At 70.1% G+C, this 114,544-nt stretch carries 99 protein-coding genes (1 of these 99 cut by a window edge); 45 read left to right on the forward strand and 54 right to left on the reverse strand.

Going from position 1 to position 114,544, the window contains the following annotated elements:
- Positions 1 to 4,898, reverse strand: a 4,898-nt coding sequence (locus ABZ953_RS27675) for a beta-ketoacyl synthase N-terminal-like domain-containing protein (protein WP_361728889.1), incomplete at its 3' end; no start/stop codon positions are given.
- 217 nt (positions 4,899 to 5,115) lie between these two features.
- Between ABZ953_RS27675 and ABZ953_RS27680 the strand changes: the two genes are divergently transcribed.
- Positions 5,116 to 5,967, forward strand: a complete 852-nt coding sequence (locus ABZ953_RS27680; RefSeq protein ID WP_361728892.1) for a lantibiotic dehydratase C-terminal domain-containing protein — start codon at positions 5,116 to 5,118, stop codon at positions 5,965 to 5,967.
- A 110-nt stretch (positions 5,968 to 6,077) separates the two neighbouring features.
- Here the strand turns inward: ABZ953_RS27680 and ABZ953_RS27685 are convergent, their stop codons facing one another.
- From ABZ953_RS27685 to ABZ953_RS27695, 3 genes are read right to left on the reverse strand one after another with little or no spacing between them, the layout of a single operon-like run.
- Positions 6,078 to 6,773, reverse strand: a complete 696-nt coding sequence (locus ABZ953_RS27685; protein ID WP_361728895.1) for an HAD-IA family hydrolase — start codon at positions 6,771 to 6,773, stop codon at positions 6,078 to 6,080.
- 47 nt (positions 6,774 to 6,820) lie between these two features.
- Complete coding sequence (locus tag ABZ953_RS27690) at positions 6,821 to 7,927, reverse strand: Gfo/Idh/MocA family oxidoreductase (protein ID WP_361728898.1); 1,107 nt, start codon at positions 7,925 to 7,927, stop codon at positions 6,821 to 6,823.
- Entirely contained in the window at positions 7,924 to 9,090 is a 1,167-nt protein-coding gene (locus tag ABZ953_RS27695; RefSeq protein WP_361728902.1) for a DegT/DnrJ/EryC1/StrS family aminotransferase, read from the reverse strand. Before ABZ953_RS27695 ends, ABZ953_RS27690 begins: the two co-directional genes overlap by 4 nt.
- Before the next feature lie 276 nt (positions 9,091 to 9,366).
- Between ABZ953_RS27695 and ABZ953_RS27700 the strand changes: the two genes are divergently transcribed.
- Entirely contained in the window at positions 9,367 to 9,801 is a 435-nt protein-coding gene (locus ABZ953_RS27700) for a type II 3-dehydroquinate dehydratase (RefSeq protein ID WP_361729321.1), read from the forward strand.
- A 73-nt stretch (positions 9,802 to 9,874) separates the two neighbouring features.
- Here ABZ953_RS27700 and ABZ953_RS27705 read toward each other — a convergent pair whose 3' ends face one another.
- A complete protein-coding gene (locus tag ABZ953_RS27705) occupies positions 9,875 to 11,341 on the reverse strand; it encodes an FAD-dependent oxidoreductase (protein ID WP_361728905.1) in 1,467 nt (488 codons plus the stop codon).
- 269 nt (positions 11,342 to 11,610) lie between these two features.
- Between ABZ953_RS27705 and ABZ953_RS27710 the strand changes: the two genes are divergently transcribed.
- Both ABZ953_RS27710 and ABZ953_RS27715 read left to right on the forward strand, forming a co-directional pair.
- Positions 11,611 to 12,513, forward strand: a complete 903-nt coding sequence (locus ABZ953_RS27710; protein WP_361728908.1) for an ROK family protein — start codon at positions 11,611 to 11,613, stop codon at positions 12,511 to 12,513.
- 178 nt (positions 12,514 to 12,691) lie between these two features.
- Positions 12,692 to 15,442: a BTAD domain-containing putative transcriptional regulator gene (locus ABZ953_RS27715; protein WP_361728910.1), complete on the forward strand. Its 2,751-nt coding sequence runs from the start codon at positions 12,692 to 12,694 to the stop codon at positions 15,440 to 15,442.
- A gap of 47 nt (positions 15,443 to 15,489) precedes the next feature.
- Here the strand turns inward: ABZ953_RS27715 and ABZ953_RS27720 are convergent, their stop codons facing one another.
- The 4 genes from ABZ953_RS27720 to ABZ953_RS27735 form a co-directional block, all read right to left on the reverse strand.
- Positions 15,490 to 16,392, reverse strand: coding sequence for a 3-hydroxybutyryl-CoA dehydrogenase (locus tag ABZ953_RS27720; RefSeq protein WP_361728912.1), 903 nt, complete (start codon positions 16,390 to 16,392; stop codon positions 15,490 to 15,492).
- Positions 16,393 to 16,492: 100 nt separating this feature from the next.
- Positions 16,493 to 17,491: a ketoacyl-ACP synthase III gene (locus ABZ953_RS27725; protein ID WP_361728915.1), complete on the reverse strand. Its 999-nt coding sequence runs from the start codon at positions 17,489 to 17,491 to the stop codon at positions 16,493 to 16,495.
- A gap of 1 nt (position 17,492) precedes the next feature.
- Positions 17,493 to 18,842 (reverse strand): crotonyl-CoA carboxylase/reductase, encoded by a 1,350-nt coding sequence (ccrA, locus tag ABZ953_RS27730; protein WP_361728918.1) that lies wholly within the window; start codon positions 18,840 to 18,842, stop codon positions 17,493 to 17,495.
- 231 nt (positions 18,843 to 19,073) lie between these two features.
- Positions 19,074 to 19,526, reverse strand: a complete 453-nt coding sequence (locus ABZ953_RS27735) for an SRPBCC family protein (RefSeq protein ID WP_361728921.1) — start codon at positions 19,524 to 19,526, stop codon at positions 19,074 to 19,076.
- A 104-nt stretch (positions 19,527 to 19,630) separates the two neighbouring features.
- Here ABZ953_RS27735 and ABZ953_RS27740 point away from each other — a divergent pair, with 104 nt between their 5' ends.
- Positions 19,631 to 20,608 (forward strand): ornithine cyclodeaminase family protein, encoded by a 978-nt coding sequence (locus tag ABZ953_RS27740; RefSeq protein WP_361728924.1) that lies wholly within the window; start codon positions 19,631 to 19,633, stop codon positions 20,606 to 20,608.
- A 5-nt stretch (positions 20,609 to 20,613) separates the two neighbouring features.
- On the opposite strand, the gene ABZ953_RS27745 is transcribed toward ABZ953_RS27740, so the two are convergent.
- The 8 genes from ABZ953_RS27745 to ABZ953_RS27780 form a co-directional block, all read right to left on the reverse strand.
- Entirely contained in the window at positions 20,614 to 21,903 is a 1,290-nt protein-coding gene (locus ABZ953_RS27745) for a sulfite oxidase (RefSeq protein WP_361728926.1), read from the reverse strand.
- A gap of 63 nt (positions 21,904 to 21,966) precedes the next feature.
- Positions 21,967 to 22,578, reverse strand: a complete 612-nt coding sequence (locus ABZ953_RS27750; protein WP_361728928.1) for a sugar kinase — start codon at positions 22,576 to 22,578, stop codon at positions 21,967 to 21,969.
- Positions 22,579 to 23,736, reverse strand: coding sequence for an ROK family glucokinase (locus ABZ953_RS27755; protein ID WP_356248777.1), 1,158 nt, complete (start codon positions 23,734 to 23,736; stop codon positions 22,579 to 22,581).
- 303 nt (positions 23,737 to 24,039) lie between these two features.
- Positions 24,040 to 24,861 carry an ATP-binding cassette domain-containing protein gene (locus tag ABZ953_RS27760; protein WP_361728932.1) on the reverse strand — a complete coding sequence of 274 codons (822 nt, stop codon included), beginning with the start codon at positions 24,859 to 24,861 and terminating at the stop codon, positions 24,040 to 24,042.
- Positions 24,862 to 24,869: 8 nt separating this feature from the next.
- Positions 24,870 to 25,925, reverse strand: a complete 1,056-nt coding sequence (locus ABZ953_RS27765; RefSeq protein WP_361728935.1) for an ABC transporter permease — start codon at positions 25,923 to 25,925, stop codon at positions 24,870 to 24,872.
- The gene (locus tag ABZ953_RS27770; RefSeq protein ID WP_361728938.1) at positions 25,922 to 26,941 is read right to left on the reverse strand and encodes a sugar ABC transporter substrate-binding protein; all 1,020 of its coding nucleotides are present in this window, start codon (positions 26,939 to 26,941) and stop codon (positions 25,922 to 25,924) included. Before ABZ953_RS27770 ends, ABZ953_RS27765 begins: the two co-directional genes overlap by 4 nt.
- Before the next feature lie 95 nt (positions 26,942 to 27,036).
- Complete coding sequence (locus ABZ953_RS27775) at positions 27,037 to 28,044, reverse strand: sugar ABC transporter substrate-binding protein (RefSeq protein ID WP_361728941.1); 1,008 nt, start codon at positions 28,042 to 28,044, stop codon at positions 27,037 to 27,039.
- Positions 28,045 to 28,168: 124 nt separating this feature from the next.
- Positions 28,169 to 28,906, reverse strand: coding sequence for a GntR family transcriptional regulator (locus ABZ953_RS27780; RefSeq protein ID WP_361729324.1), 738 nt, complete (start codon positions 28,904 to 28,906; stop codon positions 28,169 to 28,171).
- A 154-nt stretch (positions 28,907 to 29,060) separates the two neighbouring features.
- On the opposite strand from ABZ953_RS27780, the gene ABZ953_RS27785 reads away from it, so the two are divergent.
- Positions 29,061 to 30,092 (forward strand): Gfo/Idh/MocA family oxidoreductase, encoded by a 1,032-nt coding sequence (locus tag ABZ953_RS27785; protein WP_361728943.1) that lies wholly within the window; start codon positions 29,061 to 29,063, stop codon positions 30,090 to 30,092.
- Positions 30,093 to 30,131: 39 nt separating this feature from the next.
- Here ABZ953_RS27785 and ABZ953_RS27790 read toward each other — a convergent pair whose 3' ends face one another.
- The 4 genes from ABZ953_RS27790 to ABZ953_RS27805 form a co-directional block, all read right to left on the reverse strand.
- Positions 30,132 to 30,572: a PaaI family thioesterase gene (locus tag ABZ953_RS27790; RefSeq protein ID WP_361728946.1), complete on the reverse strand. Its 441-nt coding sequence runs from the start codon at positions 30,570 to 30,572 to the stop codon at positions 30,132 to 30,134.
- Between the two features lie 9 nt (positions 30,573 to 30,581).
- Positions 30,582 to 31,784, reverse strand: a complete 1,203-nt coding sequence (locus ABZ953_RS27795; RefSeq protein ID WP_361728949.1) for a cytochrome P450 — start codon at positions 31,782 to 31,784, stop codon at positions 30,582 to 30,584.
- Positions 31,785 to 31,867: 83 nt separating this feature from the next.
- Positions 31,868 to 32,539 (reverse strand): response regulator transcription factor, encoded by a 672-nt coding sequence (locus tag ABZ953_RS27800; RefSeq protein ID WP_361728951.1) that lies wholly within the window; start codon positions 32,537 to 32,539, stop codon positions 31,868 to 31,870.
- Positions 32,536 to 33,813 carry a histidine kinase gene (locus ABZ953_RS27805; RefSeq protein ID WP_361728954.1) on the reverse strand — a complete coding sequence of 426 codons (1,278 nt, stop codon included), beginning with the start codon at positions 33,811 to 33,813 and terminating at the stop codon, positions 32,536 to 32,538. The genes ABZ953_RS27800 and ABZ953_RS27805 overlap by 4 nt, the downstream gene beginning before the upstream one ends.
- 156 nt (positions 33,814 to 33,969) lie before the next feature.
- On the opposite strand from ABZ953_RS27805, the gene ABZ953_RS27810 reads away from it, so the two are divergent.
- Positions 33,970 to 34,176, forward strand: a complete 207-nt coding sequence (locus ABZ953_RS27810) for a hypothetical protein (RefSeq protein ID WP_361728957.1) — start codon at positions 33,970 to 33,972, stop codon at positions 34,174 to 34,176.
- Positions 34,177 to 34,220: 44 nt separating this feature from the next.
- Here ABZ953_RS27810 and ABZ953_RS27815 read toward each other — a convergent pair whose 3' ends face one another.
- Positions 34,221 to 34,637 carry a ribonuclease domain-containing protein gene (locus ABZ953_RS27815; protein ID WP_361728959.1) on the reverse strand — a complete coding sequence of 139 codons (417 nt, stop codon included), beginning with the start codon at positions 34,635 to 34,637 and terminating at the stop codon, positions 34,221 to 34,223.
- Positions 34,638 to 34,750: 113 nt separating this feature from the next.
- The gene (locus ABZ953_RS27820; RefSeq protein ID WP_361728962.1) at positions 34,751 to 35,359 is read right to left on the reverse strand and encodes a dihydrofolate reductase family protein; all 609 of its coding nucleotides are present in this window, start codon (positions 35,357 to 35,359) and stop codon (positions 34,751 to 34,753) included.
- Between the two features lie 218 nt (positions 35,360 to 35,577).
- On the opposite strand from ABZ953_RS27820, the gene ABZ953_RS27825 reads away from it, so the two are divergent.
- Positions 35,578 to 36,318, forward strand: a complete 741-nt coding sequence (locus ABZ953_RS27825; protein WP_361728965.1) for an SDR family oxidoreductase — start codon at positions 35,578 to 35,580, stop codon at positions 36,316 to 36,318.
- A gap of 81 nt (positions 36,319 to 36,399) precedes the next feature.
- Here the strand turns inward: ABZ953_RS27825 and alc are convergent, their stop codons facing one another.
- Together alc and allB are read right to left on the reverse strand one after the other, a co-directional pair.
- Entirely contained in the window at positions 36,400 to 37,515 is a 1,116-nt protein-coding gene (alc, locus tag ABZ953_RS27830) for an allantoicase (protein ID WP_361728968.1), read from the reverse strand.
- Positions 37,516 to 37,519: 4 nt separating this feature from the next.
- Positions 37,520 to 38,860, reverse strand: a complete 1,341-nt coding sequence (gene allB, locus ABZ953_RS27835) for an allantoinase AllB (RefSeq protein WP_361729327.1) — start codon at positions 38,858 to 38,860, stop codon at positions 37,520 to 37,522.
- A gap of 401 nt (positions 38,861 to 39,261) precedes the next feature.
- Between allB and ABZ953_RS27840 the strand changes: the two genes are divergently transcribed.
- Positions 39,262 to 40,041, forward strand: coding sequence for an IclR family transcriptional regulator (locus ABZ953_RS27840; RefSeq protein WP_361729330.1), 780 nt, complete (start codon positions 39,262 to 39,264; stop codon positions 40,039 to 40,041).
- Between the two features lie 49 nt (positions 40,042 to 40,090).
- Here ABZ953_RS27840 and ABZ953_RS27845 read toward each other — a convergent pair whose 3' ends face one another.
- Positions 40,091 to 40,651 (reverse strand): universal stress protein, encoded by a 561-nt coding sequence (locus ABZ953_RS27845; protein WP_361728971.1) that lies wholly within the window; start codon positions 40,649 to 40,651, stop codon positions 40,091 to 40,093.
- A 113-nt stretch (positions 40,652 to 40,764) separates the two neighbouring features.
- Here ABZ953_RS27845 and ABZ953_RS27850 point away from each other — a divergent pair, with 113 nt between their 5' ends.
- Entirely contained in the window at positions 40,765 to 42,270 is a 1,506-nt protein-coding gene (locus tag ABZ953_RS27850) for a PLP-dependent aminotransferase family protein (RefSeq protein ID WP_361728974.1), read from the forward strand.
- A gap of 22 nt (positions 42,271 to 42,292) precedes the next feature.
- Here ABZ953_RS27850 and ABZ953_RS27855 read toward each other — a convergent pair whose 3' ends face one another.
- Complete coding sequence (locus tag ABZ953_RS27855; RefSeq protein ID WP_361728977.1) at positions 42,293 to 42,586, reverse strand: DUF5955 family protein; 294 nt, start codon at positions 42,584 to 42,586, stop codon at positions 42,293 to 42,295.
- Between the two features lie 220 nt (positions 42,587 to 42,806).
- On the opposite strand from ABZ953_RS27855, the gene ABZ953_RS27860 reads away from it, so the two are divergent.
- Together ABZ953_RS27860 and aceB are read left to right on the forward strand one after the other, a co-directional pair.
- Entirely contained in the window at positions 42,807 to 43,496 is a 690-nt protein-coding gene (locus ABZ953_RS27860) for a nucleotidyltransferase family protein (protein ID WP_361728980.1), read from the forward strand.
- Between the two features lie 226 nt (positions 43,497 to 43,722).
- Positions 43,723 to 45,342, forward strand: a complete 1,620-nt coding sequence (gene aceB / locus ABZ953_RS27865) for a malate synthase A (protein ID WP_361728983.1) — start codon at positions 43,723 to 43,725, stop codon at positions 45,340 to 45,342.
- Between the two features lie 59 nt (positions 45,343 to 45,401).
- On the opposite strand, the gene ABZ953_RS27870 is transcribed toward aceB, so the two are convergent.
- The 9 genes from ABZ953_RS27870 to ABZ953_RS27910 all read right to left on the reverse strand — a co-directional run bounded on the left by ABZ953_RS27870 (position 45,402) and on the right by ABZ953_RS27910 (position 55,206).
- Entirely contained in the window at positions 45,402 to 46,307 is a 906-nt protein-coding gene (locus tag ABZ953_RS27870) for a HipA family kinase (RefSeq protein WP_361728986.1), read from the reverse strand.
- A gap of 82 nt (positions 46,308 to 46,389) precedes the next feature.
- Positions 46,390 to 49,146 (reverse strand): fumarate reductase/succinate dehydrogenase flavoprotein subunit, encoded by a 2,757-nt coding sequence (locus ABZ953_RS27875; protein ID WP_361728989.1) that lies wholly within the window; start codon positions 49,144 to 49,146, stop codon positions 46,390 to 46,392.
- 32 nt (positions 49,147 to 49,178) lie between these two features.
- Positions 49,179 to 49,934, reverse strand: coding sequence for an ABC transporter ATP-binding protein (locus tag ABZ953_RS27880; protein ID WP_361728992.1), 756 nt, complete (start codon positions 49,932 to 49,934; stop codon positions 49,179 to 49,181).
- Positions 49,931 to 50,800, reverse strand: a complete 870-nt coding sequence (locus tag ABZ953_RS27885) for an ABC transporter permease (RefSeq protein WP_361728995.1) — start codon at positions 50,798 to 50,800, stop codon at positions 49,931 to 49,933. Before ABZ953_RS27885 ends, ABZ953_RS27880 begins: the two co-directional genes overlap by 4 nt.
- Positions 50,797 to 52,152, reverse strand: a complete 1,356-nt coding sequence (locus ABZ953_RS27890) for an ABC transporter substrate-binding protein (protein WP_361728998.1) — start codon at positions 52,150 to 52,152, stop codon at positions 50,797 to 50,799. Before ABZ953_RS27890 ends, ABZ953_RS27885 begins: the two co-directional genes overlap by 4 nt.
- 14 nt (positions 52,153 to 52,166) lie before the next feature.
- On the reverse strand, positions 52,167 to 52,394 hold the full coding sequence (locus ABZ953_RS27895) for a ferredoxin family protein (RefSeq protein WP_361729001.1): 228 nt from the start codon (positions 52,392 to 52,394) through the stop codon (positions 52,167 to 52,169).
- A 42-nt stretch (positions 52,395 to 52,436) separates the two neighbouring features.
- Positions 52,437 to 53,204 carry a GntR family transcriptional regulator gene (locus ABZ953_RS27900; RefSeq protein WP_361729003.1) on the reverse strand — a complete coding sequence of 256 codons (768 nt, stop codon included), beginning with the start codon at positions 53,202 to 53,204 and terminating at the stop codon, positions 52,437 to 52,439.
- A 159-nt stretch (positions 53,205 to 53,363) separates the two neighbouring features.
- Positions 53,364 to 54,281 carry an AraC family transcriptional regulator gene (locus ABZ953_RS27905; protein ID WP_361729006.1) on the reverse strand — a complete coding sequence of 306 codons (918 nt, stop codon included), beginning with the start codon at positions 54,279 to 54,281 and terminating at the stop codon, positions 53,364 to 53,366.
- Between the two features lie 16 nt (positions 54,282 to 54,297).
- Positions 54,298 to 55,206, reverse strand: coding sequence for a zinc-binding dehydrogenase (locus ABZ953_RS27910; protein WP_361729009.1), 909 nt, complete (start codon positions 55,204 to 55,206; stop codon positions 54,298 to 54,300).
- A gap of 314 nt (positions 55,207 to 55,520) precedes the next feature.
- Here ABZ953_RS27910 and ABZ953_RS27915 point away from each other — a divergent pair, with 314 nt between their 5' ends.
- From ABZ953_RS27915 to ABZ953_RS27925, 3 genes are all read left to right on the forward strand, one after another.
- Positions 55,521 to 55,745 carry a hypothetical protein gene (locus ABZ953_RS27915; RefSeq protein WP_361729012.1) on the forward strand — a complete coding sequence of 75 codons (225 nt, stop codon included), beginning with the start codon at positions 55,521 to 55,523 and terminating at the stop codon, positions 55,743 to 55,745.
- A gap of 131 nt (positions 55,746 to 55,876) precedes the next feature.
- Entirely contained in the window at positions 55,877 to 56,626 is a 750-nt protein-coding gene (locus tag ABZ953_RS27920) for an alpha/beta fold hydrolase (RefSeq protein ID WP_361729015.1), read from the forward strand.
- A gap of 115 nt (positions 56,627 to 56,741) precedes the next feature.
- Positions 56,742 to 57,452 (forward strand): winged helix-turn-helix transcriptional regulator, encoded by a 711-nt coding sequence (locus tag ABZ953_RS27925; RefSeq protein ID WP_361729018.1) that lies wholly within the window; start codon positions 56,742 to 56,744, stop codon positions 57,450 to 57,452.
- Between the two features lie 24 nt (positions 57,453 to 57,476).
- Here ABZ953_RS27925 and ABZ953_RS27930 read toward each other — a convergent pair whose 3' ends face one another.
- Positions 57,477 to 58,772: an amidase gene (locus ABZ953_RS27930; protein ID WP_361729021.1), complete on the reverse strand. Its 1,296-nt coding sequence runs from the start codon at positions 58,770 to 58,772 to the stop codon at positions 57,477 to 57,479.
- 104 nt (positions 58,773 to 58,876) lie between these two features.
- Here ABZ953_RS27930 and ABZ953_RS27935 point away from each other — a divergent pair, with 104 nt between their 5' ends.
- From ABZ953_RS27935 to ABZ953_RS27950, 4 genes are all read left to right on the forward strand, one after another.
- Positions 58,877 to 60,127, forward strand: coding sequence for an aminotransferase class V-fold PLP-dependent enzyme (locus tag ABZ953_RS27935; protein WP_361729024.1), 1,251 nt, complete (start codon positions 58,877 to 58,879; stop codon positions 60,125 to 60,127).
- Between the two features lie 29 nt (positions 60,128 to 60,156).
- Positions 60,157 to 61,623, forward strand: coding sequence for a M1 family aminopeptidase (locus tag ABZ953_RS27940; protein ID WP_361729028.1), 1,467 nt, complete (start codon positions 60,157 to 60,159; stop codon positions 61,621 to 61,623).
- Positions 61,624 to 61,743: 120 nt separating this feature from the next.
- The gene (locus tag ABZ953_RS27945) at positions 61,744 to 63,192 is read left to right on the forward strand and encodes an aminotransferase class V-fold PLP-dependent enzyme (RefSeq protein ID WP_361729031.1); all 1,449 of its coding nucleotides are present in this window, start codon (positions 61,744 to 61,746) and stop codon (positions 63,190 to 63,192) included.
- Between the two features lie 34 nt (positions 63,193 to 63,226).
- Positions 63,227 to 64,561, forward strand: coding sequence for an FAD-dependent monooxygenase (locus ABZ953_RS27950; RefSeq protein WP_361729034.1), 1,335 nt, complete (start codon positions 63,227 to 63,229; stop codon positions 64,559 to 64,561).
- Positions 64,562 to 64,565: 4 nt separating this feature from the next.
- On the opposite strand, the gene asnB is transcribed toward ABZ953_RS27950, so the two are convergent.
- The 3 genes from asnB to ABZ953_RS27965 are packed head-to-tail and all read right to left on the reverse strand — an operon-like array spanning position 64,566 to position 68,272.
- Positions 64,566 to 66,407, reverse strand: a complete 1,842-nt coding sequence (asnB, locus tag ABZ953_RS27955) for an asparagine synthase (glutamine-hydrolyzing) (RefSeq protein ID WP_361729037.1) — start codon at positions 66,405 to 66,407, stop codon at positions 64,566 to 64,568.
- Positions 66,408 to 66,439: 32 nt separating this feature from the next.
- Positions 66,440 to 67,006: a peroxidase-related enzyme gene (locus tag ABZ953_RS27960; protein ID WP_361729040.1), complete on the reverse strand. Its 567-nt coding sequence runs from the start codon at positions 67,004 to 67,006 to the stop codon at positions 66,440 to 66,442.
- A gap of 36 nt (positions 67,007 to 67,042) precedes the next feature.
- Positions 67,043 to 68,272, reverse strand: a complete 1,230-nt coding sequence (locus ABZ953_RS27965; protein WP_361729043.1) for a cytochrome P450 — start codon at positions 68,270 to 68,272, stop codon at positions 67,043 to 67,045.
- Between the two features lie 310 nt (positions 68,273 to 68,582).
- Between ABZ953_RS27965 and ABZ953_RS27970 the strand changes: the two genes are divergently transcribed.
- The 8 genes from ABZ953_RS27970 to ABZ953_RS28005 all read left to right on the forward strand — a co-directional run bounded on the left by ABZ953_RS27970 (position 68,583) and on the right by ABZ953_RS28005 (position 77,422).
- The gene (locus tag ABZ953_RS27970) at positions 68,583 to 69,023 is read left to right on the forward strand and encodes a hypothetical protein (RefSeq protein WP_361729046.1); all 441 of its coding nucleotides are present in this window, start codon (positions 68,583 to 68,585) and stop codon (positions 69,021 to 69,023) included.
- Between the two features lie 78 nt (positions 69,024 to 69,101).
- A complete protein-coding gene (locus tag ABZ953_RS27975) occupies positions 69,102 to 69,821 on the forward strand; it encodes a DUF6073 family protein (protein ID WP_361729049.1) in 720 nt (239 codons plus the stop codon).
- Positions 69,822 to 69,931: 110 nt separating this feature from the next.
- Entirely contained in the window at positions 69,932 to 70,564 is a 633-nt protein-coding gene (locus tag ABZ953_RS27980; protein ID WP_361729052.1) for a hypothetical protein, read from the forward strand.
- 176 nt (positions 70,565 to 70,740) lie between these two features.
- A complete protein-coding gene (locus ABZ953_RS27985) occupies positions 70,741 to 71,832 on the forward strand; it encodes an AarF/ABC1/UbiB kinase family protein (RefSeq protein ID WP_361729054.1) in 1,092 nt (363 codons plus the stop codon).
- A gap of 13 nt (positions 71,833 to 71,845) precedes the next feature.
- On the forward strand, positions 71,846 to 74,152 hold the full coding sequence (locus ABZ953_RS27990; protein ID WP_361729057.1) for an ATP-dependent Clp protease ATP-binding subunit: 2,307 nt from the start codon (positions 71,846 to 71,848) through the stop codon (positions 74,150 to 74,152).
- Between the two features lie 35 nt (positions 74,153 to 74,187).
- Positions 74,188 to 74,550 (forward strand): VOC family protein, encoded by a 363-nt coding sequence (locus ABZ953_RS27995; protein WP_361729060.1) that lies wholly within the window; start codon positions 74,188 to 74,190, stop codon positions 74,548 to 74,550.
- A 127-nt stretch (positions 74,551 to 74,677) separates the two neighbouring features.
- Entirely contained in the window at positions 74,678 to 75,664 is a 987-nt protein-coding gene (locus ABZ953_RS28000) for a methyltransferase (protein WP_361729063.1), read from the forward strand.
- A gap of 123 nt (positions 75,665 to 75,787) precedes the next feature.
- Positions 75,788 to 77,422, forward strand: coding sequence for an MFS transporter (locus tag ABZ953_RS28005; RefSeq protein ID WP_361729066.1), 1,635 nt, complete (start codon positions 75,788 to 75,790; stop codon positions 77,420 to 77,422).
- 1 nt (position 77,423) lies between these two features.
- On the opposite strand, the gene ABZ953_RS28010 is transcribed toward ABZ953_RS28005, so the two are convergent.
- The 5 genes from ABZ953_RS28010 to ABZ953_RS28030 all read right to left on the reverse strand — a co-directional run bounded on the left by ABZ953_RS28010 (position 77,424) and on the right by ABZ953_RS28030 (position 81,580).
- Positions 77,424 to 77,918, reverse strand: a complete 495-nt coding sequence (locus ABZ953_RS28010) for a pyridoxamine 5'-phosphate oxidase family protein (protein ID WP_361729069.1) — start codon at positions 77,916 to 77,918, stop codon at positions 77,424 to 77,426.
- Positions 77,882 to 78,379, reverse strand: a complete 498-nt coding sequence (locus ABZ953_RS28015; RefSeq protein ID WP_361729072.1) for an SRPBCC domain-containing protein — start codon at positions 78,377 to 78,379, stop codon at positions 77,882 to 77,884. The genes ABZ953_RS28010 and ABZ953_RS28015 overlap by 37 nt, the downstream gene beginning before the upstream one ends.
- A 77-nt stretch (positions 78,380 to 78,456) precedes the next feature.
- On the reverse strand, positions 78,457 to 78,858 hold the full coding sequence (locus ABZ953_RS28020) for a metalloregulator ArsR/SmtB family transcription factor (RefSeq protein ID WP_361729075.1): 402 nt from the start codon (positions 78,856 to 78,858) through the stop codon (positions 78,457 to 78,459).
- The gene (locus ABZ953_RS28025) at positions 78,830 to 80,260 is read right to left on the reverse strand and encodes an MFS transporter (RefSeq protein ID WP_361729077.1); all 1,431 of its coding nucleotides are present in this window, start codon (positions 80,258 to 80,260) and stop codon (positions 78,830 to 78,832) included. Before ABZ953_RS28025 ends, ABZ953_RS28020 begins: the two co-directional genes overlap by 29 nt.
- 75 nt (positions 80,261 to 80,335) lie before the next feature.
- Entirely contained in the window at positions 80,336 to 81,580 is a 1,245-nt protein-coding gene (locus ABZ953_RS28030) for a helix-turn-helix transcriptional regulator (protein ID WP_361729333.1), read from the reverse strand.
- On the opposite strand from ABZ953_RS28030, the gene ABZ953_RS28035 reads away from it, so the two are divergent.
- The 7 genes from ABZ953_RS28035 (at position 81,558) to ABZ953_RS28065 (ending at position 94,338) form a co-directional block, all read left to right on the forward strand.
- The gene (locus ABZ953_RS28035; protein WP_361729080.1) at positions 81,558 to 82,568 is read left to right on the forward strand and encodes a DUF1702 family protein; all 1,011 of its coding nucleotides are present in this window, start codon (positions 81,558 to 81,560) and stop codon (positions 82,566 to 82,568) included. The two genes, ABZ953_RS28030 and ABZ953_RS28035, sit on opposite strands and share 23 nt — an antisense overlap.
- Positions 82,565 to 84,541 carry a CRTAC1 family protein gene (locus tag ABZ953_RS28040; RefSeq protein WP_361729083.1) on the forward strand — a complete coding sequence of 659 codons (1,977 nt, stop codon included), beginning with the start codon at positions 82,565 to 82,567 and terminating at the stop codon, positions 84,539 to 84,541. The genes ABZ953_RS28035 and ABZ953_RS28040 overlap by 4 nt, the downstream gene beginning before the upstream one ends.
- Complete coding sequence (locus ABZ953_RS28045) at positions 84,538 to 85,602, forward strand: enediyne biosynthesis protein (RefSeq protein ID WP_361729086.1); 1,065 nt, start codon at positions 84,538 to 84,540, stop codon at positions 85,600 to 85,602. The genes ABZ953_RS28040 and ABZ953_RS28045 overlap by 4 nt, the downstream gene beginning before the upstream one ends.
- A gap of 4 nt (positions 85,603 to 85,606) precedes the next feature.
- Positions 85,607 to 91,603 carry an SDR family NAD(P)-dependent oxidoreductase gene (locus tag ABZ953_RS28050; RefSeq protein ID WP_361729089.1) on the forward strand — a complete coding sequence of 1,999 codons (5,997 nt, stop codon included), beginning with the start codon at positions 85,607 to 85,609 and terminating at the stop codon, positions 91,601 to 91,603.
- A gap of 3 nt (positions 91,604 to 91,606) precedes the next feature.
- Positions 91,607 to 92,083, forward strand: a complete 477-nt coding sequence (locus tag ABZ953_RS28055; protein ID WP_361729092.1) for an acyl-CoA thioesterase — start codon at positions 91,607 to 91,609, stop codon at positions 92,081 to 92,083.
- 191 nt (positions 92,084 to 92,274) lie between these two features.
- Entirely contained in the window at positions 92,275 to 93,306 is a 1,032-nt protein-coding gene (locus ABZ953_RS28060) for a phospholipase (RefSeq protein ID WP_361729095.1), read from the forward strand.
- A gap of 81 nt (positions 93,307 to 93,387) precedes the next feature.
- Complete coding sequence (locus tag ABZ953_RS28065; RefSeq protein WP_361729098.1) at positions 93,388 to 94,338, forward strand: aldo/keto reductase; 951 nt, start codon at positions 93,388 to 93,390, stop codon at positions 94,336 to 94,338.
- A 63-nt stretch (positions 94,339 to 94,401) separates the two neighbouring features.
- On the opposite strand, the gene ABZ953_RS28070 is transcribed toward ABZ953_RS28065, so the two are convergent.
- On the reverse strand, positions 94,402 to 95,034 hold the full coding sequence (locus tag ABZ953_RS28070) for a winged helix-turn-helix transcriptional regulator (protein ID WP_361729100.1): 633 nt from the start codon (positions 95,032 to 95,034) through the stop codon (positions 94,402 to 94,404).
- An 84-nt stretch (positions 95,035 to 95,118) separates the two neighbouring features.
- On the opposite strand from ABZ953_RS28070, the gene ABZ953_RS28075 reads away from it, so the two are divergent.
- The 8 genes from ABZ953_RS28075 (at position 95,119) to ABZ953_RS28110 (ending at position 102,966) form a co-directional block, all read left to right on the forward strand.
- Positions 95,119 to 96,330, forward strand: coding sequence for a pyridoxal phosphate-dependent aminotransferase (locus tag ABZ953_RS28075; RefSeq protein ID WP_361729102.1), 1,212 nt, complete (start codon positions 95,119 to 95,121; stop codon positions 96,328 to 96,330).
- Between the two features lie 53 nt (positions 96,331 to 96,383).
- The gene (locus ABZ953_RS28080) at positions 96,384 to 96,989 is read left to right on the forward strand and encodes a peptidase (protein ID WP_361729336.1); all 606 of its coding nucleotides are present in this window, start codon (positions 96,384 to 96,386) and stop codon (positions 96,987 to 96,989) included.
- A 32-nt stretch (positions 96,990 to 97,021) separates the two neighbouring features.
- Entirely contained in the window at positions 97,022 to 98,251 is a 1,230-nt protein-coding gene (locus ABZ953_RS28085) for an FAD-dependent monooxygenase (protein ID WP_361729104.1), read from the forward strand.
- A gap of 137 nt (positions 98,252 to 98,388) precedes the next feature.
- Entirely contained in the window at positions 98,389 to 99,690 is a 1,302-nt protein-coding gene (locus tag ABZ953_RS28090; RefSeq protein WP_361729107.1) for a VWA domain-containing protein, read from the forward strand.
- Positions 99,690 to 100,478, forward strand: coding sequence for a hypothetical protein (locus tag ABZ953_RS28095; protein ID WP_361729110.1), 789 nt, complete (start codon positions 99,690 to 99,692; stop codon positions 100,476 to 100,478). The genes ABZ953_RS28090 and ABZ953_RS28095 overlap by 1 nt, the downstream gene beginning before the upstream one ends.
- 164 nt (positions 100,479 to 100,642) lie before the next feature.
- Complete coding sequence (locus tag ABZ953_RS28100; RefSeq protein WP_361729113.1) at positions 100,643 to 101,248, forward strand: histidine phosphatase family protein; 606 nt, start codon at positions 100,643 to 100,645, stop codon at positions 101,246 to 101,248.
- An 81-nt stretch (positions 101,249 to 101,329) separates the two neighbouring features.
- Positions 101,330 to 102,223 carry a TIGR03619 family F420-dependent LLM class oxidoreductase gene (locus ABZ953_RS28105; RefSeq protein WP_361729116.1) on the forward strand — a complete coding sequence of 298 codons (894 nt, stop codon included), beginning with the start codon at positions 101,330 to 101,332 and terminating at the stop codon, positions 102,221 to 102,223.
- 89 nt (positions 102,224 to 102,312) lie between these two features.
- The gene (locus tag ABZ953_RS28110) at positions 102,313 to 102,966 is read left to right on the forward strand and encodes a hypothetical protein (RefSeq protein ID WP_361729119.1); all 654 of its coding nucleotides are present in this window, start codon (positions 102,313 to 102,315) and stop codon (positions 102,964 to 102,966) included.
- Between the two features lie 31 nt (positions 102,967 to 102,997).
- Here the strand turns inward: ABZ953_RS28110 and ABZ953_RS28115 are convergent, their stop codons facing one another.
- Complete coding sequence (locus tag ABZ953_RS28115; RefSeq protein WP_361729122.1) at positions 102,998 to 104,452, reverse strand: MFS transporter; 1,455 nt, start codon at positions 104,450 to 104,452, stop codon at positions 102,998 to 103,000.
- A 352-nt stretch (positions 104,453 to 104,804) separates the two neighbouring features.
- Here ABZ953_RS28115 and ABZ953_RS28120 point away from each other — a divergent pair, with 352 nt between their 5' ends.
- Complete coding sequence (locus ABZ953_RS28120; protein WP_361729125.1) at positions 104,805 to 105,626, forward strand: endonuclease; 822 nt, start codon at positions 104,805 to 104,807, stop codon at positions 105,624 to 105,626.
- 10 nt (positions 105,627 to 105,636) lie between these two features.
- Here the strand turns inward: ABZ953_RS28120 and ABZ953_RS28125 are convergent, their stop codons facing one another.
- On the reverse strand, positions 105,637 to 106,590 hold the full coding sequence (locus ABZ953_RS28125; protein ID WP_361729128.1) for an aldo/keto reductase: 954 nt from the start codon (positions 106,588 to 106,590) through the stop codon (positions 105,637 to 105,639).
- A gap of 98 nt (positions 106,591 to 106,688) precedes the next feature.
- On the opposite strand from ABZ953_RS28125, the gene ABZ953_RS28130 reads away from it, so the two are divergent.
- Positions 106,689 to 107,387 carry a DNA-binding response regulator gene (locus tag ABZ953_RS28130; RefSeq protein ID WP_361729131.1) on the forward strand — a complete coding sequence of 233 codons (699 nt, stop codon included), beginning with the start codon at positions 106,689 to 106,691 and terminating at the stop codon, positions 107,385 to 107,387.
- An 87-nt stretch (positions 107,388 to 107,474) separates the two neighbouring features.
- On the opposite strand, the gene ABZ953_RS28135 is transcribed toward ABZ953_RS28130, so the two are convergent.
- The 4 genes from ABZ953_RS28135 to ABZ953_RS28150 all read right to left on the reverse strand — a co-directional run bounded on the left by ABZ953_RS28135 (position 107,475) and on the right by ABZ953_RS28150 (position 110,855).
- Positions 107,475 to 108,599 carry a hypothetical protein gene (locus ABZ953_RS28135; RefSeq protein ID WP_361729134.1) on the reverse strand — a complete coding sequence of 375 codons (1,125 nt, stop codon included), beginning with the start codon at positions 108,597 to 108,599 and terminating at the stop codon, positions 107,475 to 107,477.
- A 151-nt stretch (positions 108,600 to 108,750) separates the two neighbouring features.
- Positions 108,751 to 109,026 (reverse strand): contact-dependent growth inhibition system immunity protein, encoded by a 276-nt coding sequence (locus tag ABZ953_RS28140; RefSeq protein WP_361729137.1) that lies wholly within the window; start codon positions 109,024 to 109,026, stop codon positions 108,751 to 108,753.
- A 119-nt stretch (positions 109,027 to 109,145) separates the two neighbouring features.
- Positions 109,146 to 109,730, reverse strand: coding sequence for a DinB family protein (locus ABZ953_RS28145; protein WP_361729140.1), 585 nt, complete (start codon positions 109,728 to 109,730; stop codon positions 109,146 to 109,148).
- A 138-nt stretch (positions 109,731 to 109,868) separates the two neighbouring features.
- Entirely contained in the window at positions 109,869 to 110,855 is a 987-nt protein-coding gene (locus tag ABZ953_RS28150; protein WP_361729143.1) for an NAD-dependent epimerase/dehydratase family protein, read from the reverse strand.
- A gap of 213 nt (positions 110,856 to 111,068) precedes the next feature.
- Between ABZ953_RS28150 and ABZ953_RS28155 the strand changes: the two genes are divergently transcribed.
- Positions 111,069 to 111,794, forward strand: coding sequence for a TetR/AcrR family transcriptional regulator (locus ABZ953_RS28155; protein ID WP_361729145.1), 726 nt, complete (start codon positions 111,069 to 111,071; stop codon positions 111,792 to 111,794).
- A gap of 98 nt (positions 111,795 to 111,892) precedes the next feature.
- On the opposite strand, the gene ABZ953_RS28160 is transcribed toward ABZ953_RS28155, so the two are convergent.
- Both ABZ953_RS28160 and ABZ953_RS28165 read right to left on the reverse strand, forming a co-directional pair.
- Positions 111,893 to 113,239, reverse strand: a complete 1,347-nt coding sequence (locus tag ABZ953_RS28160) for a S41 family peptidase (protein ID WP_361729148.1) — start codon at positions 113,237 to 113,239, stop codon at positions 111,893 to 111,895.
- A 169-nt stretch (positions 113,240 to 113,408) separates the two neighbouring features.
- On the reverse strand, positions 113,409 to 114,544 hold the 3' portion of the coding sequence (locus ABZ953_RS28165) for a phytase (protein WP_361729150.1). 181 nt of this gene lie beyond the right edge of the window; only the last 1,136 of its 1,317 coding nucleotides appear in the window; its start codon lies off the right edge, out of view; the stop codon is at positions 113,409 to 113,411.

The raw sequence follows: 114,544 nt of genomic DNA on the forward strand, positions 1-114,544 counted from the left end.
GGCGCCAAAGCCTCGGCAACCTCACCCATCACCCCAGCAAACACCGGCGAACTGTCCAACAAATCCACCGCCATCCCCACCCACTGCGTCCCCTGCCCCGGAAACACAAACACCCGCTTGCCATCCACATCAGCGACCCCGCTCACCACCTGCGCAGCAGGCACACCCTGCGCCAGAGCATCCAGCCCCGCCAACGCCCCCTCACCCGAACCGGCCAGCACGACAGCCCGGTCACTCAGTTGAGCCCGCGTCGACACCAGGGACCGGCCGGTCTCGGCCAGGGGAATGCCGTCGGCGTCCCGTACGTGCGCGGCGAGCTTCTCCGCCTGCGCGGACAGCGCCGCAGCGCCACGACCCGACAGCACCCAGGGAACGACGCCGGAAGGCTCGACATCGCTCGACTCGGGTGTTTCCTCTGGGACTTGTTCCAGGATGACGTGGGCGTTGGTGCCGCTCACACCGAACGAGGAGACCCCCGCGCGCCGCACCCGGTCCACCTCCGGCCATGCCCGCGACTCCGCCAGAAGCTCCACTCCGCCCGTCGACCAGTCCACATGCGACGAGGGCTCATCCACATGCAGCATGCGGGGAAGGACCCCGCGTCGCAGCGCCTCCACCATCTTGATCACACCGGCCACACCGGCCGCCGCCTGCGTATGCCCGATGTTCGACTTCAACGACCCCAGCCACAACGGCTGTTCACTGGAGTGCGCCTGACCGTACGTGGCAAGAACGGCCTGCGCCTCGATCGGATCACCGAGCTTGGTCCCCGTGCCGTGCGCCTCCACCACATCCACATCGGCGCCCGACACCCCCGCACTGGCCAGGGCGGCCCGGATCACCCGCTCCTGCGAAGGACCGTTCGGCGCCGTCAGACCGTTCGACGCACCGTCCTGGTTCACCGCCGAACCCCGCACCACCGCGAGCACCCGATGCCCGAGCCGACGCGCGTCCGACAGCCGCTCCACCAGCAACACCCCGACACCCTCGGACCAGTTGGTTCCGTCGGCCGCTTCGGCGAACGGCTTGCAGCGGCCGTCCGCGGCGAGGGCCTGCTGGCGGGAGAACTCGACGAAGGAGGTCGGCTGGGACATGACGGCGACACCGCCGGCCAGGGCCATCGTGCACTCACCGCTGCGCAGCGCCTGCGCCGCCAGGTGCAACGCCACCAGCGACGACGAGCACGCCGTGTCCACCGTCACCGCGGGACCCTCGAGCCCCAGCGTGTAGGACACCCGGCCGGAGGCCACGCTGCCCGAATTGCCCGTACCCAAGTAGCCTTCGAGGTCTTCGGGCGCCTGGTCCAGCCTGCTCGCGTAGTCGTGGTACATCACTCCGGAGAAGACTCCGACGTCCTGCCCCTTGAGGGAGGTCGGGTCGATACCGGCCCGTTCGAACGCCTCCCAGGACACTTCGAGCAGCAGCCGCTGCTGCGGATCCATCGCCAGCGCCTCACGCGGCGACACCCCGAACAGCTCCGCGTCGAAGTCGCCCACGCCGTCGAGGAAGCCGCCCTTGCGGACGTACGAGGTTCCCGGCCGGGTGGAGTCCGGGTCGTACAGCCCGTCGAGGTCCCAGCCGCGGTCGGCGGGGAAGTCGGTGAGGCCTTCCCGGCCTTCCGCCACCAGGTTCCACAGGTCCTCGGGGGAGGTGACTTTCCCGGGCAGCCGGCAGGCCATGGCGACGATCGCGATCGGCTCGTCGTAGGCGGCGGCGCGCGGCCGCGCCTGCGTCGAGGCCTCCTCGCCGCCGAACAGCAGGTCCCGCAGATGGCGGGCGACGGCAGCCGGGGTGGGGTGGTCGAAGGCAAGGGTCACGGGCAGCGCGAGGCCGGTGGACCCGGTGAGGCGGTTGCGGAGTTCGACCGCGGTCAGCGAGGTGAATCCGAGTTCCTTGAATGCCCTCTCCGCTGCGACGACACCCTCCAGGGGGCGGACCTCGGCGGCGGCGGAGCGCACCAGTTCCAGGAGCTCGTGGTCCTGTTCGGAACGGCTCAACACGGCGAGCCTGCGGCCGAGTTCGGTGGTCGTGCCCGCGTCGGCGCGCGCGGCCCTCGCCGGGGTCTCGATGAGACCGCGCAGAGGTGCCGGGACGGTGCCGGAACCGAGCGCGTCGGCCTGCGGGCGGATGGCCACCAGGTGGGTCCCACCGGCCAGCAGGGCCGCCTCGAACGTGGCGAGGCTCTCCTGAAGGGGTAGGACACCGACACCGGTCGGGGCGGGCAGGTCGGCGCTGTCCCACGGGCCCCAGGCCAGCGAGAGGGCGGGCATGCCGAGGGACGCGCGGTGCCGTACCAGGGCGTCCAGGGCCGCGGCGGCCGCGGACTGCTCCTCGTGTCCCGCGGTGCCGAGAAGTCCGCCGGCGGACGAGAAGACGACGAACTCGGTGTCGTACCCGATGAGTCGGTGGAGGTTGAAGGCACCGTCGATCACCCGCTCCAGGCCCGCGGCCGGGGTGGCGCCCGCCGCGTGCACGACGGCGGTGAGCGGATGGGCGTAGCCGGCCAGGGTCTGGGCGAGCGCCTCGTGGTCGGCGGGCTCGCACGCCACGAGCGTCACGTCGGCATCGGCGGCGCGCAGTTCGGCGGCCAGGTCGTCGGCCACGTGATCACCGCTGCCGCAGGAGCTCAGCAGGAGCAGCCGGCGCACGCCGCGCGCGTGCACCAGGTGGCGCGCGACAGCGCCTCCCCTGGCCTCGCCGGCACCGGTCACCAGAACGGTCGCGTCCGGGCCCAGCCGGTGGGCGGAATCCTGCTGGGCCGCCGGGGCGATCCGGGCGAGCCGGGGCCGCAGGACGACGCCGGCGCGGACGGCGACCTGCGGTTCGCCGGAGGCCAGGGCCAGCGGCAGGGCCGCCATGGACCGCGGGTCGTCGTCCACGTCGGCCAGCACGATCCGGTCCGGGTGCGCGGCCTGGAGGCTGCGCACCAGCCCCCACGCGGGAAGGTCGCCGATGGGGCCCGCGTGCTCGTCCCCGCCTGTCGCGACGGCGCCGCGTGTGAGCAGCAAAAGGCGTGCGGAGTCCGTGAGTTCGCTCTCCAGCCAGTTCTGTGTCCGGCACCTGAGTGCGTCCAGCGACGTGCGCAGGTCCGCTGCCGGGTGCGGCCCGTGCGCGGCGAACGGAACGTTGTCCGAGGAGAGAACGGTGACATCGGCGGCGGCGGGCGGGAGGCCTTCGTGGTGTTCGACCGTCAGGGCCGTGTCGGCCTGCGCCGGGGCAAGGCCGAAGACGTCCGGCCCCGACACCGCCCAGCGGCCCTCGGCGGGCGGCTGCGGGGCGGGGACGGACGGGAGGGGTTCCCAGTCGAGGCGGAACAGCGACTCGTAGTGGCTCGCGCCCACCGCGCGCAGCCGGGCGGGCAGGTCGAGCAGGACGTGCCGGGTGGTCTTGCCGGAGGCGGTGCGCGGGACGCGGTCGATCTCGTACAGCTCCTCCGGGATCTTGTAGTACGAGAGCTGTTCGCGGCAGGCGGCGAGGGCGAGTTCCGGGACGATGCCCTGGGGCCCGGCGACCAGGAACGCGACGGGAACTTCGCCGAGCACCTCGTGGGGCTTGCCGACGACCGCGGCGTCCGCGACGCCGGGGACGCCGCGCAGAACCTCCTCCACCTCGCCGGGGTGGATGTTCTCGCCGCCGCGGATGATGAGTTCCTTGATGCGGCCGGTGATGGTGAAGTAGCCGTCCGCGTCGCGGCGGGCCAGGTCGCCGGTGCGGTACCAGCCGTCGCGCAGGACCTCGGCGGTCGCCTCGGGCTGGTTGTGGTAGCCGGCCATGACGCTCGGGCCGCGCACCCACACCTCACCCTCGGCGCCGGGGGCGGCGTCCAGTCCGGTCTCCGTGTCGACGAGCCGTACGCCGAGGCCGGGCACCGGCAGGCCGCAGGAGCCCTCGACGCGGGCGCCGACCGGCCAGTTGATGGTGATGGAGCCACAGGTCTCGGTGGAGCCGTAGGCATCGAGGAGCGGGGCGTGGAAGGCCTCCTCGAAGGAGCGGCGCAGCGCAGCCGTGGTGATCGCGCCGCCGACCAGGCACATGCGCAGGTCGGGGGCTTCGAAGCCGCCCTCGCGGGCGGCCCGCACCAGGTAGTGGTACATGGTGGGGACACCGGCGAGGAAGGTGGCGGAGTCGGCTCGCAGCGCGTCGAGCACCTCGTCGGCCGAGAAGCCGTCGACGATGCGGGCAGTCGCGCCGACCGCCGTGACCCCGAGGACACAGACGATGTGCGACAGGCTGTGGAAGAGCGGCAGCGGCCATACGACCCGGTCCTCGGCGCTGAGCCCGGGGATCGGCACGTAGCAGGCGGCCACCGACCAGAGGCAGTTGCGCTGGCTGGACATGACGCCCTTGGGGCGCCCGGTGGTGCCCGAGGTGTAGAGGGTCCAGGCGATGTCGTCCAGGCCGAGATCGTCACGGGCCTGCGCGGCGGGTTCGGTGGCCGCCATGGTCTCGAAGGAGACGGTGCCGAGCGGTGCGCCCTCCGGGATGCCGCCGGTGGCGACGACGACGACCCGCAGATCGGGGCGGTCGGTGACCAGCCGTCCGACCAGCTCGACGTGGGCCGCGTCGGTGATGACGACGCGGGCTCCGCTGTCGTCCAGGAGGTAGCCGATCTCGGCCTCGGTGGCCTGCGGGTTGAGGGGGACGCCGACCGCGCTCGCGCGCACGACGGCGAGGTAGCTCTCCACCGTCTCCACGCGGTTGCCGAGCAGGATGGCCGCACGGTCGCCGGGCTGCAGGCGCAGTCCTGCCAGGTGTCCGGCGATCCTGCGGGTGCGCAGTTCGAGTTCGGCATAGGTCACACCGCGCCGACTGTCGTGGAAGGCAGTCTTCTCCCCGTAGCGTTCGGCGTGCGACCGGAGCAACTCGGGCAGCGGCCGAATGAGTTCGGTGCGCAGCATGTCCCCACATCCCCTTGTGAACGGGCCAACCGATAAGCGGGCGGGCGTATTTCGGACCACAGTCCGCAAACGCTCCGTACCGCACACGATTCTGTACGGGTATTACGCGCGCACCACCCCTGCACCACCCCCTACGACATCCCTAACTTTTATCCGCGGCACCCTTTCGTCCGGGCCGTCTGGAATTGGGTCCGCCGGGAACACTACGCTCGGTTTCATGACGCGCAATTGGTTGTTCGTCCGGCTCCTCGAACCCCTGACACCGAGGGAGGCAGCAGGCTCGATTCAGCGCTCGGAAGAATCCGTTCCAGAAATACCTCCCCTGGTCCACGAAATAGTCGATCTGCTCTACGCGGAGGACAACGAGGCCCTTTGGTACTTCGAGCGACTCGAGGACCATTACGGCCCGCACCTCGCGCTGTGGCTGCGAGCGCGGCCGGAGGTCGTCCAGCGCATCGGCCAGGAAATCGGGCGGACCTCCGGCACGTACCAGCAGTCCGTCGTCTGGGACCACTACGAACCCCCCACCGCCAAATATCTCGATCCCGGCACGGTGGAACTCGCCGCCGCGCTCGCCTCGGCCTCCAGCGATCTGGCGCTGGGACTGCGGCGCGGGGAGGACTTCAAGGGCTCGGGGCTCGGGGTGGCGTTCCTCCACCTCGCCCAGATCACCGAGCTGCTCGCGCCCAAGGACCGCTCGGCGTTCCTCTTCCAGTGCTGGCAGCACTGGACGGGCGGCCTGTCCGGCCGCTCCCGTGCGGAGCTCGCCCGGCGGCGCGGCCCCGCCGTGGAGACGGCGGCCCTGCAGGCGGCCGACCTCCGATGGAACGGCGTCGCGTGCTGGGAGCGGTACGGCCACACCTTGCGGACGCTGGTCGCTGAGCACTCCGGGCCCGCCCCGCTCGGCTATCTGCTCTTCGATCACGCCCGGCTGACCCACCGCAGGCTGGGCGTCGGTGTCGCGGACGAGACGCTGGCCGCGCACGCGCTGCGCTCGGCCCTGGCGCCGGACGCCGGCCTTCCCGGTCACGTGCGTGAGTTGCTCGCCGGGGCACCACTGCCCGTCTGAGGCGGCGTCGTCCATGACGAGAGGGCCCACGCGATGCGACGCGTGGGCCCCCTTTTTTGCTGTCCGTACGCATTTCCGTCCGTACGCATTTCCGTCCGTACGGCCGCTCCTCAGTGCACCGGCACCCGGGGTAGCAGTTCGTGCAGCTCACGCGGGCTGTGCAGCGCCGCGTCCGGATGCTGGGCGAGCAGGTCCGCCTCGGGCGCCTCGCCCCACAGGGCGGCCACCGCGCGGACCCCGGCGGCACGGGCGCTCTGCAGGTCGGTGACGGCGTCGCCGATCATCAGGGCCTGTTCGGCGCGCACATCGAGGAGGTCGAGGGCGCGCAGGACCATGTCGGGGGCCGGCTTGGCCCTGGGCACCTCATCGCCGCCGATGACGTGGTCGAAGAGTGCCAGGATGCCGACCTTGTCGAGCAGCGATCTGGCCCGCGCCCCGCTCTTGCCGGTGGCGACGGCGAGCCCGATGCCGCGCCCGCGCAGGCTCGTCAGGAGGTCGGGGATGCCCTCGAACATGGTGACCCGGTGGGCGAGCCGGTAGCTCTCCCGGACGAACGGCTCCTCCATCTCCAGGGGCAGCCCCATGATCCGCATGATGTCGGGGAAGTAGCGCCCCAGGTGTCGGTTGTACTCCTGGAAGGGGGGTGGTCCCGCACCGACGACCTCCGCGTACGCGATCGTGAACGCCTCGCGCATCACGGCGAAGCTGTCCACGAGCACCCCGTCCATGTCGAAGACGACGGCCTGGACGTCGGGGTCCTCGCGCTGGTCGGGGCCGCCGGTCAGGGGAAGGTTGCTGTACTCCATGAGGTCTCCTCCTCCGGGCCGCGCCGGGGTACCGGCGCGGCCGCAGGTCAGGACGGGCCGTGTCCCGCCGGCTCGGCGGTCCGGTCGGCGAGGCGTGCGGAGCGGTAGAGGCGTTCGATCGCCCCGATGGTGAGCCGCACCTCGGCGATCGCCCGGCCGTGGACCGCGGGATCGGCCAGCATGGCGGGCAGTTCGTCGAGCTGACGGTCGTACTCGGCGCCGACGGGCTCTCCCGGCACCGGCACCGGCTCGGTCCGGCCCTCCCGGGTGACGGTGAGCCGGGAGTCGCCCTCGCGGTTGGGGCTGAACCCGAAGGTGCAGCGGAGCACGGCGGTTCCGGCGGCGCCTTCGACCGTGACGCGGGTGGTGTCGTACTGCTCGTGAGAGGCCCAGCTCGCGTGCAGTGCGAGGGAGGTCCCGTTGTCCGCGACGAGGAATCCGCGGGCGGTGTCCTCTACGTCCCCGGCGATCCCGTCGTCCGAGGGGGTGTCCCGCCAGGCCGCTCTGGAGGCCGCACTCCGCAGGAAGTCCCCGGAGACGGTCCCGGTGGCCTGAGGGAAAGCGGCGACCTCGCCGAGGAGGGGGAGCGCGGTGTCGAGAAGGTGCCAGCCGAGGTCGACCAGAGCACCGCCGCCGGACAGGAGGCGCCGGGTGAACCAGCCGCCCGCGTCGGGCACCCCGCGGGCCCGTACCCATGCCGCTTCGACATGGCGGACGGGCCCCAGCGTCGCGGTGAGGTCGCGCAGGGCGCGTACGTCGGCGCGGTGGCGGGCGGCGCTGCCGGACAGCAGGACCGCGCCGCCCGCCCGCTCGGCCAGGGCCAGCCGCTCGGCCTCGATGGAGTCGAGGCAGACGGGCTTCTCGACGAAGACCGAGGTGGACTGGGCGAGCAGCCGCGCTGCCACCTCGGCGTGCAGATGGTTGGGCACCGCGACGACGGCCAGGTCCACCGAGCCCGGACCCAACTCACCCGGTTCCGAGAGGAGCCTGGCTCCGGGAGCCAAGGTGGCCGCCTGGGCCCGTGCCGCCTCGCTCGGGTCGACGACGGCCATCACCTCGAAGGCGGGATGAGCTTGGAGGCGTGGCAGCCAGATACTGCGCCCGGCCCAGCCGAGACCGACGATGGCGACCCGTACGGGCGGGGCGAAGCTCACGGGGTGGCCAGGGTGTCGGCGACGATGTCCGCGATCCGGCCGACCTGCTCCTGGGTACCGAGCAGGGTGCGGTGGTGCAGCCAGATCGCGTCGGCGCTGATGGCCTCCGAGTGGGGGCAGCGGCGGGCGACGTCGGCCACGGACTCCCGCGGTGCGCCGGTCTCCCAGAAGCCGTCGGTGCGGTAGATCGCCCGGAAGCCGGCGAAGGCGGGCAGGCCCCGTGCCACGAGGGCGTCCACCACGGCGTTGCGCCGCTCCTCGGTGATGCCAGGGACCCGGAACATCGCCATGTAGTGCGGGACCCTGTCGTTGCGGGGGTCGGTGGACTGGGGCACGACGCCCGGCACCTCGGCGAGCTGTCCGGCCAGTTCGGGCCAGCGCTGTTCGCGGCTGGCTATCTGCTCGTCCAGGCGGCGCAGTTGGGCGCGGAGCACCGACGCGGAGAACTCGTTGAGACGGAAGTTGGAGCCGGACGTCTGGTGGAAGTAGCGCCGGTCCGTCGGCGGCCGTCCGCAGCTGTGCCGCAGGAACGCGGCGTCGTATCCCTCGCGGTCGGGGAAGAGCACGGCACCCCCCTCGCCGGCGGTCATCAGTTTGCCGTTCTGGAAGCTGAACGCGGCGACCGAGCCCAGCTCGCCGACCTTCTTGCCCTGCCACTGGGCACCGTGGGCGTGCGCCGCATCCTGGATCAGCGGCACTCCGGTGGCGGCCGACAGCTTGTTCAGAGCGTCCATGTCGGCGAAGTGCCCGGCCATGTGGACCGGCATGATCGCGCGGGTGCGCTCGGTGATGGCCGCCTCGACGGCCGCGGGATCGATCGCGTACGTGTCGGGGTCCACGTCCACGGGGACGGCGACCGCGCCCAGCCGCTGTGCCGCCTGGGACGAGGAGATGAACGTGAAGGCGGGGACGATGACCTCGGTGCCGGGGCCGACGCCGAGGACCTGGAGGGCCAGTTCGAGAGCATGCGTGCCGTTGGTGGTGGCCAGCGCGTACGGGGCGCCGTGGTACTCGGCGAACTCGCTCTCGAACGCGTTGACCTCACCGCCGCCCATACGCCACCACTGTCCCTGCTCCAGGGCCCGGATCAGAGCGGTCCGTTCCTCGTCGCCGTACTGGGGCCAGGCGGGGAATTCCGGCGCCTGCATAGGATTCCCACTCATGAGTCAACCGTCTCTCTATCGGGTTCTGCACCGGGGAAAAGGCATGTGTCACGCCATACGGAATGCCCTCCACTCGATGCAATGCACGGACGGGCACCGTCGGCGGATAGCACGCTAGCGAATGCCGCAGGGCATGTCATCTCCCCTATGGGCACCCCTAGAGCCCCCTTGACCCACATTTCCCGCGGGCCTCGAACTCTGCTTTCCGAGCTCACCCGTTAACCTTTTTCTACCGTCGACCTCGCAATGAGTCGACCCGTCGAACGAGGTGAAATAGTGGGCAGCGTGCTCCTGTTGAACGGACCCAACCTGGGCATACTCGGACGCCGGGAACCGGAGATCTACGGAACGGACACGCTGGACGATGTCGAGGCGGCTGTCGGCGAGGAAATCGCATCCCTCGGCTGGCGGACCCGGTCGATTCAGCACGACGGCGAGGGGGAACTCGTCCGGGCCGTGCACGAGAACTACGACACGGTGGGGGCGATCGTGAATCCCGGGGCGCTGATGATCGCCGGCTGGAGCCTGCGGGACGCGCTCGCCGCGTATCCCAACCCGTTCGTGGAAGTGCACATATCGAATGTGTGGGCTCGCGAGTCGTTCCGGCACGAGTCGGTGCTCGCCCCGCTGGCCGACGGCGTCATCGTGGGGCTCGGCACACTGGGCTACCGGCTGGCGGCCCGCGCTCTGGTGGCGAAGGTCCCCCGCTGAGTGGGGCGTCGCGGGCGCCCACGTCCCCGTCCACGAAGCAGTGGACGCCCGCGACCCGGGGTAGTCGATCCGCTCAACTACCGACACTCTGCGGGTGGTTGAAGAAATTGCTCGGGTCGTAGGACCGCTTCACCGAGACGAGCCGGTCGTAGTTGCCGCCGTAGTAGGCCTCGCGCCAGTCGGTGAGCCGCTCGTCGGGGAAGTTGAGGTAGGAGTGACCGTTGGAGAGCGGGTCCATGACTCCGTAGCCGCGGTCCACCCAGGCCTTGGTGACGGCCTCGTCCTCGGCGGACGGTGTGGCGGTGGGCAGCGCTACGCCGATGCCGATCAGGAACTCGGTGTCACGGTGCCAGAACGCGGTGTCGGTGCGGCCGGGCCGGGTGGCGGCGCCGCCCAAATGGTTGAAGCCGAGGAAGCGCACATGTCCGGCGTGACGATCGGCGTCGAAGGCCGCGAGGGTCGCTGCGAGGGCCGAGCCCGCGAGCGGCTTGGAGAAGAGGCGGTGCCGCTCGCGCAGGGCGCCGCCGCGCGGGATGGTCGCCTCGTCGTTCTGCCCGACACGGTGGCACTGCTTCACGGTGACCTGCTCGCAGCCGTACACGCGCATCATGACGTCGTCGTATGCCAGCTCGGTGACCGAGCGGCTCAGCGGCGCGGCGCCTATGTTCGCGGCCAGCGCGTCGAGGCCGGCCTCCAACTGCGCCTGGGTGCCCCAGTACCCGCCGTTGATCGTGACGCTGGGCACGGTGCCCGGCTTGGCGTCGACGAGGGTGACGCCGAGCGAGGAGCCCAGCTCGCCTTCCTCGGCCGTGCTCCACGCCTGCCATGCCTCGACGAGCTCCTTGGTCTTGTCCCACGGCCAGGAGGTGGCGAAGTAGACGCCGCGCGGCTGGTCGATCGGCCTCACCTCGAAGTCGACGAGAACGCCGAAGTTTCCGCCGCCACCGCCGCGCAGCGCCCAGTACAGGTCGGGTTCCTCGGTCGCGGACGCGGTGACCAGCCGGCCGTCGGCGAGCACGGCTCGCGCTGAGACCAGCCGGTCACTGCCCAGCCCGAACTTCGCGGTCTGGTAGCCGATGCCCCCGCCGGTCAGGAAGCCACCGGGGCAGACGGTCGGACAGGTGCCGCTGACGATCTGCTTGTTGTACGGCTTGAGGGCGGCGAGCGCCTCGACGGACATCGCGCCGGGGCCGACACGCACCGTCGAGGAGCCGACCCGGACGTGCTTGATCCGGGAGACGTCGATGACCAGGCCCTCGCCGGTGGACCAGCCGGCGAAGTTGTGGCCGCCGCTGCGGGTGCGCGCGGGGATGGAGTGAACCTGCGCGAACTTCACGACGGCCGCCACGTCGGCGGGCGTCGCGCAGTAGGCGATGCCCTGCGGGTGGATGGCGTCGTACTCCGCGACGGCCAACTGCTTGGCGAGGTCGTAGCCGCTGTCGGAAGGAAGGACGAGATCGCCTTGCAACTGGGCGCGTAGTTTGCCCCAGGGCGCTCCGGCGGCGTGGGCCCGGACCGCTTGGGGCGCTGCGGCTCCCACCGCCCCTGCCACTGCCAAAGTGCCGCCCAGCTGGAGAACAGTTCGTCGGCTGATCACGAGTCGCTACCCATCTTTCGAGATGCTGGTTCGGGTACGTCACGGGTTCTCCCGGCGTACGTGCGTCGCGTCCGAAGCTAGGTAGCAGCGCCTCGCGTCAGTAACCCCTATCTCTCCCCTGACCTGCGAAGACAGCGCCGCACATGGCCGACCGAGAGCCTAGTGTGCACCTGACGCCGCGACCGGTCGGCGCAGGGGCGCTCGGAGGAGTCATGGGGCATTCGGGCACGGGACATCTGGGGATCGATGTCGGCGGCACGAAGGTGGCGCTGCGGATCGAGGCGGACGGTCACGCTCCCCTGGAGACCGCCTTCCGTTGGCCCGGTCCCGAGGCGGGCGCCGAGCGGGATTTTCGGACGCTCGCGTCCAACGTCCGTACGTTGCTGTCCAGTTGGGGGCGCTCACCGGCGGCGGTCGGCGTGGCGATGCCGGCGACGACGGACAGCGCGGGGCGGGTGGTCGCCTGGCCGGGGCGGCCCGGCTGGCGCGGAGCGGACCTGCGGGGGGCGCTGCGGGACCTCTTCCCGGGCATCCCGGTGCAGGTGGCGGACGACGGCGACCTGGCGGCACTGGCCGAGGCCCGGGTGGCCGGGCGCGCGCACCTCGTCTATCTCGGAGTCGGCACCGGGATCGGCGGCGGAATCGTGCGCGAGGGACGTCCGTTCCCGGGGCCGGAGGCGGGTTCCTGCGAGATCGGCCATATGGCGATCGACTATTTCGGGCCAACGTGTGACTGCGGTCGGCAGGGCTGCCTGCAGGCCGTCGCCTCCGGCCCCGCGACCTTACGCAGAGCCGCTCTGCTGCGGGGTGGCCCGGTCGACTTCGTACTGCTCCGGAGCGCCGTGGCCGAGCGCGAGCCCTGGGCGGTGGCCGCCGTCGAGAAGAGCTGTGCGGCGCTCGCGGCCGCGGCGATGAGCCTCGCGGAACTGGCCCGTCCGGAGTTGGTCGTGATCGGCGGCGGATTCGCCGAAGGCATCAAGGGTCTGGTCTCCGATGTCGCAGCCCGCACAACGGCGTTGAGCAGGCCCGGACATCCTGCACCACGCGTCGCAGGGGCCTCACTGGGTGGCCTCTCCTCCCTCCACGGCGCCGTGCTGCTCGCCCGTATCGGCTGACCCACGCGTCAACTGCCTTCACAGGGAGGGGTTTTGGCCACAGTCCCGGCGACCGTTGAGAATGTACAGGACACTTTGATTCACTGGTCTATGACCTCGGGGGTCTCAAGGGAGCGGCTCTTCCCCATCAAAGTGCGATCCTGACTCACCCGGATGTTTTTGCGGGACGGGGGCTGTTATGCGGTTCAAGATCCTGGGTTCTCTCGAAGTACTGGCCGGTGAGGAGCCGATACCACTGGGTGGGCTCCATCAGCGGGCCGTTCTCGGCTATCTGCTGCTCAATCCCAACAAAGCCGTCGCGACCAGCAACATCATCCGCGCTGTATGGGGGCACGACGCCCCGCCCACGTGCCGCAAGATGGTGCAGAACGCGGTCTCGGGACTGCGCCGGATCCTCGCCCCCGCCCCGGACGTGGCACTGCTGACGCGCTCCCCCGGCTACCTCCTGAGCATCGATCCGCGCCAGATCGACCTCCCCGTGTTCCGGGCCCTCGCGGACGAGGGCCGCAAGCACCTCGCCGCCGAACAATGGGAACCGGCCTCTGTCGCGCTGCGCAAGGCGCTCAGCCTGTGGCGCGATCCGGTCCTCTCCGACCTGGCGGAGGAGGGCATCGTCTGGCCGGAGCACGACGTGGTACAGAACCAGCGGCTGACCGCCTTCGAGGACTGCATGCAGGCCGAGTTGGCGCTCGGCAGGCACTGGGACCTGGTGGGCGAGTTGGAGCGCACCTTCTCGTGCTCGCCGGCCCGCGAGCGGCTGAGCGGCCAGCTGATGCTGGCGCTGTACCGCTGCGGCCGCCAGCCCGAGGCGCTCGCCGCCTACCAGCGGACCCGGACCGCGCTCACCGAGGAGTTCGGCCTCGACCCGGGGCGTGAGCTGCGCAGCCTGGAGCGGGCGATCCTCACCCACGCCCCGGAACTCGACCTCGCGGGCCCGGCCCGCGAAGAGACTGCCGACGCACCGTCCAACCTGCGCTGGCTCAGCCCCCGCCAGCGGCCGCTGCACGCCGCTCCGCCTCCGGCGCCGCCCCCGGCGGCGACGTCGGCCGCCGCTGTCTCCTCCGCCCCCTCCTCGTCCTCCGTGATGGTGGAACGCAAGCGGGTGTCCGTCCTTCTCGTGCGGGCTCAGGTACCACAGACCTCGGGGCGCGAGGACCCCGAGCAGGCCGACGCCGTGCAGAAGGAGGTGGCGGCCGTCGTCAGGAACGAGGTGGAGCGGTTCGGCGGAGTGCTCCGCACTTCGGTGGGAGCCAACTGGCTCGCCCTGTTCGGCGTGCCGAAGATGCACGAGAACGACCCCGAGCGAGCCGTCCGTGCCGCGCTGGCCATCCGTCACCGCATCGCCACCGAGCTGGCCGGCAACGGTGTCGCGCCGGTCGCACTGCTGCGCGGCTGCCGACTGGCCGTCGCCACGGGCGAGGTGATGGTCACCTACGACAGCGACGACGACAGCGAGCCCGCCGAGGTGATGGGTCAGGTCTTCGACCGGTGCCAGCAGCTGCTGGCAGGCGCTCCGCCGGCCGGGCTCCGGATCTGTGACTGCACGGTCAAGATCGGCGGCGACGTGTTCGGCGCGGCCTGGACGAACGACCCCCAGCAGGGCTGGGAGATCAAGCGGGTCGAGCAGCCCACCCCCATGTCCAAGGTGTTCTTTCCCTTTCTCGGCCGCGAGCGGGAGATGGAGATACTGACCGGCCTGCTCGGCGACACGCTGCGGCGCCGGCGCCCGCACCTGGTGACGGTGATCGGCGAACCGGGGATCGGCAAGACCCGGCTGTCCGGCGAGTTCCTGCGGGCCGTCGAGGATCCGGACCTGTCCGTCCCGGACCTGGCGAGCCGCACGTGCTCCGTACTCATCGGGCGGGTATCCCCGTTCGGCGGGGGACACGGCGTGGAGCCCCTGGTCGCGACCGTCCAGGCGCACGCCGGGATCGACGCCTCCGACAGTCCCATCGTCGCCGACCACAAACTGGTCGAGGCGGTGCACAGGCTGGTCGGCAGCGGAGTCCCGGGCGCTGAGCTGCTGCGCGGGCTGCGCCGGTGCCTCGCGGTGGGCCGGCAGTCGGCGCCGCTGGACCGCGACACCTTCGACTCGGTCTTTGCCGCCTGGCGTCAGTTCATCGAGGAGATCGCGGCCCAGCGGCCGCTCGTGGTCGTCCTTGAGGACATTCATCTGGCCGGAGAGGCTCTGATGGACTCCGTGGCCGACGTGGTGGAACAGCTGACGACGATGCCGTTGATGCTGCTCGTGACCGGCCGTCCCGAGCTGCTGCAGGCCCGGCCGCGGTGGAGTTGCGGCAAGCGGGACGCCTTGATCCTCACCCTGGACCCACTGCCGGACCGGGTGACGGGCTACCTCATGGACACCCTCGTCGAGGGGTGCACGCGCGGCACGCTGGATCCCGACCTGGTCGCCCGCGTCGGCGGCAACCCGCTGTTCGCCAAGGAGTACGTGCACGCGCTGCGGGCGGAACGGAACCTGGAGCGGGCCCCGACGCCGGTTCCGCTGCCCGGCACGGTGCAGACCGTGATCGCCGCCCACCTCGACACGCTGTTGCCCGTGCAGAAGGCGGTGCTGCGGGACGCCTCGGTGGTGGGCAACACGGTATGGGTGAGCGCGGTGGCCGCGCTCGGCAACCGCGACCAGGATGAAGTGGCCCGCCATTTGGCCCACTTGGAGCGTAAGCAGCTGCTGCACCGGCGTCGCCCGACGTCCATCCCCGGCGAGGTCGAGTACGCCTTCCGGCAGCCCCTCGTGCGCGAGGTGGCGTACTCCCAGCTCCCCGGCAAGACCCGGGCGGCGAAGCAGCACCTCGCCGACGACTGGCTCCAGGAGGCCACGGCGCAGCGTACGGTCCGGGCCACCACGGACCATCGGCAGAGCAGGGCCTTCGGCCGCAAGGCGACGCGTCAGCCCAACGTGGGCTGACGCACCGGCCCGTCCTTTGCGCCGGGGACCGCCGCCCCGGAGGGGTTCTACGCGTACGCGTAGAACCCCCGCCCCGACTTCTTGCCGAGCATCCCGCCCTCAACCATGCGCAGCAGCAGCGCGGGCGGCGCGTACAGCGGCTCCTTGAACTCCTCGTACATGGCGCTGGCGATCGCGACGGTGGTGTCGAGCCCGATCAGGTCCGCGAGCCGCAGCGGCCCCATGGGGTGCGAGCAGCCCTGCACCATGCCCTGGTCCACGGTCTCGGCGGTGGCGAGCCCGGACTCGACCATCCGGATCGCGGAGAGCAGATACGGAAAGAGCAGCGCGTTGACAAGGAAGCCCGCCCGGTCCGGGGACCGCACCGGCTTCTTGCCCAGTACGTCGGTGACGAACTGCTGTACGTCATCGGCGACTTGGTCACCTGTCAGTACCGAGGCGACTACTTCCACCAGCGGCAGCACGGGGGCCGGGTTGAAGAAGTGCGTGCCGACGACCCGGCCGGGAGTGCCGGTGGCGCGGGCCAGGCGGACGATGGGAATGGAAGAAGTGTTGGACGCCAGGATCGCGTCGGGGCTCTCGACGATCTTGTCGAGCTTCGCGAACAGCTCGAGTTTCAGTGGTTCGCTCTCCTTCACCGCCTCGATGACCAGGTGACGGTCGGCGAGTTCACCCAGATCCGTCGTGAAGGAGACCCGGCCGAACGCCGCGTCACGCTCCTGCGGTGTGAGCCGCCCCTTGGCGACGGCCCGGTCGAGCGAGCCCGCGACGCGGCGCGGCCCCGACTCCAGGGATGCGGCGGCGGACACCGCGACGACGACGTCGAGTCCCGCTTTCGCACACACTTCGGCGATGCCGCTTCCCATGATGCCGCTGCCGATGACGCCGACCCGGTCGATGACGCGCGCCGGCTGTGCCGTGGTCGTGGATGCGGACGTGGACGTGGTCATACAGCCCTGCTTTCTTGAGAGGATCTCGCGAGTTCGTGGCCCCGGGACTGCGCGGGTGGGACGGGGCGGTGGGCGGGGCGGGGAGTGCGCCGCGCACGGATCAGGCGGTGGCTCCCCAGATCAGTAGCGACGCCCCGATGGACATGCCGCCGCCGAATCCGGCGAGCAGCACGAGGTCACCCGGCGAGACGGCTCCGGAGCGGTTGGCCTCGTCGAGCGCGACGGGGACAGAGGCACTGCCCATGTTTCCGTGGGTGCCCAGAGTGCGGTGGGTGTGTGCGCGCTCCAGGCCCGCCCGGGCGACGAGTTCGTCGAGCATCACTCCGTTCGCCTGGTGCGGGACGAAGTGGACCACCTCGTCGAGCGTGACGCCGGCGCGCTCCGCGAGGGTGGTCAGCACGGGCGGAACGTGTTCAGCGACGAAGTCGCGCACCTCGCGGCCTTCCATACGGAAGAAGTGGCCGCCTTCGGCGACGGTGCGCGCCGAGGCCGGATTCCTGCTGCCACCGGCTTCGACTCGGATCAGCCCGTGGGCATCGCCCCGGCTGGCGAGTTCGACGCCGATCATCCCGTACGGCGCCGGAACGGACCCGACGAGCGCGGCACCGGCCCCGTCCGCGAACAGCACGGCGGTCCTGCGGTCGTCGAAGTCGAGGACGCGGGAGTAGAGGTCGGCGCCGATGACCAGGACGATCGCCTCGGGTCGGACGGCGACCAGGCTCTGGGCGAGGGCCAGCGCGTAGACGAATCCGCTGCAGACCACGTTGACGTCGAAACAGGCGGCGCTGCGGGCGTCGAGGCCGTCCTGCACCAGGTAGGAGGTGGGGGGCTGCGGAAAGTCGCCGGTGGAGGTCGACACGATGATGTAGTCGAGCCGGTCGGCGCTCAGGCCGGCCCGCGCCAGAGCCTCGGCGCCGGCCCGGATCGCGAGGTCGGACGTCGCCTCGTGCGGGGCCGCGAACCGGCGGGACCGGATCTGCGTCTTGCGCTCGATCCACTCCGCGGTGACCCCGGCGCGAGCCGCGATCGCCTCGTTGCCGACCTCGTTCTTCGGCACGTACGAACCGGTCGCGAGAATTCCCACGTTGCGGTGCGGCACGTCAGACCGCCTCGGTGCGACGGAATTCACGCAGGGGATTGATCCGCTGTTCTCCTATACGGGACCGAAGTTCCGGGTCGGTGACACCGAGGCCCTCCTCCGGCGCCAGACACAACACTCCCACCTTCCCGATATGCCCGTTCGTCTGTACCAGCCGGGCGGCTTCGGCAACGCCCTCCAGCGGATAGACATCGCAGAGAGTCGGAAAAAGGCGGCCGAGCCTCACGAGGCGGTTGCATTCCGCCTGTTCCTGAAGATTCGCGGCATGACTACCGATGATCCGCTTCAGGTTCATCCAGAGATAGCGGTTGTCGAAATGGTGATCATATCCGGTGCTCGAACCACAGGTGATCACGATTCCGCCCTTACGGACCACGAAGACGGAGATTCCGAAGGTGGCCCGTCCTATGTAGTCGAAGACGACGTGCGGGTCCTCACCCACCTGTCGCCGGATCTCACGGCCGAGTCGTTTGCCGAGTTCGATGGTCCGCTCGGGAGTGAGGGGATCGTCACCCCCCATGCCGATCTCGCCGCGGTTGATGATCACGTCGCAGCCGAGCCGCCGCAGCACGTCGGCGCGGCGCTCGGAACCGACCACCCCCACCGGGATCCCACCCGCGTTCTTCACCAGTTGCACGGCGAAGGCGCCGAGTCCGCCGGCAGCCCCCCAGATCAGCACGACGTCGCCCTGCTTGATCCGCGAACCCGCGTCGCTGACCAGCATCCGGTAGGACGTGGCAGCCGTGAGCATCACACCGGCCGCCTCCTCCCACGTCAAGTGCGGGGGCTTGGGCAGCAGTTGGCCGGCCCGGACGACCGCGTAGTGGGCGAGCCCGCCGAAGTTGGTCTCGAACCCCCAGATGCGCTGCTGCTCCCCGAGCATGGCATCGGCGTGGGTGGCCGGCTCCTCGTCGTCGACCTGCACACAGGTGACGACGGCGTGGTCGCCGACCCGCCAGCGCCGCACCCCCGCGCCGACCCGCACGACGACTCCGGCGGCGTCCGAACCGACGACGTGGTACGGCAGATCGTGCCGGGCCGCGTAACCGCCCTGTCCGGCATTGCGCTTGAGGAAGGCAAAGGTGGGTACCGGCTCGAAGGTCGCCGACCAGACCGTGTTGTAGTTGATGGAACTCGCCATGACCGCCACGACGACTTCGTCGGGAGCGATGTCCGGCATCGGCACCATTCCCACATGCAGGGATTTCCGTACGTCCTTGTCCGGCACTCCGTCGAACATTCCGACGTCCGACGCCCGTAAATGCGCGGCCAGATATTCTCCGGGAAGTGCCAGTCTTTCCAGTTCCTCGGGACCGGCATCCGCGAGCAGTGCCTCAGCCAGAGAGTCCATGCTTCCCCTTCCACCATGATGAACGGGCCGACGGATTCCCCAAAACGGCCTCGCGGGCCACCCAAACGATACGGATACCGCCAGGGCCCGCCTACCCTTACTGGCCCCCTAGGCCTTGTATCGAAAGTGGATTCTGGACGACAGCGGCAGCGGCGGCGGCAGGCGCTCAGGGACCGACATGCCGAGAGCCCCGACCTCTCCGGATCGGGGCTCTCCACGTCAGGGGCGAGGTCAGACCTCGCCGCGCCACGCGCCGGTCTCCACGCCGCCGCGCTCCTCGATGAACTGCTTGAACCGACCCAGGTCGCCCGTCACCTGCCGCTTGACGAGGCCGAGCTTGTCGCCGACCGTTTCGGCCAGGCCCTCGGGGTCGTACTTCAGCTGCAGCATGACCTTGGTGCGGGTGTCGTCCAGGCGGTGGAAAGTGACGACGCCTGCCTGCTTGGCCTGGCCCTCGACGGTGGTCCAGGCCACGCGCTCGTCGGGGATCTGCTCGGTGATCGCCGCGTCGAACTCCCGCTCCACGCCGTCGATCTTCGTCACCCAGTGGGTGAGTTTGTCGGTGCGCTGCTCGATTCGCTGCACGCCCTCCATGAAACGGGGGAACGACTCGAACTGGGTCCACTGGTTGTACGCGGTGCGGACCGGCACGTTGACTTCGATGGACTCTTCGACCTGCGACACGGATGACACCTTTCCTCGTGGACGTGCGCCTTCTGCCTTCACCCCCGCGAGTGCCCAGGGCCTCTGTTTTCACTCACGTCCCGCCCAGTGGGTAGGGGAACCGCATGAACGCACCGACACCCGCACCGACGCCCCCATCGGCCCCGGCCTCCGCCACGCCGCACCTCGACGCCGACGCCGTGCGGCGGCTCGTCCCCATGTCCGCCGCGGTCGGCGCGCTGGAGGCCGTCCTCGCCGCCGGGCTCGATCCGGCGGCGGAAGCGCCGCGTTCGGTCGTCGAGGTGCCCGGCGGTCAGCTGCTCCTGATGCCGTCGGCCACGGCCTCGTACGCAGGGGTGAAGGTCGCCACGGTCACGCCGGGCAACGCGGAGCGCGGGCTGCCGCGCGTCCAAGGGCTGTACCTCCTCCTGGACGGCATGACCCACACACCGGTGGCGCTCCTGGACGGGATCGCGCTGACGTCGTTGCGCACTCCGGCCGTGTCCGGGGTGGCGGTCGGGCGGCTCGCGGTCCCCGGGGCCGAGCGGCTGCTGGTCTTCGGGACGGGCCCGCAGGCGTGGGGGCACGTCGAGGCGGTACGGGCGGTGCGTCCGGCGCTGCGGCACGTCGACGTGGTCGCGCGGAACGCCGGCCGGGTCGCCGCTTTCGTCGACCGCTGCCGTGCCGCGGGGCTCTCCGCGGCCGCGGCGACGGCGGAGGCGGTGGCCCACGCGGACGTGGTCTGCTGCTGCACCACGGCCCGCGAGCCCCTCTTCGACAGCTCGCTGCTGCCCGACCACGCGACGGTCGCCGCGGTCGGCTCGCACGAGCCGGACGCCCGTGAGGTGGACGCCCGCCTCGTGGGCCGCGCCACGGTGGTGGCTGAGTCCCGCGAGGTCGCGGAGCGGGAGTGCGGCGACCTGGTCCTCGCGGCCGCCGAAGGAGCCTTCGCCATGGAGCGGCTGCACACCCTTGACGCTCTGGTCCGGGGCGAGGTGCGGCCGGTCGAGGGGCGGCCCCGGCTGTTCAAGTCGGCGGGGATGGCCTGGGAGGACCTGGCGGTGGCGGCCGCCGTCTACGAGGGGTGGGCGGCCGCCGGGTGAGTGCGTCAGGCCCCCACCGTCACCGCGTGCCGCACCACCGCGTCGAACAGGTACCCCTGCGTGTTGTGCACCGTCGTCTCCGGCTGGGTCCGGCCCGTGGAGTCCGTGGCGCGGGAGAGGAGTTCGACGGGGCCGGGCTTGCCGGGGGTCCACGGCGTCGACCAGCGGGTCCATGAGCCGGGGTGCGAGGAATCGTGCAGGTGGGCCCGGCGCCAGGAGGCGCCGCCGTCCGTGCTGACCTCGACCCGGGTGATCGCGCCCGACGCGGACCAGGCGCGGCCGGTGAGCCGGTGCCTGGTGTGCGCGGGCAGGGTCGCGTTCCAGGGGAGTTCGAAGGCGGACTTGAGGGTCTGGCGGGTCAGCGGGGCGCTGCCCTCGGGTGGGTACGCGTCGCCGTACAGCCGGTAGAAGTCGGTGTTCCAGGGCGAGTAGAGGGGCACGGACGAGACCTCGATGTCGCCGAGCCACTTGATCGAGGAGATGCCCACCCAGGACGGGGCGAGGACCCGGACCGGGTACCCGTGGTCGAGGGGAAGGGGCTCGCCGTTCATCTCGTACGCGAGGAGGACGTCGTCCAGGGCCTTGGAGACCGGCATGGGGCGGCGCACACGGCCGTAGTTCGTGCCGTTCGACGTGACGTACTCGTCGTCGAGGCCGCGCGGCATCACGTCCACCGCGCGGTGGGAGAGGCCCGCCCGGCGCAGGACGTCGGAGAGGCGTGCGCCGCGCCAGCGGGCCGTGCCGATCGCACCCGTGGTCCAGGGCGTGCCGGAGGCCGGCTGGTTCTGCTGGGTCTTGAAGAAGTTCCTGGCGTTGCCCGCGCACTCGACGAACGCGGTACGCGTCACCGAGGGGAGACTCCGCAGGTCCGCGAGGCTGAACTGCCGTGCGCCGCCCGCGAGTCCGTCGCCCCAGATGCTCAGCCGCCAGGTCGCGGCGTCGATCCGCGGCGTCGTCGTGTGGTTGCGGACGAAGAAGTGGGAGGCGGGCGTGAGGTGGCCGGTGTCCGCGAGGGCCTCGAAGCGGGTCTCCGCGTTGGTGCCGTGCACGATGAACCGTTCCGGGGGCAGCGGCTTGACGATGCCCTCCCCCGCCACGCCCGAAGCACCCGCTGTGCCCGCCGCGGTCGCCGTGTTCGTCGACAAAGCGACCGGCGCCGTGGAGGCGAGGCCCGCGGCTGCCAGGAGCCGCAGGAGGTCACGGCGCGCCACCCCGTCGGCGCGGGCCCGGCCGCCCGCCCACTGGTGCAGCCTGCGCCGGTCGTACGCCGCTTCTGATTCCGGGAATCTGGTCATGGCCACACGCTATGAGGGCCGTGCTGAGGCGCACCGGAGAACGCCCTGATCCGTCCGCACCGGTCAGGGTGTCGTCGACGACACCACGTAGATCATCGGGTGCTGCGCGTTGGAGCGGTCCACGACCACGTCCTGCGTCGGCGCCGGGTTCTTCCGGTCGTGGGTCAGGCCGGACCAGGGGCCGGGGCCCGTGAACTCCCAGCCGACGACCTTGCGGTCCCGCTTGCTGATGGTGATGTCGTTCGGCTTGAGCTTGTCCTCGGTGGTGCCGATCTCCTTGAGGAACTTCCGCAGGCCCTCGTTGCTGGTGAGGAACTGTACGTAGAGACGGCTGGTGCGCCAGTTGTTCGTCTCGTAGTACGCGACCTCCGCCGAGTACGGCTGGACCGGCACGTCGTACAGGCGGCGCTGCACCTTCGAGGGCCAGCCCGCGGTGAGGCCGGTCGCGGAGTACTTGTCCTCCTTGTCCCGGCCGCTGTTGCGACTTTGGTTCGCGGAGATCATCAGATAGCCGGCGGGGACGCCGATGAGCAGCACGATGATGATCGCCGTCAGCCAGCGGCGGCGGATCATGTGGCGGCGGTCCTCGGTCTTGCTGGCCTTGCCTCCGTCGCGGTGGTCCGGCTCGGGATGGCCGGAGCGGTCCGGGGACGAGGGCTGGCGGGGCACGGTCATCTACTGGGTTCCCTGGGAGGTGCGGTCGTTGGTGCGGCGCGCCTCTGCGTAGCGCTCGTAACGTTCGTAGCGTTCCACGCGGCGCCGGTTGGCGCGGCGGAAGCGGCGGGCGACCAGGCGGGACAGGTCGGCGGCGCCCACCATGCCGGCCTCGGGGCCGAGCTGGGCGCGGGCGATGCGGGCCTCGGGGCGGTAGCCGCGGCCGGTGAGGTGGCGGCGGAAGGCGTCGCGGGCCGGGCCGATCAGGAGGTCGTCGGCGGCGCTCACGCCACCGCCGATCACGAAGCAGGAGGGGTCGAGCGCGGCGGCGAGGTTGGCGATGCCGACGCCGAGCCACTGGCCGATGTCCTGGAGGAGCTCGACGCACATGGCGTCGCCCTCGCGGGCCAGCTCGGTGATGAGGGGGCCGGTGATGTCGGGGACGTTGCCCTTCACGCGCTCGATGATGCCGTACGCGACCGGGGAGTCGGCGGCGGCGAGCTCGCGGGCCTCGCGGACGAGGGCGTTGCCCGAGCTGTACTGCTCCCAGCAGCCGCGGTTGCCGCACGGGCAGCGGTGACCGCCCGGCACGACCTGCATATGGCCGAACTCGCCGGCCACGCCGAACTTGCCGCGCTTGACCTGGCCGTCCTCCAGGATCGCGCCGCCGATGCCGGTGCCGAGCGTGATCATGACCAGGTGGTCCTCGCCGCGGCCCGCGCCGAAGCGCCACTCCGCCCAGGCGGCGGTGTTGGCGTCGTTGTCCACCATGACGGGCACGGCGAGGCGGCCCGAGATGCGGTCGCGCAGGGGTTCGTTGCGCCAGGACAGGTGGGGCGCGAAGAGCACGCGGTTGCGGTCCGCGTCGACCCAGCCCGCCGCGCCGATGCCGACGGCGTGCACGTCGTGCCGGTCCGAGAGGTCGAGGACCAGCTCGACGATGGTGTCCTCGACGACCTTGGGGCTCTTCGACTTGTCCGGGGTCTCCGTGCGGAGGGTCTCCAGGATGTTGCCGTCGGGGTCGACGACCCCCGCCATCACCTTGGTGCCGCCGATGTCGATGCCGACGGTGTTGACGCGTGGCGCCGTGAGGTGTGATCGGCGTTCGCGGGTGCCCACGGTCCGCAGGACGGTGGCTCGTGCGGAGCCGCGGTGCGCGAGGTCGCGGTAGGTGCTCATTGCGGCGATTCTGCCTCACGCTCGCGGGGGCGCGCACAACGGGACCCCGGGGCCGGGGGCCCATTTCGGTGTCCCTGGGCCGGAGAGCCTGAAGGGGCGCGGGGAACTGCGCGCCCGGCCCGCGAAAAGCCGCAGTCGCAACTGCCGGGCCACCCCGCAGACGCGACTGCGGGTCGTTCGTGGTCGCTCGCGCAGTTCCCCGCGCCCCTAACAGGGCCTCGCGGCCCTCCCCGGAAGGGCTCCGGAGAAGCCGCAGGCGCGGCTGCGGCCATGTCGTGGTTGCTCGCGCAGTTCCCCGCGCCCCTAGAGGGCCTCCCGGCCCTCCAGCTCGTGGCGGAGGTCGTCCAGTTCGGAGCCGCCCGCCATCTGGCGGGTCAGCTCGTCGAGGGTGGTTTCGTCGCGGGCGTAGCTGCCGAACATCGTGCCGCGCTTGAGGAGTACGAAACGGTCACCGACCAGGTACGCGTGGTGCGGGTTGTGGGTGATCAGGACCACACCCAGGCCCGCGTCCCGCGCCGCGGCCACGTACTTCAGGACGACGCCCGACTGCTTGACGCCGAGCGCGGCGGTCGGCTCGTCAAGGACGAGGACCTTCGCGCCGAAGTACACGGCGCGGGCGATCGCCACGCACTGGCGCTCGCCGCCCGAGAGCGTGCCGATGGGCTGGTCGACGTCGCGCAGGTCGATGCCCATGCGCAGGAGCTCCGCGCGGGTCGTCCTGCGCATGAGGTCGACGTCCATGCGGCGGAAGGGACCCGTGCCCTTCGTCGGCTCGGAGCCGAGGAAGAAGTTCCGCCAGACCGGCATCAGGGGGACCACGGCGAGGTCCTGGTAGACCGTGGCGATGCCGAGGTCCAGGGCCGCGCGCGGCGAGCTGAGCCGCATGTCCTCGCCCTCGATGCGCAGGGCACCCGCATCGTGCCGGTGCAGCCCTGCGATGATCTTGATGAGCGTGGACTTGCCGGCGCCGTTGTCGCCGAGGACGCAGGAGATCTCCCCCGCGTGCACTTCGAGGGAGACGCCTTCGAGCGCGCGGATGTTGCCGTAGTACTTGCTGACGTCGTCCAGCTCGACGAGCGGCGTGCGGCCGCCCTCGTCCTCGGGGTCCGCGTCGGTCTTCGTCATGTCCGTGGTCACTTCGTCGCCTCCGCGCGCTTGCGGACCCAGTGGTTGAGCAGGGTCGCCAGGAGCAGCATCACGCCGAGGAAGAACTTGAACCAGTCCGAGTTCCACTCGGCGTACACGATGCCCTTGCTGACCATGCCGAAGATCAGCGCACCGACGGCCGCGCCCACCGCGGACCCGTACCCACCGGTGATGAGGCAGCCGCCGATGACGGCCGCGACGATGTAGATCAGTTCGTTGCCGACGCCCTCGCCTGACTGCACGGTGTCGTACGAGAACAGCAGGTGCTGGCCGGAGATCCAGGCGCCGAACGCGACGCCCATGTAGAGGCCGATCTTCGTCTTGGCGACCGGGACGCCGACCGCGCGGGCCGCGTCCTCGCCGCCGCCCACCGCGAAGATCCAGTTGCCGACACGGGTACGCAGCAGGATCCACGTGGCGACCGCGATAAGGGCGAGCCACCACAGGATCGTGACCTTGAAGCCGACGCCGCCGATCGTGATCGTCTCGGCGAAGATCTTCTTGGCGGACGAGAAGCCCTCCATGTCGGAGATCGACTTGGTGGAGACCGTGCCGCTGATCATCTTGGTGAAGCCGAGGTTCATGCCGGTCAGCATCAGGAACGTGCCGAGCGTGATGATGAAGCTCGGCGGGTCCGTGCGGGTCAGCATGACGCCGTTGAAGACGCCGATGGCGAGGGTGACGAGCAGCGAGACGCCGACGCCCACCCAGACATTCGCCGTCATCTGATAGCTGAACATCGACGAGACGAGGGCGGAGGTCGTCACGAGGACACCCGCCGACAGGTCGAACTCGCCGCCGATCATGAGCAGGGCCACCGGCACCGCCATGATGCCGAGCGTCGAGGCCGCGTACAGGACCGTCGCCAGGCTGGTGGCCTGCAGGAAGCTGTCCGCGATGAGCGAGAAGAAGATGAAGACGGCGATGGCGCCGACGACGGAGCCGAGCTCGGGGCGGCCCATCAGCTTCTTCAGCGGCGACGCCTTCACCAGGCGCTCGTCGGCCTTGGCGTCGGGCTCGGGTGCGGGTGCGGGCGCGGTCATCGGGTTCCTCGCTTCGCGTATTCCTCCAGCTCGGCGGCCTGGTCCTTGGTGACGATCTGCGGGCCGGTGAGGACGGGCTTGCCGCCGCCGAGGACGTCGGCGTTGTACTTGTACAGCCAGAGCAGGTCGACGGCCTCGTAGCCCTGGAGGTAGGGCTGCTGGTCGACGGCGAAGCCGAGGTCGCCGGACTTCAGGCCGGCCGCGACCTTCTCGTTCAGGTCGAAGGTGTCGACCTCCGCCTTGCTGCCCGCGCTGTCCGCGGCCTTCACCGCGGTGTCCGCGAAGGGCGCGCCGAGCGTGACGACCGCGTCGACCGACTTGTCGGACTGCAGCTTGGCCTCGATGGAGGACTGCACGTCGGGCATGTTGGTGCCGGTCACGTACAGGTTCTGCATCGTGCCGTCGAAGGTCTTCTTCGCGCCCTCGCAGCGCTGCTCGTGGCCGACGTTGCCCTGCTCGTGCAGGATGCAGAGCGCCTTCTTCTTGCCGCGCTTGTTGAGCTCCTCGCCGACGGCCTCGCCCGCGATCGTCTCGTCCTGGCCGATGTGGGTGAGCGCGCCGAACTCCTTGGACTCCGCGGAGCCCGAGTTCACCGTGATCACCGGGATGCCGGCCTTCTTGGCGCGGGCCAGGGCACCCTTCATCGCGGCGGGCTTGGCGAGGGTGACGATGATCCCGTCGACCTTCTTGTCGATGTAGGAGTCCACGAGCTGGGCCTGCTGCTGAGCCTCGTCGTCGTGCGCGTACAGAAACTTGATGTTGTCCTTGACCGCGGCCTGCTTGGCGCCGCTCTGGACGATGTCCCAGAAGGTGTCGCCATCGCCCGAGTGGGTGACCATGCCGAAGGTCCAGCGGGGGGTGTCCACCGCGGCCTTCCCGCCCGCCGCTGCCGCCTTGCGGGCGTCCTCGGCGCGCTTTCCGCCGGTGCTGCTGCAGCCGGTCAGTCCGGCGGTCACACCGAGCACCGCCACCAGCACGGCGCCTACCGCTCGTACCCCTGTCTTCACCCTTGCCACGACGCCGTGCCCTTCTTGCTCTGCTGCTCTGTGCGGCCGGTCCGGATCCCCGGCCCCAGCCGCCCAAGTATCGACCACGCGGATCACGCATGTGTTCATCGGGTACCGCGAGCGGTGTACTTCTCCAGCTTCGGCACGTCCTTCCCGGTGACGATCGCGGGTCCGGTGAGGACGGGCTTGCCGCCACCGATGACGTTGGCGTTGGTCTTGTGGAGCCACAGCTCGTCGAGGGCGAGGTACCCCTGGAGGTAGGGCTGCTGGTCGACGGCGAAGCCGACCGCCTTCGCCTTCAGCTGCTTGACGACGTCGGCGTTCAGGTCGAACGTGTCGACCTCCGCCTTGCTCCCCGTCTCGTCCTTGGCCTTCACCGAGTACGCGGCGATCGGCGCGCCGAGCGTGACGACGGCGTCGATATCCTTGGTGGCCTGGAGCTTCGCGCTGATGGAGGACTGGGCGCCCGGCGCGTTGGTGCCCTCGACGTTCAGGTTCTCGACCGATCCTTCGAAGGTCTTCTTGACCCCGGCACAGCGCTGTTCGAGGGAGACGTTGCCCTGTTCGTGGATGACGCAGAGCGCCTTCTTCTTCCCGCGCGTGTTGAGCTCCTCACCGACGGCCTCGCCCGCGACGGACTCGTCCTGGCCGATGTGGCCGAGCGCGCCGAACCGCGCGGAGAACTCGCCGCCGGAGTTGATCGTGACGACCGGTATGCCCGCCTCCGCGGCCTTGGCGAGCACGGCCCGCATCGCCTCGGGCTTGGCGAGCGTCACGACGATCCCGTCGACCTTCTTGTCGACGAAGGACTGGACGAGCTCGGCCTGGCCCTTGGCCTCCTTGTCGTTGGCGTAGAGGAACTGGATGTTGTCCTTCCGGGCCGCCTGCTTGGCGCCGCTGCGCACGATGTCCCAGAAGGTGTCGCCCTCGCCGGAGTGCGTGACCATCGCGATCTTGAGGCGGGGCGTGTTCACGCCCGTGCCGCCCCCGCCCCCGCCGCCGTCCCCGGACCCGTCCTCGTCGTCCTTGCCGCCGGAGCTGCTACAGCCGGCGGCGAGCGCGATCGCCGCCAGACAGGCCGTGACGCTCCTCGCCGTACGGGATGTGCGCATGGTGGACCACCCCTCTTCTTCCGGCCGCCTCGGTGCGGCTGGAGGAGTTCTAGCGGGGGGCGCGTGGGAGCGTCAATGGCTTTGTCAGAACATTCTGACGGCGGCCTCACCCGTCGCCGGACCGCTACGGCCGTACGAGGAGCTGGAACTCGAAGGAGTAGCGCGAGGCCCGGTAGACGTGCGCGCCGTACTCGACGGCCCGTCCCGTGTCGTCGAAGGTCGTGCGCCGCATCGTGAGCAGCGGCGCCCCGGCGGGCTCGGCGAGCAGCTCGCCCTCCGCCGCGGTGGCGGCGCGGGCGCCGACGGACTGGCGCGCGCTGTGCAGGGTGTGGCCCGCGGCGCGCATCAGGCGGTAGAGCCCGGTGGCCTCGAGGCGTGCGGTGTCGAGGTCGAGGAGCCCGGTCGGCAGGTGGTTGCACAGGTGCGCCATGGGTTCGCCGTGGGCGAGCCTGAGCCGCTCGACGAGGTGCACGTCGTCGCCCTCGGCGACGCCGAGGGCGGCTGCGACCTCGGCGGAGGCCGGTTCGACGGTGTTGCGCAGGACGCGTGTCTCGGGGCGCTGGCCCGCGGCTTCCAGGTCGTCGAAGAGACTGCTGAGCTCAAGGGGCCGCTTGATCTGGCTGTGCACGACCTGGGTGCCGATGCCGCGGCGGCGCACGAGCAGGCCCTTGTCGACGAGGGACTGGATGGCCTGGCGGACGGTGGGCCGGGACAGGCCGAGCCGTCCGGCGAGCTCGATCTCGTTGCCGAGGAGGCTGCCCGGCGTGAGGGCGCCGCGCTCGATCGCCGCTTCGAGCTGTTGGGCCAGCTGGAAGTAGAGCGGGACGGGGCTGCTGCGGTCGACGCCGAGCCGGAGGTCCACGGTGGGGTCCTGGACCGGCTTGTCCTGAGCTGCTTTGGCGACTGGTTTGGACACGGGGCGAGCGTAGTCCCAGGAGAGGATGACGGGAAGTTCTTAAGTTCTGTTGTCCGGACAATCCATTGACAGCGGGGGCGGGCGTCGCGAGGGTGGGTCCATGCGCATCGGACTGATCGGAACCGGCCGGATCGGCACCTTTCACTCGGCGGCCCTGCTCCGCCATCCGGCGGTGACGTCCCTGGTGATCGCCGACGTGGATGCGGCGAGAGCGGCCGACCTCGCGGCGCGGACCGGCGCGACGGCCGTGCCCTCGGTCGACGAGGTCTTCGCCGCCGGGGTGGACGCCGTGGTGATCACGGCGGCGACCTCGGCGCACGCCGCGCTCATCGGCAGGGCGGCGCGCGCCGGGCTCCCGGTGTTCTGCGAGAAGCCCATCGCCCTCGACCTGCCGGGCACGCTGGCCGCCCTCGCCGAGGTCGAGGCGGCGGGCACGGTGCTGCAACTCGGCTTCCAGCGGCGCTTCGACGCGGGGTACGCGGCGGCGCGCGAGGCGGTGCGCACGGGCCGGCTCGGACGGCTCCACACGGTGCGGGCGATCACCTCGGACCCGGCGCCGCCGCCCGCCGCGTACCTGCCGCTCTCCGGCGGGCTCTACCGCGACTGCCTGGTCCACGACTTCGACATCCTGCGGTGGGTCACGGGGCGCGAGGTCGCGGTGGTGTACGCGACCGGTTCCGACAGGGGCCCCGCGATGTTCCGCGAGGCCGGTGACGTCGACACGGCGGCCGCGGTCCTGACGCTGGACGACGGCACGCTCGTCACGGCGACCGCGACCCGCACCAACGGCGCGGGCTACGACGTCCGCATGGAACTGGCCGGTGAGCGCGACCAGTTGGCGGTCGGCATGGACGAGCGCACGCCCCTCACCTCGGCGGAGCCGACGGGTCCGGCCGCCCCGGTCAAGCCCTGGCCCGGTTTCCTGGAGCGCTTCGCCCCCGCGTACGAGGCGGAGCTCGCCGCCTTCGTCGATGTCGTACGCGGCGAGCGGGCGAACCCCTGCGACGGCCGCGAGGCGCTGCACGCGCTGCGGATCGCGGAGGCCTGCGAACTGTCGCGGCGGGAGCGGCGGCCGGTACGGATGTCCGAGATCCCGCGGGACTCCGAGGGTTACGAGGGTTACGAGGGCTGAGCCCCCTGAGGCTCAGGGGGCTCAAGGGGCTCAGGAGGCTCAGGCCGTCGAGAGCACCGTGCCCTGCGCGATCGCGCACAGCGTCTCCGTGCCCTCGTCGCCCACGGCGGAGAGCTCGCAGCGGACCACCGCCTGGCGGCGGCCCGAGTGGGCGACGACGGCGCGGGCGACCAGTCTGACGCCGGTCGCCGGGCGTACGTACTGGATGGAGAAGCCCGAGGTCAGCACGGCGGGCCCGAGTGTCGTACCGGCCGCGAACGTGATGCTGTTGTCGGCGGCGTACGCGAGCACGCCGCCGTGCAGGAAGCCGTTCTGCTGGTGGAGTTCCTCGCGGATGCCGATCTCCAGCGTGGCCGCCCCCTCCCCGAACCGCGTGAGGCGGGCCCGGACCAGAGCGCTGAACGGCTGGGCGTCCAGGACCTTCTGGGCTCTGGCGAGGTCGAGGGGGTCGGTCGGCTGCGCGGGCGAGGGCTCGGTCATGACCGACTACTACCACCGGACGGGGAGGCTCCGCACCCCTCTGATCAGGGTGCCCGGCAGCCACTCCCCCGGCGGCCCGTCCGGGGCGAGGTCCGGGCAGCGGGTCAGGAGGGAGCCGAGCGCGATCTTCGCCTCCGCCCGGGCAAGGGGCGCGCCGAGGCAGTGGTGCAGGCCGTGGCCGAAGGCGACGTGGCCGCGCGGGGCGCGCCGGATGTCGAAGCGGTCCGGGTCGGGGAAGCGGGCGGGGTCCCTGTCGGCCGCGAGGAGGGCGATCCGGACGACGGAGCCCCGCGGGATGACGAGGCCGCCCAACTCCGTGTCCTCGGTGGCGAAGCGGTACGTCGCGCCCTCCACCGGGCCCTCGAAACGCAGGCCTTCCTCGATCGCGCCGTCGAGAAGGCTCATGTCGGCACGCAGGGCGGCGAGTTGCTCGGGGTGGGTGAAGAGGGCGTGCACGGTGTTGGCGATCAGGTTGACCGTGGTCTCGTGCCCGGCGATCAATAGTACGAAGGCCATGGCGCGCAGTTCGGCGGGCGAGAGGCGGTCGTCGTCCTCGTGGCCGGTGGTGCGGATCAGGGCGCTCAGCAGGTCCTCGCCGGGCGCAGAGCGCTTCTCCTCGACCAGGTCGGCGAGATAGCCCGCCAGTGCCACGAAGGAGGCGCGCTCCTCCTCCTGGTTCGGCGAGGCCACGACGCCGTTCGACATGCGGCGGAAGGCCTCGCGGTCGATGTCGGGGACGCCGAGCAGCTCACATATGACGGTGATGGGCAGCGGGAAGGCCAGCACTTCGAGCAGATCGCCGCGGCGTTCGTGAGCCGTGCCGCCCTCGGTGAGCATCGCGTCGAGGAGACCGTCGGTGATGTGCTGGATGCGGGGGCGCAGGGCCTCGACCCGGCGGGGGGTGAACTCGCGGGTGATGAGCCCCCGAAGGCGCGTGTGGTGGGGCGGGTCGGCGATCAGCAGATGCGTGCCGATCAGCTCCTCCTCGTGGAAGGCGAAGCCGGCCGCCGCCGACGAACTGGCGAAGCGGGGGTCGGCGAGCGCGGCCCTGCACTCCTCGTACCCGACGACCAGATAGGCCTCGCCCGTGTCCTCCGGGGGTGGCAGGCGGACGCGGTGGACGGGTCCGAGGGCGCGCAGTTCCGCGTACACGGAGTGCGGGTCCTGTCTGAAGCGCGGGCCGTACGTCGCCAGGTCGATGCTGTCCGCCATGCAGGTCTCCTCCAGAGGCTCAGCCGGACAACGCGCCGGTCGAGGCGTTCTGTTCCCCCCGGCCCCGACCGCCTCGATCCCGCTCAGCCGTCCTGGTCGAGAAGTCCCGCGTCGTGCGCAAGGAGAGCGATCTGCACACGGTTGTTGAGGTCCAGTTTCGTCAGGATCCGGGAGACGTGCGCCTTGACCGTGGCGACGCTGAGGAACAGCCCGGCCGCGATGTCCGCGTTGGACCCGCCACGGCCGACCGCGACCGCCACCTCGCGCTCGCGCTCCCCCAGTGAGTCGAGCCGCTCCAGCGCCCGCCGCCTGCGGTCCAGTTGCGGGTCCACGCCGGTCACCCGCGTGATCAGCTGCTGGGTGACCGTCGGCGAGAGCACCGGCTCCCCGGCGGCCACCGCCCGCACCGCCGCGACGATCTCGGCCGGCGCCGTGTCCTTGAGGACGAACCCCGCCGCGCCTGCGCGCAGGGCACGCAGGACCTGCTCGTCGGCGTGGAAGGTGGTGAGGACGATGACCTCGGGGGCGCCCGGGCGCCTGCGCAGGGCCTCCGTGGCGGCGAGGCCGTCCATCGTGGGCATGCGGATATCCATCAGGACGACGTCGGGGCGGACTTCACCGACCAGGCCGGCGACCTCGGTGCCGTCGCCCGCCTCGCCCACGATCTCGATGTCGTCCGCGCCGCCGAGCATGAAGGAGAGCCCGGCGCGCACCAGCGGATCGTCGTCGACGAGCAGCAGCTTGATCGGTTTCATGGCGCCCACGGTAGCCAGGCCTCCAGATGGAATCCTCCGTCGGGGCCCGGCGCGTGGTCCAGCCGGCCGCCCGCGAGCGAGGCGCGTTCGGCGAGCCCGATCAGGCCCTGTCCCGAGCCGGGCACGTGGGGCACGTCGCCGGGTGGCGCGGGGTTGCGCACGGACAGGGTCAGGCCCTCGTCGGGCGTGCCCGTGACGGCGACCGTCACCTCGGCGCCGGGGGCGTGCTTGCGGGCATTGGTCAGGCCTTCCTGTGCGATGCGGTAGGCGGTGCGGCCGAGCGCCGCGGGGACGGCGGCGGGGTCGGGGACGCGGTTGTCGAGGACGACCTTCATGCCCGCCTCGCGGGACTCGGCGACCAGGGTGTCCAGGGCGGTGAGGGTGGGCTGCGGGCGGCCCGAGGCGTCCGCGTCGCCGCCGCGCAGGACGCCGATCACCTGGCGCAGGTCCTGCAGGGCCTCGTGGGCGCTCTCCCGGATGACACCGGCCGCCCTTGCGATCTCCGCGCGGGGCGCGTCGGGGCGGAATTCGAGGGCGCCCGCGTGCACGCTGAGCAGGGTGAGGCGGTGTGCGAGCACGTCGTGCATCTCGCGGGCGATGTCCTCGCGGGCGAGCCGCTGGGCCTGTTCGGCGCGGAGCGCGGCCTCGTTCTCGGCGCGGACGGCGCGGTCCCTGAGGCTGACCAGGAGCTCGCGCCGGGAGCGTACGAACATGCCCCAGCCGATGACCGCCGCGCTCACCACGACGCCGAAGCCGATGGCGACCCCGTACGGCATGTCCGCGTCGGGCCGTAGCCGGTAGACGAGGGGCAAGGTGGCGATCGAGGCGCCGCCGGCCCACGCGACGTACCGGAACGGCCGGTGCACGGCGAGGGTGAAGAGGGCCACCGCCGAGGCGCCGCCCGCCGTGTCGGAGATCAGCGAGACCGGCACCATCGCGAGGGCGAAGCCGAGCGGCCAGCGCCTGCGCAGCCAGACCGCGGCGCAGGCGAGCGCGCCGACCACCTGGTCGAGCTCGGCGGCTGCCGGGGAGACGTGCGGGTTGGCGCTGACGGCGTCGGCGCCGATCATCCCGATGAGGACGGCGGCCAGGAAGCAGCCGAAGTCGGTGAACCAGTCCCGCGCGGTCCGCCGTGACGTGCGCCCCGCACGACCCGGGTCGAACTCCCGGGCGACGGCGGAGGGCAGCGCCCACGCGTTCCCGGCCAGGGGCGTACGGCCGGGCGCGGGCTCCGGCCCGGGCTCGGGCCTTCGCGTGGGGTCAGTGCCGCTCATGGTCGACAAATCTACGCACCGGTGACCGCCGCGGCTCGCTCCGCGCGTGATCGGCTACCAAAGTCACGCAGGTCACCGACTTTCGGACCGCTCACAGGGGAGATCCTCGCCCCGCGGCCGATGCCCGCGCGAACGGTACGGGACGACGATCTCCCCATGAAGCAGCTACTGGAGTTCCTCGGTGTGTTCCTGCTGTTCCAGGGCGCGGTCGGCCTGCTCCACGAGCTCACCGGCACACTGCGCGGCTGGGGCCTGGTGCAGCGTCTCGGCTTCCTCGACGGCCACGAGCTCTACGCGAGCGTGGCTCTGACCGTACTGGCCTGCGCGCTGTTCGCCGCCGTGCGGAGCCGACGGGCGGACTGACCGTGCCCGGGCGGACCGACCGTGCCGAGGTTGCCCGCGAGGGGTCAGCAGCCGTGGTCGACCCGGTCGAACGACGCGTAGTGGTCGGCCGTGTAGTAGTCCTCCTGACTCTGTTCGCCGGTGACGATGCGGCGGGCGCCGCGGTCGTCCGAGCCCGGCGTGACGACCGTGTACTCGTGGTAGTAGCCGGAGCCCTGCTGCGGCAGCTCGTTCTCACGGTTCTGGAAGACGGTGCCGTCCTGAGGGAACGGGTAGGGGCCGCCCGCCTCGATCAGGTCGAAGGTGTCGTGCGCCTGGGAGGGCAGCGCGGAGTAGCAGATCTTGCCGACGGCGGTGACGGAGTGCGCGACCGGGGCGACCGGCGCGGCGCTCGCGGTGGCCGCGGCAACGGGGCCGCCGACGAGGAGGGCGGCGGCAAGGGCGGTGGCGCCGAGGAGACGGCTTCGTGGGGGGATTCGCATGGGTCCAGTGTGACGCGCGTAGAGGTTGGCGTGTCAACGTCAAGTTCGTGAAGTTTTCCGGGAGTTCACCACGCGGCGGGCCCAGAACGCACCGGACCCACCACCGCCTCGGCCTAGTAACTGCCGTACTCCGGGCGCCCCTCGCGCTCGTACGTGCTGATGACGACGCCCGTGGAGGTCGTACGCGACCGGGTGTGCCGGAAGGCGGTGGGCAGGGCGCCCTCGGTGAAGAGGCGCTTGCCCGTGCCGATGACGACGGGGAACGTCATCAAGTGCAGGGTGTCGATCAGGTCGTGCGCCATCAGGGAGCGCGCGAGACCGGCGCTGCCGTGCATCTGCAGCTCGCGGCCCGGCTGTTCCTTGAGCGCGGTGACGTCCTTGACCAGGTCGTCCCGGCCGATGACGCGCGTGCCCTGCCATGCGGGGTCGGTCAGGGTGGTGCTCGCCACGTACTTCGGCAGGGAGTTGAGGCGCGAGGCGATCGGGTCGGTGGGGTCCGTCATCCGGGGCCAGTATCCGGCGAAGATGTCGTACGTCGCCCTGCCGAGCAGGAAGGCGTCGACCCGGTCGAAGTTCTCCTCCATGAAGGCGCCGAAGTCATCGTCCCCGTAGGGCACCGACCAGCCGCCGTGTTCGAATCCGCCGTCGCGGTCCTCGTCCGGGCCGCCCGGGGCCTGGATGACGCCGTCGAGGGTGAGGAACTGGGTGAGGGTGAGCTTCATGGCGCGTGCCTTCTCTCCGATGAGGGGCCTTCCGAGGCCGTCTTCGTACGGCTCTCACCCACTCAGACCCCGCGACCGCGCCGAAGTCATCGCTCCGCGAGAGCCGTGTCCGATTGCCGCCAGCCGATGCGCGCCCCGGCGACTTTCATTGAACCCGCAAGCACTTCTCGCCCAGAGCGGTGCGGAACCACCGATACACATGCGGAAGAGGTACGGACATGTCTTCACTCAGCGGCAAGACCGCCCTGGTCACCGGCGGCAGCCGCGGCATGGGCGCGGCGATCGCGCTGCGCCTTGCCGAGGAGGGCGCGGACGTGGCGATCACCTACGTCCACAGCGAGGACGCGGCCCGCCGGATCGTCGCGAAGATCGAGTCGATGGGGCGGCGCGGCATCGCGCTGAAGGCCGACGCGGCGCACGCCGGGGACGCGGCGGGAGCCGTGGACCGGGCCGCCGACGACCTGGGCGGCCTGGACATCCTGGTCAACAACGCGGGGATCGGGGTCCTGGGCCCCGTGGGCGATCTGACGCTCGCCGACATCGACCGGGTCCTCGCCGTCAACGTCCGCGGGGTCTTCCTGGCCTCGCAGACCGCGGCCGGTCTGCTGCGGGACGGCGGCCGGATCATCACCATCGGCAGCTGCATGGCCCAGCGCGTTCCCGGCCCCGGCGGCACGCTGTACGCGACGAGCAAGGCCGCGCTGATCGGCCTCAACAAGGCGCTCGCGCGGGAGTTGGGCGGGCGCGGGATCACGGCGAACCTCGTACAGCCGGGCCCGATCGACACCGACATGAACCCGGCGGACGGCCCCTTCGCCGATGGCCAGAGCGCCATGACCGCCCTCGGCCGCTTCGGCTCCGCCGACGAGGTGGCGTCCCTGGTCGGCTATCTCGCCGGGGCCGACGCGGCGTACGTCACCGGCACCGAGCTGTCGGTGGACGGCGGTCACGCGGCCTGACGTGCCCGTACCCGGGCATGGGTGTGGGTGTGGGGCGCACCGGGGCTGTCCACCCGGTGCGCCCCACGTTCGGGGGGCGGATCAGCCGCCCAGCTCCTGGTGACGGGCGGCCAGCCTGGCCGCGCCGTCCTCGGTCAGCGAACCGAACAGGCGCAGGCGGGAGATGCCGCCGTCCGGGAAGATGTCGACGCGGACGTGCGTGCCGACGACCGGCGCGTCGAGGACGAAGCGGTGGTTGGTGTCGGGTTGCAGGCGGGTGCGGGGCAGCGCCTCGGCCCACTCGCCCGACTCGCCGTCGCGTACCGAAAGGGCGGCCCAGCCTGCCGAGTTGCCCTTGAGGTAGGCGGTGTCGATCTCGACGACCCGGATCTCGGACTGCTGGACCAGCTGGTAGCGGATCCAGTCGTTGCCGTTGTCGCGGCGCCGGCGGGTCTCCCAGCCGTCGTCCATCTTGCGGGAGCGGCCCGGCTGGATGGTGTTGGTGGCCGGGGAGTAGAAGCGGTCGGAGGCGTCCTCGACCTGGCCGCCGTTCTCCAGGGCGATGACGTCGAACGTGCCGAGCGCGGCGAGCCACTTGGGGTCGGCTACGACCTCGCCGTACACGCGGAGGCGGGCGATGCCGCCGTCGGGGTGCTGGTTGACGCGCAGGTGCGTGAAGCGCTGCTCGACGTCGACGGCGAAGCCGTTGGCGGCGTGGCCGCCGACCGGCGTGCGCGGCACGAGGGTCGTCCACTTCACGTCGTCGCCGCAGAGCTCCTCGGGCGTCGGCGAACCGTCGACGCTGGTGCCCTCCACGGAGACGGCCTGCGGGTAGTTGCCGCGGAAGTGGGCGGTGTCGATGACGATGCCGCGCACGACGCCCGGGGCGCCGAGCCGGACGAGCGCCCAGTCGTGGTCGTCCGCGGTGGGCCAGGGGTGCTCGCCGGAGACGCCGCGCCTGCGGCGGGTCTCCCAGCCGTCCATGACCTTGCCCTTGTGCCCGAAGTGCTCGGGGTCGAACACGGCGGGGTGCGCGAGCAGCAGGTTCTCGCGCATCGCGAAGAACTCGTCGTTGGCGGCGATCACACCGGCGCCGAGCTGCCGGTCGGCGAGGTTGGCGTACTGGGTGAAGGGGAAGTCGGCCGTGCGGTAGTCGGCGTAGGGCTCGCCGCCGCCGTAGGGGCTTGCGTCGCCGGTGAAGTGAGGTATCGCCGTCACGATCTCAGTTGTTCCTTTCCAGAAGTCGGCCTGCGGGTTCGCTGAACTCGCCGCCGTGCAGAATGCGTTCGCCGCGCAGCCAGGTGGACTTCACGACGCCGCTGAGGGTCTTGCCCGCGTACGCCGTGACCCGGTTCCGGTGCTGCAGCTCCGCGGGGTCCACGGTGAAGGTCTCGTCGGGCGCGAGGACCGCGAAGTCGGCGTCGCGGCCGGCCTCGATGGCGCCCTTCCGGCTCAGTCCGACCAGCTCCGCGGTGCGGGCGGACATCCACCGCACCACGTCGTCGAGGCTGTGGCCGCGCTTGCGGGCCTCGGTCCAGATCGCGGGGAGGCTGAGCTGGAGCCCGGAGATGCCGCCCCACGCGGTCGCGAAGTCGTCGGTCTTGAGGTCTGCGGTGGACGGCGAGTGGTCCGTCACGATGCAGTCGATGGTGCCCTCGGCGAGCGCCTCCCAGAGCAGGTCCTGGTTGGCGGCCTCACGGATGGGCGGGCAGCACTTGAACTCGCTGGCGCCGTCGGGGACTTCCTCGGCGGTCAGGGTCAGGTAGTGCGGGCAGGTCTCGACGGTCAGCTCGACGCCCGCACGCTTGGCGGCGGCGACGAGCGGGAGCGCGTCGGAGGAGGACAGGTGCAGTACGTGGACCCGCGCGCCGATCCGCTTGGCGACGGCGATGAGCCCCTCGATCGCGGTGTCCTCCGAGATACGGGGCCGGGTCTCCAGGTAGTCCGCGTAACGGGGGCCGCTCTTGTGCGGGGCGGCGTCCAGCTCGTGGGCGTCCTCGGCGTGCACGATGAGGAGCCCGCCGAACCCGGCGATCTCGGCCATGGAGGAGGCGAGCTCGTCCTGGTTCAGCGAGGGGAACTCGTCGACACCCGACGGCGAGAGGAAGCACTTGAAGCCGTAGACACCGGCGTCGTGCAGCGGCTTGAGGTCGGCCACGTTGTCGGGCAGTGCGCCGCCCCAGAACCCCACGTCGATGTGGGCCTTGGCGCGGGCGACCTCCTGCTTGGTGCGCAGGTTGTCCACCGTCGTCGTGGGCGGCAGGGAGTTGAGGGGCATGTCGACCAGGGTGGTGATGCCACCGGCGGCCGCGGCGCGGGTGGCGGTCCAGAAGCCTTCCCACTCGGTGCGGCCCGGGTCGTTCACGTGGACGTGCGTGTCGACCAGGCCGGGCAGCAGCGCGTCGTCGCCGAGGTCCTCGAGGCGCGCGCCGTCCGGCACTTCGGCGTCGTACGCGGCGACCGCCACGATCCGGCCGCCGGAGACGGCGACCGAGGCGGCCCGCGTTCCCCGCGGAGTGACGACACGGGTCGAGCGGAGCACCAGCTCCACCTCAGCACCCACCGTCGCGTCCACGTCCACGTCCACGTCCTGTCCGGACACCCGCGTCCCCTCTCTTCTGTTCCGCTACACAGACCTTTTGCTTCCGCTTAACGGAATTCAACGTTCTGTTGAAGGAGTTTTCACGCTTGTGCCCACGGCGTCAAGGGTGCGCTTCGGCACTGGACGTTTCCACAACGTGGAATTAGAATTCCGCTTACCAGAACGTAGCTACGCACAACGCGAGCGCCGAGGGGGCGCGGGACAACCCTGCGAAGACGGGGACAAAGGCCCCCTGACCGGCGATGACGGCAGGCCGAGCAACAGCCCTCGTGAAGAACCGACCGGTAGGCTGCTTCCTTGCCCGCCAGCACCGAAAGGAACGCGCCGTGCCGACGTCAAGCGCCAGCGACGCCCCCGCTGAAATCGCCGCCTCCAAGACGCCCGCCGCGAGCGGTGGCGTCCAGTCCCTCGAGCGCGCCTTCGATCTGCTCGAGCGGATGGCGGACGCGGGGGGCGAGGTCGGTCTCAGCGAACTCTCCGCCAGCAGCGGCCTGCCGCTCCCCACGATCCACCGTCTCATGCGCACACTCGTCGCCTGCGGGTACGTACGCCAGCAGACCAACCGCCGCTACTCGCTCGGCCCCCGCCTGATCCGCCTCGGCGAATCCGCGTCGCGCCTGCTCGGCACGTGGGCCCGGCCCTACCTCGCCCGGCTCGTCGAGGAGACCGGCGAGACGGCGAACATGGCCCTGCTCGACGGCGACGAGATCGTGTACGTCGCGCAGGTGCCGTCCAAGCACTCCATGCGGATGTTCACCGAGGTCGGCCGCCGGGTCCTGCCGCACTCCACGGGAGTCGGCAAGGCGCTGCTCGCCCACGCGTCCCCCGACGAGGTACGGGCGCTGCTCGCCCGCACCGGGATGCCGGCCGCCACGGAGAAGACGATCACTACGCCGGAAGGCTTCCTCGCGGCCCTCGAAGACGTCCGCCGCACCGGATACGCGGTCGACGACAACGAACAGGAGATCGGCGTCCGGTGCCTGGCCGTGCCGGTCCCCGACTCCCCCACGGCCGCGGCGATCTCCATCTCGGGTCCCGCAGGCCGGGTCACCGAGGCGGCCACGGACAAGATCGTGCCGGTGCTGCAGCAGGTGGCGGTGGAACTGTCGGCGGCCCTGGCCAGCGCGGGGTCGGGCTCCTGAGCCTTGGGCAGGGCCCTGGTGCGCGTCGGCCGTGCGGGCGCGCCCGGCTTTAGTGGCTCACCAGGGCGAAGTCCTGCGGGGTCATCCTCCGCAGGGTCCTGCGGAAGCCGCGCGGCTTGCGGGGGGCCGGGACCGTGAGGACCGCGCAGGGCGCGTGGGCACGGAGGTAGCGGTGGATGCCGGTCGTGCCGTGCCGGGCGGGGCGCGTGCCGAGGACCAGGAGGTCGTCCGGGTCCGCGGCGAGGCCGCACAGGGCGGGGCCCGGCCGGGACCTGATCACCCGGCGCTCGGCCACGACGCCGGGCGGCATACCGCCGAAGGCCTCGTCGAAAGCGCGGTCGAGGCGGCCCCGCGCCTCCATCCACCAGTGCCGGGCCCACTCCGGGTCGGGCCGGTGCAGATACCTCCCCTCCCCCTCCGGCGGCTCCCAGGCCAGCACCGCGACGAGGACCCGGCCCCCGCGCCGCGCCTGCTCCGCGCCCGCCCGCAGCGCCGCGAGGCTCGCGAGCGAACCGCCGACCCCGACCACGACGCGCCCCTCGCGCCGCTTCCCCCCGGATACCGATCCGGTCTCTGCTCCTGCTCCTGCTCCCGCCTCGTGCCGCGCCATCAGTGGTGCCCCTTCCCAGGCCAGAACAGCCGTCCGGACTCGTCCGAAGATCTCTGAGAGGGAGTCTGTACGCTGATTGGCCTGGAAGGCAGGGCCAATCAGCGGGAGTTGGCATGGAAGACGTACGAGTGGTCCATCCCATGGACAGGACGGCCAGGGCGGACAGGGCCGACAGGAGACTCGGAAGCCGTCAGCTCGCCGGTCTCCTTACCGGCACCTGCGGCGAGCGCCCCGGCTACCGCGCCCTCGCCCACGGCGTCCGCACCCTCCTGCTCGACGGCCGCATCCCGCTGCACACCCGGCTGCCCGCCGAGCGCGAGCTGGCCTCGGTGCTGACCGTCAGCCGGGCCACCGTCACGGCGGCGTACGACGTGCTGCGCGAGGGCGGCTACGCGCGCAGTCGCCGCGGCGCCGGTACCTGGACCGAGCTGCCGCAGGGGCGCCGCCCGTCCAGCGTGGCGGCGTTCCCCGCGGGCGACGACGTCCTCGACCTGGCCGTGGCGGCGCCCGGCGCGCCGGAGGCCGAGCTCACGGCGGCGCTGGCCTCGGCGGGCGCGCTGCTGGCCGCGCACGCGCCGACGCCGGGCTACCACCCGTACGGGATACCGGAGTTGCGGGCCGCCGTCGCCGAGCGATTCACGCGGCGCGGGCTGCCCACGCTGCCGGACCAGATCCTCATCACCACCGGCGCCCAGCACGCGCTGTCCCTGGTCCTGGCCCTCCTGGGCAGGCAGGGCGACCGGGTGCTCGTCGAGAACCCCTCGTACCCGAACGCCCTGGACGCGATCCGTGACGCGCGGCTGCGGGCGGTGCCGGTTCCGGTCACGGAGGACGGCTGGGACAGCGGTCTCGTCGAGTCGTCGCTGCGGCAGGCGGCGCCCCGCATCGCGTATCTCGTCCCCGACTTCCAGAATCCGACGGGCAGTCTGATGCCGCACGAGCAGCGGGTACGCATCCTGGAGACGGCCCGCGCCACGGGCACCTGGCTGCTGATCGACGAGACCATCGCGGACATCGCCCTGGACGGGCCGCCACCCGTCCCGTTCGCCTCGCTCGCGCCGCACGGGGTGGGCGAACAGGTCCTCACCGTGGGGTCGTTGAGCAAGACACACTGGGGCGGGCTGCGGATCGGCTGGGTGCGGGCCGGGTCGGGGCTGATCACCGAACTGGCGACGAAGCGGGTGGCGCGCGACATGGCGACGCCCGTCATCGAGCAGTTGGTGGCACTGCACCTGCTGCGCGGGATGGACGACGTGCTGCGGGAGCGGCTGCCCCGGCTGCGGGCGCAGCGGGACGCGCTTGCCGCGTCGCTCGCCCGCCATCTGCCCGAGTGGCGCTGGCAGTCGCCGCCCGGCGGGCTCTCGCTCTGGGTGGATCTGGGGCGGCCGATCGCGTCGTCGCTGGCCCGCGCGGTGCTCGCGCACGGCGTGCGGATCGAGGGCGGTTCGCGCTTCGGCGCGGACCCGGGGACGCACGAGCACCGGCTGCGCATCCCGTACACGCTGTCGCCGGAGCGCTCGGAGCAGGCCGTGCTCCGTCTGGCGACCGCGCTCTCCGGCGACCTGCGGGCCGCGGGCGCCCCGGGGACGGACGTGCACCGCCGCCACTGGGTGGCCTGACGCCCGCCCGCAGGGGAAGGGCTCAGCCCCTCCCCGGCTCCCCGAACATCTCCACCGCGACCCGTACCGCCGCGAGGCCCGCGGCCAGCGCGCTGACCGAGCCGATCGCGCCCGCGACGAGCAGCAGGGAGCGGCGCATCCTGGGGATCTCGGGGGCGCCGCCGTACGCCATCTCGGCGAGCGCGGCCAGCTCGTCCTCGGCGATGCCGCGGTCCGTGAACTCCGCCGGGTGCGCGGCGAGTTCACGGCGCAACCGGGCCACAGCGGTGTGCAGTTCCGCCACCCGCGGGTCCTCGTCGCTGCCGTTCACTCGCATCTGCCCCACACTCGGCAACACCGTTCTCCCCCTCTTCCCGCTCTGGCTTCTCACTCTGGCTTCTCTTTCCGGCTCCAGCGGTCCTCGTGGTGCTGGTCGGGCACGTGAGGACCGCGGGTCAGTAAACCTTCCCCGATAGTGATGCGCCACATTGCGAGCGCTGTGAAGGACGTGACTACTGCCACGTACGCGTGGAGCCCGTTGGGTGTATCCAGGAGGCATGACGACTGGAGCGACGAACGCGCGGGCCGACGGGGCGGGAGAGGTCGTCGGGCTGCTGCTCGCCGCGGGGGGCGGGCGGCGCCTCGGCGGGCGGCCGAAGGCCCTCCTGGAACACCGGGGCCGGCCACTGGTGGAGCACGCCGTACGGGTGCTGCGCGAGGCCGGGTGCGAGCGGGTGCACGTGGTCCTCGGCGCGGCCGCCGACGCCGTGCGCGCGCGGGCCTCGCTCCCCGGCTGCGTACTGATCGACAACCCGGAGTGGGAGGAGGGGATGGGCTCCTCGCTCCGGGCGGGGATCGACTCGCTGCGGGGCACCGGCGCGGCCGCCGCGCTGGTCTCGCTCGTCGACCAGCCGGGGATCGGCGCGGCGGCCACCGCCCGCGTGCGCGCCGCGTACCGCTCGCCCTCGACGCTCGCGGCGGCCGCGTACGACGGGCGCCGGGGCCATCCGGTCCTGTTCGGGTCCGCGCATTGGGCGGGAATCGAGGCGAGTGCGGTGGGTGACCGTGGGGCACGCGACTACGTGCGGGAGCACGCGAGTGAGATCTCTCTCGTCGAGTGCGGGGACGTGGCGCAGGCGTACGACATCGACACGGCCGAGGACCTCAGCCGCTTGGACCCCGCACCTCGGCCCGAGCCCGGAATCGCAGCCTCCGGGGCGCCAGGGACACCGGCCCACATGGAGTGACCGCCATGGCACTCAGCGACACGTTCTGTCGACGAGAAGAATCTCGACATCAACAAACCATTGAACTTCCACCATGAGGAAACTAGTATCCACTGACCAGAAGGCCCGTTACCTCGGACGGGGCCCCTCAGCCGTACCTCGGCCCCTGTGGCACCCAGTGCCACTGCGTCTGCCCGGCGGCTCGACCGGCACCCTCCGTGCAGCTCTCTGAAGGAAGTGACAGCTCATGTCCGCACTAGCGCCGTCGCCGCTGGCCATCGTCGACGCAGAGCCCCTGCCCCGACAGGAAGAGGTGCTCACCGACGCGGCCCTCGCCTTTGTGGCCGAGCTGCACCGGTTGTTCACGCCCCGGCGTGACGAGCTCCTCGCCCGCCGCGGCGAGCGCCGTGCCGAGATCGCCCGCACCTCCACCCTGGACTTCCTCCCGGAGACCGCCGCGATCCGCGAGGACGACTCCTGGAAGGTCGCACCGGCCCCGGCCGCGCTGAACGACCGCCGCGTGGAGATCACGGGCCCGACCGACCGCAAGATGACCATCAACGCCCTCAACTCGGGCGCCAAGGTCTGGCTCGCCGACTTCGAGGACGCGTCCGCCCCCACGTGGGAGAACGTGATCCTCGGCCAGCTCAACCTCACCGACGCCTATGAGCGCCGCATCGACTTCACGGACGAGCGCAGCGGCAAGTCGTACGCCCTCAAGGGCGCCGACGAGCTCGCCACGGTCGTCATGCGCCCGCGCGGCTGGCACCTGGACGAGCGGCACCTGCAGGTCGACGGCAAGCCGGTGCCCGGCGCACTCGTCGACTTCGGCCTGTACTTCTTCCACAACGCCAAGCGCCTCATCGAGCTCGGCAAGGGCCCGTACTTCTACCTCCCGAAGACGGAGTCGTACCTGGAGGCCCGCCTCTGGAACGACATCTTCGTCTTCGCGCAGGACTACGTCGGCATCCCGCAGGGCACGGTCCGCGCGACCGTCCTGATCGAGACGATCACCGCCGCGTACCAGATGGAGGAGATCCTCTACGAGCTGCGCGACCACGCCTCCGGGCTGAACGCGGGACGCTGGGACTACCTCTTCTCCATCGTCAAGAACTTCCGTGACGGCGGCTCGAAGTTCGTCCTGCCGGACCGCAACCTGGTGACGATGACCGCCCCGTTCATGCGGGCGTACACCGAACTCCTCGTCCGCACCTGCCACAAGCGCGGCGCGCACGCGATCGGCGGCATGGCGGCGTTCATCCCGTCCCGCAAGGACGCGGAGGTCAACAAGGTCGCGTTCGAGAAGGTCAAGAACGACAAGGACCGTGAGGCGGGCGACGGCTTCGACGGCTCGTGGGTGGCGCACCCGGACCTGGTCCCGATCGCCATGAAGTCCTTCGACGCGGTCCTGGGCGACAAGCCCAACCAGAAGGAGCGGCTGCGCGAGGACGTGCACGTCGCCCCGGGCGACCTGATCGCCATCGACTCCCTCGACGCGAAGCCCACGTACGACGGCCTGGTCAACGCCGTCCAGGTCGGCATCCGTTACATCGAGGCCTGGCTGCGGGGCCTCGGCGCCGTCGCCATCTTCAACCTCATGGAGGACGCGGCCACCGCCGAGATCTCGCGCTCGCAGATCTGGCAGTGGATCAACGCGGGCGTCGTCTTCGAGAACGGCCAGACCGCCACCGCGGACCTCGCCCGCGAGGTGGCCGCCGGTGAACTGGCCGCCATCCGGGCCGAGATCGGCGACGAGGCCTTCACGGCCGGCAAGTGGCAGCAGGCCCACGACCTCCTCCTCCAGGTCTCCCTGGACGCGGACTACGCGGACTTCCTGACCCTCCCGGCCTACGAGCAGCTGCGCTGATCCGACGGCGGACACGGCAAGGCCCCCGGCACCGCACAGCGCCGGGGGCTTTCGCGCGCTCAGCCGACGTGCCGCGACCAGTCCTGCTCCGCGGGAGGCTTGCCGTGCAGGTCGGGGACCCGCTTCAGCCAGGCGGGCCGGGCCTTCTCGGTGGCCTCGGCGCGGCGTGCGTCCGCGGCCGCCAGCTCGCCCCTGCTGGGGAAGTCGGTCGGCAGCCACGCCGCGGAGGAGCGGGCGCGGGCCAGCAGGAACCCGACGTACGCCTCGCGCACCTCGTCCGCGGAGGTGAAGCCGGGCTCGTCGGCCAGCCAGGCGTCCGGGACGAGGCCGACGATCTCGCGGAGCACCGACTCCGTGACGAGCGGCGCCAGTTCGGCGTCGGCCGCCACCGTGTCGGGCCCGTACACCCCGAGGGCGTGGTGGCGGAAGTCGTACGTCTTGTCGGGTGCGGACGCGCCCCAGCGGTGGTGGAAGACCAGGGCGGCCCCGTGGTCGATGAGCCACAGTTTCGGCGGCCGGACGCCGAAGGTGGGCCAGACCATCAGGTTCGAACTGTGCACCGTGCGGTCGACGTTGGCGGTGAGGGCGTCGAGCCAGACGACCTTGCCCGCCTCCAGCGGGTCGACGTCGACGGCGTCCGGGGTGAAGTCCTTGGCGCCCGGCAGCAGATCCATGCCGAGGTTGAGGCCGGCGCTGGCCCGCAGCAGGTCCTGGACCTCCTGGTGCGGTTCGTCGGCGGCGACGGCCGGATCGAAGTGCACGAGGACCAGATCGGGGAAGCGCAGCCCGAGCCTGCGCGCCAGTTCACCGACGACGATCTCGGCGACGAGCGCCTTGCGTCCCTGCGCGGACCCGGTGAACTTCACGACGTACGTACCGAGGTCGTCGGCCTCGACGACGCCGGGGACGGAGCCGCCGGTGCGCAGCGGTTCGACGTAACGGGTCGCGGTGACCTCTCTCAGCATTCCTGAGCCACCCATCCGTTGAGACCCATCCGTTCGACCTGCCCATCCACGGCAGTCCATCGTACGAGGTGGCCGGAGGCCTTCAGGACGACGCGGCACGGGAGGCGTAGGCGCGGACGTCCGCGTCGGTGTCGGTGACCGCGGCGGCCAGGGCCGCGCGGGCGCCGGGGTCGGCGCGGTGGACGAGGAGCGACAGGACGGCGGCCTTGCGGACGTCCGCCCCGGGGTCGGCCGCGGCCTCGGCGAGGCCGGGGACGGCCGCATCGGCCCGCGCCGCGCGCAGGGCGGTCGCAGCGCCCGCCCTGACCTGCCAGGCGGGATCGCCGAGCGCGGCCACGGCCCGTTCCGCGTATGCGGGCGGGCACCCGGTGGCGGCGAGTGCGGTCAGTGCGGCCGCCCTGACCAGCGGGTCGGGGTCGTCGATGAGCGGGCCGAGCGGCGCCGGCGCGGGGTCGTGCACCGCCGCTAGGCCACGGGCCACCGCGACCCGCACCTCGCGGGCCGGGTCCGCGGCGGCGGAGGCGAGGTCGGCGACCGCGTTCACCGAGACCAACGCCCGGACGGCCTGGATGCGGACGTCGACGTGGGGGTCGCCGAGCGCGGCGGAGTACCCGGCGGCGTCCCCGAGCCGCAGCTCCCGCAGCACGTCGAGCGCCGCCCCGCGTACCGCCGGGTCCGCCGTCTCGTCGAGCGCCGCCCGCAGGCCGTCCGCCAGGTCGGCATCGGCGGGCAGCACCTCGACCAGCTCCCGCAGGGCGCCCGCGGCGGCCTCCCTGACCTGCGGCGCGGGGTCGCGCAGCCGGGCGGCGAGCGCGGGCCCCGCACCGTCGGGCACCGTCTCGGCGAGCACGGCGACGGCAGCCGCGCGTACGTCGGCCTCCGGCGCCGTGAGGTAGGGGGCCAGGGCGTCCAGGTCGGGGGACTCCTCGGCGAGGGCGAGCAGCGTGAGGAGGTCGGAGGCCGAGGCGGCGGGGGCCGGGTCCGTCGGCAGAGGCGGCAGGGGCGGCAGGGGCGGCTTCGGTGGCTGCCCCGCGGTGTCCCGGCGGGCGGCCGGGGCCGTGCCGCGGGAGCCCGCGGTCGCCACCTGGGTCAGCGGGGCCTCGCCAAGGGGCTGGTCGGGGCCGGGGGCCGGGGTGAACTCCGGTACCGCCACCACGTACGGCTCGACCGCGCGTGCCGTGAACTCCATCGTGCCCGACGCCGACTTGTGCAGGTCGAGATGGTGCAGCCATCCCGCGTCGTCGCGCCCCGGGTGGTCGAGGCGTTCGTGGTACAGGCCCCAGCGGGACTCGGTCCGCGCCAGCGAGGCGCGTGCGGCCATCTCCGCGCAGTCCCGGATGAACGACACCTCCGCGCACCGCATCAGCTCATGGGCGGTCCGCGCCCCCATCCCCGCGATGTCGCCCCGCATGCGCTCGAACGCCTCGACCGCGAGCGACAGTTTCGCCCCCGTCTTGGGAGGCGCCACGTAGTCGTTCACGAACCGGCGCAGCTTGTACTCGACCTGCGGCTGCGGCGGTCCGTCGGGGTTCCGCAGCGGCCGGTAGACCAGCTCGTGCGCGGCGGCGAGCTGCTCGTCCGGCAGTGCCCCCTCGTACGCCCGGTATTGCGCCGCGTCCTCCCCGGCCAGGTCGCCGAAGACGAACGCGCCGATCATGTAGTTGTGCGGTACGCAGGCCAGGTCGCCGGCCGCGTACAGGCGGGGCACGGTGGTGCGCGCGTGCGCGTCGACCCGCACCCCGGACGCCGAGTGCCCGCCGCACAGTCCGATCTCCGAGATGTGCATCTCGATGTCGTGCGTGCGGTAGTCGTGGCCGCGGCCCTCGTGGAAGGCGGCGCGGGTGGGCCGTTCCGTGGTGTGCAGGATCGACTCGACGGCGCTGATGGTCTCCTCCGGCAGATGGCTGAGCTTGAGGTACACCGGGGCCCGGTCGGAGGCGAGTTCCGCCGCGAACTCCGACATCATCAGGCCCGACCAGTAGTCCGACTCCACGAACCGCTCGCCGTGCCGGTTCACCTGGTAGCCGCCGAAGGGGTTGGCGACGTACGCGCACGCCGGGCCGTTGTAGTCCTTGATGAGCGGGTTGATCTGGAAGCACTCGATGCCGGTGAGCGCGGCGCCCGCGTGGTACGCCATCGCGTAGCCGTCACCCGCGTTCGTCGGGTTCTCGTACGTCCCGTAGAGGTAGCCGGACGCGGGCAGGCCGAGGCGCCCGCAGGGCCCGGTGGCCAGGATCACCGCGCCCGCCCTGACGGTGACGAACTCGCCCGTACGCGTGTTGAAGCCCGCCGCGCCCACGGCGCGTCCCGCCACCGTGAGCACCCGCACCGGCATCACCCGGTTCTCGATGCGGATGCGCTCGCGCATCTCGCGGCGCCGGAGCTGCCGGTACAGGACCTTTTTGACGTCCTTTCCCTCCGGCATCGGCAGCACGTACGAGCCGGAGCGGTGCACCTGGCGGACCGCGTACTCGCCGTGCTCGTCCTTCTCGAACTTCACGCCGTACGACTCCAGGCGCTGGACCATCGCGAAGCCGCGGGTGGCGGTCTGGCGGACCGTAGACTGGTCGACGACGCCGTCGTTGGCGCGGGTGATCTCCGCGACGTAGTCGTCGGGTTCGGCACGACCGGGGATGACCGCGTTGTTGACGCCGTCCATGCCCATGGCGAGCGCGCCGGAGTGCCGTACGTGGGCCTTCTCCAGGAGCAGCACGTTCGCGCCGTGCTCTGCGGCGGTCAGGGCGGCCATGGTGCCCGCGGTGCCGCCGCCGATGACGAGGACGTCGCAGGAGAGTTCGGTCGCGTCGGCGAGGGCGGGGGCGGCCAGGGGGGAGTCCACGGGACGGCCTTTCACAGAAGGGTGTACGGGGGTCACAGGGATGCCAGGACGCGGCGGCGCAGCTCCGCGGTGGCCGGTGCGTCGACTGCGTCCCGCCGCCGGGGGTGCGGGACGTCGAGCACCTCCCCGGAGGGCAGCAGGGCGACGCGGTCGCCGAGGTGGAGCGCCTCGTCCACGTCGTGGGTGACGAAGACGACGGTCGCGCCGGTGCCGCGCAGGATCTCCACGAGCAGGTCCTGCATCCCGGCACGGGTGTGCGGGTCGAGCGCGCCGAACGGCTCGTCCATGAGCACCGCGCGGGGCTTCCCGGCCAGGGCGCGGGCGAGCTGCACGCGCTGCCGCTGTCCGCCGGAGAGCTGACGCGGCAGCTTGCCTGCGTGCCCGGCGAGACCCACCCGCTCCAGCCAGTCGGCGGCGGCCCGCCGACGCTCGGCCCGGCCCGTCCTGCGGATGGCGAGCGGGAGTTCGACGTTGGCGCGGACACTGCGCCACGGCAGCAGCGCGTCCTCCTGGAAGACGAGCGCCCGGTCGGCCGCGGGCCCGCCGACCGGCACCCCGTCCTGCGTCACCCGCCCGCCCAGTGGCGGCAGCAGCCCGGCCAGGGTGCGCAGCAGCGTGGACTTGCCGCAGCCGGAAGGCCCGAGTACGGCGACGAGTTCGCCGGGCGCGATCCGCAGCCGCACGGTTCCGGGCAGCGCCTGCCCCCCGCGGTGGCCGAGCCGTACGTCGTCGAGGACGAGTTCGGCGCCCTGCCGTGCGGGGGCGGTCACGGGCGGTACGGGGTTCATGCGACGGGCTCCTTGCCGAGGGCCGGGGCGACGGCGGGGGACGGTTCCGCCGGGCGCGCCGCGCGGACGGCGCGGCGTGCGGCGCGGGACGGGGCCCGCTCGGGCGGGCGCGGCAGCCAGGCGGTGGCGCGGCGGCCGAGTGCTTCCACCGCGGTGGAGGTGAGCCAGCCGAGTGCGCCGATGGTGGCCATGCCGACGAAGACGCCCGGATAGTCGACGACCGTGTAGTCCTGCCAGGTGCGGTAACCGACCCCGTACTCGCCGGAGATCATCTCGGCGGAGATCACGCAGATCCAGCCGACTCCGATGCCCACCGAGAGCCCGCTGAAGATGCCGGGCAGCGCGCCGGGCAGCACCACGGAGAACAGCACCCGCAGCCGGCCGCCGCCCATGGTGAGCACCGCCTCCTCCCACACCGGGGCGAGCGCGCGCACCGCGTGCCGGGTCGACACGAGGACCGGGAAGAACGCGGCGGTGCAGGTGATGAAGACGATGCCCTGTTCATTGGTGGGAAGGAGCAGGATCGCGACCGGGACCAGGGCGATCGCCGGGACCGGCCTGACCACTTCGACCAGCGGCCCCAGCAGGTCGGCGGCCCACCGCGACCGGGCGATCGCCGTGCCCACGGCCACCCCGAGGACCGCGGCGAGCAGGAAGCCGATCAGGATGCGGCGCAGGCTGTGGACGAGGTCCTGCCGGTACGAGACGGTGCCGAGCCGGTCGCCGAAGGCGGACGCCACCTCCCCGACCGTGGGGAACTGGCCGAAGCGCAGCCACAGATCGACGTCCGCGGTGGTCAGGAGCTGCCAGAGGCCGAGGGCGGCGGCGAGCGAGGCCACCCGGACCAGCCGCCTGACGGCGCTCATGACGCCAGCTCCAGGGCGTCGGCGTAGCTGACGGCACGGGCGCCGGCGTGCCGGCCCACGTACGTCTTCGCGTGGTCGGGGGTGACGAAGGCGCGCAGGCCGGAGCCGTCCGCGACCCATACGGCCCGGTCGGCGAACCAGAGGGTGCCGGTCAGCGCGTCCGGGACGTACGCGGCGCGGACGTCCGCCTCCCCCGCCGCGGCGACGGCCGCGAGGAGCTTCTCCGGGTCCTTGAAGGTACGGGTGGTGTCGCGCCCCTTGAGCCACAGCTCGGACTCGGCGGCGCCAGCCCTGGGATAGGCGGGGGCGTGGGCGGCCCGCGCGAGCGGCTCCGGGTCGACGAAGGAGTCCACGTCGACGTCGTCCACCAGCTTGGCTCCCCGCAAGATCGGGACGTCCTTCTTCAGGGCGGTGATCAGCTCCGGACGCAGCGCCGGGTCGAAGGTGGCGATGCCGTGGGCGCCGTTGTAGAGGTAGACCGCCTCGGCGGGCAGCCCGGTCTCCTTCGCCACCGACTCGGCGGCGGCGACCGGCCGCTCGCGCAGGTGGTCGGTGGCGCGCCGCTGGGCCGTGAGGAAATCGTCGAGCACCCCGGCGCGCTTTTTCGCGAACTCCTCCCGGACGGTGACACCGTGGAAGGTCGGCAGCTTAAGGTCGGCCCCGTCGTACAGCGCCTGTGCCTTGCCCTCGTACGCCAGTTGCCCCGGCCAGGCGACGAACTGGGACAGGGCGTCGACGCTTCCGCCGGCCAGGGCGGACGCACCCACGCTGGGCTGCTGGTTGAGCTTTCTGATGCCCTTCTCCGGGTCGATCCCGGCGTGTTCGAGGGCCCGGATCAGCGTGCCGTCGGCGGCCGACCCGACGCTCGTGGACACCTTCTTGCCGCGCAGGCCGGACAGCGACCGCAGCTTCGAACCGGGGGCCGTGACGACGGTGTTGAGGCCCCCGCGCAGGTTGTACCCGGTGACGGAGACGAGGCGGGTCGGCTGCCCGAGCTGCTTGCCGCGGGCCGCGTTGATCAGCAGCGGATAGTCGCCCATCGATCCGATGTCGATCTTGCCGGCGGTCATCTGAGCGGTGATCGGGGCTCCGGTGGCGTAGTCCTGCCACTTCACCTCGTAGGTCTTGCCGTCCTTCTTGCCGCGGGCCGCGAGCTCCTCCTCGAAGTAGCCGAGGGAGCGCAGCAGGGTGCCGGCGGTGACGGTGTTGATCGTCTTGGACTGGTAGCCGACGGTCACCGTGACGGTGCCGGAGTCATCGGCCCCGGCCGCGCCGCCGCACGCGGTGGCGAGAGGGACCAGCAGGGCGAGCGGGAGGAGCCGGGCGAGGGCGCCGGAAGGTTTGCCTGTCATCGGGGTCGGGCCTTTCACCGGAGCAGATAGGGCATGTTGACGGTGACCGCACCGGTGGGGCACCGGGCCGCGCACGGGCCGCAGTACCAGCACTCGTCGACGTGCATGTACGCCTTGCCGTTGTCCTCGCGGATCGCGAGCGAGTCGAGCGGACACATGTCGACGCAGAGGGTGCAGCCGTCGATGCACAGGGACTCGTCGATGGTCACGGGCACGTCGGCGCGGTGCGGGACAACAGGCATGGCTGACTCCAGGAGGGGCGGTGAGGGATCGTCGGCGGAAGGTCAGACGGACCGGCGCAGGACGCCGCTCATGGTGATGCGGTCACCGCGGAAGCGGATGAACTCCAGGTCCACGGGCCGCCCGTCGGGCAGGTGGGTGAGCCGCTCCAGCATCAGGACGGCGCTGCCGCGCGGGGCCTGGAGGACCGCGGCGGAGTGCGCGTCGGCGTTCACGGCTTCGAGCGTCATCTCGGCATGGCCGAGCGGGCCGCCCGTGGCCGCCTCCAGGAGCCTGAACACGTCCGTGTTCTCCAGGTCGCGGCCGAGCAGGTCACCGCCGACATCCATCGGCAGGTACGACAGGTCGAGCGAGAGCGGCAGACCGTTCAGGCGGCGCAGCCGCTCGATACAGAGCACGTCGCTGTGCTCGGGCAGCCCGAGCCGGTGCGCCACCGGGCCCGGGGCGCTGACGGGGCCCACCGTGCGGACCTCGTTGGTGACTTGGCCGTGCTCGCGCAGGATCTCGGCCAAGCCCTGGAGCCGGTCGAGGGCGTGCGGGTACTTCTCGCCCACCACCACCGTGCCGACGCCGGCCCTGCGCTCCACGAGCTGCTCGCCGCGCAGCAGGTCAAGGGCTTGCCGTACGGTGTTGCGGCTGGCCCGGTAGTCGGTGGCGATGGCGTCCTCCAGGGGCAGGACGCCGTGCGGGAAGCCGCCCGTCAGTATCTGGCGGCGCAGCAGATCAGCGAGCTGCCGCGCCTGGTCCGCACGGAGCCGGCGACGCCGCGCGGCGTCGACCGGACGTGCGGTCTGGCTGTGTTCGGCTGGCATGGCAGGGAACGTACCGGCGCGGTGGCCGCAGTAGTGTTGCGGCAGCATTGCGCCACCTGACGCCGTCGGCCGCACCGCTCTGACCTGTGCTTTCATCGGCGCGAGAACGAAGACCCGCCACCGGGCGGCCCACCAGGCGGACAGCCTCCCGGGGCCGGGTCACGTGCGACGTCGGGAACGGTACTCGCCCGGGGCCGTGCCTCGGGCCCGTCTGAAGGCACGGCTGAAGGCGTGCGGAGAGGCGTAGCCGACCGCGCCGGAGATCGACTCGACGGGCTCATCGGTATCGCGGAGCCGGACGGAGGCCAGGTCGATGCGCCACTGCGTCACGTAAGCGCCCGGCGTCTGTCCGAGGGCGGACCTGAAGCGCCTGGACAGCGTCGCCCGGGAGACGCTCGTCGCGGCGGCCAGTGCCTCCGTGGTCCAGGGGTGTTCCGGGTGGGCGTGGACACATGCCAGAGCGTCGCGCACGACCGGATCACGCATCGCTCCCAGCCATGAGCCGGACCGCTCCTGCGGGTGGCGGGCCAGCCAGGCGCGTACGAACTGGACGAGCAACAGGTCGACGATGCTGTTGATGGCGGCGGTGGTACCGATCTGCGGCTGTGCGAGCTCGGCGGCGAGAAGTTCGACGGTCCGTTTGAGCTGCGCGTTCTGGCGGGCCGTGACGTGCATCGGCCGGGCGAGGGAGGTGAGCACCGGGGTGCGCACCTCCGGGTCCTGCTCGTAGTGCAGGACGATCACTTCCGTCCGCACCGGTGCCGAGCCCAGCCGCATGGGCCGGCCATCGCCGAACGACCGGGCCGCCGCCGCACGGTCGCAGGAACCCATCGTCACGTCGGCGCCACCGGCTATCCCGTGTGCGATGCCCGGCGACACCAGGACGGCGTCTCCCTCATGCACCTGAAGAGGTTTCTCGCCCGGGACATGGAGCCACATGGTGCCGCGGGACACCACGTGCAGTGCCGCCCCTGGAGAGGAGTCCAGCCACAGGCCCCAGGTTCCTCCGGCCTCCAGCATGACCCCGAGCGCCCCACGCGCCCCCGAAACACGCAACACCTCCGCCAGCACATCCATGGGTCCATCCTCAGCGTCAGGCCACGTCAAGAACGACTTTTCCGTGCACCTTCCGCGCGAACAGCGCCTGGACGGCGTCGCCCACGTCCTGCCAGTCGCCTCGCAGTCCGACCGGTGCCGAGAGCCTCCCGGCGGCCATGAGGCCCAGCAGGTCCGTCAGTTCCCCGCCGGTCGGCGTCATGTCGCCGTAGGTGGCGATGGTGCGGGGTTCCCCGAAGCCGAACAAGGTCCCTGACGGAAAGGTGGTGTCCTGCCCCGAGGAGTAGCCGACCAGGTGGAGGGTGCCGCCCTCGGCGAGGGAGCTCCAGGCCTGGGCCATCAGCGGCCCGGCGACCGTGTCCAGGACGAGGTCGAACCGGCCCTCGGTCCCCGCCAGATCGGTCAGGACCTTGTCGGCACCGAGTGCACGGAGTCCGGCGGCCCGCTCCGGCGAACCGACGAGTGCCGTCACCCGGGCGCCCGCCAGCGCCGCCAGTTGCACGGCGAAGTGCCCCACGCCCCCGCTGGCGCCGGTGATCAGCACGTCGCGCGCCAGCAGGGAACGCTTGCGCAGCACCCGCAGTGCGGTGACTCCGGCGATCCCCAGGGCGGCGGCGTCGGCCAGGTCCACGCCCTCGGGGACGGTGCCGAGCGAGGCGGGGCTGACCGCCACCCGCTCCGCCCACGCGTGGGGAGCCATGCCCACGGCGACGCGCGCCCCTTCGGGTGGCCCCGAGCCGTCGGAGGCGGCGCGCACCACGACGCCGGCCGCGTCGTGACCGTGCACAGCACCGGCCGGCCACTGCTGCACGTAATTCAGCTCTCCGAAGTTGAGAGCGATGTGCCGTACCTCCACCAGCGCCTCACCGGCGGACGGTACGGGCTCATCGACATCGGCGAACCGGATGGGTCCGGCCTCACTGTGGTCGACCACAAGGGCGCGCATAGGGGGTGTGGTTCCTTCTCTCGTGGATGCGCCTGAACACTCGGCGCGGCAGCAGATCGAGTGCGCAAATGCCGCACTGTGCCGCCTTCTTGGAACCCTACGCAGGACCGGGGAAGTGACCAGATCCGTGAGAATCAATCAGTTGACGATCTGTGTCAGTTCGACTCACGGCGCGTCGAGGGCGTCGTCGCCGAGCGGACTTCCAGCCCGTACGCCGGACGCGGCCGCCCGAATGGCCAAAGAGTTGTTTCCCCTACGACACGACCCGGCCGCTGTTCGATGGAAGCGTAGGCATCGAAGGCGTCGATCTCACCATGAGGACCGGGGCCACCGACAAATCTCCGAACGTCACGCGGTTGTTCGAAGACTTCGCGTCGGTGGAGCGCGACTACTACAACCGGACAGGGATCTTCCCGATCATGCACACGGTCGTCATCCGGCGCGATCTCCTGCAGGAGCGGCCCGGCCTCGCGCACCACGTCTACCGCGCCTTCTCCCGAGCGAAGGACGTCTCCGCCGCCGAACTGCTCGGCTCCTAGCCAGAACCCACAGGCGCGCCGCTCGCAAAAGGTGCGGCACAGGTTCCCGGCAATTCCCGTGGCTCGTGTGAGAGGGCGTCTACCGTCAAGGTCCGCGGACGACTACGCGTGCGCCATTATGCTCTCGCCCCGTGGACGAAGTCGTGGTGGTGCGCGCCGGTTCGGGGCCGGAGGTCCTGCTCGTACACGGGGGCGCCGGTCCGCGGACGACGTGGGGCGCCTTGTCCGCGCTGGCCGACCGCTGGACGCTGGCGTACGTCCATCGGCGCGGCTACCGGCCGAGTCCGGCGCCACGGGGAGGTCAGGACTATGAGGTGGATGCCCTGGACCTGGCGCCGCTGCTCGTCGGCCGCCCGCACGTCGTCGCCCACTCCTACGGTGCCCTCGGGGCGTTGGCCGCGGTCGCGGCCGCGCCGGACAGCGTGCGCTCGCTCACCCTGATCGAGCCGCCCCTCGCCTTCCTCGTCCCGGACGACCCCGACGTGGCGCGACTACAGCGCCTCGGCGATGCGGTCCTCACCCGCGGAATGGACACGGACCCCGCCGAGCTGCGGGAGTTCCTGCGCCTCGCGGGCGCCTCCGTTGACGACGGCCCGCTCCCGCACGAGGTGGTCGCCGGTGTCCGTCGCGCGCACGGAGCCCGGCTGCCCGGCCAGGCGCGTCCACGGCTCGACCTCATCCGCCGGGCCCGCGTCCCGGTACTCGTCGCGTCGGGAGACCACGCGGCCGCGCACGAGCGGATCTGCGACGCCCTCGCGGTCACGCTCGGCGGCGAGCGCACCGTACACCCGGGCGCCGGGCACTTCGTCGCCGCGGCACCGGGCTTCACCGACCGACTCGACACCTTCCTTCGCGCGAGTCCTCGCACGAGCGAGAACTGAGAGCCCCTGTCACGGAGCCCCTGCCACGGAAGGCCACTACCAAAAACGGGCCCGACATTCGCTGATAGTAGACTGCTCAGTAGGCGGCTGACCTTGCATGGAGGTGAGAGGGTATATGGGAACGAAGCGATATCGGCAGATGTGCGCTGTCGCGGCGGCGCTGGACATCGTCGGGGAGCGCTGGACCCTGCTCATCATTCGTGACCTGATCAACGGGCCGAAACGGTACAACCAGCTCCTCGGTGAGAGCCTGGTCGGCATCGGACCGAACCTCCTCGCCGCGCGCCTGCAAATGCTGACCGACGAGGGACTGGTCGAACGGGAGCCGGTCCCTGGCGACGGCCGTGGCGTCGAGTACCGGCTGACGGAGAGCGGTGAGGCACTCAGGCCGGTCATCCTCGGTCTGGCTTCATGGGGCCTGTCGCACATCACCACTTATGAGCCCACCGATCTGGTGCGTGCCGAGTGGGGCATGGTGGCGGTGGAGGCGATGGTCGCGGCCGGACCGGCACCAGAGGCCGATGAAGCATACGAGTTCCGCATCGGTGACCACGTTTTCTGCGTGCTGTGCGCGAACGGGACCGCCACCGTCGCGGAAGGACCCGCCCCGCGGAAGGCGGCGCTGGTCGTGGACTCCGACCCCGAGACGTTCATACGGATCGGGACCGAACAGGTCAGCCCGCTCGACGCGGTGCTCTCCGGAAGGATGTCGATCAGCGGCGACTCGACGGCGCTGTCGCGCTGTCTGAAGCTGCTGGGCCTCAGTCTCGACTCGGGCGGGGACAAGCCACCGGCCGGCGAGGGTCTGGTCGAGGCGGTGTCCTAGCCGGATCTGACGGCCGCTCCTGAACTACGGGACCGGCGGTGTCGGCGCCCCGTCGGGGCTCAACTGTTCGGCCAGGTCCAGCAGGTCCGCCTCGGATCCGTGCGCTCCGACGAGCTGCACTCCGTACGGCAGGTCTCCCGCCCCGACGCAGGGAACACTGACGGCCGGGTGTCCGCTCGCGTTGAACATCGCGGTGTACTGCATCATCCCGTAGGTGCGGTGCATCGCGGTGTCGGGATCGTTCAACCACCCGAGCCGCGGCGCCTGGATGGGCACCGTGGGGCTCAACAGGACATCGAACCGGTCCCACCATGCCGTGAGATCCGTGACGATTCGGTGCAGCCACTGCACCGTGTCCCTGACAGCTTCGGGCGTCGCCAGGGCCGCCATGGCCAGCATCTGGGCGGTTCCAGGCTCCATATCGGCTTCGGTCAGCGGTCGGCCGAGATCCTTCGAAGCGTCCGCCACCTCCTGTGCCAGCCAACCGGCAAGCATGGGAGTGGTCTTCATCGCGAACTGATCGAACTCCTCGAGAACTCGGGGATGGGCCGCGAGGACGTGATGGCCTTGGTCACTGAGCTTGTCCGCCATCCGTTCGACCGCCTCGACGGAGCCACTGCCGAGGTCGATCGCGGAACTCACAGCCGATGCGAGTACGCCGACCCGGACTCGCCGAGTCGGGCCGTCCGTACCGGAACGGTCGGCGTCAGACGGCTTGTCCCGGCCCAGCACCGGGAGCATGCGGCGCAGGTCGTCGACCCTGCTCGCCAGGAATCCGTGCTGGTTCCAAGCCGCGAACGTCGGCGTTGTCGCGGGCCGCACGAGGCCGGGCTTCCATGCGAAGACTCCACAGTGAGCCGCCGGAATACGGAGAGACCCACCCAAGTCCGTCCCGTGCGCGAGCCGCACCGCTCTTGCGGCCACGGCGCACGCCGAGCCGCCGGACGACCCTCCGGCGCTGCGCTCGTGATCCCACGGGTTGCGCACCGGACCGTAGGCAAGCGGCTCGGTGGTCACCGCAAGGCCGAATTCGGCGGACTTGGTCCGCCCGACGATGTCGAACCCGAGTTCCCGCAGACGCCGCCCCAGAGGGTCGTCGTGGCTGGAGACGGCGCCGTGCTCGCGCAGGACGTGATTCCCGCGCCACAACGGCGCATGAGCCAGCTTGAGGTCGAGATCCTTGACCAGCAGCGGCTCGCCCGTGAAAGGCCCGCCCGTGAGAGGCGCCGTCGGCCGGGGTGACGCGGGCGGCAGCGTCGTCGCCATGAACCCCAGAACCGCATCGAGACGGGTGACGTGTTCGCGGATATCCCCACTCACTCCCAGCACCCTCCCATGTCTTGCAGGCGACACCACCAGCATGCCACTATATCCAACATATAGTGACCTACCAAGACTCGTGCTCGCGGAGAAACGGCCCGCTTATGCAGAAGCACACCGACCGCACGATGCGAGAGAGCACGCCATCGACGGATGGCATCAATTGGGCGGAGGTGCGGGCGAATTTCAATCTCCAGCCGGACTGGGCCGACTTCACGTCGTTCATGTTGTCCTCGCATCCGAAACCGGTGCGCGAGGCGATCACGGAGCTGGCCGATCGCATCGACGCGCGACCGGAGTGGGCCGAACTCGCCGCACTGGAACCCGGCGAAGCCAACATGATCTTCCAGGCGAAGTCCGCGATCGCCCGATACGTGGGGGCGCAGCCGGACGAGTTCGCACTCGTCCAGAGCACAACCGCCGGATTGGGGCTGCTGTACGCCGGACTGCAACTCCACCCGGGCGACGAGATCCTGCTCTCCGAGCACGACCACTACTCCCATCACGAAGCAGCCCGGCGCAAGGCCGAGAAATGCGGTGCCGTCACGCGATTCGTATCGCTCTATGAGGACGGCGCGGCGGTGACAGAGGACGACCTGATCGATCGTCTGATCGGCGCACTCACCGCTCGTACCCGCGTCGTCGGATTGACCTGGGTGTATTCCGGCAGCGGAGTGCGGATGCCGGTGCGCAAGGCAGCAGATGCGATCCGCGCCTGGTACGGGGCACGTCCGAGTCCGTTGATCGTGGTCGACGGCGTCCATGGCTGCGGGGTCCTCGACGAGCCGGTCGACGGATTGGGCGTGGACTTCTTCGTGTCAGGAGTCCACAAGTGGATGCACGGCCCCCGCGGCACGGGATTCATCTGGGGTGGGACCGCGAGCTGGCGGTACGTGGAACCCACAATTCCAACCTTCGAACTCGACGCGGACGTGTACGGGGCCTGGGTCGGCCGAAAACATCTGCCGCCGACACGCGCCTCATTCGTCTCACCCGGTGGCTTTGTCGCCTACGAGTACCTGTACGCCGTTCCCGCGGCGATCGGCTTTCTGACAAGCATCGGGAAGACCGAGATCTGTCGACGCGTACTCGACCTGAACACGCGACTGAGGGAAGGGCTGGCCGCGCTTCCCGGAGTTCGTCTGATCACCCCCCTGCCGGAGCGCATGAGTGCAGGCATCGTGTGCTTCGAGGTCAACGGGCTCGATCCCCGTGACGTCGTGGCCGGACTTGCGACACGGCACATCCGATCGGCCACGACTCCGTACCCGCGGTCGTACGCCCGGCTCGCCGCCACCATCGAGAACTCCGGAACCGACGTCGAAAGCGCGATCGACGCAGTCGCCGGTCTGTGACCGATGACATCCATCGAGGGATCCCGGCCATGACTGACCAGACGGAATTCGACAAGGTGCTGGCCGAAGCGGCCCGGCACGCGGGCTCCTCGCTGCTGGCCGGCTCGGACCTGGCCGGTGTGGGAGACCCCTACTTCCCCGTCGACGGTTCCGACTTGTTCACCATCACCCACCACGCCCTTGAAGTCGATTTCGACATCACCACCGGCGTGCTCCAGGGACTGGCACGCCTGGAGATCACCGTCAGTGCGGACGTACCGGCGATAGCGCTCGACTTCGGACTACCAGCCCGTGAAGTGGTCGTCGACGGCTCCACGCTCACCCCCAAGGCGGTCCCCGGGAAGCTCGTCATCGAACCCGACACCGGTTTCGACGCCGGGGTTCACCACATCGACATCACTTACGCGGGCTTGCCCGGAGAGGTTGAGATCCGAGGCGAGCGGTCCTGGCTGAACACACCTCTGGGCGCGCTCGCCGCGAGGGAACCACATGCGGCGGCATTCTGGTTCCCTACCAACGACCACCCGTCGCGCAAGGGAACCTACGACCTCATCATCACCGTGCCGCGCGGATTCGCCGCCATTGCCCCGGGCCGCCTCGTCGAGCACTCGCGCACCTCGCACATGAATCGCTTCCGCTGGGTGACCGCCGAACCCGTGGCCTCCTACCTCTACTCGCTGCTCATCGACAGGATGCGGATCGAGATCGACACTCTCGATGATGGCGGCTTGCAATGGATCTCCGCCTACGGCGACGGGGTCAACGACCATGCGCCGCTGGCCCGGGCCTCCATCGAAACCACGCCGACAGTCCGTACCTGGCTCGAAACCCTCCTCGGCCCCTACCCGTTCGACGCCATCGGCGGAGTGGTGACACGCATGGCCGGCCCCCACGCCCTGGAGACCCAGACCCATCCGATCTACGGCGACCGCTTCTTCCACCACAGTGTCGACTCGTACGTCGTGGCACACGAAATGGCTCATCACTGGTTCGGCAACTCGGTCAGCCTCTCGGCCTGGAACGACATCTGGATCAGCGAAGGCATCTCCACCTACCTGTCGTGGATGTGGTCGGAGAAGAACGACGAGGGCACCACGGATGAGCTGTTCAGCAGCTTCTATCACCTGCGCGCCGCAGACACGGATTACTGGCAGGTGCCGCCCGGCGACCCCTCCCCCGCCCACCTCCTGTCGACCCAGGTCTATGAACGCGGAGCGATGGCGACCCATGTTCTCCGCCGGTCGATCGGCGACGACGCGTTCATGAGTTGCCTGCGCACGTGGTGCGCCGCCCACCGCCACCACCACGGATCGCTGCCGCAATTCCTCGCCACGGCCACGTCGGTCAGCAAGACCGACACTGCCGTGATCATGCAGCCCTGGCTGTTCGCGCGCCGATGCCCGGACCCGCCACCGGGAATGCCCGCCCGCACCGACCTCGAACCGCCCTCGCTCCGGTTCATCCGCCGCACCGGAGACCCGCAATCACAGAAGTGAGGAATGCGCGTCTTCCTTTCCGATCTTGACAATTCCCCGAGCCGGAGGATAGCTTAATATTTATGTATTAAACGCGCGTGGTTGCCTGTCGAGCCAGTTGGATCTGAGAGGAGCCGGGCCATGTCGGCCACCGAGCTGAGTCTCGCGGACTTCACGAGCCATTACCGGCACTACGCTGCCGCGGATCATCTCGACGAGGTACGGGCCCGGGATTTCTCACAACTGGACCGTCTCGGCCAGGTGTACCTGGATTACACCGGCAGCGCGCTTCCCGGCCGATACCAACTGGACAGATACCGCGACTCCGTCTGCGACGGCATCTGGGGCAATCCGCACTCGGAGAATCTGCCCTCGCGGCGCTCAACGGAAGCGATCACAGCGGCCAAGCGGGCCGTGCTCGACTTCCTCAACGGCCCACCCGACGAATACACCGTGGTGTTCTGCGCGAACGCATCGGCCGCGATCCGGTTGGTCGCCGAATCGTTCCCCTTCACCGCGCCGTCCCGTCTCGGTCTCCTCCAGGACAACCACAACTCCGTCCTGGGCATGCGTGAGTACGCCGAGCGGGTGGGCGCCGAGGTGACGACGGTACCGCTCGGCGCGGACTTGAGGGCCGACGTCGACGAGACGACGCGGGTACTTGCCGCCGGTACGGACGGCCCTTCGCTTTTCGCTTATCCGGCCCAGAGCAACTTCTCCGGGGTGCGCCATTCGCTCGACTGGATCGCCGTGGCTCACACCTACGGCTGGCGAGTGCTGCTCGACGCGGCCGCCCTCGTACTGTCTCAGGACCTCGACTTGGCCAAGCACAAACCCGACTTCGTGCCGATATCGTTCTACAAGATCTTCGGCTGGCCGACCGGCATCGGCTGCCTCGTCGCGAGGAAGGAGGCGCTGGCCGCTCTGCGGCGCCCCTGGTTCTCGGGCGGCACCGTGATCGCATCCAGCGCGATGGGAGGCTGGCACGCGCTCGCGCCGGGAGCGGAGGGGTTCGAGGACGGCACGCCGAACTTCCTCGGCGCGGTCGGTGTCGGCATCGGACTGGACTATGTCACGAACGTCGTCAAACGGGACCTGGCGCGGGCACGCATGACGAGTCTCCTGCAGTACACGCTGCATCGCATCACGGAACTGAAGCACGACAACGGCATGCCGATGTGCGCCGTCTACGGCCCTTGCGATGTCGTCGACAGGGGACCCACCATCGCGTTCAACCTCATGGACAGAAACGGCCGCGTGGTCGATGAGCGCCTTGTCGAGAGCCGATCCGTCGACATGGGCATAGCGTTGCGGACCGGCTGCTTCTGCAATCCCGGCGTCGGAGAGGCCGCGTTCCGCCTCGATACAGACGACCTGTTACGAGCCGGCCGGCTCAGCAACGGCCCTTATACGGTCGACCACTATCGGCACGAGGTAGGCATTCAGACCGGCGGTGCGCTACGGATTTCGCTCGGGCCCGTCTCCAACTTCCAGGACCTTTCCCGTTTTGACTCCTTCCTGCTGAGCTGGCGGAACTTCGCGCAGACCACCGAGAGTCTCACCGGTCTGCCGCCGCGTGAGCGTTGCTGAGACCGAAGGCGGGGTCATCTTGCGGAAAGCTGTGGTGATCGGCGGCAGTATCGCCGGCCTGCTGACAGGACAGGCGCTCTCGGCCGCATTCGATGAAGTCGTCGTCATCGAGCGCGACGACCTGGATACGACAAGCAGCGGTGTCCGGCGCGGCGTTCCGCAGGCGAGACACCCGCATACGCTCCTGCGGCGCGGTGAGCAGATCCTCAACACCCTGTTCCCCGGCATCACGGACGGCCTGATCCGGCATGGCGCGGTGGTGATGCCCATGGACCGGGTGTGGTGGTGGCAGCAGCAGGGCTACCGTGCGGCGGTTCCCGACGCGGCCCCCATCATCTCGTGCTCGCGTCCGCTGTTGGAGTTCCTGGTACGCGAGCAGGTCAGGGGCAACGGGGTCGTCGAACTCCGCACCGGTGAAACGGTCGACCTGGTCGGCGGCGACGGCGCCGTCAGCGGGGTCCGCGTCCGCGAACCGTCCGGCGGATCAACGGTGATCGACGCCGATCTCGTCGTGGACTGCTCCGGACGACGGTCAAAGGCCGGTCACTGGCTGACCGGGCTCGGATACCCCGGCCCCGACGTGCGGCTCGTCCAGTCCGACGTGCGCTATACGACCCGTGTCTTCCATCGGTCGGCGGGGGTGCGGCCCGATGGCGCCGCCGGATACTTCGTCATCAGCGACCCGCAGGCCAGGAGACGGTTCGGCACGGCGATGCCGATCGAGGGCGACCGGTGGATCATCACCCTCGCCGGGCTGCACGGCGAGGGGGCACCGACGGACTTGGCCGGATACCTCGGCTGGGCCCGGACACTGCCCACCGCCAAAATAGCGTCCATCATCGACGACGAGCGGCCGATCGGCGCGGCGGTCCGCTACCGGCTGCCAGGAAGCGAGTGGCGGCTGTTCCAGCGGCTCGCGGCACACCCACGCGGCTTCGTGTGTGTCGGCGATTCCGTCTGCAGCCTCAACGCCCTGTACGGGCAGGGCATGACCTCTGCCGCCGTCCAGGTCGTCGCACTGCAGCAGGCCTTGGCGCGGTCCGATGTCATGCATCCGGAGTTCGTCCGCACGTTCTACCGATTGTCCGCCCGTGCGGTGTCGCCGGCCTGGGCGACGGCTACCGGCGCCGACTTCATCTATCCCGAGACCCTCGGCCACCGGCCCTGGCCGACGAAGATGATCAACCGGTACGTCACCAGATGTATGGTGGCAGGCCAGCATGATCCGACCATCGCGACGAGGCTGTGGGACGTGGCCAACATGGTGCAGTCCCCCGCGTCGCTCCTGAGCCCGTCGGCTCTCGCGAGAATGGTGCGCAACTCCGGGCGAAGGCCCCTGAGGAACCGCGAGCCGATCACGCCTCGATGAAGATCTACACCAGTAGGTCGGGCGAGTACATGTCGAGCCAGTGATACACGTCGAGTACCCGGTCCAGTCCGGCTCGGACGTCGCCGGGCATCTTGTCCGGTGGGATCTCGGTGGCCTCCTGTGCCCACTGCCGATCGACGATCGCGAAGACGGGGTGGTCGGATTGCGCGAGGATCTCGGACAGCTGACCGGCGAGGCTCGCGGCGTACCCGGGGTCCTGGCTCGTCGGGTAGGGGCTCTTCACCCGATCACGAACCGCCTGGGGCATGACGGCGCCGGCGGCCGCGCGCAGCAGGCTCTTCTCACGGCCGTCGAAGGTCTTGAACGACCACGGTGTGTTGTAGACGTACTCGACCAGGCGGTGGTCGCAGTACGGAACGCGGACTTCCAGCCCGACGGCCATGGAGGCCCGGTCCTTGCGATCGAGCAGCATGGGAAGGAACTTGGTGAGGTGCTGGTGGCTGATGCGCCGCATCCGCTTCTCGTGGTCGTCGTCTCCGGGGAGCTGTTCGACCTCTTTGCTGGAGGCGGCGTACTGGTCGGCGATGAAGTCCTCGAGCTCCAGCTTGGCCCTCAGGTCGCGGTTGAGCAGGGCGAACCGGTCGGCGGTGAAGGCGCTGCGGAATGCCAGCCAGGGGAAGTTGTCCGCGTTGACCGACTGCGGGTGATGGAACCAGATGTACCCCCCGAAGATCTCGTCCGCGGACTCTCCTGAAAGGGCGACGGTGGACTGCTCGCGAATCGCGCGGAAGAGCAGATACAGCGAGTTGTCCATGTCGCCGAGCCCGGCGGGGATGCCACGGGCGCTGACGACGGCACGGCGCACGCTCGGCCTCGAAAGGGTCCTTTGATCGAGCGCGACACGGCGGTGCTTGGTCCTGACGAGCTCGACGACCTCCCGGACGAACGGGGCGTCCGGCGTATCGCGGATCTCATCGGGTACGAACGTCGACTCCTGATCCTCGAAGTCGACGGAGAAGGTCCGCAGCGCCCCGCGTTTCGCCGCGTCGGTCGCCGTGGCGAGTCCGGTGAGGGCGCTCGAGTCCAGACCGCCGGACAGCAGTATGCACAGGGGGACGTCCGAGACGAGCTGTCGTTCGACGATGTCGTCGAGCAGTTCGCGCACCCGCTCGACCGTGGTGGGTATGTCGTCGGTATGTTGCCGGGTCCGCAGACTCCAGTAGGTGTACGGAGCAATGCCCTTGCGATCGACTGTGAGCGTCGTGCCCGGCCGGACCTGGTCCATGTCGCGCCACAGCGACCAGCCGGGCTGGCCGGTCATCGCGAACAGTTCACGCAGCCCGTCGGTGGTGACCGTGCGGTCGGCCAGCGGATGGGCAAGGATCGCCTTCGGTTCGGACCCGAAGACGATCCCGGAGGGTATGCGGTAGACGTACAGGGGCTTGATGCCGAAGCGGTCCCGCGCGAGGAACAACCGCTCTCGCCGCTCGTCCCAGATCGCGAAGGCGAACATCCCGTTGAGTCGCTCGACGATCGCCTCTCCCCACTCCAGATAGCCCTGGAGCAGGACTTCGGTATCGCTGCGCGTCTCGAATGCGCGGCCACGCGCCCTGAGTTCGGCCCGCAGCTCGGTGTAGTTGTAGATCTCACCGCTGTAGACGAGCGCGACTTCACGGCCGGTCTCGGTCGCCACCATCGGCTGCCTGCCGCCCGGCGGATCTATCACGGCCAGACGCCGGTGACCGAGGGCGACGTTCGCGCGGACGAACGTTCCGGTCGCGTCCGGGCCGCGGCGCGACACGGCCGCCGTCATGGACTCGATGACATCGGCCGGCCGGGCACCGAGACCTGGATCGAACGAGACCCAGCCGGTGATTCCGCACATCGATGCTCCCCCATTCCGGTCCGTTCGAGGCTCTAAGCCGACTCGCGCTCGGTCCTGGCCCGGACACCGGCGGCGTACCCGTGACTGACGAGTCCCGCGGCCATGGATTTGTAGAATTCCGGGTCCTCGGGCACTACGGCGCCCAGTCCGTCGACATAGCGGTTGAACATGGCGAAGGCGGCAGCGATGAGGACCGCGTCGTGCACGTCGCGCTCCGTGGCTCCGGCCGCGCGTGCCGTTGCGACGTCCGAGTCCTGAACGCTCTTGCCGTCGGCGGTCACCTTGGTCGCGATGTCGAGCAACGCCCTCATCTTCGGGCTGATCGCAGGGTCGGTTGATCGTGACCTGACGCCGTCGACGACGGCGTCGCCGTCGTCCAACTGGGCTGCCGCGATCGCGAAGTGCCCGTTGGCGCAGAACGGACTGGCGTTGAGGTTGGACGCATGCCCCGCGATGAGCTCACGCTCGCCCCGCGAGAGGGAGGTGTCGTCGCGCAGCAGTGCTTCGCAGAACTCGAGGAGTGGTTTGGCGGTTTCGGGGCGGTAATGGAACAGCCCGAAGATGCCGGGCATCCCGGCGTCAACGGTGATGTGTGGCATCACGTGCTCCTAGCCTGGTAGGCAGAAGGGTGGTCATTACCATTCGACCGGCAGCCGGATGTAGCCGTGGAACCCCAGGACGGGTGTGTGACGCTCGCCGGTGAACTCCGGCGAGAGCGACAGGTTCGGGAGCCGTTCCGCGAGGCTCGCGAGGAGTTTTCGCACCTCGGTCCTCGCCAGCGGCGCCCCGACGCAGAAGTGCGCGCCGTGTCCGAAGGACAGATGCCGGTTCGGCGTCCGGTCGACGCGCACCTGGTCGGGAGAGTCGAACGCGTTCTCATCACGGTTGCCGGAGCCGAAGAGGACGAACAGTCTGCCGCCGGCCGGTAGGGATACGCCGCCGAGGGTGGTGTCCCGGGTCGTCGTCCGCCACAGGCCTTGCAGGGGGGCGTCGTAGCGCAGGATCTCTTCGACGACGGTCGGGATGGTCGACGGGTCGGCACACAGGTGTGCCCAACGGGCGGGCTCCGACAGGAGGACGACCATGCCGTTGCCCACGGTGTCGATGGTCGTTTTGTGCCCTGCCATGACCAGCCCGCACAGGGCGCTGACGATCTCGTTCATCGACAGGGGTTCGGCGCCGGGGAGCTGCTCGTGGACCATGACGCTGATGACGTCGGAGGTGGGCCGAGCTCGACGCTCCTCGATCTCGGCGGCGATGAAGTGCTGGAACGCCACCAGATTGCGTGCTTGACGCAAGCGTTCGCCCAGCTCGGCGGGCGCGAACAGGAACGAGACGAGGTCCTTGCTCCACCGGGACGCGTCTTCGATGCGGTCTGCCGAGATGCCCATGAAGCGCAGGATGACCTCTACGGTGACGGGCCGGGCCAGATCCGCGATCACATCGCACTTCCCCAGCGGAACGATGCGGTCCAGGTGTCGGTCGACGACGCTGTCGAGGACCGAGCTGAATTCGTCGGTCCGGGTCTGGGCCATGGCCTGTACGTACGGGTAGCGGAATCTCGCGTGCGCCTCGCCATCCGTACTGATCGCGATCGGCACCATCGGGTAGCCCGTGGCCAGCACTGCGGCGACCTCGGGATGCGGTTCGTCGAAGGGGCGCGTCAGCCCTTGCGACGAGAACGTTTCCGGGTCGCCGCACACCGCCTTGACGTCGTCGTACCGGCTGACCACCCAGGCATTGAGTTCGGGCGAGAACTTGACCGGCTCCTTGTCACGAAGGTGTCGGTACAGCGGATACGGGTCGGCGAAGAGCGCGCTCATCTCACCGAACCTCTGCCTGGTCGACTCGGCGATGCCGGTCATCTGCGCACTCCAGCCTGAAGTTGCCCGCCCATAGGTAGCTACATGTTTGAGAATCGAGAACGTAATACCGCTGCGTGACCGAGTCAACCCTCCGGCACGGTCCGCCGATCCCATGCGGCCGCTATTGACTACAGAAAAAAAGAGTGATCTAGTGAGTGGTACGCAGCTGCTCAGGTCTCTTGATGACGCGCGTGTGTGCGGTGGCCGGGACGGCGAAAGGTTGCCGGAAGACCCCTTCCCCGTCGCGAGCCCACCCCGCAGCCCTCCGATGGCGGCGCCGCCCGCCCGACGACTCGCGGAAGGAACCGCCATGACCGACCTCGCCGCTCCTCGCAGTCTCGACACCACGGCTCTGCTTGAGGAGTACCGCTCCACAGTGGTGCCCGCGGCCGCCGCATTCGTCAGGGGCCGCATGTCGGCGCGGGATCTTCGCGCGATCTGGTTGCCCTACTTCCGAGGCTCCTTCCTCGACTACGAAAGGGCCGTTCAGGAAGCCTGGCGTGCTGCCTACGGACCCGACCGTGGCATCGAGCCCGGCCCGCCGATGGCCGACCCGAAGTACGCGGAGCAGCTCCGCTACTTCCCGGTGACCATCTCGCACAACAACCTTGAGCGGCTCATCGACGTACTCGAAGTCGAGCTCGCGGACCGGACCGCGGGCTCGACGAAACTGCCCGAGCGGATCATCGACTTCGCGTACGTCATCGACGCCCTGGAGGGCTTGATGCAGTCGCTGTCGCACAAGTCCTGATCCAGGCTCGGCCCAAGACAAAACACAACAGGTTCAACCAGACCGCGAAAACTTCAACTGGAGGATCTGATGAGCCTCATGCACGAGCTGCGCGAGGGCGCGGCTGTGAAGGGCGCTGAAGGTTCGGCGCTGCACAACGCCGAAGTAGTCAAGGGACACGAACTCGCGTGGGGCGGCGACCTCTACACCATCCGTCCCTACACCCTGGGTCCGGCCGCACTCGAGGCCTTCACCGTCCGCGAGCGCATCCACGTTTCGATCGACGGGCTCGGCGAGGACCTGGTCGACCTGCACGGCATCGGCGTCTACCGCCGGCACGAGCCGCGGATCGGCGCCGAGGGCGAGACCGAGCTCACGTGGCGCACGGCAACCATCGGTGCACAGTTCCTCTCGCTGCAGGTCGTCGGCGAGAGCGACGTGTTCGGGCAGATCAGGGTGACCAACAGTCCGGCCAAGGATGAAGGCGCCACTGTGTCGCCGAATCTCGTCCCCGGCCCGAGGGACCCCGAGATCACCCCGATGAAGAACTGCGTGACCGCGCTGTATCCGCGGTTCGACATCGAGAACCTCGGCGCCGTCATCGACACGGGCGACGTCCGCGTCGATGTCGAGTCGCGCGTCAACATGGTTCCGCCGATCGGTGACGTGTCCCGGACGTCGACGTCGTACGCGCTGTACGACGGCGATCGTCGGGTCGGGACGCTGCTGGCGGCGGACCTCGAAATCGGTGCCCTGCTGCACCACATCCCGGTGAAGAACGCGACCAGCCCGGTCGAGTTCGCAACCATCACCGCCTGAGGCAGGAGCAACCGGCGGTGAATGATCGTGGACGGGCCTGCGTCAACCTGGGCGCGGGCCCGCTCACAGCGTACGCATTCGGTGTCTCCTCCTCGATAGGTCATCGCGCGATGCGCTACACCTTCGCTCGCGCCGCGCTCGACCACCGGTTCCTGACCGCGGTGCGGATCGACGCCCCGCAGACCCTGAGCCGTACCGAGGTGGCGATCTGGGAAGACCTGACGCGGCCCGGTGGCTGCCGCGTCCGTACCTTCATCCCGACGATGCGCGCCCCCAAGGAGATCGACCGGCCGCAGATGTTCGACTGCCTCCCGCTGACCGACATCAGTTATCTGGACCTCATGCGCACGATCTGCCCCAGTCTCCTCCCCACGGCCAGTGTCGAGGTGGCTTCGGATGAGTCGTCGTGGGCGACGTCGCTCGGTGCGTCGTCCCAGGTGACGTACCGAACGGCCGACGTGGCGGTCACCGAGTTCCTCGTCGAGGATCAGGAGACACCGGTGGCTCGGCTGGTGCACCGGGACGACGTGCTCGAACGTTGGTGGCAGGTCGTGGAGTTCGGGAGCGAAGCCGATCACGGCATGCCCGTACGGCTGCGGGTCGGTCGGGCAGGCGTCAAGAAACCGACGGTCTTCGAACGGGTCACTCCGGTCACCGCGCTGGCCCGGCATCCCGGCGTCGAGGACGCCGTTCCACTCCTGGACGAGGCACATCGACAACTCTTCGGCACGGGGGCGGTATGAAGCGTGCGGCGAATCGGGGCCGGGACGCCGTGCGTGCCACGGCTCGGCTCGTGTCCGTGGCGACAGCGACGGCGCGAGTGGCCGGTGCGGCACTCGTACATCCGAGACGGGCGGGGGACGCGGCCAGCGATTCCCTCGTCCGGGCTGTCGAGTCGCTCGGAGGGGCCTACATCAAGGTGGGCCAGCTGCTGGCCACCCGATCGGACCTCATCGGTCCACGACTTGCCCACCGGCTGTCGCGGCTGCAGGACGACGTCGCCGCGATGAGCATCGCTGATGCGTTCGCGGTGCTCGAACGTTCGAATCCGCCGTTGCCGGCGAGCGCCTATGCGGCGGTGGCGAAGGGCCCCGTGGCGAGCGGATCGATCGCCTGCGTATACCGGTGGGAGCCCGAACCCGGCGCTCCGGTGGCATTGAAGATACGGCGGCCCGACGCGGTCGCGAAGGTGCCTGTCGACACGGCCATGCTGCGCTGGTTCGCGCGGGTGTGTGCGAAGACGCCGTGGATGCGTGCCAGCCCGGTCGTCGCGATCGTCGATGATCTGTGTGCCGCCGTGTTCAACCAGCTCGACCTGGACCGTGAACGCGTCATGCTGACCCGGCTTCGGGGGGTCCTGAAGAACGAAGCACACATCGTCATTCCGGCACCGTCCGACGCGTACTCCAACTCGGAACTGCTCGCCATGGAGTTCATCGCCGGCCTGGACCGTCAGACGTTCGCGACTGCCACACCGAGCCTGCGCGACAAGGGCATCACCACGCTGGTCCGCGCCATGTATGAACTCGTATTCGTGCATGGTTTCGTGCATATCGACTTGCACCAGGGAAACGCATACCTGCTCCCGGACGGGCGGCTCGTCCTGCTCGACGTCGGGTTCGCGCACGTGCTCAGCGACTTCTCCCGGGAGCGGTTCACCCGGTTCTTCGGCGGCATGGTGACCGGGCGCGGGCAGGAGTGCGCGGAGATCCTGCTCACCACGACGAAAGGGGTCGACCACCACGATCAGAACCTGGTTCGGTTCCAGGCGGAGGTCGTTCGGCTCGTGGAGGAGTCCGCCGAACTCGATGTCGCGAACTTCTCTGTTCCCCGCTTCGCCGCGCGGCTGTTCCAGATCCAGCAGAGCAACGGCTATTACGCCGAGCCCGAGATGATGTTCCCGTTGCTGTGCCTGATCGCCCTCGAGGGAACCGTCAATGAGCTGGCGCCGCACATGGACTTCCAGATCGAGGCCGCTCCTTACATCATGTCCAGCCTTATCGATCAGTAGCCGGGGAAGGCCTATGCGCGACAAGTTCAGCGACGCCGCCGACCAGGTGCTCAGCTTGGCCGAAGGGCAGGCGCAACGCTTCAATCATCCCTACGTCGGCCCCGAGCACCTGCTCCTCGCACTGGCCGATCACGCGCAAGGGGCGGCGGCGCGTGTTCTCCAGGACAACGGAGCTTCCGTGGACACGCTCCATGAGAAGGTCCATTTCATCCTCGGGGAATCCGAACCTCGTCCGGCAACAGAGCTGCACACGACCCCGCAGGCCACCGACGTGCTCCGCGCCGCAATTCGCCAGGCTGAGCGCCGTGGTGACCCCACGGTCGAGCCCGCGCACATCTTGCTTGCCCTCCTCGCTCAGACGCCACACAACCTCAGCGTCGACATTCTGCTCAGCCTCGGACTCGACCCAGGGAATCTGCGTTCCGAGCTTCTTGCTGCCATGGCGACGGACGCAACGACTGAACTCCGGCCCACCGCGGTCGAACCGGCCATATTCAAGCCCGCGGGATCGCAGCTCCTGGATCAGTTCGGTGTCAATCTCACTCGCCAAGCCGCCGACGGCAGACTCGACCCCGTCATCGGCCGGGACGCGGAGATTCGGCGGCTGACTCAGGTGCTTTCACGGCGCATGAAGAACAATCCCGTGCTTCTCGGGGATGCCGGTGTCGGGAAGACAGCCATCGTGGAAGGACTGGCCCGCAACATCGTTGACCGTGCGGTCCCCCCGTCGCTTGCCGACAAGCAGCTCTACTCAATCGATCTGGCGTCGATCATCGCTGGTTCGCGCTACCGAGGCGACTTCGAGGAACGCCTCAAGGACGTCCTCAAGGAGGTGCTGGGCCGCGGCGACATCATCGTGTTCATCGATGAGGTGCACATGCTGGTCGGGGCAGGTGCCGCGGAGGGGTCGATCGATGCCGCGAACATCCTCAAACCCATGCTCAGCCGCGGCGAGATGAAGCTCATCGGCGCGACCACCCACGACGAGTACCGCAAGTCGCTCGAGAAGGACTCGGCTCTCGACCGGCGTTTCCAGCGGATCAACGTGGACGAACCCACCCCGGACCACGCCGTCGCCATTCTGCACGGGTTGAAGCCGCTGTTCGAAGCGCACCATCAAGTGGCCATCGCTGACGCGGCGATCAAGGCGGCCGTCGACCTGTCCTGCCGCTATCTGCCGACACGGTTCCTGCCCGACAAAGCGATCGACCTGATGGATGAGGCCGCGGCGGAAGTCGCGCTCCGGCTCGATTCGACATCGAACGATGTGGGGGCCGACGACGTGGCGGCGGTCGTCTCACAACAGACCGGCGTGCCGGTGTCGACGATGTCCCGGTACGAGTCGCAGAAGCTCGGCCAGATGGCAGATCGGCTGCACCGGCGCGTCGTCGGCATGGACGAGGCGATCCAGGCCGTCAGCAAAGCGATCAAACGTACCCGCACGGGAATCCGGGACCCGCGCCGGCCGGCCGGCTCGTTCATATTCGCCGGCCCGACAGGCGTGGGTAAGACAGAGCTGGCCAAGGCGTTGGCCGAGTTCCTCTTCGACGACCAGGACAATCTGGTTCGGTTTGACATGTCCGAGTTCGGCGAGAGCCACACGGGTTCACGACTCGTCGGTGCGCCACCCGGGTACGTGGGCCACGACGAGGGCGGACAGCTGACCGAACGCGTCCGCCGCAAGCCGTTCTCGGTCGTGTTGTTCGACGAGGTGGAGAAGGCCCACATCGATGTGTTCAACACACTGCTCCAGGTGCTCGACGAAGGGCATCTGACGGACTCCGCGGGCCGACGGGTGGACTTCACGAACACGGTCATCATCCTCACCACCAACCTCGGCTCGCGCGATCTCGCCAGAAGCCGTCTCGGCTTCACCGACAGCGACAGCGACAGCGACCGTCGCTATGAGCATCTGAAGCATGTGGTGACCGCCGAACTCAAACAGCACTTCAGACCCGAACTCCTCAACCGACTCGACGACATCATCGTTTTCCCCGAGCTGTCGCGCGACGACATCCTGGCAATCGTCGGGCTGCTGGTGAACGGCCTGGACGACCGGCTGAGCGCCAACGACATCTCGATCGAAGTCACTGCGGCCGCCCGCGAGCACGTGGCGGACCACGGGCACGACCCGAAGGAAGGGGCGCGGCAGCTGCGTCGGGCGATCCAGACACACATCGAGGATCCGCTGACCGAGATGGTGCTCGCCGAACGTGTCAAAGCCGGCCAGACAGTCAGAGTCGACACCGATGCGGACTCCGGCAAGCTCACGCTGCGGACCGTTGACGGCCCGAATCGCCGTAAGGTAAGTTCAGACTGACTTAAGAAGTAGTACCTATCTGGGAGGAGCACGGGATGGGCCAGCGACTCGCGTACTTCGAGATCACCTCGTCCGAGGACGCCGAGCGTCTCCAGTCGTTCTATGCCGGCCTGTTCGGCTGGAACGTCAACCAGTTACCCGACATGGGTGGATACGCCCTCGTCGACACCCAGTCCGGCGAAGGGTCCGTGATCGGCGGGATCGGTCCGGCCATGGGCGAGGCCGGCGTCCGGGTGTACTTCCACGCGCCTGACCTCGGTGCCTCGCTGAAGCGGGCCGAGGAGCTGGGCGGGGCGATCGTCATGCAGCCGACCGAGCTGCCCGGGTTCGGCAACGTCGCGGCGTTCACCGACCCGGACGGAAACACCATCGGCCTGTGGGACCGGTCTTCTGTTTGACTCGCCTGTGACGACGACCTGATCAGCGATCGGAACAACCATGACTTCAGAGCTTGGTGGCCGCAAGGGATCAGAGTCGGCGTCGTCCGCGGGCGGTCCGGCTCCTGCCGCAAGCCCTCGACAGCAGATGTTCTCGCTGCTGATGGGTTGTTACGCCGCACAGTGCATCGCGGTGGCCGCCGATCTCAGGATTGCCGACTACCTGCATGAGGCGCCACAGCGGCCGTCCGACCTCGCCCACGCCACACAGTGCGATGCTCGGGCAATGCACCGGCTTCTGCGGGCCCTGGCCGGCATCGGGGTGTTCCACGAACGCGGCGACGGTTCCTTCGAACTCACGGCTACCGGCGCGTTGTTGCGCTCCGACGCCCCCGGTTCGCTGCAGCCCGTCGCACGCCTGATCGGCTCGGACCTGCAGTGGCCCACGCTCGGCAATCTGGGACACACGGTCAGAACGGGGGAGCCGGCGTTCGAGCACGTCTTCGGGATGACGCTGTGGGAGTACCTCGCCACGCACGCGGACGCGCACACCTTGTTCCAGTCATCGATGAGCGCGTTCTCCATGGCCGAAGTCCGCGCCATCCTCGACCACTACGACTTCTCGGGCGCCGTCACGGTTGTTGACGTCGCCGGCGGACAGGGAACCCTGTTGGCCGCGATCGTCGACAAGTATCCGCACGTCGAAGGCATCCTCTTCGAGCAACCGAAGGTGACCCGCGAGGCCCGCGACCAATTCGTCGCGAACGGGCTGGGGCACCGGTGCCAGGCGATCGCGGGGGACATGTTCTCCACGATCCCGTCCGGAGCCGACTGCTACATCATGAAATCGGTTCTCCACGACTGGAACGACGAACGCGCGACGCAGCTGCTCCGTACCTGCCGGGACGCGATGGTCGACCGCGCGACGCTACTGATCATCACTCGTGTGGTCCGGCCCGCGAACGAACCCGATCTCAGCAAGTTCCAGGATCTGAACATGCTCATCAACCTCAACGGCGCGGAGCGTACGGCCGACGAATTCCGCGAACTCCTCGAGAACGCCGATCTTCAACTCGACGAGATCATCGCGACACCGAGTCCGCTGAGCATTCTCGTCTGCACGTCAGGCGCCTGACAGAGGCCCCGACTTCTCCACGATTGCTGAAATGTGACCGGGGAAACCCGGAAGAAGGCGCTCGCCACCGCAGCCCGCTAATCTCGTCAGGGTGTTCGACTGATGAGGGGGATGCTCATGGCGATGAGGAAACTCGATCTCGTCCGGGGGGATTTCGAACACCCGGCTGCATTCTGGTTCGGAGTGCTGGCGTGCAGCACGGGCGTCGCGCTGCACCTGCCGATGTACTTCTCGGCGCACCACATGCACTACGTCATGTCCGGGATGCAACCGGATGCCGCCATGATCACCGGGATGGTGCTCATCGCCGTCGGACTGGTCGCGGTCGTCTACGGCGTGCTGCCCCCACGCGGGACCCAGATCAGGAATTCGGCGCGGTCCCTCCGCGTCTCCGCCATCGATGACGCCCCGATAAGGGGCCAGCACATCGCGCTGCTCGTCGTTCTCGCCATCGCGATCACGATCGACGTCATGAAGCCTGCGACGCTGGCCTTCGTCGCGCCTGGGTTCGCCCAGGAGTACGGGCTCAAATCCCCGGCGAATCCGCACGGGGACATTCCCGTCGCCTGGCTCCCGCTCTCAGGGATCACCGGAACCGTCATCGGCTCGTGGATATGGGGTGGCCTTGGCGACCGCATCGGCCGACGTTCCTCGATTCTGCTGGCCGGAATACTGTTCATCGCCACCTCGATCTGCGGCGCGATGCCCGGATTCAAGTGGAATCTACTGATGTGCTTCATGATGGGGATCGGCGTCGGCGGCATGATCCCGATCGCCTTCGCGCTGATGGCCGAGACGATCCCCGCGCGCCATCGCGGCTGGCTGATGGTGCTGATCGGCGGTGACATCGCCGGCGCGTACCTCATCACGAGCTGGCTGTCCGGCTGGCTGACCCCGACCTACAGCTGGCGCATCCTCTGGCTCATCGGCTTACCGACGGGACTGCTGTTCATCACGCTGAACTACTGGATCCCCGAATCGCCCCGCTATCTGATCGCCCGCGGCCGGAATGAGGAGGCGAAGGCGATCATGACCAGGTACGGCGCGGAGGTGCAAGAGGCCCCGAGCGCCTCCGCGGCATCGGAGACACCCGCCCTGCGCGGCTATTCTCAGCTCCTCCGGCGCCCACTCGCCGGTTCCACCCTCGCGATCTTGGTCCTCGCCGCCGGCGCGGGCCTCATCACGTTCGGCTTTCAGCTCTGGGTGCCGACCAACCTGCAGCACCTCGGATACTCGGCGGTGAAATCGGACTACGTCGTGCGCAACGCGGCGCTGCTCGGGCTCCCCTTCACCGTGCTCGTGGCGGTGGCCTACGGCTGGTGGGGAAGCCGCAGGACGATCGTCACGCTGGCGCTGGTGTCAGCGCTGGCCCTTGGCGGCTTCGTGGTGGCGGGCGACTCGCTGGCTGACCACCACTTCGCGCTCTCGCTGCTGCTCATCGTGCCGCTCTCCGCCGTCAGCTCGGTGACGGCGGTCGTCTTGGCGTACGCCGCCGAGGTCTACCCCACGACGCTGCGCTCGCGCGGCTCGGGCCTCGCGGCCGGCATGACCAAGCTCGGCGGAGTCCTGATCATCGCGGTTGTCGTGGCCAGCACGACTGTCCCCTCGATCGCCGCGACCGCGCTCATCGGAGCCGTGCCGCTGCTCCTGGCGGCCGCGATGTTCCTGTGGTTCGGGCCCGAGACCAAGCACCGAAGCGTCGAGGAGATCACCGACGAGCTGCTGGCCACCGAGGCCGCCCCCGCGGCGGACCGCTGAGTCAGTCGACCGGGTCCGGCAGCCACTCACCCTTGAGTATCACCGTCCGGCCACGGAACTCGTGGAATCCGTTCCACACCTGAACGCGGCGAGGGAGGAGCCGGATGTAGAGGTAGCCCGACATCTTCCGTGGGTCGTGGGAGACAGCGGCGAAGCGGTCCGCGACGTCCGCGGCGACCTCTGGAACCGGCACGAGTCCGTCGAGAACGGTGTCGACCATCACCACATCGGACGTGGTGCCCACTGCCACGCGTGCCCGCCCGGTCTCCCGGAGGTTCCGGACGGTCTTGCTGCTCTCGCCGGTCGCGGTGACGAGGACGCCCTCGTCACCGACGTACGCCACCGGAATCAGATGCGGTCCGGAGCGCCCGCCTGTCGACAGCCACATCTGACATTCCTGCTGGAGCCGACGGCGGGCGTCGGTCAGGCGCTCGTCATGAGTACGAGGCGTCCCCGAGATCAGGAGGACGGCCCAAGAACGGAAGGCTTCGCGCATTCCTCGGCAAAATGGGAAAGGGTGACGCGCCACCCTTCCCCGTAACTGCAGTCAGAGGGCAGCAGGGCCGGGTCGACATTCTCCCAGCCGGTGTGTTCGATTGACACACGCGTCGAACGGTCGGTCAGCTTTTCAAAAATCAGTTCAACATTGGTCGCGGAACCGGGGATCACATCCCACCGAAGCACGAACCCATGCGGCGGATTCCACCTTGTGATCACACCCCAATTGCACTCGCCGTCCGCCCGGACCTCGTACATACGTCCGCCGACGTGCTTCTCGACCACGACTTCTTTGATCTGATCTCGCCCCAGCGAGTAGGACTGTAGCGGCCACCAGTCCGCCACCCTGCCGACGAACGTCGAGAATGCCGACTCCTGGCTGCAATTCACAACGACACTCGCCCGCACGACATGCTGGTCGGCTACGACACTCGGGTGCCCGGCGTTCACTGAGCTCATTGACCTAGCCCTCGGTGTTGTTCGGCAACGGTGCGCGTCTTGACGGTCCGCGACGCCGTCAGGATACCGTCCGTGCTCTAGAGGGGCATCCCTTTCCCGTGACTGGCCGATTCATCGCCGCCGTGGTCGCTGTCGCCGTGCGTGTCACTCTCGGCTTCCTCCGCGATTTCCTTGGCGAGCGCGAGGCTGTTGGACCAGAGGTCGTTGAAGTATTGGTGCAGTATTTCGATCCCGTCGGCCCGCGTGCGGTAGAGCCGGTTTCTGCCGGCGCGACGTTCCTCGACTAGTCCCGCCTCCTTGAGCACTCGAAGGTGTTGCGAGACGGCCTGGCGGGTGACCGTGAAGTGCCCCGCGATCTCACCGGCGGACAATTCCTTTGTGGCCACCAGTTCGAGCATGGTGCGCCGGTTCTCGTCCGAGAACGCCCGCAGGACCGCGATGGTCGACGCTTCATCCGGCTGTTTCGAGAGCCTCGTCATGGTCAGGCGCCGCCGTCTTCTGCTGTCGAATGACTAGTACGGCAACAATCGATCCGAAGATGCTGAGCGTGCCGATCCCGACCAATGCGGGACTAACCCCTTCGGCCATACTAGCAGCAGTGCCGTAGTCCCCGAATGCGGCGAACCACGCGGTTACCATCGCGACGCCGAATACCGCGCCGACGTACGCGAACGTCTCACTGGACCCGGATGCCATCCCGGCTTGCTTGGGAGTCACCGACCGCATCACCGCGGAGGAGACCGAGGGGAACGCGATCGCGGTGCCCACGCCGGCACAGAGGAGCGGAAGCCAAAGGCTGCCGTACCCCACTGCCGAGTCGGACATTTCCATGCCGATCCAGAGAAATGCCACCCCGGGCAACAGCAAGCCGACGGTGACCAGGTATCGCTCACCGATCTTGTCCGCCAGCTGACCGACAAACGGGGAAATCACCAGGGTCAGCGCGGTCCACGGCAGCAGGCGTACACCGACTTCGATGGGGCTGTTCCCCAACCCGAGCTGAATGTATTGGGTGAGGAGGAACGCCGGACCGAACATTCCGGCATTGAGGATGAAGTTGGAAACGCATCCCGCAGACACGTTCGGGTTTCGGAACAGGCTCATATTGATCATGGGCTCCGCCACCCGGCGCTCCCACAGGACGAAGCACACGAGCAGGAGCGGCCCGGCGATGAGCCCTCCGAGGATCGTGGTGTCGGTCCACTCGCGCTCCGGAGCGCGGATCAGCGCCTGCACGATGAGCAGGACCGCGGAGGTGGCCATGAGGAGGCCGACCGGGTCGATCTTCCTGGAGCCGCCGAAGGACTCGGGCACGTGCAGGCGGGCCAGCGCGATGACGCCGACCCCGATGGGCACGTTCAGCCAGAAGATCCAATGCCAGCTGAAGCCTTGGATGATCGCGCCACCGACGACCGGTCCGGACGCGACGGCGATGCCGATGACGCCACCCCAGATCCCGATGGCCTTTCCTCGTTCCTCGGGCGGGGTCACCGAGGTGATGAGCGCGAGGGTCAGCGGAAGCACGACCCCGCCGCCGATGCCCTGCACGACCCGCGCGCCGATGAGGAACCCCATCGACGGACTGACGGCACACAGGATGGAGCCGACCGTGAACACCGTCAGGCCGATCGAGAAGACCCGCAGGCGACCGAAGCGGTCGGCCAAGGTCGAACCCGTGAGGATCAGCGATGCGAAGGCCAGCGTGTACGCGTTGACCGCCCAGCTCAGATTGCCCGCGTTCCCTCCGAGGTCCTCGTGCAGCGTCGGCAGGGCGGTCGCCACGACCAGGTTGTCCAGACTCACCATGAAGTTGGTGAGGGCGGCGAGCGCGATCGTCCAGGCCACCTGCTGTTTGGGGAATGTGTCTCGTGCCGGCTGCATCAACTCTGCTCCTGTCTTGCACCTCAGCAGAACGTCAAGGACAGCTCCCTAACGAATTATTACGTTAGTGTGGACTTACATTTGAGTCAAGGCCGAGCCCGGCTGGTGGGTGCTGCTCCACAGGAGGCTGGAGAGGTACCGATCCAGCCCCGGAACCGAGAGCAGCGAGGGCACCATCCCCGTCGTGGGCTCCTGCAGCACGACGTCGGCGCTGATCCGGTCGGCCGGCCGGACGTCGAACTCTTCGCTCACACCGACAAGCGCCTCCGCCAACGAGTCCTCGGATCCCCTCTCGACCGCGATCGCCCGCATCAACCAGGTGCCGGGCGGCAGACCGCCGAAGAAGAATCCCCCCTCGGGGTCCACGAACCTCGCGGCGATCGGCGGCATGAGCGGCCTCGTACTCGAGAACACGCTCACATGGGTGCGCGTCCCCCGTTTCTGCGGAGTACCGATCAGCCGGCCCATGACGCAACCACGCGGGTTGAAATCGTGAACGACGCCTGGCACGACGAGGTCGAAGAGCGTGAGATCGGCTTGAGACGAGCGCCTGTACTGGGACGGGGTGAGCCCGACAATATCGGTGAACCGAGTCGTGAAGGTCCCCAGACTCCGGTAGCCGACCGAAGACGCAATGTCGGACACGGTTGCCATGCTCGTCGACAGAAGCTGTTTGCTGCGTGCCATTCGGACCGCACAGAGAAAGCGTCCAGGTGAGCATCCCGCTTCTCTCCTGAACTTCCGGGCGAAATGAAACTTGCTGTACCGCACGGAAGTCGCGATGTCGCCGAGACTCAGTGGGTGTTCGCAGTTCTCCCACATGTAGATCATGCTGTCCGCAACTGGATCTGACATGGCTACCTCCGATCTCGTGATCGAACATGTGCCAGGGGATCTACAGGGTGCGTTTCTACAAATAGGTGCAGCTCGCCGTCGCGCGGCGCAATCTGCGCTGCCGCGCAATGCTCGCAGAAATAGCAGACGTCCAGTCGAATGGTGCTCTGCCGCAAAAGTTTGGTGCTGCGGTGAAAACGCATGGGCAATAAGGGGCGGCTTGCGGGCGCCCCGCAGCCCGGGCCGGTCGGCTGACCCTGCCGGAACAGGAACCAGGGAATCCACATCCCCCATCCACCACGTGCCGGGTCGCCCCCCTCCGCCCCCGCGCCTGCCAAGCGACGACCGTGAGGGCATCGAGATTACTAATCTTTTTTCAATTGAGCAATGAGCGAGAAACGCTCGACGTCTGTTCGATGCCAGTCTCGTGGTGACGTGGCGTAGTCGGACGCGAGGTGCTGACATGGTTTCGTGGATAGGACACATCCGTCGTATAACGCTCACTCCCGGTGCGAATCAGGCTTTATTACGCAAACGTGGCTTTCCAGAACGCAACCTCCATGCGAAGGCGTGCCTGGAGAGGGCCGGCGGCTCGTTCATCGAGGGGTTCGGCGTCGCGGCCCAGAGTTCGACCGCCGTTGAGGCCACGGCCACCCTGGCAAGGATCGACGGCGTCCGGCGGGGATTCGCCTTCGAGGGCGCGGCCATGGCCATGGCCATCCGCGACGCGCTGCCGCTGGGCCACCGCCACCACGTCTCCGACCTCCTCGAAGCGGCCGACGAACACATCTACATGATCCATGTCGGCGTCGGCTGGTCATTCGCCCGACTGCCCCGGCCCCTGCGGCGGGCGGCGGCGGCCGGCCTGAGCGACCCCACCCTCACGTGGCTGGCCCTGGACGGCTACGGCTTCCACCAAGCCTTCTTTCACACGGACAAATACGTGAGAAGGCAGTACGTCGACCCCGATCCGCCCTTGCCGACGCACCACCATCCCGGGTACGCCCCTCGCGTAATCGACCAGGGAATCGGACGCGCCCTGTGGTTCGTCGCGGGTGCCGATCCGAACCGAGCGCTGCGGCTGATCGAGGCGTTCTCACCGCAGCGGCACGAGGATCTCTTCGCCGGACTCGGGCTGGCCGCGACCTACGCGGGCGGTACGTCCTCCGACGAGCTCGAGGAACTCGCCGAGCGCGCGGGCAGCCACCGGCCCGCCCTCGCGCAAGGGTCGGTGTTCGCCGCCGAAGCACGTACACATGCACACATCGCACAGCCGCACACCGAGACCGCGGTCCGGGCCATCACGGGGCTGCACGTCACCGAGGCGTCCGCCATCGCCACGCAGAGCCGTCCGTCGGGACACACGGTCGACGGGCAGGCGTCGTTCGAGGTGTGGCGTCGCCGCATCATGCAGCGCTGGGCCGCCTCGCCATCTCGACAGCCCGACACCGACAGGGTGAAGGACGGCTCATGAGAGAACGCATCCGAACGCTCACGCCTGCCCTCTGCGCGGTCCTGCTCGCCGGTTCCCTGTTCGCGGTGACCCGAGCGGCGGTCGCGGCGCCGGATCCGTCGGAGGTCGCACCGGACTACAAGTTCGCTTCCCTGCCGATCCCGATGCCGCCCGGTTACGAGAAGCTTCCGAAGGAGAAGGTCCGCGAGGTCAACCCCGCCTATCACAAGATCCGTTCGTGGATCTCGTCCGTAGGCGCCGGGGCCGCCATCAACGACCTGACCGGGCACGGGCGGGCGAACGGCATGTGTCTCGTGGACACCCGCACGGACTCGGTGATCGTCACCCACACTCCGACCGCTCCGGCAGCCGACCGATTCACTCCCTTCGCCCTCGACGCCGCCCCTCTCCACGTCGAATCGACGATGGCGCCGATGGGCTGTGCACCCGGCGACTTCAACAGCGACGGTCGGATGGACCTGCTGGTCTACTACTGGGGACGCACACCGATCCTGTTCATGGCAGACAAAACGGCAGACAAATCCGCATCCGGTCGCTCTCCGTCGTACCGCCCGACCGAAGTGGTCCCGACAGCCAAAGATGTGGGCAGGTATACAGGCGAACAGTGGAACACCAACGCCGTATCGGTAGCCGACTACGACGGGGACGGTCACCCCGATCTGATGGTCGGAAACTACTTCCCGAACTCTTCCGTTCTCGACCCGCACGGCCAGAACGACGTCGTCATGAACGACTCCATGTCGAACGCGAAGAACGGCGGCGGAATACGGATGCTGCGCTGGGTGCGCAACGACGGCGGGCACCCGGTATACGTGGAGGACAAGAAGGCCATCCCGTACGACGAAGGGACCGGATGGACCCTTGCCCTGGCCGGCGGTGACGTCACCGACGATCTCCTGCCCGAGGTCTATGCGGCAAACGACTTCGGACACGACCACCTGTTCTACAACAAGTCGAAGCCCGGCAACATCCGGTTCGGCACCGCAACCGGGAATCGCGGCTGGACCACACCCAAGTCATTCGTCCTGGGCAACGATTCCTTCAAGGGAATGGGCGTGGACTTCGTCGACCTCTACGGCCGCGGCAAGTTCGACATGATTGCCAGCAACATCACGACGGCATGGGGCCTCGAGGAGAGCAACTACGTGTGGCGCAACGACGCCCGCACCCCGAAGAAGATGGCTTCCGACCTCGGCTCCGGGCATGCCCCCTTCTCCCAGCAGGCACAAGAGATCGGCCTGGCCTGGCACGGCTGGGCCTGGGACATCAAGGGTGCCGATCTGCAGAACTCCGGCAAGCTCGATGTCCTGCAGACCGCCGGATTCGTCCAGGGCGCCAAGCACAACCGCTGGCCCTGGCTGCAGGAGCTGGCCACCAGCAACGACGTTCTCCTGCGAGAGCCCCGCATGTGGCCCAAGGTGGGCCCCGACGACGACATCGCGGGCCACCAGCCGATGGGGGTGTTTGCACCGGCCGACTCCGGCAAGTACGTCGACATCGCCGATCAGGTCGGCATCGACTCCAAGATCCCGACCCGCGGGATCGCCGTCGGCGACACACGTGGAAACGGGACGCTGGACTTCGCCGTCGCTCGGCAGTGGGGTCCGCCTGCCTTCTACCGGAACGATTCACCGGATAGGGGCCGCTACCTCGAACTCCACCTGTTCAGGCCCGCCGACGGACAGCACAGCGGCAACCTGTCAGCAGCCGGAACACCCGCCTACAACGCGCAAGTCACCGTGCGAACGGCCGACGGCCGCACGATGCGAGGCCAACTCGACGGCGGTAGCGGACACAGCGGCAAGCGGTCCTTCGACGTGCACTTCGGCCTGGGCGCCGAGGACCAGCCGGTGAGCGCCACCCTCGCCTGGCTCGACGGCCAGGGCGAGCGCCACCGGCAGACCGTCCGGCTCACCCCGGGCACGCACACCTTCATGCTCACCGACACGGCCGAGGAGGTCAGCGTCCCGTGACGACCCAGAGCCCCAAGCCCGTCGACCGGAACGTCCGCGAACGGTCTCCTCTCCCCGAAGAAGCGGCCTCACCGTCGCCCACGTCGTCGTCGGCCAAGCCGCCCAGCGCCGACTCGAAGCCGCCTGCTGCCCAGGCGGCCGGGAAGGATCCGCGCTACCTCGCCCTGCGCAACTTCGCCCTCTCCATCTCGGTCTTCAACATCATCGGCTACACCCTGCTGGGGTTCGAACAGCCGGCCTTGTGGCCGATCCTGGCGGTAGCCAGCGCGTACACCATCGATCTGTCCTTCGAGACACTCAGCGCGTGGGCACAACGCCGGACGCCCCGCTTCCGCGGGCGCGGCATGCGCGGGGTCTACGAGTTCCTGCTTCCCGCGCACATCACGGCGCTCGCGGTGAACATGCTGCTATACGCGAACAACCAGTTCTGGCCGGTCCTCTTCGGCATCTCCGTCGGCGTCACCGGCAAGTACGTCTTCCAGGCTCCGATCGGTGGCCGGATGCGCCACTACATGAACCCGTCGAACCTCGGCATCAGCGTCGCGCTGCTGTGCTTCGGCTCCTGGGTCAGCGTCGCGCCGCCCTATCAGTTCGGCGAGAACATCAACTCGCTGTTCCGGATCGCGATCCCCGTCATCCTCGCCACCGCCGGCACGGTGCTGAACGCGAAGCTCACCGGCAAGATTCCGTTGATCGTGGGCTGGCTCGGCGGTTTCGTGATTCAGGCGATCCTGCGCCATGAGCTGTTCGACGTCGCGCTGATGGCCGCGCTCGGCACCATGACCGGCACAGCCTTCCTCCTGTTCACCAACTACATGATCACCGACCCCGGCACCACACCGGTCAAGCCGCGGGCCCAGTTCATGTTCGGCGCCTCGTCCGCGATGGTCTACGGAGTGCTGATGCTGTTGAACGTCGTCTTCACGCTGTTCTTCGCTCTCACGATCGTGTGCGCGATCCGCGGGCTCTCCGTGTGGATCGGCGTACTCATCGCCAAGCGCAGGTCCGCGACCGAGTCGTCCGCAGCTCCGAGCCGTCGGCGAGGCGCGCAGGAGGCCTAGGTCCATGACACGCATAGCGATCGTCGGGATGGCCTGCACATTCCCCGACGCCAAGACCCCGAGGCAGCTCTGGGAGAACGTTCTTGCCGGACGGCGGGCCTTCCGACGCCTGCCGGACGTGCGGCTGAGCTCGGCGGACTACTATGCCGCCGATCCAGCCGCACCGGACCGGCACTACGCCACTCATGCCGCGGTCATCGAGGGCTGGGAGTTCGACCGGACGAAACACCGCGTCGCCGCGGGCGTCTACCGGTCCACCGACATCGCGCACTGGCTGGCCCTGGACACCGCCGCGGCAGCGCTGGAGGACGCCGGTTTCCCCGAAGGCGAGAGGCTCGACCGTGCCCGCACCGGCGTCGTCCTCGGCAACACCCTGACCGGGGACATGACTCGGGCCAACGGCATGCGGCTCAGGTGGCCCTATGTGCGACGTACTCTGGCGAAGGCGTTGGAGGACAAGGGCTGGACGGTCGACGAGATCGCCGAATTCGTCGACGCATACGAGATCCAGTACAAGGCCCCCTACCCCGGCATCAACGAGGACAGCCTGGCCGGCGGCCTGGCGAACACCATCGCGGGACGCATCTGCAACCACTTCGATTTCGGCGGCGGCGGCTTCATCGTGGACGGCGCCTGCTCGTCGTCCCTGCTCGCCGTGGCCAATGCCGGTAACGCCCTCTCCGCGGGGCAGCTCGACACCGCCGTCGTCGGCGGAGTCGACACGTCCATCGACCCGTTCGAGCTGGTCGGCTTCGCCAAGACCGGAGCACTCGCGACCTCGCGGATGACGGTCTATGACCGGAAATCAAACGGCTTCTGGCCAGGCGAAGGCTGCGGCATCCTGGTGCTCGTCCGCGAGGAGGACGCGATCGCCCGCGGCCTGCGGAGCTACGCGACCATCGCGGGCTGGGGGGTCTCCTCCGATGGCCACGGCGGCATCTCACGGCCCGAGGCGGACGGCCACCTGCTCGCCATGGAACGCGCCTATCAGATGGCGGGCTTCGGTGCCGAGACCGTCGACTACTTCGAGGGACACGGAACCGGTACGGCGTTGGGCGACCGGACCGAGCTCGACGTGTTCCACCGGGTGAGCGCGGACCGCCCGGCCGACGGCGAGCCCGTCTACCTCGGCACGGTCAAAGGCAACATCGGGCACACGAAGGCTGCCGCCGGTATCGCCGGGCTGATGAAGGCCGCCCTTGCCCTGCACCACGGCACGATCCCACCCATCGCCGGCAACAGCGAGGCGCACCCGATACTCGACCTCCCCGATACGCGGCTGCGGCTTCCCCGCACGCCGCGGCCCTGGCCGACACCGCGGCCCGCGGACCCGCAGGGCGATGGAGCCGGTGATCCGCCGCGCCGCGCGGGCACCTCGTCGCTGGGTTTCGGAGGGATCAACGCCCACGTCGCGCTGGAGTCCACCCAGCCGCCCACAGCGCTTCCCGCGGCTCTCCACAGGCATCTGACACACACGCCTCAGGACACCGAACTGCTGGTCCTCTCGGCAGCCGGCTTCGATGACCTCGAAGGCAGCCTCCGTCACACAGCGGACGTCGCGGCGATATGTTCCTACGCCGAACTCGGCGACCTGTCCGCCGAACTCACGCGCACCGACGCCGACTTCGCGTGCAAGGCAGCGGTGGTCGCATCCGAGCCCGCGACGGCGGCATCGAGTCTCCGCGCGCTCGCTGATGCCATCGCGGCAGGCGAGACGCATGTGTTCGCGCCACGTCACGGCCGGTTCCTCGCCCACTCCGCACAAGCCCCCCGGATCGGGTTCCTGTTCCCGGGCCAGGGCGCCCCAGGGCGTGGCGACGGCGGAGCACCGGCGCACAGGTTCGAAGTCGTCCAGGACCTCTACCGGCAGGCAGGCACGCGGCCCCCGGGCGCCGCGACCGAGGACGCACAACCGCGTATCGTCACTGCTTCCCTTGCCGGGCTGCGGATCCTCGACCGGGCGGGGATATCGGCTTCCGGCTGCGTCGGACACAGCCTCGGCGAACTCACCGGCCTGTACTGGGCGGGGGTCTTCGACGAGCGGTCGGTCGTCGACATCGCGGCGTTCCGCGGCGAAGCGATGCACAACGCGACCTCAGGACCTGCGGGAACCAAGTCCGGGGAGGCGCCGCACGAGACCGGCTCGATGGCGTCCATCCGCACCTCCGCGGCGCAGGTCGAGCCATTGCTCACCGGAACCCAAGTCACCGTCGTCGGCTACAACGGTCCGCACCAGACTGTCGTCGCGGGCCCGGTGGACGCCGTCGACGCGGTGGTCGAGGCGGCGAGGGGGGCCGGGCTGCACGGCGCCGGGCTCGCTGTCTCCCATGCCTTCCACACACCGCTGGTCGCCCCCGCCGCACACAAGTTGCGCGGGTACCTCAAGGACACCCGTATCGGCGAGGTCCAACGGACGGGACTGTTCTCGACGGTCACGGCGGAACCGGTGGAGCCCGGAACGAGCGTCGTCGATCTCCTGGAACGGCAGGTCGTGGCACCGGTGCGGTTCGCCGATGCTCTTGAGCGGCTCGCCGAGGAATGCGACCTCCTCATCGAGGTGGGGCCGGGCACGATCCTGTCCGGCCTTGCGGCCGAGGTGTGCCCGAGCGTTCCGGTGGTCTCGATGGACACCGACGACGGCTCGGTGTCCGGCATCCTCCGAACGCTCGCGGGATGCTACGTGCTGGGCTCAGGTCCTGATCTGGCGGCTCTCGCGGCCGAGCGATTCAACCGGCCCCTGTCGCTGGACAAGCACTTCACCTTCATCGAGAGCCCGTGCGAACAGGCGCCGGACGTCTCGCATCTCCCCCGGGCAGAGGCCCGGCCTCCCCGGGCCGAGGCCGCCCGCGGCGACGTCCCTGCCGACGCGCGGAGTCCGCTGGACACACTGCGACACCTGATAGCCGGGCACGTCGAGCTTCCGGTCGCCGAGATCCGACCGGAGACCCGCCCCCTCGACGATCTGCATCTGAACAGCATCACGATCACCCAGCTGATGGGCGAGGTCCTCAAGACGTTCGGCGCACCGATGCCCGAGCCGAGCACCAGTGTGGCGACCGCCACCATCGCAGAGCTTGCGGAGGCGATCGACGACCTCGCCCACACGGCCGGTGACGGGGCGGGCAGCAAGGCCGTCGATGACCTGACGGGCATCGGTACCTGGGTCCGGCCGTTCGTGGTCGAGCACGTCCCGACCCCGCTGCCACCGGGCCCGGGCGAGGAACGGCCGGGCACGTGGGAGGTGTTCGCTCCCCCCGGTGAACCGCTCGCGCACGCGGTTCGGCAGCGGCTTGAGGCCGCCCCTGTCGGCGACGGGGTCCTGCTCGTCAGCGGCGCGTCCGAGGGTGAGGACCCCGCCGACATGGCGGCCCGCATGGTGGACGCGGCACGGCTGGCTGTCGAGCGCGGTACCCGGCTCGTCGTCGTCAACCGTGACCACAGCGCCTCCGCACTGGCCAAGACGGTCCATCTGGAGGCAACGGCGGTGCGTACGACCATCGTGGACCTCGCCGACCGCCTCACGCCCGATCAGGCGGCGTCACTGGTCTGTTCCGAGGTTGCCACCACCCGTACCTTCCGCGAGGTCTCCTACGACGACGATGCCCGGCGGACCGAACCCGTTCTCCGTGAACTGGCCACCGGGCACGACGGCTATCCGGTCGGTGCCGGTGACGTCGTCGTCGTCACCGGGGGCGCGCGCGGCATCACTGTCGAGTGCGCCGCCGCCCTGGCCCACGAGACGGGCTGCACCCTGGCGTTGCTGGGGCGGGCCGACGCCGCGGCCGACGCGGAGGTCGCGGCGAACGTCGCCCGGCTGCGCGACTCGGGCGCCAAGGTGGGCTACTACTCCGCTGACGTCACCGACGTACAGCAGGTGGCCGCCGCCACCGAGGCGATCCGGAAGGAACTGGGAGCCATCACCGGAATCCTCCACGGCGCCGGGATCAATACGCCGGTCTCCATCGGTTCGTTGACCTACGACGAACTGACAAGCACCGTTGCCGTCAAGGTCGGCGGATTCCGCAATGTCCTGAACCATGTGGACCCCTCCGACCTGCGGCTCGTCGTCGGATTCGGCAGCATCATCGGACGCGCGGGGCTGCGCGGAGAAGGCCACTACGCCACCGCCAACGACTGGCTGCGATCGACGATCGACTCGCTCGGCGAACGGCTGCCGCGGTGCCGCTGCCTGAACATCGAGTGGTCGGTGTGGTCAGGCACCGGGATGGGCGAACGGCTCGGCGTGCTCGATGTACTGACCAGGGAAGGGGTCGAGCCGATCCCCACGGACGTCGGGGTCGCCGTCCTCCTTGAGCTGCTGCGCACGCGGTCGGCCCCGTCGAACGTGGTGGTGCTCGGCAGGGCCATCGGCCTCCCGACCCTCACCTTCGCGCCGACCGAGCTGCCGTTGCTGCGCTTTCTCGAACGTCCGGTGCTGCACGTCCCCGGTATCGAGTTGATCGTCGAGGCGGATCTCTCCTCGACGGCCGACCCGTATCTCGACGATCACCGACTGTCCGGGCATGCGCTGTTCCCGGCGGTCATGGGCATGGAAGCGATGGCTCAGGTCGCGTCGGCGCTGTTCGGCGAGGAAAGGCCGGACGAAAAGCCGGACGAAAAGCCGGTCGAAAAGCCGGTCGAGTTCCGCGACATCGAGTTCAACCGTCCGATCGGGGTCACCGCGGACGGCACGACGACGATCCGGCTTGCCGCGCTGCGGGCCGGTGATGAAGTTCAGGTCGCGATCCGGTCGGCCGAAACGCTGTTCCACGTCGATCACTTCCGTGGAGTGTGCCTGCGCCGAGATGATTCTGGCCCCGCTCCCGCCGGGCACCAGGAGGCGTCGGAGCCGACGGCCGGGACGCAGCGCTGGGATCCGCTGCTCAAGGTTGCCGACAGGGCCGCGACCATCGGTCCGACCACGATGGACATCGAAGTCGACTTCTACGACCGGATCATGTTTCACGGCCCCCGGTTCCGCTCGGTGACCGACTTCCGCCTGATATCCGCGCGGCGCTGTGTCGCGCGGATCCGTTGCTCCGACAGCCGCTGGTTCTCTCCCGTCCTGCCGGGCGCGCTGCTGCTCGCGGACCCGGCCGCCAGAGACGCGTTCATGCACGCGCTGCAAGTGTGTGTCCCCGACTCCACCCTGCTGCCGTCCAAGATCGGCCGAGTGCGGTCGTTCCCCCACCGGCAGAGGGCCGGGGAGCTCACTCTGGTGGCGGCCGAACGCGCCCACGACGGGAGTACCTACGTCTACGACGTCGTCGTGCGCGACGAACACGGTGCGCTGGTCGCGATCTGGGAGTCGCTCGAACTGACCGCCGTCCCGTCACCTCACGCGGGCCGCGCGTGGACCCCCGAGCTTCTGGGTCCGTACTTGCAGCGTCATCTCGACGAGGTGCTCCCTGAACCGCTGCGTCTCGCGGTCGTTCGCGATCACCCCGCAGCCTCCTCGGGATCGCTCCGCGCGGGCGGGACGCTCGCAGGCCCCGGCGGCGAGCGGCGCATTCCGAGTCGCCGGTCCATCACGGAGCGCGCGCTGGCCGCCGCGTTCGGACACCCGGTGGCGTTGCGGCATCGCCCCGACGGCCGACCCGAGACCACCGAACCGATGAGCGCGACCCACGGCCCCGGCCTCACCGCCGCCGTGGCCTCCTCTCGTCCCGTCGGCTGCGACATCGAAGCGGTCAGGGAACGCACCATGGAGCAGTGGCGCGGACTTCTCGGGCTGTCCGGCGTCGCGCTCGCGGAGATGTGCGGCACCGCGGGCAACGAGTCGTTCGCCACCGCCGCCACCAGGGTCTGGAGCGCCCGCGAGGCCGTCATGAAGCTCGGTGTGACCGTGGCACAGCCCAAGTTGATCCTGGATGAGCCAGCCCGCGACAAAGGCTGGCTCGTGCTGCGTCATGGGCGCGACCTCGTGTGGACATTCGCCGTCACCCTTGCGGCGCCCACCCCGGACGAGGTCATCGTCATCGCCGTGACCGAGAAGGGCTGAACCGTGCCGAGCTTCGACATCCCGCACCTCGTCGGCTTCGAGGAGACCAACCTCGTCGGCAACGTCTACTTCGTGCACTACTTCCGCTGGCAGGGCCGGTGCAGGGAGATGTTCCTCAAGGAGAAGGCCCCGGAAATCCTGGACGAGATCGCACACGGGCTCAAGTTGTTCACCATCAAGTGCGCATGCGAGTACTTCGCCGAACTGACGGCATTCGATCAACTGTCCATCCGTATGACGCTCGTTGACCTCACCCAGACCCAGATCGAGTTCGATTTCGCCTACGTCAGGATCGACGAGACGGACCGGACCGAGCACCTGGTCGCGAAGGGCCGACAGCGTGTCGCGTGTATGCGCGGCGACGGTGACAAGGCCACGCCGACCCGCGTCCCCGAAAGTCTGCGACGGGCGCTCGAACCCTACGGCGCCGCGAGAGCCGGGTCGGTTGCGGGAGCGCCCATCGAGGCTCACCCCGGATAGCGCGTGATCATCGCCTCCCGACCTGCCCCAACGCGGCGGGGCGTGGGGGTGTTTCGCGCGGTGCGGGCTGGGCAGGTGCGGTAGCTGAGCCGGATCCCGAGACCAGGGGCCCGGCGCGCCTCCTCCCGCGGTGCCGCTTCCTGCTGCCGCGCCCGGACGGAGCGCGCACAGGAACGGATGGAGAGACAACCGTGACACATCGTGCCCGCACCCGCTCGACCGCTCGGGCCGCGACGCTGACCGCCGCGTGCGGCGCCCTGGTGGTGGGGCTCGCCGGCCCGTCCGCCCTCGCCGCCACCGCCACTGCCACCACCCATGAGGCCACCGCCGAGGACGCCACCGCGTCCGGCACCCAGCAGCGGGACAAACGGCCGGTCTGGGCCATCGCGCACCGGGTCCTGACCGTCGGCGGCGTCGACAAGGCGCTCGAGCACGGGGCCAACGCGATGGAGATCGACGCCACCGCCTGGAAGAAGGGCTGGTGGGCCGATCATGACGGGCTGCCCACGAGCGGTGGGAACACCATGGCGGAGATGTTCGACCGGATCGCGGAGCAGCGCAGGGCGGGCAAGAACATCGGGTTCGTCTGGCTGGACATCAAGAACCCCGACTACTGCGACAGCGGTGACGCGAAGTGGCGCCACTGCTCGGTCGCGGCCCTGCGCGACCTGGCCCGCACCAAGCTGGAGAGCGCCGGGGTCCGGGTCCTCTACGGGTTCTACGGCACCGCGGGCGGGGCCGGCTGGAAGGACGTCAGCGGCGGCCTCAACGGCCGTGAGGGCGTCGACATCAGCGGGGACGCCGAAGACGTCCTGCGCCAGTACGGCGAGTCCGGCGGCGCCATCGCCCACAACCAGCGCGTCATGGACAAGGGCCTGTTCAACCTGAACCTGCCGACCGTCCTCGGAAAGGTGCGGGACCAGGTGCGCCTGGGCTCCCAGGCCCGCGACCGCGGCGAACTGGCGCGCACCTTCGGCTGGACGACCGCGGCGGGCGACCGCGAGGCGACCGACCGCCTCCTCGAGGAGTCGGGCGGCGACGCCGACGGGCTGATCTACGGCCACCGGGCCTCCTGCTACCCCGACGGCGTCTCCGGCACCCGCGGCTGCGGTACGGACGAGTCGTCCGCGCGGCAGGCGCTCGGCCACATCCAGGACTTCGTCAGGGCCTACGACGACACGCGCCGGATGGCCACGACGGACGACGTCCCCTTCGGGAGCTGATCGACCGGCGTGGTCGTGCGCGACGATGACGGGGTTCACCACGGACGGGACGATGACGGGGTTCACCATGGACGGAGAGACATGACTGCACAGCTCGACATGCCCGCCGGGCAGCCGCTGTACGGATGCATGGGGCTCGGCGGCACCTGGGACAGCGTGCCGTACACCGCGTCGGACATCGCTCACGCGGAGGTCGCCGTCGAGGCGGCCCTCGCCATCGGCATCACGGCGTTCGACCACGCCGACATCTACCGGCGCGGCAAGGCCGAGGCGGTCTTCGGCGAACTGCTCGCCAGGGCGCCCGAGCTCCGGAGCCGCATCGTCCTGCAGACCAAGTGCGGCATCCGGCAGGCCGCCGATGGCCTGCCGGGCATGTACGACCTGCGGGGGCCGAGCATCGTCCGACGCGTCGAGGAGAGCCTCACCCGGCTCCGTACCGACGTGCTCGACGTGCTCCTCCTGCACCGGCCCGACCCGTTGGCCGCTCCTGCGGAGGTCGCGGAGGCGCTCACGTCCCTGCACCGGCAGGGCCTCGTACGCCGCTTCGGTGTGTCGAACATGAGCGCGGCCCAGCTCGCCGCACTGCAGGCCCATCTCGAACTCCCGCTGGCGGTCAATCAGTTGGAGATGAGCCTGGGCAGCAGGGACTGGGTCGAGGCGGGCGTCCTGCTGAACACGCGGGACGCGACCGAGAACGGCTTCCCGCACGGGACGGTCGAGTACTGCGTGGCCAACGGCGTCCGGCTCCAGGCGTGGGGCTCCCTGGCCCAGGGCCGCTTCACCGGGACCGGCGACGGCGACTCACCGGCGGCACGGCTCGTCGCCGAGCTCGCCGAGCGCAAGCGGACGACGCCGGAGACGATCCTGCTGTGGTGGCTGCAACGCCATCCGGCCGGTATCGCGCCGGTCATCGGCACCAGCAGACCCGAGCGCATCCTCGCGTGCCGCGACGCCGTCACGCGCGAGCCGGAGCTCACCCACGAGGAGTGGTACGAGCTGTGGGTGGCCGCCCGCGGCGTACCCCTGCCGTGACGGGCTCCCTGCCGTAGCGGGCCCCCTGCCCCGCGGCGCCTCTCCCCTCGCGTCGCGCGCGGCTCACGTCTCGCGCAGCGCCTTGGCGAGCACCGAATCGCCGGTGATCTCGATCCGGCCCTCCCGCGCGCCCTGCCCGACGGTGAGTTCGCCGCGGCTCACCGCCAGGCAGGTCCCGGCGTCCAGGGTGACGAGGACGTCGGCCCCGTCGGGTGCGGGCCCGTCGCCGTAGGCCCGCGCGCCGTCCGCGAGGCGTACGTGGAAGGAGCCCTCGGCGAGCCGCACCTCCACCACTCCCTCGGCACCGGACTCCGCGAGAGGCCGCAGCAGCGGCAGCGCGAACCAGTGCGCGCGCACCGCGTCCGTCGGCGCGCGCTCGTCGAGGCCCGGCGCGCCCCAGGCGGCGAGGGCCTCCAGGACGGGCAGCAGCTCGCGTCCCCTGCCGGTGAGTTCGTAGACGTACGCCGCCGCGGGCGGGGGCAGCTTGCGGCGCGTCGCCAGGCCCCGCTGCTCCAGGTCCTTCAGGCGCGAGGCGAGCACGTCGGTGCTGACGCCCGGCAGATCGGCGTGGAGGTCGGTGTAGCGGCGGGGGCCGACCAGGAGTTCCCTGACGATCAGCAGGGTCCAGCGGTCGCCCACGGCGTCCAGCGCCCGGGCTGCCGCGCAGTACTGGTCGTAGCTTCGGCGAGGTGGCATGCGACATAGTCTATGCAAGTTGTTGGACTTTCCAAGCGGAGACTTGGTAAAACCAAGTAACACACGTCACGGGAGGCGCACCGCATGGAGTTCCGGCAGTCGAGCAAGCTCAGCGAGGTCTGTTACGAGATCCGGGGCCCCGTCATCGAGCACGCCAACGCCCTGGAGGAGGCGGGCCACAGCGTCCTTCGCCTCAACACCGGCAACCCCGCGCTCTTCGGCTTCGAGGCGCCCGAGGAGATCGTCCAGGACATGATCCGGATGCTCCCGAACGCGCACGGCTACACGGACTCGCGCGGTGTCCTCTCCGCCCGCCGCGCCGTCGCCCAGCGCTACCAGGCGCTCGGCCTGACCGATGTCTCCGTAGACGACGTTTTTCTCGGCAACGGCGTGTCCGAGCTCGTCACCATGGCCGTACAGGCCCTCCTTGAGGACGGCGACGAAGTCCTCATCCCCGCGCCCGACTTCCCGCTGTGGACCGCCGTGACGACCCTCTCCGGAGGCAAGGCCGTGCACTACGTGTGCGACGAGTCCGCCGACTGGTACCCCGATCTCGACGACATGGCCTCGAAGATCACCGACCGCACCAAGGCCGTCGTGATCATCAACCCCAACAACCCCACGGGCGCCGTCTATCCCAAGGAGATCCTGGAGGGCATCCTCGACCTCGCGCGACGGCACGGCCTGATGGTCTTCGCCGACGAGATCTACGACCAGATCCTGTACGACGACGCGGTCCACCACAGCGTCGCCGCCCTCGCCCCCGACCTCGTCGTCCTCACCTTCTGCGGCCTGTCCAAGACGTACCGGGTGGCGGGATTCCGGTCCGGCTGGCTGGTCGTCACCGGCCCTCAGCAGCACGCCAGGAACTACCTGGAGGGGCTGACGATGCTCGCCTCCATGCGGCTGTGCCCCAACGCGCCCGCTCAGTACGCCATCCAGGCCGCGCTCGGCGGCCGTCAGTCGATCCACGAACTGACCGCGCCGGGCGGCAGGCTGTACGAGCAGCGCGACAAGGCCTGGGAGAAGCTCAACGAGATCCCCGGCGTCTCCTGTGTGAAGCCGAAGGGCGCCCTGTACGCCTTCCCGCGCCTTGACCCGAAGGTCCACCCGATCCACGACGACGAGAAGTTCGTGCTCGACCTCCTCCTCCAGGAGAAGATCCAGGTCGTCCAGGGCACCGGCTTCAACTGGCCCCGCACCGACCACTTCCGCATCCTCACGCTCCCCCACGCCGACGACCTGGACGCGGCGATCAGCCGCATCGGCCGCTTCCTCAGCAGCTATCGTCAGTGATCCCCCGCCCGCCGGCGCCGCTGACGGCGCTGACACCGATCTCCGGGAGCACCGTGCCGCCCTGCGCCGCCTGCGCCGCGCCCGTCCACACGCAGTTCGCCTCGCCCGAACTCGTCGCGCCCATCGTGTACGACGGCTTCGACCGCGCCGCCGACCCCGCGTGGCGCGCGTCGGGCGCGGCCACGCTCGACGACTACGCACGCTGGTGCGGCCACTTGTGCGGGCTCACCTGCTTTCAGATGGCGCTCGGCACATCCGCCCCGCCCCTCTTCACACTGCGCGACGGCGCGCTCAAGTACGGGGCGTACACCGAGGAGAGCGGGGTGATCAAGGGCATGATCTACGCCCCGTTCGCCGAGTACGCCCGCGCCGAGTTCGGCCTCGGCGCCGAGGTCCACCGGCACCTGACCGTCGAGGAGATCTGCACGCTCCTCGACGAGGGACGGCAGGTCATCGCCTCCGTGCACTTCGAGATCCGCCGCCCGCACCGGCCCTCGCCGGGCAGGGGCGGCCACCTCGTCCTGCTCACCCGCCGTACGCCCGAAGGGCTGCTGCACTTCCACAACCCGTCGGGCATCGACGCCCGCACCCGCACCGCCGAGCTGTCCACCGCCGACTTCGAGCCGTTCTTCGCCGGACGCGGGGTCTCGCTCCGCTGACAGGCGGTCACGAGGGCTGCCAGGATGGCGCCATGATGCGTGGAGGCAGGGTCGCCGTCGTGGGCGGGAGCATCGCCGGGTGCGCCGCGGCCCTTGCCGCGCACCGCGGCGGCGCGGACGAGATCACGGTGTACGAGCGTGCGGCGGGGGATCTGGCGGACCGAGGCGTGGGGCTCGCCGTGCACGACTCCCGTTACGTGGAGCTGGAGTCGGCCGGGTACCTGGACGCGGGCATGCCGTGGGTGCAGCTCGTGCGGCGGCGCTGGTACGTGCGGGACGACGCGGTCACCTCCCCCGTGGGCCGGGAGATCGCCGTGATGCCGTTCCCCTTCCGTACGTACAACTGGGGCCCGCTCCGGCGGGAGCTGCGCGGCCGCCTCCCACGGAGCGTGGACTTCCGCGCGGGCACCACGGTGCGGGCCGTGCTCCCGGGCGCCGGTGGCGTCGAGGTGGCCACCGACGCGGGGAGCGCGCACCACGACCTCGTCATCGGCGCCGACGGCTACCGCTCGGCGGTCCGCGCGGCCCGCTTCGGCGACGTCCGTCCCGCGTACGCGGGCTATCTCGCCTGGCGCGGCGCGTTCCCCGAGGCCCGCCTCGACGAGCCGGAACGGTGGGCCGGGGACGACTGCGTGTACGCGGTCTTCCCCGGCGGTCACGTCATCATCTACCGCATCCCCGACGGCGCGGGCGGCCACCGCGTCAACTGGGTCCTGTACACCGCCCCACCCCCGGACCTCGACCTCGGACTCGGCCGCGACCTGCGGCTCACCGGCCCCACGAGCCTGCCGCCCGGCAGCCTCACGAAGGCGCTCGCCGACCATCTCGCGTACGTCGCGGACGAGTTGCTGCCGCCCTACTGGGGCGCGCTGCTGCGCGAGACGGCACCCGACGAACTCTTCCTCCAGCCGATGTACGACTTCACCGCGCCCCGCTGCACCGCGGACGGCGTCCTGCTGACCGGCGACGCGGCGGCGGTGGCCCGGCCGCACACCGGCGCAGGAGCGGTCAAGGCGCTGCAGGACGCCACGGCCCTGGAGGCCGCCCTCACCGCATCCGACACCTGGTCACAGGCCCTGGCCAGGTACGACGCGGACCGCACCGCGTCCGGCCGCGCGATGGTGGAGCTCGGGCGGCGCCTCGGCGACGCCTTCGTCCGGGCGACCCCGGACTGGCGGGCCATGGACCAGTCCGCGATGGAGTCGTGGTGGCGGCAGGCGGACGGATCCGGCGCGTTCGGGGGTCGCGGGCTGAAGCGCTGACGCGCCCGTACCCGACCCCGACCCCTACCCCTACCCGCGCCCGTACGCGATGGCGTGACGTGTGGTCAGGCGGTGGCTGTGCGTGCCGTTCTGACCTCGTTTTGGGGATGCGCGCCCGAGATCAATAGTATCCGGCGATGATCACAAGACAACGGCCGGCGGCCTGGGCCATCGCCCTGCTCGCCGCCCTGACCGCCGGGCTCGTCACGGCAGGCCCCGCGGCGGCCGCCGACGACGACGAACCGGCGCAGCCCTCCCCCAAGGTCGAGCTGGTCCTCGACGTCAGCGGCTCCATGCGGGCCCGCGACATCGACGGCAAGTCCCGGATGGCCGCCGCGAAGCAGGCCTTCAACGAGGTCCTGGACGCGACCCCGGACGAGGTCGCGCTCGGCATCCGCACCCTGGGCGCCAACTACCGCGGCGACGACCGCAAGACGGGCTGCAAGGACACCGAGCTGCTCTACCCCGTGGAGCAGCTCGACAAGGCGGGCCGCACCGACGCGAAGACGGCCGTGGCGACGCTCGCGCCGACCGGCTGGACCCCGATCGGCCCGACGCTGCTCAAGGCCGCCCACGACCTGACGGACGACACCGCCGAGCGCAGCCGCCGCATCGTGCTGATCTCCGACGGCGAGGACACCTGCCAGCCGCTGGACCCGTGCGTGGTCGCCCGCGACATCTCCGCCAAGGGCATCCACCTCACCATCGACACGCTGGGCCTGGTGCCCGACGCCAAGACCCGCGACCAGCTGAGCTGCATCGCCGAGGCCACCGGCGGAACGTACACGTCGGTCCGGCACACCGATGAACTCTCCGGCCGCGTCAAGCAGTTGGTGGACCGAGCGGCCGACCCGGTCGTCACGCCCGTCGAGGCGAAGGGCGCCGCACAGTGCACCGACGCCCCCGAACTGAAGTCGGGCCTCTACACCGACCGCGAGAAGTTCGGCGAGCACCGCTGGTACCGCGTGAACGTCCCCGCGGGCAAGGAACTGCGCGCCTCGGTGAGCGTGTCCGCGGACCGGGCCGTCAACCAGGACTACGGCGTGCTGCTGCGCGCCGAGACACCGCAGGGCCGTGAGCTCGTGCGCGGCCAGGAGTCCGGTGACGGGCGTACCGACGTGATCTCGACCGGCCTGCGCCATCCGACGCCGGAGGCGGACGACGAGAACGACGAGAACGACGAGAACACAGCCGACACCGTCTGTCTGCGCGTCAGTAACTCGTTCTCCGCCCCCGCGTCCGTGAAGACGGCGCCCGGCCTGCCCGTCGAGCTCGCCGTCGACCTGGTCGACTCCCCCGACGAGGCCTCCGACGTCGCCTTCTTCGGGCTCGGCCACGGCTGGTGGCTGCTCGGTCTGCTCGTCCTCATCGGCTTCCTCGCCGGTCTGGTCTGGGGCTGGGTCTCGCGCTGGCGCTTCGCGGTCTGGAGGACCAACTGATGCGTACGACACGTGTGGTGCGGCGCTTCGCCGCGGTGACCGGCGCCGCTCTGCTGGCCCTGACCGGCGCCGCGGGGATCGCGGCGGCCGATGACGACGTGCCCGCCGAGAAGGTCACGGAGGCGGGCACGTCCTTCCGTACCGCGACCGCGCTCCGCATCGACCAGGAGGCCTCGGCGGAGGCGTCCACGGGCGACTACCTGTACTGGGCGTTCCCCGTGGACACCGGGCAGCGCGCCACCGTGCACGCCACGGTGAAGCTCCCCGACGCCGCGGCCCGGCACGCCGCGTCCACCTGGCGGGTCGACGTGTACGACGGGCTGCGGCGCCGCCAGGCCTGCCGGCTCGGCACCCCGGCGAGGACGGCCGCGCAGGACGCCGCGTCGGTGTCGCTCTCCTGCACGCTGCGTACCGTCCGGTCCTGGTCGGAGCAGTGGGCGAACGATCCGCTGCCGGGCACCTACTACCTGCGGCTCACGGTCACCGGCCTCAAGGCGGACGACCTGGGTCTGCCGGTGCGGGCCGAGGCGAAGGTCACCGCGACCGACGCGGGCGGCGCGCAGGCGGTGGACGGCTCGCTCGGGAAGCCGCTGGTGCCGGGCGCGGGCTCGGACAAGCAGCAGACCGCCGCCGCCGTGGAGCCGGAGGACGGCTGGTCGGGCGGCTGGTGGTCCTCGCGCTGGCTCTGGACGGCGGCCGGCGGTGTCCTCGCGGCGCTCGCGGGCGTCGGCGGCTATGCCCTGACACGCGGCTCGGGCCGTCCGGCGCGGGTGCCGCAAGGCATGTAGACCACCTGTAGACCACCTGTAGACCACCTGTAGACCACCTATAGATCGCAGGTGGACCCGCTTGCCGGGTCCCGCCGGGCGCACCGCCCGGGGGGCATGGCAGGCTCGGTGGTGGCGGTGCCGGACGGTTCCGCCACCACCGGAAGAACAGGATCGGCGCGACCATGGGTGATCTGCTCCTCGTCCGGCACGGCGAGACGGAGTGGTCCCTGTCGGGGCAGCACACCGGCTCGACGGACATCCCCCTGACGGACAACGGCAGGGAGCAGGCCCGCTCGCTCGCCCCGCTCATCGGCAGGTTCCGGATCGGGGCGGCGTTCACCAGCCCCCGGCAGCGCTCGCGGGAGACCGCGGAGCTGTGCGGCTTCGGGAACGCGCGGGTGGACCCGGACCTGAGCGAGTGGGACTACGGGGCGTACGAGGGCATCACGACCTTCGACATCCACCGCACCCGGCCCGACTGGTACCTATTCACGGACGGTGTCGCGCCCGGCCCGCCGGAGCACCCCGGCGAGAGCCCCGAGCAGGTGGGCGAGCGCGCCGACCGCATGCTCGCCAAGGTGGACGCGGCGCTCGCCGACAACGAGGGCAGTGTCGTCCTCTTCGCCCACAGCCACTTCCTGCGCGTCCTGACGGCCCGCCGCCTCGGCCTGCCCGCGTCGGGCGGCTCGATGTTCCTTCTCGCCACCGGCACGGTGAGCCGGCTGAGCACGGAGCACCGGCGGCACGTGGTGGCGAGCTGGAACCTGCGCCCGCAACTGGTGAGTTGACCCGCGCCTCCCCGTCCGCCGCCTCCCTTCACCCCTCCCTCGCATTCGACAGGCTCGATGATGATCATCAAGACTGCGCCCATGCGATACGGCGTGAATCTCCTCAACTTCGGCTCCGGCACCACCCCCGCCTCCCTCGTGCGGCAGGCGACCGACGCCCGCGAGCTCGGCTACGAGTTCGCGATGATCTCCGACCACATCGCGGTGACCCCCGACGTCCACGAGGTCTATCCGGCGCCGTTCTACGACCAGTTCGTGCTCGCCGCGCACCTAGCGGGGCGCGTGCCGGGGCTGCGGCTCGGCACCACTATCACCGTGATCCCCTACCGGCACCCCTTGCAGACCGCGCGCCTGGCCGCCAACATCGACCGGCTCAACGAGGCCGGGTTCATCCTCGGCGCCGGTGTGGGCTGGTCCGCCGCCGAGTACGAGGTGCTCGGCGTGCCGTTCCGGGAGCGCGGCGCGATCACCGACGAGTACCTCACCGCGATCCGCGCCGCCTGGCGCGACGACCCGACGTCCTTCCACGGCACATACGTCTCGTACGACGGTGTGCGCACCGCGCCCGCCCCCGCGACCGGCCCCTGCCTCCCCGTCTGGGTCGGCGGCAACTCCCCCGCGGCGCAGCGCCGCGCGGCCCGCCTCGGCGAGGGCTGGCACCCGTTCATGCCGAGCCGGGAGCTCCTTGCCGCGGCGCTGCCCCGCATCGCGGCCGAGGCCGAGGCGGCGGGCCGCCCCGCGCCCGGTCTGGTGCCGCGCCTGCAGATCCGGATCGGGCAGCAGCAGGACACCGCGGACCGGCCGCTCGGCCACGGCAGCCTCGACCAGATCCGCGGCGACCTGGAGACGCTGGCCGGTCTCGGCGCCACGGACGTGCTCCTGGACACGTATCCGGGCAGCCCCGGGGAGCGGGCGGGCGCGGACGAGGACCGCCGGGTCCTCGAACTCCTGATGTCAGTGGCCCCGACCGGCTGATGTCAGTGGTCCCGACCGGCTGATGTCAGTGGCACAGGGCACCATCGGACCCAGGTGATGGAACCGGCCGGGGAAGGGGTGTGTGCGCGGTGAAGCCTCCGACAGCCGCACAGCGACGGATCATCGAGGCCGCGGACCCGCAGACGGGGCGCCTGTCCGGCAGCGAGACCCAGCTGACGGGCCTGGTGCGGGCGCGCCTGGCCTTTCGCCACCCCCGGCCGCCCCACGCGTGTTTCCTGACGCCCGCGGGACATCGCGTACGGGAGGAGGGCCCGGCCCTCGCCCCCACCCCCACGCCCACGCCCACCGTTCCGGAACAACCGCCACCGGCGGCCTCCGGGGCCTTCGCCGCGCGCACCGGCACGGAGACGGCGCCGCCCGGCGCCGAGGGCCCCGCCCGCGCGCGGGAGGTGCGCAGCGCCTGGGAGGGCCTGGTCGAGCTGCGCCGCATGACGAACCCCGACGGCGCCACGGACCGCCCCTGCGCCTGGGAGCGCACACACCTCGTGCGGGCGGCCGCGCTGGCCCTGGAGGCGGCGGGGTGCCGCCCGGCGGGCCCCGGCCGTGCGGGTTACCGGGTCGCGGAGACACCGCAGCCGGAGGCCGTGGCCGTACGGGAACCGACGCCGCAGGGGCTGCGGGAGTGCGGGGCAGCCCTGGAGCGGGCGGGCTGGCAGGTCGGCGAACACGCGGAACCGCGCGGGGGCGGGCGCTATGTGCTCGCGTCGCCGCGGCGGAAGTGAGGGGGGCGCACGGCCGTCTTCACAGGAATTCTCAGGACCGCTCGGATTCGGCGATGCGCTTGATGACCCAGCACATGCAGCAGACGGCGACCACAAGCACCAGGTCGATCACTGCGGAACCCGTCATCGCGCGGGCGTAGTCCGCGGGAGCGGGCCGTGCGCCGAGCATGCCGAAGAAGGTCGCGCCGACGACGGCGACGCCCGCCGAGCTCGCGAACTGCTGCGTGGTGGTGAGCACCCCGGAGGCCACCCCGGCCTTCTCCGGGCGCACCTCGACGAGGGCCGCGCCGATCAGCGCGGGCAGCACCAGGCCGTTGCCGAATCCGACCAGGCAGAGGCACCCGATGACCAGGGGGACGCCGATGTCCTGCGCTGACGTGTGGAGCAGCCCCGCGAGAAACAGCAGCCCCGCCGCCGTCACCGCGCTCCCCGCGATGAGAACGCTCGTACCGAACCGGTCCGCGAGCCTGCGGCCGAGCAGCGAGCTCCCCGCGAAGAGGACGCCCATGGGCGCGAAGACGAGACCGGCGCCGAGCGGACCGAGGTCGAGCCCGGACTGGAGCAGCAGCGTGAGGGTGAACATGAAGCTGCCGAAGTAGAGCTGGAAGGCGATGCCCGCGACCATCCCGGAGCTGAAGGAGGAGCTGCGGAACAGGGTCAGATCGAGCACGGGGCTGCCCGGGCCGCGGGTCAGCGCGCGCTCCCAGAACAGCGTCCCGACCGCCACCGGTACGGCCGCGCCCATGCAGATCCACGACCAGACGGGCCAGCCCTCGGTCCTGCCCAGCGAGAGCGGCAGCAGGACGAGTACGAGAGCGAGGCTCACACCGACCGCGCCGACGGGGTCAAGCCCGACGTTCCGCCTCGGCACGGGGCCGGGCAGGTGGCGGGCGGCCAGGACGGCGGCGACCGCGCAGACCGGCACGTTGATCAGGAAGATCAACCGCCAGCCGGGCACGAACAGGTGGAGTTCCAGGAGCCCACCGCCGAGGACCTGGCCCGCGATGGAACCCAGCCCGCTGGCCATGCCATAGCCCGCGATGGCCCGTGGCTTGGCGGCGGCCGAGAAGTGGGCGGTGATCACGGCGAGCACCTGAGGAACCATCAGGGCACCCGCCGCGCCCTGCACGAGCCGCGCCGCGACGAGCTGCCCGGGGGTGGCTGTGATGCCGCACAGCAGGGAGGAGATTCCGAAGGCGGCCATGCCGATGACGAAGAGGCGACGGTGTCCGTAGATGTCGCCGAGCCTGCCGCCCGTGATCATTCCGCTGGCGAAGGCGAACGCGTAACCGCCCACGACGAGTTCGAGCATTCCGGCGCCGGCGTGCAGGTCGCTTTCCAGCGAAGGCGCGGCCACGTTGACGACGAAGAAGTCGAACTGGACGATGAACATCGCCGAAAGCAGCACTCCGACGACAAGCCCGCCACGGGGTGCCGACGTTGTCGACTCACTGCCGCGTCCGAGGACGGATAGATGGTCGGTCAACGCGGCTCCTCAGGCCCGTTTCCTACAGGCGTGCGGCCCGGAGGCCCGCAGTCAGCAGTCAGCAGTCAGCAGTCAGCAGTCAGCACGGTAGATCCACTCCATGACCCACGCAACTACTTTACGGAGTCACGCTTCCGTCATTCGGAAGTGCCGTCACCCCCGGAGCTTCACCCTCCGCGACCGTGTCCATGACATCGTCACCCAACCACCCCATCTCGTTCACGCGACCGTACGCACATCCGTGTCACCCTCCCGGTGGTTGATTAGTCAACTCGCGTAGACCGCCAGCCGATTGGCCGCCCGGCCCGGCGTACGGCACGCGCGAGACCTCCGGGAAAGGACACACCCCCACATGCCCCTCCCGCGTGTACTCCGCTGGAAACCACTGGCCATGACCGCCACCGCGGTGCTCGTCGGCATCACCCTGCCGGCCACCGCGACGGCCACGCCCTCCCCCACGCCCGCCCCCGCAGCGGTCGGCGGCGCCTACGACGACACGTACTACAAGGACGCGGCCGGTAAGACGGGCCCCGAGCTCAAGTCCGCGCTGCACACGATCATCAGCGAGCAGACCAAGCTCACGTACGACCAGGTCTGGGACGCGCTCAAGACCACCGACCAGGATCCCGCCGACAGCTCGAACGTGATCCTGCTCTACAGCGGCACCTCGCGGAGCAAGAGCGCGAGCGGCGGCGACCAGGGCGACTGGAACCGCGAGCACGTCTGGGCCAAGTCCCACGGCGACTTCGGCACGGCCACCGGGCCCGGCACCGACGTCCACCACCTGCGCCCCGAGGACGTCACCGTCAACAGCATCCGCGGCAACAAGGACTTCGACAACGGCGGCAGCGCGGTCGACGGAGCGCCCGGCAACCTCACCGACGGCGACTCCTTCGAGCCCCGCGACGCGGTCAAGGGCGACGTGGCCCGGATGATCCTCTACATGGCCGTGCGGTACGACGGCGAGAGCGGCTTCCCCGACCTGGAGCCCAACGACAAGGTGGACAACGGCAGCGCGCCCGCCATCGGCCGCCTCTCCGTCCTGAAGCAATGGAGCGACGAGGACCCGCCGGACGCGTTCGAGAAGAACCGGAACCAGGTCATATTCGACAAGTTCCAGCACAACCGGAACCCATTCATCGATCACCCGGAGTGGGTGGAAGAGGTCTGGTAGCCGCGGTGGGCTACGCCTGATCGGCGAGCTCGGCCAGATCCTCGGCGTCGAGCCGCAGCCCGGCCGCCGCCACGTTCTCCTCCAGATGGTCCGGCGACGAGGTCCCCGGAATCACCACCATCGCCGGGGAACTGCCGAGCAGCCACGCCAGCGTGAGCTGGGCCGGTGTGGCCCCGTGCCGGTCGGCAACGCGCCGGAGCGCCTCAAGGTCGGGTGCTCCGGCGCCGCCGAACGGAAAGTACGGGACGTACGCGATGCCCTGGCGCTCGCACAGCCCGACCAGTTCCCCGTGCTCGCGCGTCAGCGGACTGAACCTGTTCTGCACGGCGGCGACCGGCGCGATCTCCTGCGCCTCCCCGAGCTGTTCCGGCGTGGCGTTGCTGACGCCGAGGTGCCGGATGAGCCCCTCCTCGCGCAGCGCCGCCAGCGTGGCGAAGCGGTCCTCGCCGGGGCCGTCGCTCCGCAGGAACCGGAGGTAGACCAGGTCGAGGTGGTCACGGCCCAGCTCGCGCAGGTTCCGGTGCACGGCCGCGCGCAGCTCCGCCGGGTCCGCGGGCTCAGTCCAGCTGCCGTCAGGGCGTCGGCCGGGCCCGACCTTGGTGGCGATGACCAGGTCGTCGGAGTACGGCTGCAAGGCCTTGCGGATCAGATCGTTGGCCGCGATGTCCTCGAAGAAGTAGAAGGCCGCGGTGTCGATGTGGTTCACGCCGAGCTCGACGGCGCGGCGCAGCACCGCGATGCTCCGGTCCGGGTCGTGCGCGGGCCCGTCCCAGTGAGCGGCGGGCAGCCTCATCGCCCCGAAACCCATGCGGTGGACGACGAGTTCGCCCCCGATACGGAAGTGCCCCGCGAGGGCGGCGGTGCCGCCCGTCTCCTCTTTGGGGCCGCTGGTGTCCTCTTTGGGGCCGCTGGTGTCCTCTTTGGGGCCGCTGGTGTCCTCTTTGGTGCTGCTGGTGATCGCCATGGCCCAGATCCTCCGGCGTACGCATGTCGTACGCGAACACATGGCCAGTTGCTGCCAGCGTTGACCCCTTGCGCGGTGCGCCGCAGACTGTCGCCACCATGCCGAGCACATCGCACAATGATCAGATCGTGTCCCTCCGGGGCGAGCGGGAACTGGTGCGCCGGGCGGGCGACCTGTTCACCGGGGCCCGGGAGGAGTTCCTGTGCGCGGCGGCGGACCTGGTGACGTTCTCGCCCGGGGTGAACGCCGCGTTCGCCGGGGGCAGGCGGCCTCCGCTCACACCCGGCGGCCTGACGATGCGAAAGCTGTACACGCCACGGGCACTGGCGGACGAGGAGTCCGAGGAACGGCTGCTGCGGATCGCCGAGTCGGGCGCCCAGGTCCGCATCTCGGCGGCGCCGCTCGCCCACGAGGCGATCGTCATCGACCGGCGCGTCGCGATCCTCGCGGGGGCTCCGGTCCGGGGCGTACGGACCTTTACGGTGATCCAGTCCCCGATCGCGGTCGAGGGGGTCAGGGCCCTGGTGCACGCGGCCTGGGAAACGGCCGCGGACCTGGCCGACTACCGCCGCGCCCGGCCTCCCGCACTGGACGAGGAGGCACGCCGGATCCTCCGGGCACTCGGCGCGGGCCACACGGACGAGGTGACGGCACGCGAACTCGGCATGTCTCTGCGCACGTACCGCAGACGCGTGGCCGACCTGATGGCGGCACTCGGAGCCACGTCGCGCTTCCAGGCGGGGCTGCGGGCACGGGAGTTGGAGTACGGGGGGCGGGGCGGGACGGCGGACGACTGAACGTGCCGCTCCTCCTGGACGCGACGCGCCTGCCCGGACCCGTCCGACGTCGACCCACGCCGCGTCGACCCACGCCGCCGGGCCCCCTCAGTCGAGAGATGTGTGCTCCAGCCAGCGCTGCAGTGCCTCTCGCGTCCCCTGCCGGGTCTCGGGCGACGCTGCCATGCGGGTGCCGAGCTCTCGCAGCGCGGGGAAGCGGTGGGGGGCCTTGAGGAGGACGCAGTCCGTCCACTTCTCCCCTGCCACCCCTCGCACGACCACGTTGCCGTCGAGGGACAGCATCGCGAAGTCGAGGTGGCCCGCGATGTCAGAGTCCACCGTGAGGGCTACCCGTGCCCACCTCAGGGAGTCCGAGGGCGCGGTCGCGCTTTCCCCGTCGCCGACGGCGAGCAGGAATTCCGGAGCGTCCCTCTGGAACAGCCCCTGGTCCGCGCCGAGCATGTACCACTGGTGGTTCACGCTTTCCCGCAGGTCGGGATCATCGGATTCCACGCTCACGGCCCATTCCTCGCCGCCGGTCTCCACGGCATCCGCGAAGAACGCGAGGCACGGGGGAAGGAGCGGGGCGGTCGGGTCCGCGAGGCCCAGGTAGCGCAGACCGGACTCGGCCAGCGAGTGCGCCAGTTCTGCCCCCCTCACGTCTTCGCCGTCCTCCCGGACCGCCACCGCCGCGTGCCAGGCGTCGACCCTGGCGAGATACGGCCCGCTCACGCTCTCGCCACCCGCGACGTAGGCGAGCCAGCGCAGTTCGTCGCAGGCGAAGAAGGACTCGCCCCAGGTGTCGGCCCAGATACGGACCGTGCCGTCCGCCGAGTGCGTCAGGTCCCACCAGGCCCAGCCCCGGCTCTCGGAATCGGGGTCGAACTCGTGCAGCCATCCCTGGAGTTCCCAGGACCCTCCCCGGATCGCCGCCGCGTAGCGCTCTCTGCCGCGCCGCGCGAACTCCGGCGCGTCGGCGGAGAGGGGGCGACCGCTCACATCGGTGAACCACTCGGGGACGGCTGCCACCGGCAGGTCCTCCTCGGTGAAGTCCGCCGAGAGGGCAAGCCCCAGCGCGGCGTCGAGCACGGACCGCAGGCGGCCCTCGTACGCGTCGCCGGGGACGGTCGGGGTGACGTCGAACCAGCTCAGCACCGGGGGCGCGTTGTGCGCGGCGGGGCGCCGGGCGACGCGGAGTCTCTCCCGCTCGATGTCCTCGGTCTCATGCAGCATGTCGGCGGCCTCCACCCGCTGGCTCAGTCGTCCCCGGGAACCGCCGCGAGGAACGCGTCGATATCCTGACGGACGTAGCGCGATCCTGACGGACGTAGCGCGATCCTGACGGACGTAGCGCGATCCTGACGGACGTAGCGCGACACGTCGGTCAGGACGGCCACGGCGTCGCGGAGCTCGCGGGCGAGTTCGGGGGCGGCGGCCCAGACCTCCGGCTTCCTGGTGACAACCGCGTACAGCAGGTCGTCGTCGAACCAGCCGCCCCCGCCTGCTGCGGCGCGGAGTCCCGCAGGATCTCCACGGCCAACGGAAGCAGCCAGGGCAACCCGACGTCCTGCCCGATGAGCCGGGCCAGCTCATGCGGCTCCAGGGTCCCGACGGGACGGCGCCGCAGCTCCCGGACCAGCCCAACCAGTCCACGATCCATTCCCCCTCGGGGAGCCGGGGAGTTCCTGGGCCCTGACGTACTTCTCCGCGTCGTCCCCGGAACGGATCCACCCGACCTTCTCGAACTCCATCACCGATCCTCAAACAACAGCAGTGCCTCTAAGTCCCGATTGGTGCGGCCGACCTGGCGGCCTGCTCGATCCTCGCGCAGTAGGCCGCACGGGCCTCCGCGTCGATCTGCTGCTCGTTCTCGGCGCGCACCCCGGTCCGGCCGTCGAGGCTCTCGCGCAGGATGTCGGCGTGCCCGGCATGCCGGATGGACTCGCCGAGGACATGGACCATGATGGCGAACAGGTTCGTGTTGGGGGACGCCTCCGGCCACCACGGCACGTGGCCGGGGGCGTCGAGGGGAAGCTCGTTGATCGTCGCGTCCGAGTGTTCCCACGTGCGTCCATAGGACCCGACGATCTGATCGCGGGTCTCGTCCTCGGTCGCCCACAGGTCGCCGCCGTCGGAGTCCTGCCACCGGCACAGCGGTTCCGGGGAAGGGCGGTCGAAGACCTCGCCGAAGTACCTGGCCTCGACGGTGGCCACGTGTTTGACCAGGCCGAGGAGGTTCGTCCCGGTCGCCGTCAAAGGTCGACGGGCGTCGTATTCGGACAAGCCGTCGAGTTTCCAGAGCAGCGCCTCGCGGTCCCGCCGCAGTCTCCCGTGCAGGGTGCTTTTCGCGATGTCATCGATCATGCGGCTTCAGCCTGCCATGGGCTGCTCGCGGCCTCAAGATCCCGTACGGGGGTCAGGCAGCCCCGTAGCGCGAAGCAGCGCCCGCCACTCCGTGCGAGAGCGACGTCCGCAGCACACAGCGGCCGACTTGAGCCAGCCCTACCGGACCCCGCTGCTTGTGCCGGTCCGGGCTTCCCACCACGCTTCGTACCACGCCAAAGTGGCGTCCAGCGCCTCGGCGAGGGGCGTGGGCCGGACACCGAAGTGCCGTTCGAAGGCGGCCGATTCCATGATCTGCGGCTCGGTGTGCTGGTAGAACATCTCGGCGTACTCGGCCATGAACCGCTCGTCGAACGGCCCGAACGGCCGCGCCTCCGCGACGGCGACGAGCCGCACGGCCCGCCCCACCCGCTCCTCGACCATCTTCAGGACCTCACGCGTGGTGCGCGCCGGAGCGGTCGGCAGGTGCCAGACGCGGCCGTCGCCGTCAGGGCGCTCACCGAGAGTGGCGAGACCGGCCGCGACGTCGCGGATGTAGGTGTAGCTGTGCGGCAGGTCGATGTCGCCCATGACCGCGACGTCCTCGCCGCTCAACGCGCCGGGGAAGACGGCGCCACCGAGCGACGAGTTGAGGACCCCCGGGCCGAAGAAGTCGGCCGAGCGGCCGAGCACCACCCGGGCCGGACCCTCACGGTGCGCGTCCAGGTACGCGGAATCGAGCTCGGCCCGCATCCGGCCCTTGCGGGACGTGGCGTTCCACGGCGAGTCCTCGGTCATCACCGCACCGCGGGTCTCGCCGTACGGGTAGACCGTGTCGAGGACGACAAGCCGCGCCCCGCTCTCCCTCACCGCGCCGAGCACCGCCTCTTGGATACGTGGCATCACTTCGACCTGCAAGTGATAGCCGACGTTCACGCAGTGGTACACCACGGCGGCGCCCGCCACCGCGGCGCGGGCTCCCTCCGCGCTGCTGACGTCGGCGGTGAAGCGCTCCACGCCGACGAGGCCGGGGTGGTCACCCGAGCGGTCGACGAGGCGTACGGGGTGGCCGCGGCGCACCAGCTCCTCGGCGAGCGCGGTCCCCGCGGGGCCTGCACCGAGGACGGTGTGGAGTGCTGACGGGGCGGACGGGTTGTCGGCGGTCATGGCGATCCCTTCGACGGACGGTCACGGGCAGTCACGGATGGACACGGATGGACACGGATGGACACAGGGCGATGGCTACGACCCATCGCTTGTGTTAGAGACCGTAACTCTTGCGAGTAAGGCTAGCAAGACGCGCCGGTTACGAGGTGACGGGAAAGTTAGAGTGAGTCACACACTGGCCCGATGCGCGGGCCACGACGAGAGGGGCGGCCGGTGGCCGGCACCCGTGGCCCGCGAGGCGACAGCCCCAGGGCCCGCTACCGCGAGCAGACCCGTGGCGAGATCAAGGAAATCGCCTGGCGGCAGCTGGCCGAGGGCGGCGGCGGGAACATCGCGCTGACCCGCATCGCCAAAGAGGTGGGCCTCTCGGGGCCCGCGCTGTACCGGTACTTCGACAGCCGCGACGCCCTCCTCACCGAACTGATCAGGGACGCTTACGCGGACCTCGCCGCGGCCGTCGGGGCAGCGGCGGGACGGTCCGTAAGGGAACCGGCGCGTGACCGGCTGCTCGGGCTCGGCGCCGCGTGCCGCGACTGGGCCGTCGCCCACCCCCACCGCTACCTGCTGATCGGGGGCACGCCCGTGCCCGGTTACACGGCGCCCGCCGACACCCTCGACAGCGCCCGCGCCGTCCTCGGCCCGTTCCTCGGCGTCTTCGCCGGTGCCCGGCCCACCGCCTCCGTGGCCCCGCTCATCGAGCAGACGCACCAGTGGGTGGCCAGTGACGAAACCGTCGCCGCATGGGTACGGGAGCAGGCGCCCGACCTCGCGGCGGACCGGTACGCGGTGGCGCTGGCCGGGGCCCTCTTCGCATGGCCGCAGATGCACGGGGTGATCAGCCTGGAGGTGTCCGGGCAGTTCACCGGCATGGGGCACGACGGCGCCACGCTGCTGTCCTGCCAACTCGACACGCTGGCCGACTCTTTCCAGCTCCGGTAGCTCCGGTAGATCCTGCGGAGTCGGCGGAGTCGGCGGAGTCGGTAGATCCTGCGGAGTCGGCGGAGCCGGTGCGCGGTGGCCCCGCCCCGTCGAACCCGCTAGTCCCGGAGAATCGCGACCGCCTTGTCGAAGGCCGAGTCCCGGTCCTTCTCGAACTCCTCCCTCGTGAAGACGGGCGTACGCACGTGCGGCGGGATGCCCGTGCCGTCGAAGGTCCGGCCCGAGCTGGTCAGGAACTCCTCGTTCGGGAGCCAGGCCTCCATGCCGTTGGGGAGCTTGCGGGCCATGACGTCCGAGAAGACGCCCTGGGTGGGCTGCCCGATACGGACCGTTTTCCCCGGGCGGTCCATGAGGGCCTGGGTGAAGGTCTCGCCCGCGCTCACCGTCGAACCGTCGGTCAGCAGGGCGATGGGGCCTGTGTAGCGGGGGACGTTCTTGGCGGGCCGTACGGGGACGGGCTGCGGGCGCGTGTACTGGGTGCGCTTGCGGTACGCCACGTACGCCTCGTCGGTCAGCCGCTCGGCGATGTGCAGGCCGAGGGCGTCGGAGCCGCCGCCATTGACCCGCAGGTCGATCATCAGGCCCTTGAGGGCGGCGGTACGTTCGGGGGTGAGGACGGCGTCGAGGGCCTTGTCGAGTTCGGCGAGCTGGGCCGCGTACGCGGGGTCCTTCCGGTTGTACCCGGCGAACCCGGAGATACGGAGATAGCCCTGCTTGCCGGAGGCGGCGGCGGGCAGGTCCGCGTAGCTGATCCGGCCGCCCGCGAATTCGCGCGGCTTCTCGCCCTTGAGATCGCGCCGCACGATGTACTTCTTGACCTTGGTGTCCAGCTCCTCACTGGGCGCGGTCGTCCCCGGGCGGACCTGGTAGAAGCTCAGCTCGCCATCGAAAACGGCGACGTGCGCGTCGTACAGCGGCTTCACCATCTTGCTGAACACGGCGAAGAGTTCGCCCCTCGTCGTGTCGGCGTGCACCTTGGGCCGGTAGGTGTCGCGCACGGCGTGCCAGTCAATTCCCTTGGCGGCGAAGAAGGGGTAGTTCTCCTCGAAGGACTGCCAGAACACGTCGAACGCCGCCACCGGGCCCTTGGGCATCGGGCGGTCGCGGTCGCAGGTCGAAGGGAGTCCCCCCACGCGCCGCAGCTCCCGGTCGCCCGCCGAGCCGGCCGCGTGCAGGGAGGCGTGCCGGGATCCCTGCGGTCTGATCGTGAGCACCGTCCCGTCGGCACCGCGGTACGTGCCGGGCCCCGTCCGCTTCGCGGAGTCGCTCTTCAGGCAGCTGATCTTCGTCGTCTGGTACTCCCTCAGCCGACCGCCATCGATCGTCAGGAAGGCGCCGTAGCCCTCCACGCGCCAGACGCCGTCGACGGACGCCGACGGACGCCCGGTCGGCTGTTGGGCCGCCGCGGCGGGCGCCAACGCGCCACCCGTAACGGCCAGAGCCACGGCCACAGTCACCGTCGCGGCCTTGGAACTTCCGTGTCGCACTGTCTTCCCCTCCCTGTACGCGCCCTGCGCCAGGGAACCGACGATCCCCGATCGGCCTGCCCGGGACCATACGGCGTGCCGGTCGGTCAACAGGGGGGTTAACCCGACCGACGGCTCTGAGCCGGCGTCAGCCGTCCAGAGTCTCTACGACCTTCCCCAGGTTTACGAACTTGAAGTTCGTCGCCGGGCGGTCGCCGTCGCCGGGGGCGTCGTGGCCGTCCTGGACGACCAGCAGGCCGTGCGGGTACTTCGGGCCGAGCGGTTCGTTCAGGGCTGCCGCGCCGTCGCACTCCTCGGAGCCGTCGAGAGCGCCGCCCGCCGGGGTGACGCGGAAGCCGCCCTCGTACTCGTTGTGGTCGCTCAGTTCGCGGTCGTACGCGGCGAAGGTGTTGTCGCCCTGGCTGGAGGCGAGCAGGTAGCCGTCACCGTCGGACTCGGCGACCAGGGTCAGACCCTCCACGTCGGACGCGATCCGTTTGCCGCCGTAGCCGGGGTCGGCGCCCGGGGCGCACTCCTCGGTCTCCTCGTCGTAGACGCCGGGGGTGCCGTACTCCCGTACCCTGTCGACGAGTTGGGGCTTGCCGGTCAGGTCGGCGCGCAGACGCCAGATGCCGACGTCCTCCTGCCCCGCGTACAGCGTGCCGTTGGACGGGTCGATGACCATGCCCTCGACCTGCGGGAGCTCGCCCGGCTCGGCGCACGGGCTCCACGATGTGCCGTTCGGCAGCCGGAACGAGGACGGCAGGTCCAGCGTGCGGACCTTGCGGTACGTGACCTTGCCGCCGCTCCCCGGGATCAGTTCGAGGAGCGCGACGCTGGTCCGCTCGCGGCGGCTGACCAGGGCGTACGAGCGTCCGGTGGCCTTGTCCTGCCAGGTCGCGAGGCCGTACGCCGTACGCTGCTCGTTGATCTCGGCCTGGTCGGCGGAGAAGACGGGCGGGGCCGCCGGGTCCGTGACGTCGGTGAGCGGGCCGCCGGAGCGGTCGCGGTCGATGCGGTAGAAGCGGAGCCGGTCATTGCCCCGGTCGCTGGTGACGGCGAGGTCGGTGCGGCCCGACGACAGCTTCAGGCCGTGCACCAGGTCGACGTTGTTGAAGCGGCCCGGCGCGTTGTCGGGGTCGGTGGCGGGCGGCGCCGCGACCGACTGCACGGGGTGCGCGTCCAGGTCGTACGCGCGCAGGCCGCCCTCCTTCGCCGTGGCGATCACCAGGCTGCGCGCCGGGTCGGCGGCATTGCGCCAGATCGCCGGGTCGTCGGCGTCGG

It is taken from the genome of Streptomyces sp. NPDC046465 (genome assembly GCF_040646035.1).
Classification (GTDB): domain Bacteria; phylum Actinomycetota; class Actinomycetes; order Streptomycetales; family Streptomycetaceae; genus Streptomyces.

Excerpts from the sequence above, each read along its gene's own strand:
- ABZ953_RS28015 (WP_361729072.1), bottom strand. The coding sequence starts at position 78,379 with ATGAGCTCAGTGAACGCCGGGCACCCGAGTGTCGTAGCCGACCAGCAT.
- ABZ953_RS27895 (WP_361729001.1), bottom strand. The coding sequence starts at position 52,394 with ATGCCTGTTGTCCCGCACCGCGCCGACGTGCCCGTGACCATCGACGAG.
- ABZ953_RS28065 (WP_361729098.1), top strand. The coding sequence starts at position 93,388 with ATGACTGCACAGCTCGACATGCCCGCCGGGCAGCCGCTGTACGGATGC.
- ABZ953_RS28130 (WP_361729131.1), top strand. The coding sequence starts at position 106,689 with ATGCCGAGCACATCGCACAATGATCAGATCGTGTCCCTCCGGGGCGAG.
- ABZ953_RS28090 (WP_361729107.1), top strand. The coding sequence starts at position 98,389 with ATGATCACAAGACAACGGCCGGCGGCCTGGGCCATCGCCCTGCTCGCC.
- ABZ953_RS28085 (WP_361729104.1), top strand. The coding sequence starts at position 97,022 with ATGATGCGTGGAGGCAGGGTCGCCGTCGTGGGCGGGAGCATCGCCGGG.
- ABZ953_RS28100 (WP_361729113.1), top strand. The coding sequence starts at position 100,643 with ATGGGTGATCTGCTCCTCGTCCGGCACGGCGAGACGGAGTGGTCCCTG.
- ABZ953_RS27745 (WP_361728926.1), bottom strand. The coding sequence starts at position 21,903 with ATGACCAGATTCCCGGAATCAGAAGCGGCGTACGACCGGCGCAGGCTG.
- ABZ953_RS28005 (WP_361729066.1), top strand. The coding sequence starts at position 75,788 with ATGAGGAAACTCGATCTCGTCCGGGGGGATTTCGAACACCCGGCTGCA.
- ABZ953_RS27880 (WP_361728992.1), bottom strand. The coding sequence starts at position 49,934 with ATGAACCCCGTACCGCCCGTGACCGCCCCCGCACGGCAGGGCGCCGAA.
- ABZ953_RS28030 (WP_361729333.1), bottom strand. The coding sequence starts at position 81,580 with ATGTGTCCTATCCACGAAACCATGTCAGCACCTCGCGTCCGACTACGC.
- ABZ953_RS27855 (WP_361728977.1), bottom strand. The coding sequence starts at position 42,586 with ATGCGAGTGAACGGCAGCGACGAGGACCCGCGGGTGGCGGAACTGCAC.
- ABZ953_RS28050 (WP_361729089.1), top strand. The coding sequence starts at position 85,607 with ATGACACGCATAGCGATCGTCGGGATGGCCTGCACATTCCCCGACGCC.
- ABZ953_RS28095 (WP_361729110.1), top strand. The coding sequence starts at position 99,690 with ATGCGTACGACACGTGTGGTGCGGCGCTTCGCCGCGGTGACCGGCGCC.
- ABZ953_RS27685 (WP_361728895.1), bottom strand. The coding sequence starts at position 6,773 with ATGGAGTACAGCAACCTTCCCCTGACCGGCGGCCCCGACCAGCGCGAG.
- ABZ953_RS27910 (WP_361729009.1), bottom strand. The coding sequence starts at position 55,206 with ATGCGCGCCCTTGTGGTCGACCACAGTGAGGCCGGACCCATCCGGTTC.
- ABZ953_RS28020 (WP_361729075.1), bottom strand. The coding sequence starts at position 78,858 with ATGACGAGGCTCTCGAAACAGCCGGATGAAGCGTCGACCATCGCGGTC.
- ABZ953_RS27970 (WP_361729046.1), top strand. The coding sequence starts at position 68,583 with ATGACCGACCTCGCCGCTCCTCGCAGTCTCGACACCACGGCTCTGCTT.
- ABZ953_RS27860 (WP_361728980.1), top strand. The coding sequence starts at position 42,807 with ATGACGACTGGAGCGACGAACGCGCGGGCCGACGGGGCGGGAGAGGTC.
- ABZ953_RS27720 (WP_361728912.1), bottom strand. The coding sequence starts at position 16,392 with ATGACCACGTCCACGTCCGCATCCACGACCACGGCACAGCCGGCGCGC.
- ABZ953_RS27995 (WP_361729060.1), top strand. The coding sequence starts at position 74,188 with ATGGGCCAGCGACTCGCGTACTTCGAGATCACCTCGTCCGAGGACGCC.
- ABZ953_RS27870 (WP_361728986.1), bottom strand. The coding sequence starts at position 46,307 with ATGCTGAGAGAGGTCACCGCGACCCGTTACGTCGAACCGCTGCGCACC.
- ABZ953_RS28145 (WP_361729140.1), bottom strand. The coding sequence starts at position 109,730 with ATGATCGATGACATCGCGAAAAGCACCCTGCACGGGAGACTGCGGCGG.
- ABZ953_RS28135 (WP_361729134.1), bottom strand. The coding sequence starts at position 108,599 with ATGCTGCATGAGACCGAGGACATCGAGCGGGAGAGACTCCGCGTCGCC.
- ABZ953_RS27980 (WP_361729052.1), top strand. The coding sequence starts at position 69,932 with ATGCGCTACACCTTCGCTCGCGCCGCGCTCGACCACCGGTTCCTGACC.
- ABZ953_RS28000 (WP_361729063.1), top strand. The coding sequence starts at position 74,678 with ATGTTCTCGCTGCTGATGGGTTGTTACGCCGCACAGTGCATCGCGGTG.
- ABZ953_RS27965 (WP_361729043.1), bottom strand. The coding sequence starts at position 68,272 with ATGACCGGCATCGCCGAGTCGACCAGGCAGAGGTTCGGTGAGATGAGC.
- ABZ953_RS28140 (WP_361729137.1), bottom strand. The coding sequence starts at position 109,026 with ATGGATCGTGGACTGGTTGGGCTGGTCCGGGAGCTGCGGCGCCGTCCC.
- ABZ953_RS27940 (WP_361729028.1), top strand. The coding sequence starts at position 60,157 with ATGACTGACCAGACGGAATTCGACAAGGTGCTGGCCGAAGCGGCCCGG.
- asnB (WP_361729037.1), bottom strand. The coding sequence starts at position 66,407 with ATGTGCGGAATCACCGGCTGGGTCTCGTTCGATCCAGGTCTCGGTGCC.
- ABZ953_RS27845 (WP_361728971.1), bottom strand. The coding sequence starts at position 40,651 with ATGGCGCGGCACGAGGCGGGAGCAGGAGCAGGAGCAGAGACCGGATCG.
- ABZ953_RS27810 (WP_361728957.1), top strand. The coding sequence starts at position 33,970 with ATGAAGCAGCTACTGGAGTTCCTCGGTGTGTTCCTGCTGTTCCAGGGC.
- ABZ953_RS28025 (WP_361729077.1), bottom strand. The coding sequence starts at position 80,260 with ATGCAGCCGGCACGAGACACATTCCCCAAACAGCAGGTGGCCTGGACG.
- ABZ953_RS27850 (WP_361728974.1), top strand. The coding sequence starts at position 40,765 with ATGGAAGACGTACGAGTGGTCCATCCCATGGACAGGACGGCCAGGGCG.
- ABZ953_RS27760 (WP_361728932.1), bottom strand. The coding sequence starts at position 24,861 with ATGACGAAGACCGACGCGGACCCCGAGGACGAGGGCGGCCGCACGCCG.
- ABZ953_RS27885 (WP_361728995.1), bottom strand. The coding sequence starts at position 50,800 with ATGAGCGCCGTCAGGCGGCTGGTCCGGGTGGCCTCGCTCGCCGCCGCC.
- ABZ953_RS27915 (WP_361729012.1), top strand. The coding sequence starts at position 55,521 with ATGAGGACCGGGGCCACCGACAAATCTCCGAACGTCACGCGGTTGTTC.
- ABZ953_RS27820 (WP_361728962.1), bottom strand. The coding sequence starts at position 35,359 with ATGAAGCTCACCCTCACCCAGTTCCTCACCCTCGACGGCGTCATCCAG.
- ABZ953_RS27975 (WP_361729049.1), top strand. The coding sequence starts at position 69,102 with ATGCACGAGCTGCGCGAGGGCGCGGCTGTGAAGGGCGCTGAAGGTTCG.
- ABZ953_RS27755 (WP_356248777.1), bottom strand. The coding sequence starts at position 23,736 with ATGAGCACCTACCGCGACCTCGCGCACCGCGGCTCCGCACGAGCCACC.
- ABZ953_RS27960 (WP_361729040.1), bottom strand. The coding sequence starts at position 67,006 with ATGCCACACATCACCGTTGACGCCGGGATGCCCGGCATCTTCGGGCTG.
- ABZ953_RS27680 (WP_361728892.1), top strand. The coding sequence starts at position 5,116 with ATGACGCGCAATTGGTTGTTCGTCCGGCTCCTCGAACCCCTGACACCG.
- ABZ953_RS28010 (WP_361729069.1), bottom strand. The coding sequence starts at position 77,918 with ATGCGCGAAGCCTTCCGTTCTTGGGCCGTCCTCCTGATCTCGGGGACG.
- ABZ953_RS28075 (WP_361729102.1), top strand. The coding sequence starts at position 95,119 with ATGGAGTTCCGGCAGTCGAGCAAGCTCAGCGAGGTCTGTTACGAGATC.
- ABZ953_RS27795 (WP_361728949.1), bottom strand. The coding sequence starts at position 31,784 with ATGGCGGACAGCATCGACCTGGCGACGTACGGCCCGCGCTTCAGACAG.
- ABZ953_RS28105 (WP_361729116.1), top strand. The coding sequence starts at position 101,330 with ATGCGATACGGCGTGAATCTCCTCAACTTCGGCTCCGGCACCACCCCC.
- ABZ953_RS27750 (WP_361728928.1), bottom strand. The coding sequence starts at position 22,578 with ATGACCGTGCCCCGCCAGCCCTCGTCCCCGGACCGCTCCGGCCATCCC.
- ABZ953_RS27805 (WP_361728954.1), bottom strand. The coding sequence starts at position 33,813 with ATGAGCGGCACTGACCCCACGCGAAGGCCCGAGCCCGGGCCGGAGCCC.
- ABZ953_RS27890 (WP_361728998.1), bottom strand. The coding sequence starts at position 52,152 with ATGACAGGCAAACCTTCCGGCGCCCTCGCCCGGCTCCTCCCGCTCGCC.
- ABZ953_RS28125 (WP_361729128.1), bottom strand. The coding sequence starts at position 106,590 with ATGGCGATCACCAGCAGCACCAAAGAGGACACCAGCGGCCCCAAAGAG.
- ABZ953_RS27990 (WP_361729057.1), top strand. The coding sequence starts at position 71,846 with ATGCGCGACAAGTTCAGCGACGCCGCCGACCAGGTGCTCAGCTTGGCC.
- ABZ953_RS28070 (WP_361729100.1), bottom strand. The coding sequence starts at position 95,034 with ATGCCACCTCGCCGAAGCTACGACCAGTACTGCGCGGCAGCCCGGGCG.
- aceB (WP_361728983.1), top strand. The coding sequence starts at position 43,723 with ATGTCCGCACTAGCGCCGTCGCCGCTGGCCATCGTCGACGCAGAGCCC.
- ABZ953_RS28040 (WP_361729083.1), top strand. The coding sequence starts at position 82,565 with ATGAGAGAACGCATCCGAACGCTCACGCCTGCCCTCTGCGCGGTCCTG.
- ABZ953_RS27765 (WP_361728935.1), bottom strand. The coding sequence starts at position 25,925 with ATGACCGCGCCCGCACCCGCACCCGAGCCCGACGCCAAGGCCGACGAG.
- ABZ953_RS27945 (WP_361729031.1), top strand. The coding sequence starts at position 61,744 with ATGTCGGCCACCGAGCTGAGTCTCGCGGACTTCACGAGCCATTACCGG.
- ABZ953_RS27935 (WP_361729024.1), top strand. The coding sequence starts at position 58,877 with ATGCAGAAGCACACCGACCGCACGATGCGAGAGAGCACGCCATCGACG.
- ABZ953_RS27815 (WP_361728959.1), bottom strand. The coding sequence starts at position 34,637 with ATGCGAATCCCCCCACGAAGCCGTCTCCTCGGCGCCACCGCCCTTGCC.
- ccrA (WP_361728918.1), bottom strand. The coding sequence starts at position 18,842 with ATGGACTCTCTGGCTGAGGCACTGCTCGCGGATGCCGGTCCCGAGGAA.
- ABZ953_RS27790 (WP_361728946.1), bottom strand. The coding sequence starts at position 30,572 with ATGACCGAGCCCTCGCCCGCGCAGCCGACCGACCCCCTCGACCTCGCC.
- ABZ953_RS27900 (WP_361729003.1), bottom strand. The coding sequence starts at position 53,204 with ATGCCAGCCGAACACAGCCAGACCGCACGTCCGGTCGACGCCGCGCGG.
- ABZ953_RS27905 (WP_361729006.1), bottom strand. The coding sequence starts at position 54,281 with ATGGATGTGCTGGCGGAGGTGTTGCGTGTTTCGGGGGCGCGTGGGGCG.
- ABZ953_RS27695 (WP_361728902.1), bottom strand. The coding sequence starts at position 9,090 with ATGAGTGGGAATCCTATGCAGGCGCCGGAATTCCCCGCCTGGCCCCAG.
- ABZ953_RS27740 (WP_361728924.1), top strand. The coding sequence starts at position 19,631 with ATGAACGCACCGACACCCGCACCGACGCCCCCATCGGCCCCGGCCTCC.
- ABZ953_RS27785 (WP_361728943.1), top strand. The coding sequence starts at position 29,061 with ATGCGCATCGGACTGATCGGAACCGGCCGGATCGGCACCTTTCACTCG.
- ABZ953_RS27825 (WP_361728965.1), top strand. The coding sequence starts at position 35,578 with ATGTCTTCACTCAGCGGCAAGACCGCCCTGGTCACCGGCGGCAGCCGC.
- ABZ953_RS27775 (WP_361728941.1), bottom strand. The coding sequence starts at position 28,044 with ATGCGCACATCCCGTACGGCGAGGAGCGTCACGGCCTGTCTGGCGGCG.
- ABZ953_RS27800 (WP_361728951.1), bottom strand. The coding sequence starts at position 32,539 with ATGAAACCGATCAAGCTGCTGCTCGTCGACGACGATCCGCTGGTGCGC.
- ABZ953_RS27715 (WP_361728910.1), top strand. The coding sequence starts at position 12,692 with ATGCGGTTCAAGATCCTGGGTTCTCTCGAAGTACTGGCCGGTGAGGAG.
- ABZ953_RS27925 (WP_361729018.1), top strand. The coding sequence starts at position 56,742 with ATGGGAACGAAGCGATATCGGCAGATGTGCGCTGTCGCGGCGGCGCTG.
- ABZ953_RS28035 (WP_361729080.1), top strand. The coding sequence starts at position 81,558 with ATGGTTTCGTGGATAGGACACATCCGTCGTATAACGCTCACTCCCGGT.
- ABZ953_RS28150 (WP_361729143.1), bottom strand. The coding sequence starts at position 110,855 with ATGACCGCCGACAACCCGTCCGCCCCGTCAGCACTCCACACCGTCCTC.
- ABZ953_RS28120 (WP_361729125.1), top strand. The coding sequence starts at position 104,805 with ATGCCCCTCCCGCGTGTACTCCGCTGGAAACCACTGGCCATGACCGCC.
- ABZ953_RS27710 (WP_361728908.1), top strand. The coding sequence starts at position 11,611 with ATGGGGCATTCGGGCACGGGACATCTGGGGATCGATGTCGGCGGCACG.